This window comes from Streptomyces sp. NPDC046985 (assembly GCF_040644415.1).
Taxonomy (GTDB): domain Bacteria; phylum Actinomycetota; class Actinomycetes; order Streptomycetales; family Streptomycetaceae; genus Streptomyces.
Map to the genome: position 1 here is coordinate 1 of NZ_JBEYWK010000023.1, position 115343 is coordinate 115343.

The 115343-nt window shown below is 71.1% G+C and carries 102 protein-coding genes, 1 tRNA gene and 10 pseudogenes (1 of these 113 running past the window's edge); 65 read left to right on the top strand and 48 right to left on the bottom strand.

Annotation, left to right across the window (positions count from 1 at the left end):
• The first annotated feature begins 289 nt into the window (after nt 1-289).
• From ABZ861_RS26225 to ABZ861_RS26235, 3 genes are read left to right on the top strand one after another with little or no spacing between them, the layout of a single operon-like run.
• Complete coding sequence (locus tag ABZ861_RS26225; protein ID WP_361634695.1) at nt 290-547, top strand: 3'-5' exonuclease; 258 nt, start codon at nt 290-292, stop codon at nt 545-547.
• Nucleotides 544-1227, top strand: coding sequence for a DarT ssDNA thymidine ADP-ribosyltransferase family protein (locus ABZ861_RS26230; RefSeq protein WP_361634698.1), 684 nt, complete (start codon nt 544-546; stop codon nt 1225-1227). The genes ABZ861_RS26225 and ABZ861_RS26230 overlap by 4 nt, the downstream gene beginning before the upstream one ends.
• 22 nt (nt 1228-1249) lie before the next feature.
• Nucleotides 1250-3025, top strand: a complete 1776-nt coding sequence (locus ABZ861_RS26235) for an ADP-ribosylglycohydrolase family protein (protein ID WP_361634701.1) — start codon at nt 1250-1252, stop codon at nt 3023-3025.
• A gap of 265 nt (nt 3026-3290) precedes the next feature.
• On the opposite strand, the gene ABZ861_RS26240 is transcribed toward ABZ861_RS26235, so the two are convergent.
• The 9 genes from ABZ861_RS26240 to ABZ861_RS26280 all read right to left on the bottom strand — a co-directional run bounded on the left by ABZ861_RS26240 (nt 3291) and on the right by ABZ861_RS26280 (nt 15413).
• Complete coding sequence (locus tag ABZ861_RS26240) at nt 3291-4124, bottom strand: ATP-binding protein (RefSeq protein ID WP_361634704.1); 834 nt, start codon at nt 4122-4124, stop codon at nt 3291-3293.
• A complete protein-coding gene (locus tag ABZ861_RS26245) occupies nt 4121-5701 on the bottom strand; it encodes a Mu transposase C-terminal domain-containing protein (RefSeq protein ID WP_361634707.1) in 1581 nt (526 codons plus the stop codon). Before ABZ861_RS26245 ends, ABZ861_RS26240 begins: the two co-directional genes overlap by 4 nt.
• A gap of 37 nt (nt 5702-5738) precedes the next feature.
• The gene (locus tag ABZ861_RS26250; protein WP_361634710.1) at nt 5739-6383 is read right to left on the bottom strand and encodes a type I-E CRISPR-associated protein Cas6/Cse3/CasE; all 645 of its coding nucleotides are present in this window, start codon (nt 6381-6383) and stop codon (nt 5739-5741) included.
• On the bottom strand, nt 6374-7168 hold the full coding sequence (gene cas5e, locus ABZ861_RS26255) for a type I-E CRISPR-associated protein Cas5/CasD (protein WP_361634712.1): 795 nt from the start codon (nt 7166-7168) through the stop codon (nt 6374-6376). The genes ABZ861_RS26250 and cas5e overlap by 10 nt, the downstream gene beginning before the upstream one ends.
• Nucleotides 7165-8325: a type I-E CRISPR-associated protein Cas7/Cse4/CasC gene (cas7e, locus tag ABZ861_RS26260; RefSeq protein WP_361634715.1), complete on the bottom strand. Its 1161-nt coding sequence runs from the start codon at nt 8323-8325 to the stop codon at nt 7165-7167. Before cas7e ends, cas5e begins: the two co-directional genes overlap by 4 nt.
• Nucleotides 8326-8329: 4 nt before the next feature.
• Nucleotides 8330-9052 carry a hypothetical protein gene (locus tag ABZ861_RS26265; RefSeq protein WP_361634718.1) on the bottom strand — a complete coding sequence of 241 codons (723 nt, stop codon included), beginning with the start codon at nt 9050-9052 and terminating at the stop codon, nt 8330-8332.
• Nucleotides 9052-10635: a type I-E CRISPR-associated protein Cse1/CasA gene (gene casA, locus ABZ861_RS26270; protein ID WP_361634720.1), complete on the bottom strand. Its 1584-nt coding sequence runs from the start codon at nt 10633-10635 to the stop codon at nt 9052-9054. Before casA ends, ABZ861_RS26265 begins: the two co-directional genes overlap by 1 nt.
• Nucleotides 10636-11158: 523 nt before the next feature.
• Entirely contained in the window at nt 11159-14104 is a 2946-nt protein-coding gene (locus ABZ861_RS26275) for an HD domain-containing protein (protein ID WP_361634723.1), read from the bottom strand.
• A 559-nt stretch (nt 14105-14663) separates the two neighbouring features.
• A complete protein-coding gene (locus tag ABZ861_RS26280) occupies nt 14664-15413 on the bottom strand; it encodes a hypothetical protein (protein WP_361634726.1) in 750 nt (249 codons plus the stop codon).
• A 130-nt stretch (nt 15414-15543) separates the two neighbouring features.
• Here ABZ861_RS26280 and ABZ861_RS26285 point away from each other — a divergent pair, with 130 nt between their 5' ends.
• From ABZ861_RS26285 to ABZ861_RS26345, 13 genes and pseudogenes are all read left to right on the top strand, one after another.
• Nucleotides 15544-16020 carry a class I SAM-dependent methyltransferase gene (locus tag ABZ861_RS26285; RefSeq protein WP_361634729.1) on the top strand — a complete coding sequence of 159 codons (477 nt, stop codon included), beginning with the start codon at nt 15544-15546 and terminating at the stop codon, nt 16018-16020.
• 166 nt (nt 16021-16186) lie between these two features.
• Nucleotides 16187-16392, top strand: a pseudogene (locus ABZ861_RS26290).
• Between the two features lie 206 nt (nt 16393-16598).
• Nucleotides 16599-16790: a hypothetical protein gene (locus tag ABZ861_RS26295; RefSeq protein WP_361634732.1), complete on the top strand. Its 192-nt coding sequence runs from the start codon at nt 16599-16601 to the stop codon at nt 16788-16790.
• Between the two features lie 70 nt (nt 16791-16860).
• A complete protein-coding gene (locus ABZ861_RS26300) occupies nt 16861-17220 on the top strand; it encodes a hypothetical protein (protein ID WP_361634735.1) in 360 nt (119 codons plus the stop codon).
• Nucleotides 17221-17280: 60 nt separating this feature from the next.
• Nucleotides 17281-17874 (top strand): hypothetical protein, encoded by a 594-nt coding sequence (locus ABZ861_RS26305; RefSeq protein ID WP_361634738.1) that lies wholly within the window; start codon nt 17281-17283, stop codon nt 17872-17874.
• 114 nt (nt 17875-17988) lie between these two features.
• Nucleotides 17989-19209 (top strand): recombinase family protein, encoded by a 1221-nt coding sequence (locus ABZ861_RS26310; RefSeq protein ID WP_361634741.1) that lies wholly within the window; start codon nt 17989-17991, stop codon nt 19207-19209.
• A gap of 446 nt (nt 19210-19655) precedes the next feature.
• Nucleotides 19656-20075 (top strand): hypothetical protein, encoded by a 420-nt coding sequence (locus ABZ861_RS26315; RefSeq protein ID WP_361634744.1) that lies wholly within the window; start codon nt 19656-19658, stop codon nt 20073-20075.
• A 105-nt stretch (nt 20076-20180) separates the two neighbouring features.
• On the top strand, nt 20181-21998 hold the full coding sequence (locus tag ABZ861_RS26320) for a hypothetical protein (RefSeq protein WP_361634747.1): 1818 nt from the start codon (nt 20181-20183) through the stop codon (nt 21996-21998).
• Between the two features lie 106 nt (nt 21999-22104).
• Nucleotides 22105-22382, top strand: a pseudogene (locus ABZ861_RS26325) (DUF6354 family protein).
• A gap of 424 nt (nt 22383-22806) precedes the next feature.
• Entirely contained in the window at nt 22807-23319 is a 513-nt protein-coding gene (locus ABZ861_RS26330) for a hypothetical protein (protein WP_361634750.1), read from the top strand.
• A gap of 619 nt (nt 23320-23938) precedes the next feature.
• Complete coding sequence (locus ABZ861_RS26335; protein ID WP_361634753.1) at nt 23939-24295, top strand: hypothetical protein; 357 nt, start codon at nt 23939-23941, stop codon at nt 24293-24295.
• Nucleotides 24296-24348: 53 nt separating this feature from the next.
• Nucleotides 24349-24699 carry a hypothetical protein gene (locus ABZ861_RS26340; protein ID WP_361634756.1) on the top strand — a complete coding sequence of 117 codons (351 nt, stop codon included), beginning with the start codon at nt 24349-24351 and terminating at the stop codon, nt 24697-24699.
• Between the two features lie 110 nt (nt 24700-24809).
• Nucleotides 24810-25352 (top strand): SMI1/KNR4 family protein, encoded by a 543-nt coding sequence (locus tag ABZ861_RS26345; protein WP_361634759.1) that lies wholly within the window; start codon nt 24810-24812, stop codon nt 25350-25352.
• Nucleotides 25353-27371: 2019 nt separating this feature from the next.
• Here ABZ861_RS26345 and ABZ861_RS26350 read toward each other — a convergent pair.
• Nucleotides 27372-27878, bottom strand: coding sequence for a hypothetical protein (locus ABZ861_RS26350; RefSeq protein ID WP_361634761.1), 507 nt, complete (start codon nt 27876-27878; stop codon nt 27372-27374).
• A gap of 1493 nt (nt 27879-29371) precedes the next feature.
• Here ABZ861_RS26350 and ABZ861_RS26355 point away from each other — a divergent pair.
• Complete coding sequence (locus tag ABZ861_RS26355; RefSeq protein WP_361634764.1) at nt 29372-29635, top strand: hypothetical protein; 264 nt, start codon at nt 29372-29374, stop codon at nt 29633-29635.
• 284 nt (nt 29636-29919) lie between these two features.
• Here the strand turns inward: ABZ861_RS26355 and ABZ861_RS26360 are convergent, their stop codons facing one another.
• The 5 genes from ABZ861_RS26360 to ABZ861_RS26380 all read right to left on the bottom strand — a co-directional run bounded on the left by ABZ861_RS26360 (nt 29920) and on the right by ABZ861_RS26380 (nt 34836).
• Entirely contained in the window at nt 29920-30114 is a 195-nt protein-coding gene (locus tag ABZ861_RS26360; RefSeq protein ID WP_361634767.1) for a hypothetical protein, read from the bottom strand.
• A 163-nt stretch (nt 30115-30277) separates the two neighbouring features.
• Nucleotides 30278-31642: a hypothetical protein gene (locus ABZ861_RS26365; protein ID WP_361634770.1), complete on the bottom strand. Its 1365-nt coding sequence runs from the start codon at nt 31640-31642 to the stop codon at nt 30278-30280.
• A 36-nt stretch (nt 31643-31678) separates the two neighbouring features.
• On the bottom strand, nt 31679-32173 hold the full coding sequence (locus ABZ861_RS26370; protein WP_361634773.1) for a hypothetical protein: 495 nt from the start codon (nt 32171-32173) through the stop codon (nt 31679-31681).
• Nucleotides 32174-32290: 117 nt separating this feature from the next.
• A complete protein-coding gene (locus ABZ861_RS26375) occupies nt 32291-33097 on the bottom strand; it encodes a GNAT family N-acetyltransferase (protein ID WP_361634776.1) in 807 nt (268 codons plus the stop codon).
• A 92-nt stretch (nt 33098-33189) separates the two neighbouring features.
• The gene (locus ABZ861_RS26380) at nt 33190-34836 is read right to left on the bottom strand and encodes a hypothetical protein (protein WP_361634779.1); all 1647 of its coding nucleotides are present in this window, start codon (nt 34834-34836) and stop codon (nt 33190-33192) included.
• Nucleotides 34837-35400: 564 nt separating this feature from the next.
• Between ABZ861_RS26380 and ABZ861_RS26385 the strand changes: the two genes are divergently transcribed.
• Together ABZ861_RS26385 and ABZ861_RS26390 are read left to right on the top strand one after the other, a co-directional pair.
• Nucleotides 35401-35670 carry a M14 family zinc carboxypeptidase gene (locus tag ABZ861_RS26385; RefSeq protein WP_361634986.1) on the top strand — a complete coding sequence of 90 codons (270 nt, stop codon included), beginning with the start codon at nt 35401-35403 and terminating at the stop codon, nt 35668-35670.
• A 691-nt stretch (nt 35671-36361) separates the two neighbouring features.
• Nucleotides 36362-36565, top strand: a complete 204-nt coding sequence (locus ABZ861_RS26390) for a hypothetical protein (protein WP_361635013.1) — start codon at nt 36362-36364, stop codon at nt 36563-36565.
• Between the two features lie 79 nt (nt 36566-36644).
• Here ABZ861_RS26390 and ABZ861_RS26395 read toward each other — a convergent pair.
• Nucleotides 36645-36899: pseudogene (locus ABZ861_RS26395) on the bottom strand (WhiB family transcriptional regulator); the annotation flags it as partial.
• 190 nt (nt 36900-37089) lie between these two features.
• On the opposite strand from ABZ861_RS26395, the gene ABZ861_RS26400 reads away from it, so the two are divergent.
• The 3 genes and pseudogenes from ABZ861_RS26400 to ABZ861_RS26410 all read left to right on the top strand — a co-directional run.
• Nucleotides 37090-37350, top strand: a complete 261-nt coding sequence (locus tag ABZ861_RS26400) for a hypothetical protein (RefSeq protein WP_361634782.1) — start codon at nt 37090-37092, stop codon at nt 37348-37350.
• Nucleotides 37351-37419: 69 nt separating this feature from the next.
• Nucleotides 37420-37776 carry a hypothetical protein gene (locus tag ABZ861_RS26405; RefSeq protein ID WP_361634784.1) on the top strand — a complete coding sequence of 119 codons (357 nt, stop codon included), beginning with the start codon at nt 37420-37422 and terminating at the stop codon, nt 37774-37776.
• A gap of 546 nt (nt 37777-38322) precedes the next feature.
• Nucleotides 38323-38622, top strand: a pseudogene (locus tag ABZ861_RS26410) (3'-5' exonuclease); the annotation flags it as partial.
• Between the two features lie 116 nt (nt 38623-38738).
• Here the strand turns inward: ABZ861_RS26410 and ABZ861_RS26415 are convergent.
• The gene (locus tag ABZ861_RS26415; protein WP_361634787.1) at nt 38739-39596 is read right to left on the bottom strand and encodes a GntR family transcriptional regulator; all 858 of its coding nucleotides are present in this window, start codon (nt 39594-39596) and stop codon (nt 38739-38741) included.
• Nucleotides 39597-39741: 145 nt separating this feature from the next.
• On the bottom strand, nt 39742-40194 hold the full coding sequence (locus tag ABZ861_RS26420) for a hypothetical protein (protein ID WP_361634790.1): 453 nt from the start codon (nt 40192-40194) through the stop codon (nt 39742-39744).
• Between the two features lie 573 nt (nt 40195-40767).
• Here ABZ861_RS26420 and ABZ861_RS26425 point away from each other — a divergent pair.
• Nucleotides 40768-41076, top strand: a complete 309-nt coding sequence (locus tag ABZ861_RS26425) for a hypothetical protein (RefSeq protein ID WP_361634793.1) — start codon at nt 40768-40770, stop codon at nt 41074-41076.
• A gap of 205 nt (nt 41077-41281) precedes the next feature.
• Here ABZ861_RS26425 and ABZ861_RS26430 read toward each other — a convergent pair whose 3' ends face one another.
• From ABZ861_RS26430 to ABZ861_RS26440, 3 genes are all read right to left on the bottom strand, one after another.
• The gene (locus ABZ861_RS26430; protein ID WP_361634796.1) at nt 41282-42112 is read right to left on the bottom strand and encodes a sugar nucleotide-binding protein; all 831 of its coding nucleotides are present in this window, start codon (nt 42110-42112) and stop codon (nt 41282-41284) included.
• On the bottom strand, nt 42049-42816 hold the full coding sequence (locus ABZ861_RS26435; protein WP_361634799.1) for a hypothetical protein: 768 nt from the start codon (nt 42814-42816) through the stop codon (nt 42049-42051). Before ABZ861_RS26435 ends, ABZ861_RS26430 begins: the two co-directional genes overlap by 64 nt.
• Before the next feature lie 199 nt (nt 42817-43015).
• Nucleotides 43016-44044, bottom strand: a complete 1029-nt coding sequence (locus ABZ861_RS26440) for a hypothetical protein (RefSeq protein WP_361634802.1) — start codon at nt 44042-44044, stop codon at nt 43016-43018.
• A gap of 327 nt (nt 44045-44371) precedes the next feature.
• On the opposite strand from ABZ861_RS26440, the gene ABZ861_RS26445 reads away from it, so the two are divergent.
• The 4 genes from ABZ861_RS26445 (at nt 44372) to ABZ861_RS26460 (ending at nt 49280) form a co-directional block, all read left to right on the top strand.
• Complete coding sequence (locus ABZ861_RS26445) at nt 44372-45070, top strand: hypothetical protein (protein WP_361634805.1); 699 nt, start codon at nt 44372-44374, stop codon at nt 45068-45070.
• Between the two features lie 194 nt (nt 45071-45264).
• Nucleotides 45265-46767: a serine/threonine-protein kinase gene (locus tag ABZ861_RS26450; protein WP_361634808.1), complete on the top strand. Its 1503-nt coding sequence runs from the start codon at nt 45265-45267 to the stop codon at nt 46765-46767.
• 188 nt (nt 46768-46955) lie between these two features.
• Nucleotides 46956-47429, top strand: a complete 474-nt coding sequence (locus tag ABZ861_RS26455) for a hypothetical protein (RefSeq protein ID WP_361634811.1) — start codon at nt 46956-46958, stop codon at nt 47427-47429.
• 3 nt (nt 47430-47432) lie between these two features.
• A complete protein-coding gene (locus ABZ861_RS26460; protein ID WP_361634814.1) occupies nt 47433-49280 on the top strand; it encodes a hypothetical protein in 1848 nt (615 codons plus the stop codon).
• A gap of 40 nt (nt 49281-49320) precedes the next feature.
• Here the strand turns inward: ABZ861_RS26460 and ABZ861_RS26465 are convergent, their stop codons facing one another.
• Together ABZ861_RS26465 and ABZ861_RS26470 are read right to left on the bottom strand one after the other, a co-directional pair.
• Nucleotides 49321-50235 (bottom strand): hypothetical protein, encoded by a 915-nt coding sequence (locus tag ABZ861_RS26465; protein ID WP_361634817.1) that lies wholly within the window; start codon nt 50233-50235, stop codon nt 49321-49323.
• A gap of 138 nt (nt 50236-50373) precedes the next feature.
• Nucleotides 50374-50447 (bottom strand) — tRNA-Met (locus tag ABZ861_RS26470).
• Nucleotides 50448-50724: 277 nt separating this feature from the next.
• Here ABZ861_RS26470 and ABZ861_RS26475 point away from each other — a divergent pair.
• The 3 genes from ABZ861_RS26475 to ABZ861_RS26485 all read left to right on the top strand — a co-directional run bounded on the left by ABZ861_RS26475 (nt 50725) and on the right by ABZ861_RS26485 (nt 52833).
• The gene (locus ABZ861_RS26475; protein ID WP_361634820.1) at nt 50725-50901 is read left to right on the top strand and encodes a hypothetical protein; all 177 of its coding nucleotides are present in this window, start codon (nt 50725-50727) and stop codon (nt 50899-50901) included.
• A gap of 40 nt (nt 50902-50941) precedes the next feature.
• On the top strand, nt 50942-52165 hold the full coding sequence (locus ABZ861_RS26480; RefSeq protein ID WP_361634823.1) for a hypothetical protein: 1224 nt from the start codon (nt 50942-50944) through the stop codon (nt 52163-52165).
• A 110-nt stretch (nt 52166-52275) separates the two neighbouring features.
• On the top strand, nt 52276-52833 hold the full coding sequence (locus tag ABZ861_RS26485; RefSeq protein ID WP_361634826.1) for a hypothetical protein: 558 nt from the start codon (nt 52276-52278) through the stop codon (nt 52831-52833).
• Nucleotides 52834-52861: 28 nt separating this feature from the next.
• Here ABZ861_RS26485 and ABZ861_RS26490 read toward each other — a convergent pair whose 3' ends face one another.
• Nucleotides 52862-54271: a DUF2637 domain-containing protein gene (locus ABZ861_RS26490; RefSeq protein ID WP_361634828.1), complete on the bottom strand. Its 1410-nt coding sequence runs from the start codon at nt 54269-54271 to the stop codon at nt 52862-52864.
• 310 nt (nt 54272-54581) lie between these two features.
• Here ABZ861_RS26490 and ABZ861_RS26495 point away from each other — a divergent pair, with 310 nt between their 5' ends.
• From ABZ861_RS26495 to ABZ861_RS26515, 5 genes are all read left to right on the top strand, one after another.
• Entirely contained in the window at nt 54582-55316 is a 735-nt protein-coding gene (locus ABZ861_RS26495; RefSeq protein WP_361634831.1) for an A24 family peptidase, read from the top strand.
• Nucleotides 55317-55394: 78 nt separating this feature from the next.
• Nucleotides 55395-55655 (top strand): hypothetical protein, encoded by a 261-nt coding sequence (locus tag ABZ861_RS26500; RefSeq protein WP_361634834.1) that lies wholly within the window; start codon nt 55395-55397, stop codon nt 55653-55655.
• A gap of 542 nt (nt 55656-56197) precedes the next feature.
• Complete coding sequence (locus ABZ861_RS26505) at nt 56198-56980, top strand: ParA family protein (RefSeq protein ID WP_361634837.1); 783 nt, start codon at nt 56198-56200, stop codon at nt 56978-56980.
• Between the two features lie 496 nt (nt 56981-57476).
• Nucleotides 57477-57896: a hypothetical protein gene (locus tag ABZ861_RS26510; protein WP_361634840.1), complete on the top strand. Its 420-nt coding sequence runs from the start codon at nt 57477-57479 to the stop codon at nt 57894-57896.
• Nucleotides 57897-58300: 404 nt separating this feature from the next.
• A complete protein-coding gene (locus ABZ861_RS26515; RefSeq protein WP_361634842.1) occupies nt 58301-58630 on the top strand; it encodes a hypothetical protein in 330 nt (109 codons plus the stop codon).
• A gap of 378 nt (nt 58631-59008) precedes the next feature.
• On the opposite strand, the gene ABZ861_RS26520 is transcribed toward ABZ861_RS26515, so the two are convergent.
• Nucleotides 59009-60157 (bottom strand): Fic family protein, encoded by a 1149-nt coding sequence (locus tag ABZ861_RS26520; protein ID WP_361634845.1) that lies wholly within the window; start codon nt 60155-60157, stop codon nt 59009-59011.
• A gap of 1116 nt (nt 60158-61273) precedes the next feature.
• Here ABZ861_RS26520 and ABZ861_RS26525 point away from each other — a divergent pair.
• From ABZ861_RS26525 to ABZ861_RS26550, 6 genes and pseudogenes are all read left to right on the top strand, one after another.
• Nucleotides 61274-63526, top strand: a complete 2253-nt coding sequence (locus ABZ861_RS26525) for a hypothetical protein (protein ID WP_361634848.1) — start codon at nt 61274-61276, stop codon at nt 63524-63526.
• Entirely contained in the window at nt 63523-64584 is a 1062-nt protein-coding gene (locus ABZ861_RS26530; RefSeq protein WP_361634851.1) for a bifunctional DNA primase/polymerase, read from the top strand. Before ABZ861_RS26525 ends, ABZ861_RS26530 begins: the two co-directional genes overlap by 4 nt.
• Before the next feature lie 655 nt (nt 64585-65239).
• Nucleotides 65240-66181 carry a hypothetical protein gene (locus ABZ861_RS26535; protein WP_361634854.1) on the top strand — a complete coding sequence of 314 codons (942 nt, stop codon included), beginning with the start codon at nt 65240-65242 and terminating at the stop codon, nt 66179-66181.
• 453 nt (nt 66182-66634) lie between these two features.
• A complete protein-coding gene (locus tag ABZ861_RS26540) occupies nt 66635-67309 on the top strand; it encodes a TnsA-like heteromeric transposase endonuclease subunit (protein WP_361634856.1) in 675 nt (224 codons plus the stop codon).
• Nucleotides 67306-69357: a Mu transposase C-terminal domain-containing protein gene (locus ABZ861_RS26545; protein ID WP_361634859.1), complete on the top strand. Its 2052-nt coding sequence runs from the start codon at nt 67306-67308 to the stop codon at nt 69355-69357. The genes ABZ861_RS26540 and ABZ861_RS26545 overlap by 4 nt, the downstream gene beginning before the upstream one ends.
• Nucleotides 69342-69956: pseudogene (locus tag ABZ861_RS26550) on the top strand (ATP-binding protein); the annotation flags it as partial. The gene ABZ861_RS26545 and the pseudogene ABZ861_RS26550, both read left to right, overlap by 16 nt.
• A 742-nt stretch (nt 69957-70698) precedes the next feature.
• On the opposite strand, the gene ABZ861_RS26555 reads toward ABZ861_RS26550, so the two are convergent.
• Nucleotides 70699-70881, bottom strand: a complete 183-nt coding sequence (locus ABZ861_RS26555) for a hypothetical protein (RefSeq protein ID WP_361634862.1) — start codon at nt 70879-70881, stop codon at nt 70699-70701.
• A gap of 12 nt (nt 70882-70893) precedes the next feature.
• Here ABZ861_RS26555 and ABZ861_RS26560 point away from each other — a divergent pair, with 12 nt between their 5' ends.
• From ABZ861_RS26560 to ABZ861_RS26585, 6 genes and pseudogenes are all read left to right on the top strand, one after another.
• A complete protein-coding gene (locus ABZ861_RS26560; protein WP_361634865.1) occupies nt 70894-71433 on the top strand; it encodes a hypothetical protein in 540 nt (179 codons plus the stop codon).
• Nucleotides 71433-71828, top strand: coding sequence for a hypothetical protein (locus ABZ861_RS26565; protein WP_361634867.1), 396 nt, complete (start codon nt 71433-71435; stop codon nt 71826-71828). Before ABZ861_RS26560 ends, ABZ861_RS26565 begins: the two co-directional genes overlap by 1 nt.
• Before the next feature lie 236 nt (nt 71829-72064).
• Nucleotides 72065-72418, top strand: coding sequence for a hypothetical protein (locus ABZ861_RS26570; protein WP_361634870.1), 354 nt, complete (start codon nt 72065-72067; stop codon nt 72416-72418).
• 2 nt (nt 72419-72420) lie between these two features.
• Nucleotides 72421-73317, top strand: coding sequence for a hypothetical protein (locus ABZ861_RS26575; RefSeq protein ID WP_361634873.1), 897 nt, complete (start codon nt 72421-72423; stop codon nt 73315-73317).
• Nucleotides 73317-77024 (top strand): CHAT domain-containing protein, encoded by a 3708-nt coding sequence (locus ABZ861_RS26580; RefSeq protein WP_361634876.1) that lies wholly within the window; start codon nt 73317-73319, stop codon nt 77022-77024. The genes ABZ861_RS26575 and ABZ861_RS26580 overlap by 1 nt, the downstream gene beginning before the upstream one ends.
• Before the next feature lie 25 nt (nt 77025-77049).
• Nucleotides 77050-77253 (top strand): annotated as a pseudogene (locus ABZ861_RS26585) (tetratricopeptide repeat protein); the annotation flags it as partial.
• Nucleotides 77254-77729: 476 nt separating this feature from the next.
• Here the strand turns inward: ABZ861_RS26585 and ABZ861_RS26590 are convergent.
• Entirely contained in the window at nt 77730-78032 is a 303-nt protein-coding gene (locus ABZ861_RS26590; protein ID WP_361634878.1) for a hypothetical protein, read from the bottom strand.
• The gene (locus ABZ861_RS26595) at nt 78029-78637 is read right to left on the bottom strand and encodes a 2'-5' RNA ligase family protein (protein ID WP_361634881.1); all 609 of its coding nucleotides are present in this window, start codon (nt 78635-78637) and stop codon (nt 78029-78031) included. The genes ABZ861_RS26590 and ABZ861_RS26595 overlap by 4 nt, the downstream gene beginning before the upstream one ends.
• 535 nt (nt 78638-79172) lie before the next feature.
• On the opposite strand from ABZ861_RS26595, the pseudogene ABZ861_RS26600 reads away from it, so the two are divergent.
• Nucleotides 79173-79535: pseudogene (locus ABZ861_RS26600) on the top strand (ATP/GTP-binding protein); the annotation flags it as partial.
• Nucleotides 79536-80789: 1254 nt separating this feature from the next.
• Here ABZ861_RS26600 and ABZ861_RS26605 read toward each other — a convergent pair.
• Nucleotides 80790-81218, bottom strand: coding sequence for a hypothetical protein (locus tag ABZ861_RS26605; protein WP_361634883.1), 429 nt, complete (start codon nt 81216-81218; stop codon nt 80790-80792).
• Nucleotides 81219-81533: 315 nt separating this feature from the next.
• On the bottom strand, nt 81534-82286 hold the full coding sequence (locus ABZ861_RS26610) for an FkbM family methyltransferase (protein ID WP_361634989.1): 753 nt from the start codon (nt 82284-82286) through the stop codon (nt 81534-81536).
• Nucleotides 82287-82394: 108 nt separating this feature from the next.
• Between ABZ861_RS26610 and ABZ861_RS26615 the strand changes: the two genes are divergently transcribed.
• Entirely contained in the window at nt 82395-82898 is a 504-nt protein-coding gene (locus ABZ861_RS26615; protein ID WP_361634992.1) for an ATP-binding protein, read from the top strand.
• Here the strand turns inward: ABZ861_RS26615 and ABZ861_RS26620 are convergent.
• Entirely contained in the window at nt 82856-83041 is a 186-nt protein-coding gene (locus ABZ861_RS26620; protein ID WP_361635016.1) for a hypothetical protein, read from the bottom strand. The genes ABZ861_RS26615 and ABZ861_RS26620 overlap by 43 nt on opposite strands.
• Before the next feature lie 193 nt (nt 83042-83234).
• Here ABZ861_RS26620 and ABZ861_RS26625 point away from each other — a divergent pair, with 193 nt between their 5' ends.
• Entirely contained in the window at nt 83235-83372 is a 138-nt protein-coding gene (locus ABZ861_RS26625; protein WP_361635019.1) for a hypothetical protein, read from the top strand.
• 120 nt (nt 83373-83492) lie between these two features.
• Here ABZ861_RS26625 and ABZ861_RS26630 read toward each other — a convergent pair.
• From ABZ861_RS26630 to ABZ861_RS26645, 4 genes and pseudogenes are all read right to left on the bottom strand, one after another.
• Nucleotides 83493-83750, bottom strand: a pseudogene (locus ABZ861_RS26630) (hypothetical protein); the annotation flags it as partial.
• The gene (locus ABZ861_RS26635) at nt 83747-84979 is read right to left on the bottom strand and encodes a hypothetical protein (RefSeq protein ID WP_361634886.1); all 1233 of its coding nucleotides are present in this window, start codon (nt 84977-84979) and stop codon (nt 83747-83749) included. The pseudogene ABZ861_RS26630 and the gene ABZ861_RS26635, both read right to left, overlap by 4 nt.
• The gene (locus tag ABZ861_RS26640; protein ID WP_361634888.1) at nt 84976-85680 is read right to left on the bottom strand and encodes a hypothetical protein; all 705 of its coding nucleotides are present in this window, start codon (nt 85678-85680) and stop codon (nt 84976-84978) included. Before ABZ861_RS26640 ends, ABZ861_RS26635 begins: the two co-directional genes overlap by 4 nt.
• Nucleotides 85677-86834: a glycosyltransferase family 1 protein gene (locus ABZ861_RS26645; protein WP_361634891.1), complete on the bottom strand. Its 1158-nt coding sequence runs from the start codon at nt 86832-86834 to the stop codon at nt 85677-85679. The genes ABZ861_RS26640 and ABZ861_RS26645 overlap by 4 nt, the downstream gene beginning before the upstream one ends.
• Nucleotides 86835-86976: 142 nt before the next feature.
• On the opposite strand from ABZ861_RS26645, the gene ABZ861_RS26650 reads away from it, so the two are divergent.
• Together ABZ861_RS26650 and ABZ861_RS26655 are read left to right on the top strand one after the other, a co-directional pair.
• The gene (locus tag ABZ861_RS26650; protein ID WP_361634894.1) at nt 86977-87945 is read left to right on the top strand and encodes a helix-turn-helix transcriptional regulator; all 969 of its coding nucleotides are present in this window, start codon (nt 86977-86979) and stop codon (nt 87943-87945) included.
• Nucleotides 87942-88511, top strand: a complete 570-nt coding sequence (locus ABZ861_RS26655; protein WP_361634897.1) for a peptide deformylase — start codon at nt 87942-87944, stop codon at nt 88509-88511. The genes ABZ861_RS26650 and ABZ861_RS26655 overlap by 4 nt, the downstream gene beginning before the upstream one ends.
• 81 nt (nt 88512-88592) lie before the next feature.
• On the opposite strand, the gene ABZ861_RS26660 is transcribed toward ABZ861_RS26655, so the two are convergent.
• Complete coding sequence (locus tag ABZ861_RS26660) at nt 88593-89624, bottom strand: hypothetical protein (RefSeq protein ID WP_361634900.1); 1032 nt, start codon at nt 89622-89624, stop codon at nt 88593-88595.
• Between the two features lie 565 nt (nt 89625-90189).
• On the bottom strand, nt 90190-90750 hold the full coding sequence (locus tag ABZ861_RS26665; RefSeq protein WP_361634902.1) for a hypothetical protein: 561 nt from the start codon (nt 90748-90750) through the stop codon (nt 90190-90192).
• A gap of 561 nt (nt 90751-91311) precedes the next feature.
• Here ABZ861_RS26665 and ABZ861_RS26670 point away from each other — a divergent pair.
• Nucleotides 91312-91605 (top strand): hypothetical protein, encoded by a 294-nt coding sequence (locus ABZ861_RS26670; RefSeq protein WP_361634904.1) that lies wholly within the window; start codon nt 91312-91314, stop codon nt 91603-91605.
• 75 nt (nt 91606-91680) lie between these two features.
• Here ABZ861_RS26670 and ABZ861_RS26675 read toward each other — a convergent pair whose 3' ends face one another.
• Nucleotides 91681-92469, bottom strand: a complete 789-nt coding sequence (locus ABZ861_RS26675; RefSeq protein WP_361634906.1) for an SAM-dependent methyltransferase — start codon at nt 92467-92469, stop codon at nt 91681-91683.
• Nucleotides 92470-93389: 920 nt separating this feature from the next.
• Between ABZ861_RS26675 and ABZ861_RS26680 the strand changes: the two are divergent.
• The 4 genes and pseudogenes from ABZ861_RS26680 to ABZ861_RS26695 form a co-directional block, all read left to right on the top strand.
• Nucleotides 93390-93771 (top strand): annotated as a pseudogene (locus tag ABZ861_RS26680) (transposase family protein); the annotation flags it as partial.
• A 15-nt stretch (nt 93772-93786) separates the two neighbouring features.
• On the top strand, nt 93787-94098 hold the full coding sequence (locus ABZ861_RS26685; RefSeq protein ID WP_361634995.1) for a methyltransferase domain-containing protein: 312 nt from the start codon (nt 93787-93789) through the stop codon (nt 94096-94098).
• A 1831-nt stretch (nt 94099-95929) separates the two neighbouring features.
• Nucleotides 95930-96379, top strand: coding sequence for a lamin tail domain-containing protein (locus tag ABZ861_RS26690; protein ID WP_361634998.1), 450 nt, complete (start codon nt 95930-95932; stop codon nt 96377-96379).
• A 958-nt stretch (nt 96380-97337) separates the two neighbouring features.
• Nucleotides 97338-97676 carry a peptidase inhibitor family I36 protein gene (locus ABZ861_RS26695; RefSeq protein WP_361635001.1) on the top strand — a complete coding sequence of 113 codons (339 nt, stop codon included), beginning with the start codon at nt 97338-97340 and terminating at the stop codon, nt 97674-97676.
• 248 nt (nt 97677-97924) lie between these two features.
• On the opposite strand, the gene ABZ861_RS26700 is transcribed toward ABZ861_RS26695, so the two are convergent.
• Nucleotides 97925-98527: a hypothetical protein gene (locus tag ABZ861_RS26700; RefSeq protein WP_361634909.1), complete on the bottom strand. Its 603-nt coding sequence runs from the start codon at nt 98525-98527 to the stop codon at nt 97925-97927.
• 251 nt (nt 98528-98778) lie between these two features.
• Here ABZ861_RS26700 and ABZ861_RS26705 point away from each other — a divergent pair, with 251 nt between their 5' ends.
• Nucleotides 98779-99648: a recombinase family protein gene (locus ABZ861_RS26705; protein ID WP_361634912.1), complete on the top strand. Its 870-nt coding sequence runs from the start codon at nt 98779-98781 to the stop codon at nt 99646-99648.
• A gap of 49 nt (nt 99649-99697) precedes the next feature.
• Here the strand turns inward: ABZ861_RS26705 and ABZ861_RS26710 are convergent, their stop codons facing one another.
• On the bottom strand, nt 99698-100174 hold the full coding sequence (locus ABZ861_RS26710) for a hypothetical protein (protein ID WP_361634915.1): 477 nt from the start codon (nt 100172-100174) through the stop codon (nt 99698-99700).
• Nucleotides 100175-100383: 209 nt separating this feature from the next.
• Here ABZ861_RS26710 and ABZ861_RS26715 point away from each other — a divergent pair, with 209 nt between their 5' ends.
• The 3 genes from ABZ861_RS26715 to ABZ861_RS26725 all read left to right on the top strand — a co-directional run bounded on the left by ABZ861_RS26715 (nt 100384) and on the right by ABZ861_RS26725 (nt 102654).
• Complete coding sequence (locus ABZ861_RS26715) at nt 100384-100656, top strand: hypothetical protein (protein ID WP_361634917.1); 273 nt, start codon at nt 100384-100386, stop codon at nt 100654-100656.
• A gap of 743 nt (nt 100657-101399) precedes the next feature.
• A complete protein-coding gene (locus ABZ861_RS26720; protein WP_361634920.1) occupies nt 101400-101633 on the top strand; it encodes a DUF397 domain-containing protein in 234 nt (77 codons plus the stop codon).
• A gap of 220 nt (nt 101634-101853) precedes the next feature.
• Nucleotides 101854-102654 carry a DUF5753 domain-containing protein gene (locus ABZ861_RS26725; RefSeq protein WP_361634922.1) on the top strand — a complete coding sequence of 267 codons (801 nt, stop codon included), beginning with the start codon at nt 101854-101856 and terminating at the stop codon, nt 102652-102654.
• A 16-nt stretch (nt 102655-102670) separates the two neighbouring features.
• Here the strand turns inward: ABZ861_RS26725 and ABZ861_RS26730 are convergent, their stop codons facing one another.
• The 7 genes and pseudogenes from ABZ861_RS26730 to ABZ861_RS26760 form a co-directional block, all read right to left on the bottom strand.
• Nucleotides 102671-103498 carry an SAM-dependent methyltransferase gene (locus ABZ861_RS26730; protein ID WP_361635004.1) on the bottom strand — a complete coding sequence of 276 codons (828 nt, stop codon included), beginning with the start codon at nt 103496-103498 and terminating at the stop codon, nt 102671-102673.
• A gap of 200 nt (nt 103499-103698) precedes the next feature.
• Nucleotides 103699-104172 (bottom strand): hypothetical protein, encoded by a 474-nt coding sequence (locus ABZ861_RS26735; RefSeq protein ID WP_361634925.1) that lies wholly within the window; start codon nt 104170-104172, stop codon nt 103699-103701.
• A gap of 65 nt (nt 104173-104237) precedes the next feature.
• Nucleotides 104238-104504, bottom strand: a complete 267-nt coding sequence (locus tag ABZ861_RS26740) for a hypothetical protein (RefSeq protein ID WP_361634928.1) — start codon at nt 104502-104504, stop codon at nt 104238-104240.
• Nucleotides 104505-105402: 898 nt separating this feature from the next.
• The gene (locus ABZ861_RS26745) at nt 105403-106461 is read right to left on the bottom strand and encodes a hypothetical protein (RefSeq protein WP_361634930.1); all 1059 of its coding nucleotides are present in this window, start codon (nt 106459-106461) and stop codon (nt 105403-105405) included.
• A gap of 5 nt (nt 106462-106466) precedes the next feature.
• A complete protein-coding gene (gene dnaE / locus ABZ861_RS26750; protein ID WP_361634933.1) occupies nt 106467-109937 on the bottom strand; it encodes a DNA polymerase III subunit alpha in 3471 nt (1156 codons plus the stop codon).
• 95 nt (nt 109938-110032) lie between these two features.
• Complete coding sequence (locus tag ABZ861_RS26755) at nt 110033-110344, bottom strand: hypothetical protein (RefSeq protein ID WP_361634935.1); 312 nt, start codon at nt 110342-110344, stop codon at nt 110033-110035.
• Nucleotides 110345-110808: 464 nt separating this feature from the next.
• Nucleotides 110809-111234 (bottom strand): annotated as a pseudogene (locus tag ABZ861_RS26760) (transposase); the annotation flags it as partial.
• A gap of 294 nt (nt 111235-111528) precedes the next feature.
• Here ABZ861_RS26760 and ABZ861_RS26765 point away from each other — a divergent pair.
• From ABZ861_RS26765 to ABZ861_RS26775, 3 genes are all read left to right on the top strand, one after another.
• Entirely contained in the window at nt 111529-111855 is a 327-nt protein-coding gene (locus tag ABZ861_RS26765; RefSeq protein WP_361634938.1) for a DUF6087 family protein, read from the top strand.
• Nucleotides 111856-112195: 340 nt separating this feature from the next.
• Nucleotides 112196-113044 (top strand): sugar nucleotide-binding protein, encoded by an 849-nt coding sequence (locus tag ABZ861_RS26770; RefSeq protein ID WP_361634941.1) that lies wholly within the window; start codon nt 112196-112198, stop codon nt 113042-113044.
• 120 nt (nt 113045-113164) lie between these two features.
• On the top strand, nt 113165-113677 hold the full coding sequence (locus ABZ861_RS26775) for a peptide deformylase (RefSeq protein ID WP_361635007.1): 513 nt from the start codon (nt 113165-113167) through the stop codon (nt 113675-113677).
• Between the two features lie 191 nt (nt 113678-113868).
• Here ABZ861_RS26775 and ABZ861_RS26780 read toward each other — a convergent pair whose 3' ends face one another.
• Nucleotides 113869-114198, bottom strand: a complete 330-nt coding sequence (locus ABZ861_RS26780; protein ID WP_361634943.1) for a hypothetical protein — start codon at nt 114196-114198, stop codon at nt 113869-113871.
• 986 nt (nt 114199-115184) lie between these two features.
• On the opposite strand from ABZ861_RS26780, the gene ABZ861_RS26785 reads away from it, so the two are divergent.
• On the top strand, nt 115185-115343 hold the 5' end (the start) of the coding sequence (locus ABZ861_RS26785) for a helix-turn-helix domain-containing protein (RefSeq protein ID WP_361634946.1). 990 nt of this gene lie beyond the right edge of the window; the window shows 159 of its 1149 coding nt (coding positions 1-159); its start codon is at nt 115185-115187; the stop codon falls past the right edge of the window.

Below are 115343 nucleotides of genomic sequence, written 5' to 3' on the forward strand. Positions count from 1 at the left end.
GGGAGGAGACCTACGGCGTAGGCAGGAAGTTCTTCTACGTGACGGCTGGCGACATCGGGCATCTCTTCTTGGCGAAGAACCTCGAATGGCTCCAGGGGGCCTAGCGCGTTGCTTAATTCTATGAATTAGACAGGCGGCTTCCTACGCTAACGGCCTGGCCACCGACCGGCGTGTCGCAGTGCTGATGCGGACCCGTGCCCAGGAGGCGGTGCTCAGGCAGCACTTGGATCCGCGGCACCGGCACTACCGCATCCACCGCGAACTCCCGTCGTGGCCCAAGGGGCCGGGGGTGTTCTACGGCACCTACTCGGCGGCCAAGGGCCTGGAGTTCGACTCGGTGATCCTTCCCTTGTGCGATGTGGACGAGCTGCCCAAGCCGACCGAGGTCGCCGCCCATGGGCTGGAGGAGGCACTGGCCAGAGAGGCCCGGCAGCTGTACGTGGCGGTCACCCGTGCCCGCAGCGAACTGGTCATTCTGCGCTCCGGGCCGCTGACTCGCCTATTGCCCGACGCGATGTCAGACCTGTTCTATAGCCTTCCGACATGACTGGGATCTGGGCGCGGGCGCAGCAGCGCGGCATCACGCGGCTGTGCCACTTCACCAAAGCCGTGGGCCTGGGCCACATCCTGTCCACGGGCGAGTTGCGCGGGGCGGCGGAGCTGCGGGAGAGCAGTGAGGGATTCCGCCCCACCGACCAGCGGCGCCTGGACGGCTACCTACACCACATCAACTGCAGCGTCGAGTACCCCAACACCTGGTACCTGGACAAGGCCCGGGGACTTGATCCGCACTTCCAGGAGTGGGTGATCCTCACCCTCGACCTGCGGCTGCTGGATCTGACCGGGACGGGGTTCTGCCCCTTCAACGCCGCCCGCCACGAAGGAGTTCACGTCGCCGGGGGCCTGGCTGCATTCGAGGCGATGTTCGCACCGCAGGTGACCGGCAACGCCCCCCGGCGGCGTGGGCCCGCGCACCCGCTGTGGGCGCCCACCGACGACCAGGCCGAGGCGCTGATCCCCGGGCCGGTGTCCGCGACCGCCATCACCTCGGTGATCGTCGCCTCCAAGGAGCAGGCCGAACTGGAGCGGTATCGACTGACTGACCACCTGGTCACGGGGAAGCTCTTGCCGCCGATGCTGGTGGCCCCCGACCTGTTCGACAAGTATCAGCTCAGCAACCTGGTGCGGGCCGGTCAGCGTCCCGCCGAGCATCCCGTCAGCCCATGAACGACTCTGGCAGAGTGACCCCGTGAATGCTTCGCCCGCCCTTCACCCCTGGCGTGACCGCGCCACCGGCACGCTGCTGGCGGCAGCGGCTGGCGACGCGCTGGGCTGGCCCTACGAGCGGCGCGACCGCACTCGCCCGCTGGGAGAGGTGCCCGCCTCGGGGGGCTTCTTCGCCTGGGACCGGTTCGCGGGCTCGCGGCAGCAGCGTGTCCCCGAGCACGTCGACGCAGGCGACTACAGCGACGACACGCAGATGACGATCGCGGTCGCCCGTGCCCGGCTGGCGGCCGGCCCGCAGTGGCTGAGGTGGCTGGAGCGGGTGGAGTGGCCCTTCCTGCTGGATTACGAGCGTGGCGCAGGCGCCAGTGTCAAGGCCGCCTGCCGGTCCTGGGCGCGTGACCGCGCCCCGTGGGACGGGCCGGCCGCGGCGGTGGCCCGGTACTTCGCCACCGGCGCGAACGGCGCGGCGATGCGGATCGCCCCGCATGTACTGGTCCACCACCAAGACCTGCGGTTCGATGAACTCGCCATCGACGTGGTCCGCGACGCGGCCACCACCCACGGCCACCCGAGGGCGCTGCTCGGCGCGGTCGCGCACGCCTATGCGCTGTGGGTCAGCCTGCGCGAGTCTCCGCCACTGCCCTACGGGTGGCTGGTCAACACGTTGCTGGACGACGCGAAGCACTGGCAGCAGTCGTTCTGGCGCGCCCTGCCGGAGGCGTGGCAGGACCGTGCGGCCGGCCACTTCGAGGGCCGGTTCGATCAGGTGTGGCTTGCAGCAGCGACGGAGGCCGAGCAACTTCTGGGTGCCGCACAGAGAGAGTTGAAGGAGGGCGCGGTCAGCGCCCCGACGCTGTTCCTCACTCGGCAGGGCCTCACTGCCAAGGACAGTCGCGGGTCCGGGACGCTCTGCGCGGTCGCGGCAGCCTATCTGGCCACGCGGTCGGCTTCCAGCCCGGACCTGGCGCTTGCCACCGCCGCCCGTCTCGACGGCGCCGATACCGACACCCTGGCGTCGATGACCGGTGCCCTGCTCGGCGCGGCGCTCGGCACCGAATGGCTCGGTGCGATGGGCCATACCGTCCAGGACCGCGCCCTGCTCGTCGACCTGGCCGAGGGCCTTATCGCAGCACCGGAGAAGGCTCGGATGCAGACCCCGACCCACGAGCAGGCGCTGGGGGCCCGGACCGTTTTCGCCGAACAGCTGTCGCGTGCGGCGAGCGTCCCGCGCATGCTGCGGCTGCCCGACCGTCGCAACGCCCACGTGAGTCCGGCCCCGGAGGACGAGGCGGAGCGGTGGCTGGTAGCGGTGACGGAGGACGGCCAGACCCTCCATCTGCGCCGACCCGAGAACCGTCAGGCTGCGCTGTTCGACGTCGCCTCATCCCCTGGCCTTGCCCGGGTCGAGCCATCTCGGCCACCGGTGCGCACCCCGCAGACGGCGGCCCAGCTGCAAGGCGCCTACGTGCAGGTCGCCGACTCCGAACAGGTCCGCCGGGTCCTGTCGTTTTTCTTCGGCCTCTCGCCCGACCGCTACGGCCCCGCCTGGGCCTCCTACGGTCAGCTCGTCCTCACCCAGGACCGTACCGCCACACCCGCCCCGCCTGAGCCGCTCGCTCAGTTGCGGGTCGCGGTGCCGGACCTGCACCAGACCCGGCAACTGCTCGCCAGCCACGACGTGAACGTCACCGGTGACGAGGAGACAGGCACCTTCCGGGTCCAGATCGACCCCTACCTCACCGTGGTGTTCGCGGCTGCCGGCGACCGTCGCGCACCACGTTGGGACGTCGGGCTCTGACATCCCAAGACGACCTGGTCCGTCGCGTGTGTCGCGGGGGCCGTCCCGGCGGCCGTCTCCGCCAGGGTGGTGGCGAAGGCACGGGCATCTGCGACACGGTGATGGAAGGTCAGAATGCGGCGCAGCTTGTGGTCGTGGATGACGCGCAGGACGGCGACCTGAGATCACCCGTCGTTGGCAAAGGATTCCATGGCCCGGCCGAAGCCTCCGCGGTCGCTGCGGAGGCGGTGGTGGCCGCGGGGACTTTGAGCGTGAGCAGCCCGGTTCAGCGGTCGATGCCGACTTGGCCGGGGAAACGGGTGGTGGGATCGAGTTGGCTGAATGCCCAGCGGACGAGGTCCTTGCTGAAGGTCCGTTTCGGGTCGTCATCGAGGGCGTCTTGAAGGATGACGGTGAGATTGGCCCAGGTGCGGAAGCAGCCGTGTCCGGCACAATCGTCGATCCACAGCAGTACGTCGTCCTCGACGTCGTTCCACAGTCGGTGGTAGCTGGGGATGACGGTGAGGATCTCGGCTGGGGTGAGGGGGCTGAACTGCTGCCAGCGGTGGACGCGTGAGTGCAGGGCGCTACGGTGCAGGATCTTCTGGCGGGTGTTGCCGCTGCCGACGAGGACGATGGCCAGGGTCTTCGCTGTTTTGTTGTTCTTGTCCCACAGATCCCGCAGATACTCGAGGGCGGTGGGTCCCAGGTGTTGCATTTCGTCGAGCAGGAGGAGATGGAAGGTACTGGCCAGTGTCTGGCTGATTTGGTCGTCGCAGATGTGGGTGGTGTTGACCGGCGCTGGGCCGGGGAGGTTCAGGCCGTCCCAGAGGGCTGCTCGGATCTGTGCCATGTGAGGGGCTTGGGCGAACTGCAGCCACACTGTGGTGTCGGGGGCGAGTTTGCGGCAGGCGGCGTTGACAGCGAAGGTCTTGCCCAGGCCGACCTGTCCGTGGATGCAGATGATGGCCTTGCGGGTGACGGCCTTGCCGACCAGGGATTCCGTGAGCAGGGCAGCGTCGGTGGCCATGGGAACGGCGTGTTCGAGGCCGAGGAAGTGGTCGTCGGCTTCGCCGGGGAGTCGGCCGACGCTGAAAGGGGAGGTGGGTGTGGTGTTCACTGGTTGTCCTCCTCGGGCTGGTCGGAGTCGGTGGGGCCGGTGCGGGGGTGGGGCACGGCCCAGCCGTCGGTGGGTGCCGGAAGGGGCAGGAAGCCGGGCAGTGCCTGGCTGCTCAGGTCGGCGCCGCCCAGCTCGCGCAGTTCCTGGATGGCCTGGTCCTGGGTGATGGCGTCCAGCCTGTGTGTGGGACCTTTGTTGACGGCCGCGTAGCGGGCCTTGCGGCTCTTCTCTGCCTTCTCCAGGCATCGGCGCAGTTCGTCGGCTTCGCGTCGGCGGGCGCGGTCCAGTTCGCGACGTACGGCGGGGGAAGCCTGGTTGGCCATGACGGCTGAGCCGAGGTACTGGCCGGTTGTCGGTTCGTACAGTTCGACGTAGCGGTCGTGGTGGGGCATGTAGCGCAGGTGGACTTTCTCTCCGCCTTTGCCCACCATCCAGGGAGCGAAGTAGTCGCGTTTGCGCCAGCGGACGCCTTTGCTGGTGATGGTCAGCGGCTTTCCGAGGCGTTCCAGGGTGAAGGCGTGGATGTCCCTGGCGGTGACGGTCCTGATGGGAGTGGGGTCGGCGGCCCACGCCTGGGCGGGGGTCTTGCCGCCCAAATCCTGGATGGTGTTCTCGGTGTTCCATTGCCGCACCCAGTTAAGGAGCAGGGTGACGAAGACCTCGAAGTGGAGGAGTTCGGGGTCGGGGTCGATGGGTTTGCCGCCGGGCAGGGTGGGGGCTTCGGTGTAGCCGGGCATGTCGGCGAAGAGTGTCTTCTTGACGGCGCCGTTGACCGCTTCGACGGTGGGCTTCAGGTCGGGACGGCGGGGCGGCAGAACGATGAGCTCGGTGCCCAGAAGGTCCATCGCTTCACCGACGGTCTTGCACAGGAAGTCCTTGCCTCCGTCGACGCGCACGCGTTGGGGGCGGCCGCCGAAGGGGCCGTGTTTGGAGGTGGTGAGCAGGGCGTCGCGCAGGGCGACGAGGATGCTTTCCCGGCTGGGGGTCTGCGGGGTGACGGCCAAGCCGCAGATGCCGTCGGTGGCGCAGTCGATGAACCATGTGATCCATGGTTTTCGGATGTGGCCGTCGATGATGACTTTGACGCTGGCTTCGACGTGGTCGGTCTCCCAGGCGTAGTTGCGGTGGTGGCGTTCGCGTTTACCGAAGACGTCGAAGCGCCGGCGGGCGGCTTCTCCTCCGCGCAGGCCCGCGAGTTGGCCGCGGTTGAGCTGGCGGTGCACGGCTCGGTGGAAGGTGGCCCGGGCGGGCACTTCGGGCAGCGTGGGATCTTCTTTGGCTTCTGCTTTCAGTTCCAGGTGGGCGCGTTTGACGTTGCCGTGCCAGCGCGCCAGTACGTCGAGCATGTGATCGGTGAGTTCGAAGTGCGGCCGGCCGGCCGGGGTGTAAGTGCCGCCGTTGGCGCGGGCGTTCTCGACCCAGCGGCGCACGGTGCGGGGATCAACGTCATGTGCGCGGGCAAGGGCGGCCATACGGCCGCTGGTGGGGGTGTGCTCGGCGGCGTCTTCCAGCAGCAGGCGTACGGCCAGGGCTCGGAGTTGGGTCGGGTCGGGGGGTGGTGGGGGCGTGTGCTTCATCAGTGCGTGGTGTGCTTTCTGAGGGTGCTGGCGGGGGTTAGGCGGGGGCGAGGGTGAGCAGGCCGGCGCCGTAGGCCTTGCCCTTACCGATGCCTTCGCGCAGTGCGGTGGCGAGCAGGCCCGGGTCGGCGATGGTGGCGGTGCCGTCGAACTGAGTGAGTCTGTAGAAGGGGGCGGGCCGCTCGGGGCTGGGGAAGGGGCGGTCGAGGGTTTCGGTGGGTCCGGTCAGCTGCAGGCCGGCGGTGCTGGCTCGGCGCTGCCACCAGGCCTGTGCATCGTGGCCTTGCAGGCTGGTGATCTTGCCTCGGGGGCGGCGGCCGGTGACCGGGTCGGGTGGTGCGCCGGTGGGGCGGTAGGCGGTGGGGGCGGCGGTGATGCGGTAGCGCACCGGCAGCCCGGGGGTGAGGGCGGTCAGCATGGGGGTCAGGTCGCGGGTGTCGGCGGTGCCGTAGCCGCCGGGCAGGCCGGTCAGGTCCGGGGTGTCGGCGGTCTGTACTAGCAGTACAGGGTCAAGGCCGGGCTCCAGGCGGAACAGCAGCCCGCCGTTCTTGCGGGGTGTGGAGCCTTCGGGGCGGGCGAGGAGCCGCATGAGGGTCTTGTGCATTCCTGGCCGGTTGGCAAGGTCGACGCGGGCCTGGCGGTGGCCGCGGTTGACGACGATGCGGGTCAGGGTCATGGGCATGAAGGGTCCTTGAGGATGTAGTCGGTGAGTGCCTCGATCGGCTGGGGCCCGGCGTACAGGGCGGCGGGCAGGTTTTCGGTGGTCTGCCATAGCGGCCGCAGCAGGTGCGTGCGGCTGTGGGGGGCGAAGTCGCCGGGCTGGCTGGGGCTTTCGCGGTGTGGGGTGTCGCCGGGGGACGGGGGGTGTTCGTGGACGAAGGTGACCGGGACGTGCGTGGCGCCTGGAGCGGGTGGGTGCCGAAGGCTCAGCGGTACCGCGGTGCGCAGTGCGGTCACCGGGTCGGGGATGTCGGTGTGGATGATCAGGGGTTCGTCGGGCAGGCAGTTGCGTCTGCCGAGGTAGGGCGAGAAGCAGGGCTCGGCCAGGGTGCCGGCGATGTGCTGCAGCAGTGGCGCGGGTCCTTGCACGGCGATGGTGAAGACGGCTCCGGCGAGGTAGTCGCGGTAGGTTACGAGGGTTGATTTGGCTTGGCTGCGGTATCCGCCGGCGGCGGTGCGCAGGCCTGTGCCGTGGGGGCGTCCGCCGCCTGCGGTCTGGAAGTCGCGGTGGGGGGTGCCGGGCCGGTCGATGCGGAGGGTGAAGACCAGGTCGTGGTGGCTGGGGGTGCTGGGAAGGTCCGGGTAGGGGTCCAGGGCCTGTTCCCGGGTGCGGCCCTGGGCGGCGGCGAACATGCCGATGAGCGCGGAGCGGGTGGGGAAGGCGGCGGTGTCGCGGTGAGGGAAGGCGGCTGTTTCTCCCCAGGACTGCAGCAGGCCGGCCAGGCGCAGTACCAGCCCACGGCTCATGCCGCGTCCCGCGCGGGGTGGGTGGGGTTCAGTGCGGCGGCAGCGCAGGCTGCTGCCAGGTCCTCGAATCCGTCGTGGCAGGTGCCGAGTTGGTCGATGGGGTGTCCGGCTGCGGTGGCGTGGCCGTGCGCGATGCGGCGGCGGGTGCCAACCAGGCGGTCGATGGTGGCGGCGTAGTCGGCCAGTGTCTGCCGGGCGGGGGCGGTGTAGCCCTGTCCTCGGGCGGTCAGGGGCTGTTCGAACGCCGCGCCGTAGGAGATCGGCCGCCGGTCGCGCACGGCGTAGTGAAGCAGGTCGGGTACGCCGTGAGGTGCGGTGGAGGTCTTCTTACCCTGGGGCATCGCCATGGTGAAGGTCCAGACGAACAGGTCGATCAGCTTCTGCGCGGCGGCGGTGTCGCCGTCGAGGTTGGTGATGAGTGTGGTGACGTTGACAGTGGCGAAGCGGTAGAACACGCCTGCGGTCAGGAAGGCGGTCTCCAGGTGGGCGCTGCCGGCCTCACCCGGTCGGGGCCAGTCCTCAACTGCGGTGAAGAAGTCCGGTTGCGGGCGGGCGTCGTGGACGGTGAACGCGGGTGCCATCTGCACGGCGCCGTCGACGTGTCCGGTGGGAATCTCAGCGAGCATCCGCCCGAACAGGTTGATAGTGGTGGTGCGGCGGGTCAGCTCGGCCGCGATCCGTTTGGTGGGCAGGACGGTCGGGGCCTGCTTGCCTGTGGCGTTCTGGTCGGCCAGAGCCTGCTCGAGTTCGCCGCGGTGGCCGGTGCAGATCTGCAGCAGACGGCCGGTGACGTCGGCGGGCAGGTAGAGCATGGCCTGGGTGCGGTGGCCTTGCTGCGGGTTGGTCTTCAGCCCGCCGGTCTTGGCGCTCAGGGCCACCTGAGCTGCGGTGAAGTCCGCCAGATCCTGCGGCCAGCCGTGCTGGCGCAGGGCGTCGGCGAGAACCGGAGGGACCATGCGGGTACGGGCGGCGCTCTCGCCGAGTTCGTCCTCCATCTCCAGGCGCACCGGCCGCTTCCAGGCTGCCGAAGAGACCATGGCCCGCTCGGCGTCACCGAATTTGATCGTTTTGGGGTGGCCGCTTTCCCCGCGGTTCAGGTTGGAGGCAGTGACCGGCTGGAGGACGTGGAGGTCGAGGAAGCGGGAGCCGCTGGTCATGTCATCAGTCCTTGATGGGGTTGAGGGTGAGGTAGAACGCGTCCAGCCAGCGGGTGGCGACCTGGTCCGGGTCGAAGACGCGGACCGCGAGGTCGTCGAGCAGGACGGGCCAGTCCCAGGCAAGTCCCGCGCGCAGCAGCCGGTCGGTCAGAGAGGGCAGCAGGTGCTGGTGAAGGTGGTCGTCATCGACACGGACGATGACATGCAGGAGGTCGTCCGTGCGGTCCTCGTTGAAGCCGGCACGGCGTACCGCGCGTGCCAGAGTCACGCCGAGGTTGGGGCGCTTGCGCCAGGCTGCAGTCGTGTAGGCGGCGGGGTCGCACTGCCCGGGGCCGGAGGCGTCCGGCGGGCCGGACGGAGAGATCTGTGCGGCTGGGGGCGCCGCAGGTGTGCTGCTCGGGTCGGTGACGGGGGACGGGCACAGGTCGGTGGAGGGGGGCTGCGCGGCGAGTTCGCCGGCAGCGGGCTGCGGGGCGGGGGTGGGGCGGGTGCGCAGTGCTTCGAGGGGGTCGGCCAGGGCGATGAGGGAAGCGACTGTGTAGTGGGCGTGGCGCCGGCCGTGGCCGGCGGTGCGCACGGTCAGGTATCTGTGCATCCGCAGGCATTCCTTGACCGGGCGGCCACGGCCGTCCCTGAGGTCTCTGCGCACGCCTGGGTCGGCGCACAGCTTGAGGATCTCGGTGGTGAAGTCCTGGTAGTGGCGGCGGCGTTCGGCGGCCGTGGTCATCAGCGGCGTTCCTCTTCCGGTCGGGTGCGCGGGGGTCGGTGGAGTTCGGCCACGGCGGCGGCAACCGCGCGGGCGGCATGCCGCAGGCGGACGCGGTCGCCTGCGGTGGCGGTACGCAGCGCCTGCTCCGCGGCGGTGGCGAACGCCCGCCGGACGGAGAGGTCCGGCTGGTCGAGCAGGCGCCAGAACGCCCGCTCGGCCAGCGGCCAGTACGCCGCGCGGGCCGGTTCCACCCACGGGGACGCCGATTTCTTCTCGGGTTTTCCGAGGGTGCGGCCGTCCTGCGGGCGGCCGGGGCCGTTGACGGTGTCTTTCCATGCCTGGCCGGCCAGGTAGGTCAGCCGCCCGGCATGGTGTTCTGCCGCCGCGACGCATTCGGCGATCCGTTCGGCGCGTTCCGGGTCGTGTTCCTGGGCCCAGGCCCAAATCGGCGGGGTGATCGCGGTGTACCAGCGCCGGTTGTTGACCTTGCCGTCCTGGTCGAAGCCGTGGACACGGACCCGCAGGCTGGCACGGACGGGTTCGGGCAGATCGTTGAGGGTGTCGAAGATCTGCGGCCGGCGGAAAGCGCGGCGTTCGTCCGGCGCCAGCAGCAGTGCCTCCAGTTCCCGCCACCAGGCCTTGTCGGCGTCCGCCCGGCGCGGGTAGCGGCGCAGTGCGGGTTTGGCTTTGCCGTTGGTGTGAATGACCAGGTAGGGGTCGGTGGCCGGCAGCGGTGGACGCTCGGTGGCCCAGGTCAGGTACACGTCGCGGACGCACGAACCGTCGCGGCCGGGCACCAGCAGCAGCGCGTGCTCGGAACGGCCGGTCAGGATCCGCCCCGGCCAGGTCATCGGGGCGGGCGGGCCGTCAGGGGCGGCCGGGGCGGGGTCTTCCCACGGACACAGATCGGTGCCGGTCTGCTCCCCGGCGAGCTTGGGGACCTGGGCCAGGAGCGTCTCGTAGAGGGTGCGGCCCAGCGGGTGGAAGGAGACCGTCGAGCGCAGCGGGCCGCTGCGTCCGCCCACGTGCCGGGGGGCGCGGCGGCCGACGGTGCGTGGTGTATTGCCGCCGCTGGCGCCGTAGTAGTGGTGGATGAGCAGGTGCTGCAGGGCTTGGGCGGTCGGTACGGGTGCCGGGTCGAGGTCGTGGTGCGGGCTCAGCCAGGCGAGGTTGTTGCCGGACGGGCGGCCAAAGACCAGTTTGTTGATACCCGAGGGGGCTTTGCACTGGGATGCCAGCAGCGGGTCCTGCAGCCAGGGCCGCATCGGGTCGAACACCTCAAAGCAGTGGGCTTTGTTGTCGAAATAGGCATTCACCGCAGCGGGGTTGAAGCCGTCGGGTGAGGACAGCAGATCCCAGCGGCGGGCGTTCCACTGGTCGGCGGATAGCGCCGGATCGTCCAGGGCGGTGATGCGGGCGGTGATGACAGCGGTGATGCGCAGCAGCCCGGACGCTGACGGCGCGTTCGGCATCGCCAGGTCATCGATGGTGTGGGCGTGGAGAAACAAGTCCCGCAGGCCCACCTGACGGTAGGCGGTGCCGCTTCGGACATCGATCCACGGATCGTCGGCGGCACTGAAACGGGCGGGAACACAGGGCATCAAGGGCGTCTCCTACGGACGAAGACACAGCACCGCCTGGGCCCCTGGACAGCAGTCCGGGGTCGGCAGGCCGCGCGGAGGAACGGAGGTGGAGAGAGGGACGTGCGATGCGCCAGCCTGTGAAAGGCCGAGGCGGGGAGGGAAACGGGGCTGGCCAAGCGTCAGAGGTGAGTGTGCCGGCCTGCCCTGAGCGCTGGCCGACTCGGCAGGTTCGCTGGACTGTCCCGTGTTCATGCCGACGGCGGCGGAGTGAGACCGGCATACCGCCACTCATGCTTGTGGCGTGACGGTTGTGTCCCTCTCCGAGCCGTCTGGGCTCTCTGAACACCCAGAGACAATCACACAGTAACCAATCATGTCCAATGCGTGAGAAAGTGTGATTATCGGTATTTTCTGTACGGGTGTTGGGTGCGTCCTGCCGCTGATTACCGGGGCGGGGCTGGACGGGCTGACGCTGCGTTCCCCTGCACAGGACGTCCTGTCGGTATCGGCAGTCCGTTCCGCCGCAGCGGCTCCGAGCAGGTCAGTTCACCTGGGCGTGAATCAGGCCCAGTTCGTCATCCATGCGCAGGCGATGACGTCCGTAATGCTCGGTGTGGGCGGGGTCACCAGCGGGGCTGGGCAGCAGAACCAGGTCGGCAAGCAGCGGATGCTGGTCCCAGCTGGCCGGAGGCCGGTGCTGCGGGGCGCGGCGGGCGACCCAGGCGGCCGGTACGGGCAGGGTGTGCTGCAGGATGTGGCGGACCTGGCGGGGGTTCAGGTACTTCTGGTCGGGCAGCGGCTGCGTCCCCGCACGGTCCAGGGCCAGTACGCCACCAGCCATGTAGCACGGCAGCAGACGTCGCGGCAGTGTGCCGAGGCGGGTGGCGGCCTGGGCGGCGGTCAGATATTGGCGATGCAGGTCGGCCAAGGCCGATACCCGGTCGTGCGGCGGGATCAGGTGCACGGCGCTGAGGTGTTCCTCGGCCATGGTGCGCTCCAGGTGTCCGGCCAGCAGCCGGCGCAAGGTCGCCGTTTCGTCGGCGAACGGGGAGTGCTCGCCGTGGACCTGCTCGACCAGATCCTGCACGTCGCCGGGCACGTTCAGCTCCAGGTCGTGGCCTTTGGCCTGCAGGAGGGCTGCGGTGGCGTGCAGCAGGAATGCCGGCTCCACGGTGCGCCACTCGGCCGGGACCGCGGTGACCCCTGCGGTGCCGAGCGGCTGCAGGACCGTGAGGCGCGGCACGTGGCCGGGACTCCACCAGGGTGGGCGGCGACTGGTGTTCTGCCAGGACCGGTAGAAGCGCGCGAGGCGTCCCGCGCGCTGCAGCAGCCGGGCGATCGAGGCCAGGTCACTGACCATCATGTCCACGTCGATGTCCAAGCTGGTGTCCAGCATGCTTGTGGTCACCACGACCAGCCGGTCCGGGCGGGGCCCGGCCGGACCGAGAGTCCGGCGCACCCAGCCGGTGCGCTGTTCACGCACCCAGCCGGGGAACCGCGCATGGAGCAGCATCAGCTCCCCCGGATCGCCGGTCCAGGACCGCTGCAGATACCGGTAGGTGTCCTGGCTGTCAGCGACCGTCGCACACCCCACCATCGCGCAGCCGCCCTCAACAGCCACCTGTCCGATCGTCCGGCCGACCACGGCGAGCCGCTCGTCCGGCTCCACCTCCCGGCCCCCGTCGCCCAGCCGCCTGTAGGTCACCGCACGCATGGTCACCCGCAGCGGGCGGCTCTGCGCCTGGGAATGCCGGACACGGGCCGTCTCCTGCATCCGATGGGCGGTGCCGGTGGCGGCATCGGCGAACAGCCACCCCGGAAACGCCGGCGCATAGTCCGCGGCCGCAACCCGGCCCGGATCGTGCCCGGCGCCGGCCAGATACGCAGCCGCCATGGCGCTGCCGGTCGAGGAGGGCATCGTCGCCGACAGCAGCACCACCGGCGTACGAAGACTCCCCAGCCAGCCCAGCAGCCGCAGCAACTGCAGGTGACTGTACGGGGTCAGGGCATGGGCTTCGTCGACGACCACCGTCTTGCCCGACAGGGCCAGCAACCGCAGCGCGCTGAACTCCACCGGCAGCACCGCCATCTGCGCCTGATCGACGGTCGCCGCGCTGAACTGGGCCAGCAGCGCCGCGTCCTGGCTGCGCAGGAAGCCCTCCGGCGCGGTCACCTCCCGCGCCGCCCACTCCCCCGCCCCTGTCGGCTCCGGCACGCCGCTGTCCAGGCCGGTCGAAGTTACCTCGCCGGGTGCCGGAGTGCCGGCCGGGCGCGTGCCGTCAGGCATCAGCGCGGCCAGGGCACCGGCAGAATCAGCATGTCCGCCGGCCGCCTCGGTGGTGAGCTGTGCGTCAGTGTAGGCGGGGTTCAGCCGGCTCCGGCTGTGGGCCAGCGTGACCGGCACCCGCTCGGGCCGGTGGGCACGCACATACGCTTCCAGCATCTCCCACGCGGCATCGGCGGTCGCCGTGGTCGGCATCAGCCACGCCAAGCCGGCCGTGCCGCATGCGCCGTTGCAGATCCGGGCGGCCTCCAGGGCTCCGACGCTCTTGCCCGATCCCGTACCGTCGGCGATCACCGTGATGCCGACGCCGTACTCGCCCACCAGGCCGGGCAGCTGTGCCATCAGCGAGGCCTGCAGATCGTTGTGGCCCTTCACGTGCGGGTGGGCGGTGGTGAACGGCACCGGCTCCAGGTCGACGCGCTCCAGCTCCGCCTCACCGACCGCCTCGACCGCCCTCGCGCGGGCATCCGCGAAGTGTTCGGCTGCACCGAACGCCGGCATGTGGGCTGCCTGCTGCCAGTGCCCGCGCTGCCCGGACAGCCGGCCCGCCAGCATCCCCACCCCGGTCATCAGTACCGCCGCCTGCACCGACACACGCTCTGGAACCACCGCCGCGCCGGTCAGATACCGCACCAGCGCCGCGTAGCGGGACCGCAACTCCCGCCAAGCCAGCCCGCCGGCCGTGGCCGCGACCCTCCGTGCGGCAGCACCACCGCTCACATCGACCTGCAGGAACCGGCCCCCCATGCCCCCGACGACCTGCGCACACCGAACCGCCGGACTGCTGTTGCCGCCGGCGGCGAAGCCGAACCCGACCAGCACGCCGAGCGCCACATGCATCGAGGACCGGTCCACCTCCACCGGTACCGGCGAGACACGGCTCGCCCCGGCCACCAGATCCTCGCTCAGCCGCTCCCACGCGCCACGCTCATGCCGTTGGAAGCCCGGCACCAGCTTGCCCAGCTCCCGCAAGCCCGCCAACAACGCCATCAGCGACCGCGCCTGCTCCTCGCCCACGCCTAGGCCCTCGGCAATCACCGCACGCTGCGAAGAGCTCAAGAACCGGTCCCACAGGACCGCCGCAACCGCCGCGTCATCCAGCATCCGGAACAGCAGCGGATACGACGTCCACGTCGCTGCCTCAAACTCCGCCCACACCCCGAGATCGATACCGCGGAGCCGTGCATCCTCAACCGCCCCCACCCACAGCCCCCTTCAGCCGCAGTTCCGCTTATCCGCACCAACGGCCAAGTAACGACCAGTGCACTAGACTTAACTGCACGTCACCGCTGAACCGGGCAGCCTGCCCCGCAGACGCAGGGATGACTCGGTCCACTGCCCGCTCTTCCACGTCCAGCTCTTCTCCGCCCTGCACACGCAGGGATGACTCGTTCGTGTCCACGATGGGTGAGTCGCACTTCAACTCCGCCCTGCACTCGCAGGGATGCTTCCTTCTGCCAGATGAAGATCCGCGATGCCAGCATCTCCGCCCCGTCACACGCAGGGATGGCTCCTTCACCCAGCAGGCCCGCACCACGACCTTCCCGTTGCCCCGCACACGCAGGGATGAATCGATCGCCGCACTGTGGGAGAGCAACGGTTTCCACTCCGCCCAGCACACGCAGGGACGACTCAACACAGAGGAGGCCAGTAGTCGGCAGAACTTCGCCCAACTGGAAGAAACTGCAGGCCAGGAAGGGTCCATTATTGGGATTCTCACTACAATGTCCTGCTACTTCTCATCTGGCGTCACGTCAATTTCTCACCGGCTCCGCCTTTGATTCTGCCGAGGATCAACAAAAGAGCACGTCACAAGAGATGACAGCGACAACGGACACATGGCCTCACGGTGAGAATCCCGCTGGACATCGAGATGAGACTCAGCAGCCGGGGTGAGCGCGGCGTCCCGGCCGGGGTGGTCGACGGCGTGCAGCGGGTCTGACGCCAGGTCGTGGTGCAGGTCTTCGGTGTGCGCGGCGGCCGATGCCGTCGCGGGGGCGTCGTCCCGCCCGGCGGTCGCAGCGCGCGCGGCGCGGATCGCGCCCTGTACGGCGAGGCTGGCGACCCGGGCCCGCTCGTAGCGGCTCGACTCCCGCGGCGGCTTGCCGTCGGTGCCGGCGATCCACCAGGGGTCGGGCTTGGCGAAGTCGGCGGTGTAGAAGATCTGGTCGGCGGCCGGGGCACGGCGGCTGGGCTGGGGAGCGGTGGCCTGGCGGCCGTGGTCGGACAGGGCGCGGTTCGCGACGCAGTCGTCCAGGCCGCGCGTGAACTCCTGGCCGCGCAGGGTCTCCAGCAGGTGTCGGCGGGCTTCGGCCAGGACGTGGCGGCGGGCGAACTTGCCGCGCACGGTGAAGACGACCGCGGCGACGTCGACGGCGGCGAGGACGACATCGACGCGCGGGTCCACCCGGGCCTGGATCGCCGCGCCCGCCGCGCGGCAGCGGTGGAGGAGCCCGTCGACCACCTGCTTGCCGAACTTCAGGAGCGCGGACGCCTTCCACCACGCGAGCATCTGCTTCAGCGGGCGCGGGGTTTTCTAGCGCACAGGACGAGGCCGCGACGGTCGACGCCCTGCTGCGGTCCTGGGGGGCGAACCGCCGGCCGCCATCCTTGACTGCACCTGCGGTATCGGCACCTAGGCGGTGCCCTTACGCACGCACGGCTACCAGGTCGTCGGATCGGACCTGAGCGAACGAGCCGTCGCACGCGCCGCTACGGAGGCGCGTGCGCACGATATCTGGCTCCCGCTGCTCGTCGCGGACGTGCGCGAGGTGGCCGACGCGGTCGACCGGCGGTTCGACGCGGTGATCTCCTTCGACAACGCGCTGCTGCGACTAGTCACCGACGACGACCTCCTGCGCGCCCTCAGATCGATACGCCGACCCCTCACGCCGGGCGGGCGTCTTCCTGGCGAGCACACGCGACTACGACGCTGGCAGAGCAGCACCTCCCTCGCCGGGTCGTCGCCCTCGCACGGAAGGAAGGCGGCAACCGGACACGTCCGCGCCGCTTCGGTGAGGGCCTGCCGGACCTGCTCGACCGGGGGGCGACCGGCAGGCGCAGCATCTGCGTCCAGACTCCCTCTGCGGCCGCGACCTCGTGATAGGGCGTCGTCATAGGGACGACTGCGCCGTGCCAGGGCGGACGTCGACAGCAGTCCGACCCGTCGTCCTCCCCACGAGCACCCGGCGATATCCGACCTGACGGTGAAGAACCCGAACGACATTGCCTAACGCTACGAGTTTGTGTAATGTAGTTGACGCAGAGAGGGCGCAGCCCGATCCTGCTCCTGTAGCTCAGAGGATGAGCGGCCGTAATACGGAGCGGCGTCATGACGAGACGGTTGCGGATGCACCGGGACCGGGCCCTGGCCAGCCAAAAGCCCCAGGGTTGGGGAACCTCAACGAGGGGCTGACACCCCGAACCTCCGGCAGGAAAGCGCGTTTTCCAAGTTCGTCTACCCGGCGCGGGCTCGAATCCCGCCAGGAGCACGACCACCCGGCCGTCCGGCGCAGCGCGCCCCGGCCACAGCCATACGAAAGAAGGAGCGCTCATGCGCGCAGAGGTCAGCTTCAGGCCGGGCATCGACGACGGCGAGGTCGACTACGAGGCGGGTTCACCTGGGAGACCGGCAGCCTGCCATTGCCCCGTAAGGGGGACCGGATCGCCCTCGGCGAACTGACCACGCGTCGAGTCAGTGACGTTCTCGTGCCCGGACACGGGCTACGTCGCCACCCGCGACCACGAGATCGATGACGTGGAAGTGCACCTGGCTCTTCGGCTCGGCAAGAGGGAGTGCCAGGCCGGATTCAGGCCGGCGGAGTTCCACACGATGCTCTCGCATCTGCCCAGCGTCTCCGGTCTGCACGTGACCGGCGCCGGCGAGTAGTCCCCGCTTCGGGCCGGCCCTGTGCCCGGGGGCACCGGCTCTCCCCTCACGACCTCAAGAGAACAGCCCGATGGACTCGTACCGCCCCTCCGACGCCGCCCTGGCCGGCCTCATGCTCGATCCCCACGCACGCCATGTCCCGTCCTGGATGTACGTCCAGGACTCCGGTCCCGGTCTGGTTACCTTCGTCGGCTCCAGCCGCATTCCCGGCACCGGTGACGCGCACCCTCTGCGGTACGGCAGCCGACGCATCCACCAACTGATCGTCGGAGAGATCCTCGTCCGCCCCCACTACGCGGTCGGCACCGACGCCCTCCTCGGCCACGGGCTCGGCGGCCTGGCCACTAACGGCCACGACTTCCGCGCCGTCCTCGAACACGGCGAGATCGTCCTGGACCCTACCGCCGCTTCCCCGGCGCCCCCCAACTGACCGACCGCCCGCCGTCATCCCCGCGCCGCATCGGCGTGCCCGCCCACCTCGAGGAACCCCATGACCAGCGCAGCCCTGACCGGCTTCCCCGGCGACGCCGACTCGACCACCGTCGCCGCGGCCCTCGCCGAACTGACCGCGGCGTCCGCCCTGCCCTTCGACTACTGGGACCAGTTCCTCAGCGAGCGGGTCCAGGACCTGGCCGGCTGGCTGCAGTGCGCGGCGATGCTGCGCGGCCACGAGCTGGCGGAGACGCCGGGCCCGGCCGTGGGGTCGTCCCGCAGCGTGGTGCACAGCCTCATCACCGCCCACGCCTCCGTGCTCGCCCGTCACCGGGTCGAGCTCGCCCCTTTCAAGGGATCCGACGGGGCGCTGCTGGGCAACGACTACGCCTACCACGACGAGGCCGCCGACCGGCAGACCGGGGAGCTCGTCCAGATGCTCGGTACGGTCATGGCCGTCCTGGCCGGGGAGTTCGGCCGGCCAGCCGAAAACACGGCGCCGGGGCCCGATGCGACGGCGGGCATGAACGCCGTCCTGGCCGCGATGACCGATCCCGACCTTGAGAGCGGCGACATCGTGGAGGACATCAAGACGAGCCTCCACGCCCTCGGGTTCGATCTCACCACTGCCGAGCAGTCCAACGACGTCTGAGCGTCCGCCGAGCCGCGGCCGTGGGTCTTCGACCCCACAAGCCCGACGAGGGCACGGTCGCCGACGACTCAAGGTGCAGTGCAACATCACGCTCGCGAGCGTCAAGGAAAATTCATGATCTCTTCTTTCGGACCTCCCATCGACCTTTCCGACCTGCCCGGCTACCATGCGGCGGACCCGCGTCCGCGCCTTCCGGTATTCGTCGGGCGCGTTTCAACCAAGGACGGAACCCAAAATCCCGCTTCCTCCATTCCACGACAGGTGGCCTATGCTTCCGCCCGACTAGAGAAGGGCGAGGTATTCGCTGCGCATTTTTGGGACGTCGAATCCGGAATGCTTCCCCCGGAATTGCGAGGACTGGGGCCTCAGGCTATGTACGACGCGTTGGCCGTGCCGACGCCTCGCGACGGTGGACTCCAAGACCTGTTGGAGCGGGCCGAGTTGCTGGGCTACACCCACGTCCTGGCCGAGCGCTCCGACCGGCTCGCGCGCGCCATGCTCACCAGCCTCACCGTGGAACACGAACTCGAAAAGGTCGGGGTCGAGATCGTTTACGCCAATGAGCCGGTGGGCGGCACCGAGTCGGGTCGACTGCGCATGCGCCGTCAGAGCCAGGTCGATGCAGAGGTCTACCGGACGGTCCTGGTGGAGATGTCCATGGGAGGGCAGGTCCAGCACGCCATCGGCGGATGGAATCACGGCTATCCGCCCTACCCGTACATCGCGGTGATCGATGAGAACGCGCCGGTGCGGGACAAGGCGCGATTCGGCATCGCCCGCCCCAAGCGGAGACTCGCCCCCCACCCCGACTCACGCCGGTTCGACGCGGCATCAGAGCTGTGCCGACTACGACGTGAAGAACATCTCAAAGCAGCGGACATTACCGCGATCTTGTCGTCGGACCCCGACCGGTATCCCATTGACGGAAAGTGGACGCACAACCGGGTGGAGGGGCTCATCGCGAATCCCAAGTTGACCGGCTACCAGGTCTACAACCGTAAGGCGAGCCGCACGGGCGGCCCCGGGTTCTCCCGGTTGAATCCTGCCTCGGAGTGGGTCTGGTCGCCGCAGATCGTGCACGAGCCGGTCGTGAGCGTCCAGGAGTGGAAGGAAGCGCAGGCGGTCACAGCAGCGCTGCGCGCAGGTGATCAGCACAGCAGCTCGCTGGCTCGTCTTCGCGCGGCGGCAGCTCGTCGGGGTCTCACCGTCAGCCGAGTGAGCAGCAACGCCACGCACACGCTGTACCGGATCGGCGCCCGGCAGGTGGCCGTGCCCTCGTCTCTGCCGGACGTCATCGTGCAGCAGATCATCGACGACTTGGAGGGCGCGGCGTGAAGCAGGTGATTGAGTGCCAGGCCAGCCGGCGGGGCCGGCTCTGGGTGGTGAGCGTTCCCCGTTACGGAGTGTTCGGGCATGGGCGGACTCTGAAAGCCGCACGCGAGAGCACCGAGCAGGGGCTGGCGCTCGTCGGCGAAGCAGCGGAGGTCACACTCATCCCAACAACACCGGAGTTGGAGAAGCTGCGGTCCATCGAGGCCGCCCACGCGTCAGCCCTAGGCGAAGCGGTGGCTGCACTGGCTCTGCGGCGCGCAACGCTGCGTGACATCGCCATGGCTACCGGGGCGCCAACCGCCCGAGTACGACTTCTGCTCACCGAGCAGGCGCAGATCGCCAAGCCGCCCCGTCAGTGCGTCTCCGCCGATGATTCCACCGCGGGTTTCGCTGCCCCGACCCTCTCCGACGTCCGTGAGCCTGCCTCCCCACCCGCGCCCCATTCGCCGTTGACCACGAGGAACCCCGCTCCGGAGGACTCCATAACCACCATCCGCCAGAACACCAACCCCGGTGACCAGCGCAAGCACGAGCCCGAGCCGGCCGGCGCCCCGGGCCCGACGGAGGAGGCGCAGGGCCCCGCAGCGCTGATCCGCCTGGCCGGCGAGCTGGAGCTGACCGCCACGGATGTCGACGAGCTGGTGTACGACATGGTGCACCGCGGCGCGTCGGGCGCCTACAACAGCGGCGCCCGACCGGAGCTGAGCGACCTCGACGCCTTCGACGCTGTGCACGACGACGCCGACGAGCGGGCCAGCGCGTTCAACAACATCGGCTTGGAAGGCCAAGTGGCGGCGCTGGTCGAGGCGTTCGGGGAGCAGCAGACGGAGCGGATGCTGCGGGACGCGGCCGACTCCGCGTCCGTCTGACCACCCCCAACGTCGATATTTCTTAACCCTACGAGTCTGCATGTGGTTCTACGGGATTCCCGCCCTCCTGTTCCAGGACGGCCGACAGTTCAGAGGCACACGACGATGCACGCCCCCTCCTCCAGCGCCGCGTCGGCGCGCGACACGGTCAGCGACCCGGGCGGCCCCGCGGCCATGGACGGCGAAGGGGGCGCGGCGGTCGAACCGCCGTGTGCCCTCGCGGAGGCGGAGCGGCTTCGCGGCCGGGCTGCCGCCGGGCGCGCCGCCGCGCTGGCCCTGGCCGAGGCGCACTCCGGCACGGTGACGGCCGCGTACGAGGCCATCGGCCAGGCCCGGCGGTGGCGCCTGCCCCAGCGGGTCGAGGACGAGGGCTGGAACTACCGTCTGGAGCTGGAGGAGGAGAGCACCGCGATCTGGGCCCGTGCGCACATGGCGTACTGGGTCCGCGAGCAGGCCGCGGTGACGTTGGCGAAGGTGCGCGCCGTGCTGGGCCTGCCGGTGGAGGACATCGACCTCCTGGACGACGCAGAGCGCGACGCCTACATCGCGGCGCTGAGCGACGAGGAGCGGGCCGAGCTCGCGGGGCCGTGGCCGGTCGAGTGGCTCTCAAGTCCGAAACCGGACGATCCGATTAGAATCGTGAACCTCTATGCAGGTCCTGGCGGTTGGTGCGAGGGGATCACCACCGTGCTCGGCGAGCAGGTCGACATGGTCGGCGTGGACCTGTCCGAGGGCGCCTGCGCCACCGCGCGGGCCGCCGGGCACCGCCGCATTTGCGCCTCCGTCACCGACCTGGACCCGGGCCACCTCGCGCTGCGCTACGTGGTGGCGGTCATCCTCTCCCCGCCCTGCCAGACCCTGTCCCCGGGAGGGAAGCGGGCGGGCCTGGAGGCGTCGGCGATGCAGATCCTGGAGGACGTCATCTCCGACGCCGGGGCCGCGGCCGGGTTCATCACGGTCGACGACGCCGGCGACGGCCTGGAGGGCTACGCCCCGCCCACCGGGGCCAGCTGGGCAGAGGTCCGCGCTCCCCTGGCCGCCCTGGACGACCCGCGCACCGGGCTGATGGCCGAGGCGGTGATCTGGCCGCTCGCCCTCCAGGCGAAGTTCGGGACCATCCGGTGGGTGGCCATGGAGCAGTCCAGCAACCTGCTGAAGTCCCCGGCCGCCCAGTACGTCGTCGAGGCCATCAGCAGCGAGTTCTACGAGGCCGGATGGGAGTACGCGCGATTCAGCCTCCTGGAGGCCGCGGACTACGGAGCCGCCTCGAAGCGGTGCCGGAGCTTCCTGGTGTGCATGCGCTACACCCGCCCCTTCGTCGACTACCGGCCCAGCGCGCCGTTCCCCGTGACCACCTGGGCGCACTGCATGGGCTGGGAGAAGGGCCACAAGGTGGCCACCCGGGGCGTGCGCGGCATCGACCCGAACACCGGTCGGCCCAAGGGCGGCGGGACTTTCGACGCGGACCGGCCCGGCACGACGGTGACCGGCACGGCGTACGGGTGGAAGCGCGAGGCGGACGGGCTCAAGCACAACCACGCCGACCTGGGGCGCGCGGTGGGCTTCCTCCCCGGCTACCCCTGGAAGCACGTCGGACGCGGCGAGGGAATCCGCAACAAGGCCCAGCTGATCGCCGACACGGTCTGCCCGATGGTGTCGGCCGCCTGGATCGCCCACATCCTCGGCCGGACCTGGGAACCGCAGACCCGCGCCTACGTGCACAACCTCTACCTCCGCGCCGCAGCCCCGCAGGTCGGCGCCAGCGCCGCTCAGCGGACCCGTGGCCGCGCCGACCTCACACACCGGCAGCGCCAAACGCCCCCGCGGCGGCGCTCCGGCCGAGGCGTTCGGCAGGATACGAGGAGCGGCGCACGCCAAGGAGGAACACGCCGCCGGAAGCCCCCGGCATCACGCGGCACTTGAGGTGCTGCACCGACGACCAGACCTCAACAGGACGAAAACGAAAAAGAAGATCATGCCCAGCGCCGTCATCACGAAAGGCCAGCTCTACCGTGACCTCGCCCCCGACATGAAGCACCCCGACCGGCGCCTGCGCGTCGTCGCGGTCGGTGAATCCCGCGCCGACCTCGCCGTCGAGCACGACCTCATCGGCCAGGAGGGGAAGAAGACCCACGCTAGCCTCGCCCGGCTGCGGTCCGCCGCCTTCGAACTGATCGAGGACGCGACCGACGCCGCCCGCAGTACCTGGCCGTGCTGGCGGCCGTCGCAGACGTCCACAGGCCGGGAGCCACGCCCGCGGACTACGCCCGCGCCGCGTTGCGCGCCATCCGAACCCCCGAGCAGTAGCCCTCGAGCCGCCCGGACGGTGAGAACCGACAGCGAAGGTGACAGTTGACAGGGCCGCTGGCCCGCGCGCTATCACCTCGGCGTGCGCCGAATGAGGCGTGAAGCGGCTCAGCAGAGATGAGAGCGGAGAGGGAGCCACGACTCCGCCCGCCCTCCGTGAGTCAGCCGCCGACCCCGTAAGGTCAGACCAACCCCGCGAACCGGACTCAGTCACTCTTATTTGGGGGTTCACGCTCTCAAGTTCACTGTTGGGTTGGGCCCCACGCTCTCGCTCTCAGTTTCCGCGCTCAGACGGCTCAGGCCCAGGTCGGGCCCCTAGATGCACCACCCACCAACCTCGGTACGTTGCTTAACATTATGATTCTGTGTATGATTAGGCCGGTCGGGCCGGTTGCCGTCCGACCGTCACCACGCAGGAGTTGCAGTGATCACCAACATCGCGCTCACGAGGTTGAAGTCCGTCGCGGACTGCGAGTTCACCCCGGGCACGCTCACCGTCCTGACCGGATACAGCGGCGCCGGGAAGACCAGCATCCTCGACGCACTCTCCCTGGTCTCCCGCACGCTGTCCGACGGCTTCGACGCGGCCACCGCCTCCGGCCGCCGGCTCGCTCCCGGGACGCTGCTGTTCCAGAGCGAGCACGCCGGGAAGCACCGGACGGCGCCGACCATGCGGATCACGGTCGAGGCCGTGATCAACGGACCGGTCGGCTCGCTGCCGGTCGCCGTGGACCTGGCGGCCGTCCGCAGCGCCGACGGGCGCACCGCGCTCTTCGACGCCTCCGCCAGCGGCGTGCGGACGTTCGACCCCACGGGCGCGCGGCAGCTCCACCCTCTGGACGGCTCCGGCGCGCTGCTTGAAGCGCTCCGGACCGAGACAAGGGGCTGGTCGGCCATCTGCGGCGATCCGCACACCACCGCCGAGGCACTGCGGTAACTGGGCCCGGCGGAAGCAGCCCGGCTCGACGGCGATCTCGCGGACCTGGTCCACGACTGCTCCGGCGTCCGGGCTGCCGAGGCCGGTGAGATCGAGATGCGGACGGCGTACCGGGGCTGGGTCCCGGCCTGGCCATGGCCGAGAAGCCATCGTCGGTGATCCTCTGGTTGCGTCACGGCGCCTCCGTCCCACCGCCCCGCGTGGAGCAACACGTGACCCGCTAACGCTGCCGGCCGAACGCCATGCTCGCTGCCCCCATCGTCACCGTGCCCACTGCGATCGCTCGCCACCTGTGCGCCGACCTGCTCGACCGATGGGACCCGTACTGGCACCGCTTGGCCCATCTCATGACCGCCCACCTCTCCCCTGACAGCCCTCGCCACACTCTGACCCTCCCTCCTCGCGACCTCCACGACCTGCTCACAGTCCTGCTGGACATCTCCATCGACCTCGGCGACGACACGCTCACCCCCGAGATGTGCGGCTTTACCCAGACCGACATCCACGAGGTCATCGACCTCCACCAGCACCACTACGGCCCACTTCTCGACTACTGCCCCCTCCCCCGCCGACGCTCGGTCCGGCCCATCCCACACCCCGACACTCCGGGAGATCCCCCATGGAACTGCACCAGCTCGGAGCCCCCGCCGACCCTGGCTTCCGCCTCGACCTCGACGGGGCCGCCCGCTTCACCCACGAGGGGTACACCGTTGCGGTTCAGGTGCGTCGCGCCATGGCTGAGGACGCCCGGTCCTACCACGATCTGCTGGAGAACGACCGCCATGATGTCCTCATCACGGGCACCGTCACGCTCGAAAGCGTCGACGCTGGCACGGTCTACGCCGTCGCAAGCGAACGTGATGGCCACAGCACGAGGCAGGCCCTGGAGGATGTCCTGCGCGACGCCGTCAACGACGCCCGCCGCACCGCCGCCGCTCTGAGCGCCCGCGTGAAGCAGATCGACCGCAAACACTAGGCGCATCAGCCGCAAGGCTTTCAAGCCCGACCCGGAAGGAAGTTGGTAGACACATGGGAAATTCCTCAAAGCCCGGATCCGTGCCCGGTCGTGAAGTCGATCACGAGCCGTTCGAGGTGGATGAAGAGCAGTACTTCGTCCGGGAACTGGTCTGGAATGGCGGCGGCCGCTCCTACGATCTGGTGCGCTGCTGCGACGACCAGGTGCTGACTGAGCAGTCGTTCGGCAAGCACCCGACTGACGAGCAGATCGCCGCTGTGCTCGAAGAGCACGGCGCCTATGTAGACCTGGAGACGTGCAAGTTCTGCGGTGGAGCGGTCCTGCTGGCCACCGCGCACCGGCACGAGTATGGGTGGGTGGGAGACACCTGCTGCTGGGACCGTCGGTTGCGCAGCACCGCCTGAGACCGGCTTGACGACCGCAGTGGCACACACCGTGTAAGGACCTCCGCCCTCACCCGCTGTGCGACCGACGTGGGTCTGAGCCCCGCAGCCGGATCTGCCAGCATGCTGATATGTCTCCCGAGTATGATCAGCGGCCTGCCGAAGCCACTCTCGCCTTCCTACGTGACGCATTCCCGCCGGAGCGGCGGGCACCGGCGCTTGGCCATGAAGCCGTCGCAGCATGGGAAGCGGAGAACGGTGTGCTCCTCCCGGAGCCGTACAGGACCTTCGTCGCGGAGATCAGCAACGGGTCGCATTCTGGTCCCCCCTGGGACGGTGGCCTGCAACCGCTCGGCCATCTGCCCAACGCCTGGTTCGGAGTGGGCCCACGACAGCCAAGCCAGCCCTTCCCCCTGCAGAAGGCCTGGTACTGGTCCGAGGACAGGGAGGTCGAAGACGAGGATCCACGCATCGACGCCGCGTTCAACGCCGGATCGATTGTCCTCGGATCCGAAGACGGGGAGTCCTTCTGGCTTCTGCTGACTACAGGCCCCGGCCGCGGCGAGGTCTGGATGGTCGCTGCCGACGCGGCCCTCCCGGCGCCTGGAGACCCCACCTGGGGCTTCGAGGAGTGGGTACGGCGCTGGCACTCCGGCCGAGACTGGTGGTCCTGAACCGCCCGCCGCACATCCCGGCCAGCGACCAGGCCCACGCACGCATGGAGCCGGCGGGGAGACAAGACGATCACCAAGGCCCCGACCAATCGGCCGATCGCGCGGTCGTTCGAGAGAGCCGACCTACCACCACCCACGCCCCGGCTGCTGACCGGTTCGGCCGGGGTGAGCGGGCGCCGCAGACTGCAGGCCGTCTCCCTCTGCCAGAGGGTGGCTCGACGGCAACAGGATGGTGCCGCTGCCCGGCCGCGCTTGCGGTTCGCGGCGCGCTCATCGGCAGCGACAACCTCCGCCCGCCCCGCCGCTCGCGCCGCCCCCTCCCGCCATCGCGGTGTCCGCCTCGCCGCCGCCCGCCGCCGCCGCTCGCTGCTGCTCGCGGTGGCGCTCTGCTGCTGGGCGGCCCTCGTCGAGGAGATGCTCGTCGGGCTGGGGCGGGCGGGCCGGGTCCGGCTGTGGTGCTGCCCAGGAGGTGCTGCTGCGCGTTGCCGCCCCCGCACCGCCGTGCGCCGCGCTCCTGGCGGCTGCACCGTTCCGTGGCTGCCCGTGCTTCGCTTCCGGCCGCCGTCTGTCCGGCCCCGCGCCCGTGCCGTCTCCGCGCTGCCGCCCGCCGTCGTGCCCGCCCCCTGCCTCCGTCCGCCGCCGTCCCCGTTCCATCCGCCGCGTCAGCAGCCGCGCCGCCCGCCGCCGTCCCGGCCGCGCCGCCGCCGCGCGCGCTGCGCCCGCCGCCGTCCCGGCCCCTGCTCCCGCCTCCGCCGCCGTCCCGCCGGGCGCCCGTCCGCCGCCGTCCGCGCCCGCCCTGCCCGCCTGCCGTCCCCGCGCCGCGCGCCCCCGCCCGTGCCCGCCGCCGCCCGCGCCCGGCCGTGCCGCCGTGCCGCCTGCCGGGGGTTGCCGGGGTTGGCGGTGCTGCCGGTGCCGTGGCCGTCCTGGTCTTCGTCCGTCGGCGGTGTCGGTCGTCGTCGGTGTCGGGTCTGGGGTGTCACGTTGGGGTGTGACGCTCGCCCGTCGTCGGGGGGCGTGACAGCGTGACACCCTCGGCTCGTCGCCCGCCCCCGTGCCCGCCGGGCCCGCCGTGCCTGCCGCGTCCCGCCGGCCGCCGTCCCGGCCCCCGCGCCCGTCCGGCCTCGGGGGCGTGTCGGCTCTGCGGGGACGCTGTCTCCCGGCCGCCCGTCGGTCCGTACCCGCGTCCACCGGCCCGCGTCGGTCGGCGCACCGCCTGCTGCCGTCCGGCCCGTGCGCCGACGCCGGCCTCGGCGTTCGTCGTTCGGCGTGCCGGTCCGCTGTCGCCCCCTCGGCTCGCCCGCCGCCGCGCTGCCGGTCGGCGACCTCGCCCGGCCCCGGCGCCGCTCGGCGTGGCGGCGGTGACGGCCGTGGTGGCCGGCGCGTACGCCGCCGCCGCTCTCCGCTGCTCGCTGCTGTGCCGCCTGGTCCTGTGCTGCTCGCCGGTCCGGTCGGGGTGCTGCTGCCCTGGAGGAGGTGCCGCTGCCCGTCGCGGCGCCTTCGTGTGGCTGCTGCTGTTCGCCGTCTCGTACCCGTGCCCCCCGCCGCTGCTGCTCGACGTGGTGCTGCTCGCTGCCCGGCCCGTCTGCTGGCGGTGCTGTCCGGGGAGGTGCCGCTGCCCGTCGTCCGCCGCCGTCCCCGTCGCCGCCCGCCGGCCTCCCCGGGCTCGCTGCCGTTCCTCGTCCGGTCCGCGCCGCGTCGCCGCCGGGTTCAGTGCCTGTTTCTGAACCTCGTGAGTACAGGTCAAGGGCCGCGAGTCCGAAATGAGTGGTCTACGCAAGCGTTCTGGGAACGGTCACGGTGACCGTTCCCAGAACGGCAGCCCCTGAGGATGGTGTGGCGGGAGGGTATGGAGCCGCGACGCTGATCAGTGTCGCCACCATCACTTCCTAAAAGCCGTCCCTGGCTCACTTTCTCACGTCCGTCCAGCTCCCCGCCGGACAATCGGGTCCCTCACGCCGCCCGCCCAAGCCACCGTCAACCACCGTGCCCTGGCCGACGCGCACCCACTGCAGCCACCGGTCAGCAGCCGGATGGATGGGCGGGGTTGTACTGGATGCTGCCGTAGGTTACGTGGCTGAATGACGGGGTGTTTGCTACCGCGACGCGCCACCAACAGATGTTCCCGCCGCTGGAGCTCCAGGACAGGGTGTTACCCGAGCTTGGGAAACGCTTGTACTGCCCGCACCGCAGGTTGTTGGAGTGTTCCGCACCGTAGACGAGGCCGTTGCGGGCTTCGAAGACCTGGATCTGGATCACTGATCCGCCCGAGCCGGTGCCACACCGCCGCGCCACCGACATGGAGCCGGTGGACAGGTGGGTGTTGCCCGACCAGGTGAATGTGCCGCTACCGCATGCGTAGCCGCAGGCGTCGCTGCGGCTGACAACCGCAGCTTCGGCTGGAACTGCGCCGATGACTAAGGCGGCCGTACCGAGAGCAGCGGCCGCCAGGATCGTGGCAGGTCGCCTGGCGCTCAGCGCACCGACGGTGCGCGCTGCCAGCTTAGCTTTCTTCGTGCGCAGGTTCATCAATCCCCCCGGGATTCGGGCTCCCCGCGGAGCCGAGTGCATGAGTAGACAGTCCTCGCCGCCCCATGGATGGCACTACTTCACGCCAATATGGGCGAGTTGTCGAAATTCCCCTGACCTGTTTCTGAACCCCCGCACCATCCTCAGGGGCTGCCGTTCTGGGAACGGTCACCGTGACCGTTCCCCGAACGCTTGCGTAGACCTCTCATTTCGGACTCGTGGCCCTTGACCTGCGCTCACGAGGTTCAGAAACAGGCACTCAGGTTCCGGCGCCGTCCGGCGTCCGCGGTGTGCCGGTGCCGAGCGCCTCCTGGGGCCCGGCCGTCCCCAGCGCCGCCGGGTCCTGGAGCTGCCCGCCCCGTGCCCCGGTGCCGTCCGGTGTCCGGCTCGTACGCCGCCGCCCGCTGCTGCTCGCTGCTGTGTCGCCTGGTGCTGTGCTGCTCGCCGGTCCGGTCGGGTCCTGCCGGCGGTGCCGTCCCGGGGGAGGTGCTGCTGTCCGTGCTGCGCCGGCAGCCCGCCGAGGGCCGGTCTGGTCGTCGTGGTGCTGCCCGCTGCTCCACTCCCGTGCTGCCTGGTCCCCGGACGCTGCTGCTGTCCTGGGGGAGGTGCTGCTGCTCGCCGCTGCATTCCCGGCGTCCGCGCCCGCCGTCCCTGCCCGCCCTGTCGCCGCCGCCCGGCGTGCCCGCCCGCCGTTCCGCGCCTGGGTCTTCGCCGCCCGCGCCGGGCCCGCCGACCTGGCCGTGGTCTGCCGCTGCCCAGCGTCGTGCTGGTCGGTGTTCGGCGCGGCCTCCGGGGCCGTCCCGGCCGTCGCCCCGCGCTGTCCCGTGGTCCGCCGTGGCGTCGTCCGCCCGCGCTCGCCGCCGGCCGCAGCCCGTCCTCGCGTCGGTCGTCCGCCGCCTTCCCGAGCGTTCGCCCCGGCCCCGCCCCGCCGCCCGGTGTAGTGCCGGGGTCCGGCCGTCGCGCCCGGTGGCCGGCTCGTCTCCGGGCGCCGTTGCGCCGGTCGGGGGCCGTCCTGCTCTACCGCGCGTACCGGTCCCGGCGGCGCCCGCGCGCCTGGTTCACCGGTCACCGTCCCCGCCGGTCGGCCCAATGTCGAACCGTCCGCGGCTTCGCCGCTCCGCTGTGCCGCGCCAGCGGCGTACCGCCCGCGCGCCGCCCGGCGCGATCAGGTCCTGGTCGCGGGGCCGCTGCTCGATGCTGCACCCGTACCGCGGTGTCCGGCGGCCGCCCGTCCCGCTGCCGTTCCGGGCCCGCCGCGTCTCGCCGCCGGCCGACGAGCTCGGCGCCCTGAGCTCGGCGCTGGGCCGCCCGTCGCCGTCCACGTTCGCTCGGCCGCGTCCTGTCCTCGCTCACCGTGCCGGTCCGGGGCGGCCGGCCCCCCGGCATCGCGATCCCCGCCGTGGGCGATCAGCCCGGCGTCAAAGGCGGAGTTGTAGGCCAGCGGGATGCGTGGGCCGACTGCGGCGGCCAGGTCCGGTGCCCCCTGATTCCAGGTGGACGAGCCGGCCACCATCGCGTCTGTGATCGGGTGCCAGGTGTCCGGGCGGCGCCGATCGAGGGGCGGAGCAGGCGGGCAGACCCGATCCCTCGCCTCCTACCTCGACCGCGGCGGCCAGGCCAGGGACGAGCGCGGCCGCGTGATCTCGGCCCGGCACAAGGACGCCGTCCAGCGCCTGGACGAGCTCAAAGGCCAGGGACAGGCCCTCCTCGCCGCCGCTGCGCTCGCACAGGCGGAAGCGCTGATTCTGCAGATCTGACGGTGCGGCAGGACACGAGTTCGTAGTACACGAGTTCGTAGTACACGGGCGGGCCCCTCGGCACGGTCGAGGGGCCCGCCTTCTTGCTATCTCACCGCAGACACACCCGGGCCGGGACGATGGCGGGCCTCGCGAGTGGATCAGGCGCGGCTCGCCTGTCGTGCGGGCCCGGTGGAAGGCGCTCTGGGGCGACGGACCGCGGTTTCCTGCCCGGCTGAGGGATCGCCACCCCGTGCGAAGCGGCCGCGCGCATCCTGCTCCTTCTCCACGGCGGCACGCAGGTGTCACAGCAAGACGGCGGGCAGCAGGCCGCGGAGCCGGGACACCGCCCCCAGCGCTTCGGTGACCTTGGCCATTGCCTCGGCGGCGCTACGGGACCGCTCGTCAAGCTGGTCGGCACGCAGCCGGCCGACCAGCTCGGCCACGAGTTCGGCGAGCTCGCCCGCTTCGGGATCCTCCGGCACGTCACAGCCCACCATCGAGCTGCCTCCCCGAGTGCGGCTAACGCGTCATCGCGGCGGAGCAGCGGCCCGGGGTTGCCCGTGTCACCGTTTGTCACGATCACATCGTCCACCGCGGACCTGCCCGGCGGGGGCGGAACAGCAGAATTCGCACCCCACCGGGCTGCTCGAGAGGGGCCGGTCAGCGGCGACGCCAGCGCGCGAGGAAGCCCGCCCGCCGCTTCGGCGGCTCCGGCGGCGGCGATACGGGCCGGGGAGGATCGGCGGGCGGGGTGACCGGGGGCGCCACGGGTGCAGGCGGAGGCGGCGTCACCAGCGGAGGCGGCACCACAGGCAGAGCAGGGGCGGCGTCCGGAACGGGAACATCCTCCGCGGTCGGGGTGGCCGGCTGGGGCGGAGCCGGAGTCGCAGCGGGCGGGCGCGGCGCGGTCTTGGGCAGTGCGGGCGCGGGGGCGGGGCGGTACGAGGAGGTGGCGGGGCGGTCCGGTGCAGCAGGGCGGGTCGGCGACGGGTGCCGGCGAGTCCGCGGCCGGACCGGTTCACTCAACGGGCTGGGCGAGCGAGGCGCGGTAGGGATCCCGGCACCGTCGACGTGCCAGTGGGCGATCTGCCAGTGGGCCTCTGGCCACAGCACCACCTGGTGGCCGAGCCCCCTCTTGTTCGGCTTCCACAGCTTGAACGCGACGTCCGGGGCGGCGAGGGCCAGTACGCGGGTGCCTTCGGTGAGGGGTTCCAGGAGCGGGCGGCGGCGGGAGTCCACGCGCAGGTAGACCTCAGCGCGGGCGAGGGGTCCGGGCAGGCCGGTGGGAACGTCCGTCGCGATCCGGAAGGAGGTGGTGGTGTCGGTAGTCCTGATCTGCGTGACCTCGCCGAGGACGGCGACGGGGTGGCGGACCGTTCCGGCGCCCAGCCACTGGTAGAGGCGGGCCAGGTGGTCGGGGTCGGGTCCGAAGCAGAAGTCGTTCCAGGGCACCGGGGTGCGCAGCCCGGGGTGCTTGACGGTGAAGTGCTCGACGTTCTCGGGGTCGTCGCCGTACAGGGCCAGGAGCTGGGCGATCCGGGCGGCGCTGGTGACGGCCGGCGGGAGTGCTGGATCGACCGAGTGGATCTTGAGGTTGACCGGGTCCGCGGGCGGCGCGAGGAGCGGCGATCCGGCCGGCGGCAGGAGTGGGGCCTTGGTGTCGCTGGTGGGGGCGAGCACCAGGCGCAACTGCAGTCCGCCGGACCGCAGTTCGGCCAGTCCCTGTGACTTGCGGGCGATGGCGCGCACGGTGTAGTCGGTGCGCAGCGGGCACGGGGCCAGGTGTTCGGCGGTGCGGCCCTTCTCCTTCTCCTTGGCCAGGGCGAAGTGCGCGCCGCGGGTGAAGGGCTTGCCCTTGGTGGAGATGCGGGGCTGTTCGGGCTGGGCGATGACCTCGTGCTCGCAGTACGGGCAGCGCAGCGGGCGGGTGAACGGCTCGGGCGTCTGGCCGATCTGTCGGGCCGAGATGACCAGGCCGTTCTTGTCGCGGGCCTGCTGCAACTTGAAAGGCTGCCGGTCCCCCACCTGGTCCTCCCCGTCCGCGTCCGGTCTCTGGAGACCTTATCCGGCGGCGCGCGGTGCCGGATCTGTCGGCGGCGGCCCGGCGGGCGGGTCCGCGTACTGGACGCCGGCTCTGGCGGCCATGCGCATGGCATGCGAGCGGGGAGCGGCCTGCGGGTGCTCGGCAATCCAGGCGCACACCGCCGGCGGCAGGCCGTACGCATTGCCCGGCAGGGTGGAGTGGCACACCGTGTGGCCCTCGTCGTAGATGCCGTCGTCGCGGCGGCCCAGCAGTTCGTCGCGCCGCCGGTCGGTGAGCCCGGCGGGGTTCCCGGCCCGGCCGATGCACGTACCACAGCGGCTGCTCATGACCCGCACGGCTCCGGTGACGTCGTCGAAGACCGACGGCGCCTCGTCGTCGCCGGCGCCGACGGCCCAGTCGGTGCCGTCCCGCGTGCGGGCGGCCACGACGGTGCCCCCGCTGGAGCGGGGCCGGTAGTTCGCGGGGTCCGCGAGGTAGTCGGCCAGGCTGATGAAGTCGCCATCGGGCTGCACGCGTTGCACGACGGGGGCCTTTCCGGAATGAATGAAGGCTGACGACGTCACCCTACGGGCGACCCAGGCCGCGCATTCCGGCCGAACGCCCGCTGCGGCTGCGGCCGGCCTCCGGTGTCACGGGATGGGGGCCGGCTCGGCGGTGCCCATCCATGCGATCCAGGCCCCGTCCGCGGCCTTGCCGAGGTGGAGGTCGGGGTCGTGGTCCTGCTTCCGCGCGCAGATGCGTCCGTAGGCGCCGTGTCGGGCCGGGCACAGCCGGGCCATCTCCGTCGGGGTGAGGGCCGACAGGTCCTCCGGCAGTGCGCGGCCGGCGGCGGTCGCCCGCGCTTCGGCTCCGCGCCGGCGTTCCACTTCGTCGGTGCGTGCCTGGAGCAGGCGGGCCCAGCGCAGGGTGGTCTCCTCGCTGCCCGGGGTGTAGAGGTACTGCGGTTCGCCGTACTCCAAGAGGGTGTCGAGCACGGTCATGCCCAGCGACTCCAGCAGGCGCTGGGAGGCGGTGTTGCGCTCCTGGGTGACCGCGACGAGCGGCCCGCCGTCCGGCACTTCGGCGGCCCACCAGTCGACGGCCGCGCCGACAGCTTCGCGCCCCAAGCCCTGGCCCCAGGCCGTGGGGAGCAGTTGGTAGGAGATCTCGGCCCTGCCCGCGGAGCGACTGTCCGCGGTGATGCTGACCAGGCCGATCGCCTCGCCGCCGCCAGCGGGAGCGACCGCCCACACGCCGGGGGTCGCCGGGTACTCGCGCTGCCGGGCCTCGATGCGCGCCTCGCTCGCCGCACCGCCCAGGAAGGCCCGGACGTCGGGGTCGGTCAGCACCGCCCGGACGACCGGAGCGTCCTCGTGCGTGACCGGGCGCAGTGTGACGCGCTCGGCGCGGAGGACGGCGGGCCACCGGCGGGCGAGGGCTGCGTCGACGGGTTCCATCGTCCCATGATGGCAGTGCCGGGCGGCCGGGCGGGGCGAGACCGCGGCACAGCGGGGCTCCGGCCCGGGGTGCACCGGGCCGGAGCGGGCGGTCACTGCCAGGAGCCGGGCTGTGCCGGGAGGTCGTCGAGGGCGTTGTTGATCATTCGGGTGATGTCGGTGCCGTAGTGGGTGGCGCCGTGTATGAAGGTGGTGGTGAAGGCGGTGCGCTCGCAGCGGGGGAGGTCGGCTGTGCGGTAGGCGGCCAGTTGGTCGGCTCGCAGGAGCTGGGCGAGGGCGATGTAGCCGCGGTCGGCGACCAGGGTGAACAGGACGGGGCCCTCCATGTCGGCGCCGGCGGGGTGGGCGTCCCACCAGTACTCGTCCGGGGTGAGGCTGTGGCCGCGCTGGTGCCGGGCGACGATCGTCACCTTGATGCCGGTGCGCGGGTGGCCGACGACGATGTGGGACGACCGGCCGTCCCAGGTGGCGCCCAGGGCCTGGGCGGCGGCGCGGCGGACGACGTCGGCGACCGTCTCGGGCGTGGGCGGCACGGCGTCGGTGAGCAGGGTGCGGATGCTGCCGGGGCGGGTGTAGACCGGGCGGCGGGCGACGATCAGGACGTCGTTGCGGATGCGCTGGTCGTCGGTCTCGATGATGCCCGGGTGCCAGCGGCGGTGCGCGCGGACGTCGGCGAGACTCTCGCGCGCGCCCTGGTTGGCGTTCGGGTTGAGGTAGAGCAGGGTCGCCAGGACGCGCTCGGCGGAGTTGAAGCGGCCCAGCCGCCACAGGGTCAGGGCCAGGCCCTGGACGGCGCGCAGGAAGGGGCGGTTGTCCGTCTCGGACCAGGGCAGCCGGCCGTGGAAGACTATCGGGAGAGAGACTTCGCCGACGGCGACGGCGGCCTCGTACCAGGCCAGCGCCTCCTTCAGGAAGCGGCGGCGCTCGGCCGTGGTGGGGCCGACCCAGGAGATGAGGTCGCCGAACTCGCCGTCGTGGCGCTGCAGGGCCAGGCTGCCGAGGTGGGCGTAGGCGTCGATATCGCGGGGCTCAGCGGCCACGATGCGGCGCAGCTCGTCCTCGTAGCCGTCCACGTCGCCGGTGACTCGCATGGCATCCAGCGCGGCGTCGAGGGGCAGGCCGACACGGCCGGGGTAGGGGTGCGGCATCCGGTAGCGGGGCAGGACGCCGTCCTCGGCGAGTTGCTCCAGCCACCACCGCGCGGCGATCTCGGCGTCCTTCTGCGGCCCGGGGGCGATGTCGAGGTCCTCGCCGTCCTCCGCCGCCCGATCCCCCTGGCCGTCCTGGCCGGTCCCGGCCTCCGAGCCGAAGCTGTCCTCGTCCTCGTCGTAGGCGTTGAGGACTTCGTCAGGGTGGAAGTCGCCGTCCTGGGCCGCTTCTCCGGTCCCGGCGAGGTGGGCCTTCTCCGCGGCGTCCCGGGCCTGCTTGCTTTGGGTGCCGGGCAGGGCGTGCGTCAGGGGGTGGTAGACGTCGGGCCACGGGTGGCCGACGGCGAGCGGGCTCCACATCGCGTAGTCCTGCTGCATCAGGATGCGCAGGGCCAGGTCGAGGCCGTGGTGGTCGAGCCGGTCGGGGAGCCGGCCGGCCTCGCCGGCGCTGGTGACCTCTTGGAGCGCTTTCTTGGTAGCCGATCTGTGTTTCGGCGTCCAGGAGGCGGGCGAGCCGGGTCGGCTGCGTGCGCTGGACGCGGCACCGGGGCTCGACGAAAGGGCTGGTGGTGGACATGGGGGGGGGCTCACTTGAACCGGGCTTCGCGTGGCGCACCGCCCCACCTCGGTACGACGCCAAGCCATCAGGTCAGGACGCCGTCATCATGTCGATCATGCTGGTGATGCCGGTTCGAGCGTGGGCTGCAGTTCACCCGGGACGGTCAACGGTGGGGATGACCGACGGGAACGAGCACCGTGAGCGCGGTAACCCATCCTGGCGTGCGTCCGCAGGACGACGCAAGGCACCCCCCGGAAGAGAGCGATCTTGTCCTGTTAGCAGCGCATCATGCGGAAAGATGACGCTTCTGGTCCCCGGCGGCGTGCGTGACGGGACGTCACGGCAGACGTCGCGACGGGCGACGAGGGCCCGGAGCCACTATGCGGCCGATCGTCTCCCAACTCGGATACCGGGCCGCTAGCGCGCAAGTCTCGTGCTCTGAAGAGGAGTTGAGCACCAGTTCCGGCAACTCCGTAGCCGTACCGACTCGCGCTGGACAACACTCAAAGCCATCCCACTACTGCCCGTGACCCGGGAGTGTTCTCCTGAGCCCTGCGCACGCCTACCTCGGCGACCGTCCGCCGACCATCGACGAGCTGACCGCCGAGGTCACCGCGCTCGCCGGCGAGCACGCGGACGTCTGCGAGGTCGTCACGATCGGGAGGTCCCCGCGCGGCGAGGAGCTGACCATGCTGATCGTCCCCGGCGGCGGCCCGATGATCCAGGTCGTCGCCGGGCCGCACCGGAACGAGCCCGTGGGCCTGGCCGCGGCTTCGGCGCTCGCCCGGTACGTCGTGACCAGCCCGGGTGCCGGCGATGCTCTTGGTACCTCCTGTCGTGCATCGACCCCGACGGCGCGCGCCTGAACGAGGCCTGGTGGGCAACCACCCGCCGACTGGAGTCGTACCACCGCCGGTTCCTCCGTCAGGCGGAGGCGGACCAGCCTGACTGGGGACTGCCCCGCGCGGGCTTCGACGCTGTGCTTCCTGAAGGCCAGGCCGTCGCCGACGCCATCGACCGGGCCGCCCCGGACTGTCTGGTCAGCCTGCACAACTCCGACAGCGGGGGCGTGTTCTGCCTGTCTGCCGCACCTCATCCTGCGCTCGTGCCGCTCCTGGAGCGGGCCTCCGCCCGGCACGGGCTGCCGGTGGAGGCCGAGCCGTCGGACGCGATCGAGTGGGCCTCGCCCGGCACCCGCGTCCACGTTCACCCGCCCGCGGAGCGGATGTCCCCCGCGCCCGGCAGCGGGCGGCGCCCGTTCGGCGCCAGCAGCGTGCACCACGCCGGCGCGCGCGGTGCGGCCCTCGCCTTCGCGCCCGAGACGCCGATGTGGACCAGCCGCCCCCACGACTTCCCGGCCGAGGACGCCGCCCGGCATCTCGAGGACACGGCGGGCGCCCTCGCGCCGGCCGTCGCACTCCTGGCGTCCCGCCTGGACGACCCGTTCCTGCCAGCCACCACCGACAGTCTCGGCATCCACACGCTGGTAGCCGGCGCAACCCGCAGGCCGGGGCCGGCCAGGACCTTGCGCACCTTGGCCTGCTGCGCACCGCCGGCATGGTGCTGCGCGCCCTCGACGCCGATCCCGCCCGGGGCGCCGATCCCGCCCGGGGCGAGGCAAGGGCCGAGGTTGAGGCTCACTTCATGCGTTGGCTCGCCGCCGCGGAGGCGGCGCTGCGGCCCGAGCCGATTCCCCTGACCCGTACGGCCGGGTTCCAGCCCGAGATGATTCTCTCGGCGGCCGAGCTGGTGGCCGGCTGATCAGCCGGCGAGCGGCAGGTGCTTCCTGGTGTTGGCTCGTGCCGCAGCGTCCTGCCGCTCGTGGGCGGCCCAGGGCGGCCTCCAGCAGGCGCAGCCACGAGACCACCGTCGGCCGGCGCTTGAGCAGGGCGCGCCGTTGCCGTTTGGTCATGCCTCCCCAGATGCCGAACTCGACCCGGCGGTCGAGCGCGTCTGCCAGGCATTCGGTGCGGATGGGGCACCCGAAGCACACGCTCTTGGCCCGGCTCTGCGCGGGGCCTTCGATGAAGAGTTCGTCCGGATCGACGCCGCTCTGGCAGGCCGCCCGTCCCCAGTCGATGTCCGTGTCCCCCACGGCCGTGCCCCCTTCTTGCAGCTCCCCTCGGCGGCCGGCCAGCGTAGGCGATGCGCCGAACGGTGAACCTACGACGAAGGCGGGCCGGGCCGCTACTGTCGCTCTGCCGGGGCCACGCTTTCGAGTGATTCCTCACCGGCCGCCCCGCGCCGTAGGTTCGGGGCGGACCCCCATTCCGACAGGAGACGCCGTGCCCGACCCGTCCGAGAACACCCCCCTCGCCCAGGGCCGTATGCCGTCGGCGCGGTGGCGGCGTTGGGCGCTCGTCTTCGGCCTGCCCAGCGTCGCCGTCGCTCTGATCGCGGCGTGGCTGATCCGTCCGCACGGCACCGCCTCGACCGTGCTGGTCGTCCTGATCGCGCTCGGCGCCCTCGGGGTGTTCGTCGCGACGATGCCGCGCCGGCAGCCGGTCGTGGCTGAGCGGACAGAGGCCGGGCCGAGCTCCGGCTGACCGCCCCGCCCGGCACGGCGTTGTCAGTGGAGCTTGCCATGCTGATCAGCGCCGGAATGGGGAAGTGCCATGCACGGTGAGACGAGGACGCTACGGGTGCCGCGGACGGGCCTGCCCGCCCGCCATGCCGCCGCATGCCTCACCGCCGCCCTCGACAGCGGCACGCCGGTGCTGCCGGACGACGTGGACCGGCTGGCCGACGAAGGACTTCTCGGCCACGTCGGGGAGGTCCGCGACCACCCGCTCTACGACGCGGCGGACTGCCGGGAACCGGGGCCGGAACTGGTTGGCCGGCTGCGGACGGTGGTGCGCGAGCGGACGGTGTGGACGGCGAACTCCTGCACTGGCCAGGAGGCCGCGACGCTGTGCGAGCTGACCGCGCCCGAGTTCACGGCCGCCGCCAGGGACGCCGCGCTGCGCCCGTGACGGCTGGAGCGGTGGGAGCGCGCCGCGGTGGAGGACTTCGCCGTCCGGACGGCACCATCGGTTCGCGCCTCCCGGACGCTGGGCCCCGAGCAGAGCGCCCGACGACTCGGCATCCGCCGCAGGGAGTTGGACTACCTGGTGGAAGCCGGGATGCTCGTCCCGGCCGGGCGCAACGCCAAGGACACCGTGCAGTTCACCCTCGCCTCCCTGGACAGTGTTGCCGCACGACCGCTGGACTGGCGACAAGCGGCGACCGCATCGCCTCGCCGCCCGTCGCCGTGGGCCGAACTGGCAGGCCCGCTCGCCGACCGCGGCGAGCTGGTGGCGGCGCTGGTGGAGCAGCTGCGGCACGCCGGAGTCCGGGCCTGGGCCCGCAACAGCCATACCGCCGACTGCTGGACGGTCGACTGGGCGCCGCTGCCGCACGGCGGACCTCACCCCGGCGAGGTGGCGGCGACGCTCCCGGCGCGGCTGGCCCGCGCCGTCGACGCGCGGCACCTGGTCCTGCTGGGCCCGGTCGGGACGACCATGCACTGGGCCCACGCAATGACGCGGCCGGGCGTCGCGTGCGTGATCGACTGCGAGTCGACCGGGCTGCGCGGTGATACGCGGGTGGTGGAGGTGGCCGCAGTTGGCGCTTGCGACGGCCGCACGCTGTTCGAGTCCCTCGTGCACCCCGGCATGCCGATTCCCGCCGCCGCGACCACCATTCACAAGATCACAGACGAGATGGTGGCAGACGCGCCCACCTGGAATCACGTGGCGCCGGACCTGGCCGCCGCAGTCGGCCCGCGCATCCCGCTGGCCTACAACTCCGCTTTCGACGCCGGGCTGATCGCCCATCACACCCGGATGGTCTCCGCCGACGCCGGCTCCCTGGCCTCACCCGCGTCGTGGCAGTGCCTGATGAAGAAGCGCTCCGCCTGGCTGAGCACCAGCGGCCGGCGTCGGCTCGGCGCCGGTCACCGGGCGCTGGGCGGCGCCGTCGCCGCGCTGGAAGTCCTCCGCTCCCTCTCCCAGCCACCGCCGGGAGCCGTGGAGCGGGCCACGTGCTCCGAACCCTCGACGCCGGAGGAAGGCAGCAGCCCGCGGCGGCGGGCCTCACGGGTGAGCAACTCCACCTCGGTGCGGGCCGCCGTGTAGGCGACCGCCGCGCGGGCGAGCCGCTGTTCAGCGGCGGCCAGAGCAGCCACCGTCTCGTCATCGGTCGGCACCCGGTCGGGCGGCACCGTATTTCCCTGCGCGCCGGGCCGCCTCGCCGGCTCCTCCACCACGCGGGGCTGCGCCGCCGGGGGTGTGCTGCGGACGAAGACGCCCTTCCCTTTGATCGCGTAGGCCAGGCCTTCCCGCTTGAGTACGCGAACCGCGTTCTGCGCGGTGGAGTTGGCGATGCTGAAGCGTTCCTGGAGTTCGCGCGCGGCGGGGAGCCGGTCGCCCGGCACGAGAGCGCCGGAGCGGATCTCCTGCCGCAGGACGTCGGAGACGCGGACGTACGGGGGCCTCGCGTCGTTCTGCCGGTGCTCGTCACCCGGCACGGCCGGGCGGTCCAGGTGCTCTCCTGGGGCCGACGGCAGCAGTGCCGGGCTCGTGTGGCAGACGTAACTGCCGCGCCCGACCACGGAGTAGACCAGGTTCTCCCGCTTGAGCACCCGCAGCGCGTTCTGCACGGTGGAACTCGCGACGCCGAACCGCTCCTGAAGTACCCGCGCCGACGGCAAACGGGTTCCGGGCGCGTACTCCCCGCCTCGGATCGAGGAGCGCAGGACCTCGGCCGCCTGGAGGTAGGGCGGTCTGGAGTCCTCTTCCAGCGGCAGCGTCATGGGGCCACGGTACGCAGTACCGCCGCCCGGCCGGGCACCAGGTGTCCGGCCCGTCCGGGCGGCGGCATGACACGGCGCCGGGCGCTCGGCAGGACGGCACCGTTGTGGCGTCACGTCACCGTGGCGGGTTCCCCTGCCGGAGGGATCACCACTGCCTCAGGAACTCGGTCAGCCCGCGCCGCTGCCGGTCCTCGTCGCTCAGGACCTCGCCCAGTGCCTCCCGGTCGATGTACGGGCCGACGGCTCCCGTCACCAACCGCCGCAGTTCGTCCGGTTCGAGGGCTTCGACTTCCCACTGGACAGGGCGCTGACGGTCGAAGCCGTGCCGGTCGGCGAACGCCGGCCATCGCGGGTCGCTCTTCTTCCCCTCGGTGGCCGGCAACCGGTAGGCGAGGGTCTGCTCGCGGGTGAGCAGCACCCGGTGCACCTCGCTCCAGCACTGCGTCCGGGCCACCCAGTCACGCTCGACGTCTTCGCCGCTGCAGTCGAAATCCCCGCAGTAGAGCAGCACGGCGGGCCGGGGATCTCGAGCGGTGGGCTCGCGGACCATCTGGACGTAGGACTGGCTGCCGAAGCCGCGGACGACCAGGACCGGCACGCCGAGGTCGGCGAGCCAGCTGTGAACATCGCCCGGAGCGAGTCCTTTTCCACCGCGACGTAGAGCGCGTGCCGCTGGTTTCGGGTCCGGTCGAGCCGGAACAGGTCGGGTACCTGCGGACCAGGGCGCCGGCGTCCGACCAGGAGGGCGGGACGTGGACTTCGCGGAGGGTGTCGAGCAGGTCCGGGAAGCCGTCCTCGCGCCGGGCGCGGGCCAGATGGGAGGAGAGGTGCCGGTACGTCGAGGGGGTGTTCGGGATCAGCCCGGCGGAGACCGCCCGGTAGTGGACCTGCCGGAGGGTGACTCCGCCGTCGTACTCCAAGACGATGGCGCGGGCCTGCTCGACGACCTCCGACCACCGGATCCGGCTCACACAGGTACTGGTACCCGGAGGCGCCTCCACACATCCGGATGGCGGATGAATGAACCGGGTGTCGGCCGGAGAGAGCAGCCGGCTGCCGCCGGAGCGGGCCTCCCTCGGCCCGGCGCGGAAGACGGCGAGTCACGAACGGGACGGGTGCCGTGCGCAGAGGTTCGACGGGTAGAGCGGCCGCTGGTCGGTACGCTCCGGGCATGACGGGCCCGCCGCCCCACACCGACCCTGGCTCGGAACACGGTCTGTGCGGGATCTGCCCCGCGCTGAGACTGCCGCGCGAGCGCTTCGTGATCTTCGATCGGCCGTGCCGGGAGGCACAGTTCGATCCGGTCGACGGCCACCGCTACACCCGCGCCGGAGAGGCTGCCTGCGTCCACCCGGACAAGATCGGTCTCATGCCCGACCGCGCCGCCGCGCCGCGCGAGCCGTCGCCCGCCGCGCCACAGCCGCCTCGCGCACGCCGCTGGTGGTGGCCGGCTTCCAAAAGACGGGGCGACGACGGGTGAGCACAGCGGCGGAGGCGGCACGGCCGCCGGCGAGGTGCGCGTCCGGCGTCACTGTCGAACCGGTCGGTGCTGACGAGGGCGGTGCGCCGCCGGGAGGCGGCGACGTCGCAGGGCGGGTCGCCGCCCGTCCACGACCGGCTGAGTCGTGGTCGTGGGCAGCCCGGTTGAGCGTGCCGCGGCGTCGGGGGCGGCGGGCGCGGTTATTTCAGTTCCCGGCAGCGAGGAACTGCCGGGCGCCGCGCAGCCCGGTGGTGAGGTGGCGCTGGGTGGCGCTGCTGTCGAGACGGACGTCGACCGGCCCGGGAAGCGTGCTCTCGGCCCGAAGACCAGTCGGCAGCCGTGCAGCGTCGAGACCGTCACGTTGAGCGATGAGAACGCCGAGGGTGTGACGGCTGACCGCGTCGGCACCGGCGACGTGGTGCATTCCGTGCGCCCCGGAGGACCCGAGTTCCAGGAGGGCGGCGGCCAGGTCGGCGACGTGCACGGGGCACCGGATGTCGTCGGTGAACAGAACTCCGTCCGCCTGGCCGACCGCGAGACCGTGCACAGCATGCTCGTGCACGGACCGGCCGCCCCCGATGATCAGTGAGGTGCGGGCGACGACCGCGTCCGGGGCCACGAGACGGATGCCGGTCTCCGCTGCGGCCTTCGCCGCCCCGTAGGGAGTCACGGGATCGGGAAGGCAGGTCTCGTCGTAGGTGACACGGCCGATGCCGGAGAACACGGCGTCGGTGGAGACGTGCACCAGCCGGCAGCCGTGCTTCGCCGTGGCCATGGCCAGTCGTACGGGGCCCTCGGCCGTGACCGGCCAGTCAGGTCCTCCGCTCGTCGCGTTGACCACGAGGGCCGGGGCGGCCTCGGTCAGGACGGCGTCGAGGCGCGCGCCGTCCCGCAGATCGAGGGCGTACTGCGTGACGTCCGGGGTGTTCCGAGGTCTGGTCGCGAAGGTGGCGGCCGTCGTGTGCCCCGCCGCTACCGCCTGACGGACCAGCTCGGAACCCAGGAAGCCGCTGCCGCCGAGGATGAGGACGTCCATGAGGCGTCACGGTAGACGTTCGCCCTCGCCCCCGAAGGAGGAATGTCCAGATCTGACCGCAGTGGGCAGACCCGTGACGCGAAACGCGCCTCACCGGTTGGTCGTCGCCGTGGAGTTCGGTCGGTCCGGGGGCAGAGCTGCGGTGATCGTCCCACGGTGTCGGTGAGCGGGGTTAGCGTCACGCCGAGCTCGTGCTCCGGCTCGGCGTGCGCGAGGCCGTCCGCGCTCAGGAAGAGGTAGTAGTACCGGGTCGTCAGCGGGCGCGATGTTGCGGAACCGCCCCTGGCGAAGCCGCTCAGCGCGCCGGCGGAGTAGACGTGCGGCAGCCACGTGGGGCCTACGATCGCTTCCACCCAGGCCCGGGCCTCCTGCGGGTCCACGGTCATCCGGGTCCTGAGCTGCTTGTTCTTCGCGGCGATCGACAGCGTCAGGACGCTACCTTCCCGGTCCGGCCGTTCCAGGAGCATCGCCTGGTCGCTGATGTCGCCCATGATGGTGAGAACGGCGTGCCGGTCGGTGACGGAGCGGACCGGACCGAAGTGGTGCGGCACTGCCCTGCCTGCCGCATGCAGCTTCTCCAGCTCGGCAGAGGGCAGCACGGAGGCCAGGCCGCCGGCAGTCGGCTCCGTGGAGAACAGGTCCCGGCGGAAGCGCCTCAGATCTTCTTCGTGCTTCCGTAGCACCGTACGAATGTCCACACTCATGCATATAACGTACAAGCCGCCTATCAGTGCATCCACCATCCTGGTATGCGGTCGCTCGTGGCCGTCACCGTCCGGATCCGCGCGAGCGGCTGCGCGGTCGGGCCGCCGTTCGACGTCCGGCCGACCGGTCCGGAGCGCTTGCGGGCCGGCGGGCTTGCCGCGCGGGGGCGCCACGGCGTCGGCCGGTGGAGTTCGCGGGTCAGCGGCCCGTCCGCATGGCGAGAGGCCGGTCCCAGGTTCCGTGGGCGGCGAAGGCGTGCAGTACGGGCTCGATCACGGCGGCCGCGTCGCGGGTGATGCCGTCGGGGGTGAGGGTGGCCCGGTGGCAGATCGGCCGGCCGGCCTCGGTGCCGTAGTCGGCGTACTTCCCGTCGTCGTAGCGGTCGGCGGCGGCTTCGACGTCGATGAGGCCGAAGGCTTCGAGCTGGCGGTGGGTCTCATAGGCGTCACGGCTGAGCCCGAAGTGGCCGGCGCGTTCGGTGCCGGTGACGTACGGCTCGTCGTGGACGGGGTTCTGGTTGATGTCGAGCCACATCAGGTAGGAGACGGTCTCGCTGGGGGTCAACAGGTTGACCCAGCCTCGGGTGAAGAACTCGGTCGGCACGTTGACGCCGGGCAGCGCGGCGCGGGGCACCTTGTAGGGGATGGGGGCGGCCTTGGTGCTGGCGCCGCTGTCGCACAGGAGCTGGAAGTCGCGGAAGGGCCGTGAGGTCCCGGCGTTGGGGAGTTCGAGCATCTGGTGCTCGTGCAGCTTCTTGACGGCTTCGGTGATCTGGCGGGCCTTGTTGACGCGGGGGCTGGCGACCCGCTGGCCGCCGGGGGTGTGGCGGGCGTGCGCGCCGAGCAGTCCCATCCAGGAGAACGGCCGGGTGCTGTCGGGTTCGATGGGGATGCGGTTGTGCCACTGGTGGCCGGGGGCGGCCTGGCAGTGGGCGGCGAAGAGCAGCAGGAGGTGGAAGCGGCCGGCGACGCCGCGCGGGGCGATCAGACGGGCGGCGGGGGGCTGCTCGGTGCGAGGCAGGCCGTTGCGCTCCCGGTCGACGTGGCGGGGTTCGTCGTGGCGTAGGTAGGTGCGGCGCATCCGGACCGTCGCGGGCGCGCGGCCGCGGGAGGCCAGCTCTTCGGCGGCGTCGGCGACGGCGGCCAGGGCGCCGCTGGTGCGCAGCGTGGTCAGCGCGTCCAGGCGGGCGCGGACCTTGGCGGTAGCAGTGGCGGAGCGGTTCACCAACGAATTCTCACCTTTTGATCGCCACGTTTTGATCCGCATGTTGTGCTCATCGTCATCTCTCTGTCTCAGCTGATGGCGACACATGAGGATCAATCCGTGGTCCCAGTGTAGCGGGAGGGCCGTCCCCGAGGGGTCTCATGGTGTGTACGAGCTTCGCCGTGGCGCCCACGGCCCCCGTTTCGGTGGGGACTGGGTGTGTCCCGGCGGCGCGCGGTGGTGCGCACCGGGCCCGGAAAAAGTCTTAGCCCCGGCGACATGACCACAAGGGTCAGCGGTCCACCGGGGCTTCTCACCGAGAACTATACCCGAATCCGAAGGAGGAACAACGTGACGCACGCTTCCCCGGCCCCCGGCGGCGGCCCGTGGGTGGAGGCCTGGCTGAGCCCGGCCCGCTTCGGGGTGTACCTGAACGAGACCGGCGGCGACCGCGCCCGGGCGCTGGAGCTCTACAGGTGGAACAGCGAGCTGTCGTGCGCGGTGCTGCACGACCTCGGCCACTTCGAGGTGGCGCTGCGCAACGCCTACGCCGCGGCGCTGGACGCGACCTGGCCCGGGCCCGGGCACTGGCTCGACGACCCGGCGAGCCCGCTGCGGGCCCCGCTGCTGCGCACCAAGCGCGGCGGGCCGCGCGGCCCGCGGCAGGTCGACATCAACGACAAGCCCCGCCGGGCCATCGACTCCGCGCGCAGCCGGTACGGCGTCCAGGCGCCGCCGGGGAAGATCATCGCGGATCTGTCGCTGGGCCTGTGGCGGTATCTGTCCTCCTCGGCTCACGAGAAGACCCTGTGGGTGCCGCACCTTCACGGGGCTTTCCCGGCGGGGACCAACCGCGCGACGGTGGACCGGAAGATCGGTGATCTGCACGGGCTGCGCAACCGGGCCGCGCACTGGGAGCCGCTGCTGGCCGCGCCGCTGACCCGCCGCATGGGCGACCTGGTGTGGGTCACCGGGCTGCTCAGTCCGGAGCTGGCCGCCTACGTCCAGCATCACAGCGAGGTCGCCGTGCTGCTGGCGAAGCGCCCGTGACGCCGGTGGAGGCCGCTGCCCGGCACGATCCGCCCGGCAGCGGTTCACCGGCGTCGCCGCACCGCGCGCCGGTTCCGTCCCAGGTCAGCGGAGTGCTGGAAGTGTTTTCGTAGGCTGCGCCCCGACGCCGGCCGCTCGAGGTGCCGGCGCGTGGGCGGACCGCCCTGCAGGGGGCCGGCCGGAAGGAGGGCGTCATGAACGGCACCACACTCGCGGGCCGTTACCGGCTGATCGGCCTCCTGGGCGCCGGCGGGATGGGCCAGGTCTGGCGTGCGGTCGACGAGCGGCTCGGCCGCCCGGTGGCGGTGAAGGTCCTGACCCGCCCCGAGGACGAGGACCTGGTGCTGCGGCTCGACAGCGAAGCGCGGGCCGCCGCCGCCCTGAGCGATCCGCACGTGGTGGCCGTCCACGACATCGGCGAGGCGCCGGCGGCCGGGAGCCGGGTCGTCTACCTGGTGATGGAGCTGGTCGAGGGGCGCTCGCTGGGCGAGGTCCTGGCCGGCGGCCTCCCGGCGGTCGGCGACGTGGTGGCGTGGGGCGAGCAGATCTGCCGCGGCCTGCACGCCGCCCACCGGGCCGGGGTGGTGCACCGCGACATCAAGCCCGCGAACATCCTGCTCACCGCGGACGGGCGGGTGAAGGTCTGCGACTTCGGGATCGCGCGGCGCGCCGACGCGCTCGGGCACCCGCTCACCGGCACCGGAGCGGTGATCGGCACCCCCTCCTACATGTCCCCCGAGCAGGCCCGCGGCGACGCGGAGATCGGCGCGGGCAGCGACCTGTACTCGCTGGGGTGCCTGCTGTACGAGCTGCTGACCGGCCAGCCGCCGTTCCCCGGCGGCGGGTGGCCGGTGCTGGCGCAGCACCTGAACCAGGTCCCGGCCCCCGTCCGCTCCCACCGGCCCGAGGTGTCCGCCGAGCTCGACCGGCTGGTGGCGGAGCTGCTGCGCAAGGACCCGCGGCGCCGGCCCGCGGACGCGGCCGAGGTCGCCCGGCGCCTTCACGCCCTGCGGGCGCCGGCCGCCGCGGCCACCGTGCCGGCGACCGCCGTCGTGGCGCGGCCCGCCGCCCGGGTCCGCACGGCTCCGGCCGCCGTCGCACCGCCGGCGCCCTCGGCGCCCGCCGCGGGTGCCGCCGGCGGGCCGGGGCGCTCTGCGGCCTGGCGGGCCGGGGCGCTGACCGGTGTCCTGGTCGGCGGCCAGCTGGCGGTGTTCACCGCGGTTCCCGGGCTCCTCGCCGGTCTGCTGGGGCTGCTGGCCGGCATCTGCGTCGCGGCCGGCTCGCGCATGGAGGCGCGGACGGTCGACGGTGATCAGCCCGACGGGCAGGGCAGCGTCGTCGGGGTGTTCGCGGCGATGCTGATCGCCGCGGCCGTGATGGTCGCCCTGCTGGTGTGGAGCCCGGCGCCCTGGTGGGCGGCGGTGCTGGCCGGCACGGTGACCGGGCCGGTGATCGTGGCGGTCACGGCCGGCATTCGGGCCCTGGTCGAGCAGCTGCTGCGCCGGGGCGGAGCGGAAGCCGAACTCGCCGCCACCGCGGGCCTGCTCAGCGGGGCCTTGGGGTGTGCGCTGACCGCCGCCTCGGTCCACGGGTCCGTCGCGGGCGCCGTCGCGGTCGGGGCCGGTGCCTGGGTGGCGAGCAGCCTGGCCGTCGCGGCGGCGCTGCCCGCGCCCCGACCGCGCGCCCGGCACCTGTAGGCCGCCGAGGGCCGGTGCGCCGAGTGCGCTCCGGCCCTGAGCGCGGCCCGTGCCGTACGTCTCGAGGCGGGTACGTCTGGAACGTCGGGTCGGCGATGCGTGCGCGCCGTTCTCCGGGTCCGGATCTGCGCCCCGGGCTGGTTGGGAACGGCCCGGGGCGTCCGCTCGGCGCCGCTACGCTTCGCAGGGTGACTGATATCCCGGTTCTCGACGGTCTTCTGCGGCGCGCCCTGCTCGCCTACAACGCGCGGGCGCTGCACACCGGCGCCGAGGCCGGGGCGCACACCGCGGCGTTCCTGACCGAGCTGGCCGCCGACCTCCTTGTCGTGATGGACACCGCCGACGATCCGGTGCGGCGCGAGTTCCTCGCCGAGGCGTACCGGTGCCTGAGCATGGCGGCCGACAACCCGCTCGGGCAGTCGTGCCGCGAGCGGGAGGAACTGGTGAACATCGCCTGCCACGGCCTCGCCCACGCCCTCCTGACCGGACCGGCCGGCCGGGCGAGTGAGGAGGAGGTGCACGGCCTGCTGGCCGAGCAGTGGACGGCGTCGCTGCTGGCCTGGTCGCAGATCTTCTCCGCCCGCCTGGACACCGTCTCCCCGCCGTGCGCCTGCGGGGCGCTGGGCACGCGCCCGGTGCTGGTCCCCGCCGAGGGGAGCTGAAGGGTGGACCGCTCCCTCCCGGAGATCTCCCCGCGCGGCCTGGCGGGCCTGGACCTGGTGCTGCCCGCCCTCGCCGGGATCCGGATCGCCCTGACCGGCGGCCGCGGCAACGCCAAGTTCCACGTGCCGCCCCCCGACCCCGGTCTGCGCCGCTACCACCCGGGGACCTGCCAGCACTCCAGGCCCGCCGCCCAGGCCGCCACCTACGCGCTGCTGGAGGTGTTCGGCCGGGTCTGCAAGAAGTGCCTCATCGTTCTGCCGAGCGCGCCGGGCGCCCTGTGGCGGGCCGCCGCGTTCACCGCCCGCCGCCGCGAGGTCCTTGACCGGGCGGAAGCGGACCGCGAGCCGCGGACCTGGCTCGGCTACGCCCGTAACGCCGCCCGCCACGAGCCCGGCGACGACGAGCAGCTCGAGCAGTGGCTTGACCAGGCGCGCACCGATGCCGCGCTCGCCGCGGACGCGGACGTCCTCGCCGGCGCCTGGCGACGGCTCACCGCCGATCACCGGGTCTTCCTGGACGCCTACGCCGCCGACTGCCCCGAGGTCGAGGCGTACAACGGGGCGCGGGACGCGGTGCGCCGCGCCGCCGGGTCCGAGCAGCGGCGGGCCCTGGACCAGGTGAGCGCGGCGGTCGGCAAGCTCTCGCGGACGCGGGAGCGGATGTACGGGCCGCCGCCGGAGCTGGACGCCGGGGCGCTGGTGTGCGGGGTGTGGCTGGCGGCGCGCTCGCGCGGCCACTCGGCGCGCCGGGCCGCCGATGTGGCCCAGGACGCGGCCGGTGCGGAGCTGGCCGGCGCCCGGGTCGTCGACGTCACCCGCCTGCCCGTCCCGCCGCGCACCACCGGGTCCGCCCACGAGAGCCCGTCCGCGTGGGCGGACGCGGAGCTGGCCCTGTGGTGGCCGGAGGCGGTCACGGACCTGTGCACGCGCCTGGAGGAGGACTTCGAGGCCGAGTCGGCGGATGCCAGCAGCCGCCTGCTCCTGGTGCGGGACTGGCCGCTGACCGGTACCCGGGACGCACCGGTGGCCTACCTCGCGGCCTCCCCCGTCCTGGGCCCGGTCGTCCCCCACGGGTACCGCGAGGTGGGCGACTACGTGTCCTGGAGCGGCGGGGACAGCGCCGGCCCCTTCGCGCGACGGCCGTCGGGCACCGGCCGTTCGACCGGGTCCGCTGGGCTGGCCGTTGCGCGCTCCGGACTCCGGGAGCCCGCAGACCCCCTGACCTGCGGTCCGATGAGCCTGGGTGGGGCTTCCCGTTGCGGCGGCCGGGGTCACCTGTGGCCGGTGCCGCACGGTACCGTCGCCCGCATGAGCCAGAGCGTGCAGAGCGAACCGACGGTCCCGGTATGGATAGATGCTTCCCGCCTTCGCCGTCGTTTCGGGTTGGCGGCCTGGGGCCTGGCGATTCCCGCCGCCCTGGGTTCCTGCGCCGCTCTCGGTGCTGCCGTGTGGGCCGTGACGGACCGGCAGGCGCTCTGGTACGTGACCGGCCTGCTCTACCTCGGCTGGGCCGTCGCGATGGCGAAGTGGACCGTCTCCCCGATCAGGCGCGTCCGCGCCGTACGGGCGGGCATCGTCCAGCACGCCACGGCCCTGACGGAATCCGCCGGCGGGGACGACGTCTGGGAGGTTCGCCGCCGCGCGGATGAGTTCCATCGGTGGATGGTCGGCTCGCGCTCCCGGATCGGGCACCGCATCCTCCCCGTCACCCCTGCCACCGAGCTCGGCAAGCAGGTGCTCCGGGAAGCCGGGAGGAGCACGGGCCTGACCCACGCCACCCTCTTCCAGGTCGACGCACTCGCCCGGGCCGTCGCCCCCGTTTCCCGGAAGCGGAACGACCGGTCGGCGTAGCGGGCTCTGCCGTTCCCGCACCGCCGCTGTTCACCGATCCTTATCGCGCTCTCACGCCGCGTCCGTTCGTGTGTGTTGGGCTGTTCTGCCTGGTGGGGGCATCGCGTCGGCGGAGTGGCTGGGCGACGTGCCCGGCTCGGCGCGCCGCCCAGGTGCGGACCCGGGCCACGTCGCCGGGCCGTACGCCGGCGTCGACGGGGTCGAGGGGGAGCAGCTGGGCGTGCTGGGCGCGGACGCGCTGATCGACGGCGATGCTGATGCGGGCGTGGTGGCCGTCGCGGATCGCGGCGACCGTGCGGGCGTTGACGCAGAGCCGGGCGGCCAGGCGGGCGGCCGGCCAGCCCCGCTCGGCGAGCTCGGTGAGGAGAGCGGCGGCGGGGGCGGCATCGACCTGACCGCGTCCGGCCCGTGGTGTTGCGGGTTGTTCGGGCGGCAGCGGGATGCCCAGCACCGCGTCCGCGGTGACGCGGGAGACCTGGACCGGTCGGCGCGCGGCCGGTCGCAGGAGGCGGCGGATCAGGGTGACCGCGACGCCGGAGTCGTCGGCGATGTCCTGCGCGGACAAGCCGTGATCGCGCAGGGCCAGGGCATGCTGGGCCGCCGCCTCGGAGTCGACCCGGCCGCGGCGGCCGGCCGCCCGGTCCCGGTCACGTTCCCGGCGCGCTTTGCGGGCCGCGGTCAGGCAGGCCGGACGGGTGCAGCCGTAGTCCGCGCACGACGGCTCGCCATGGCGCACCCGGCTGCGCGCGGGGCGGCGCTCACCGCGGGCGGGAGCGGGCAGGGGCAAGGCGAGTTCAGGGGGCGACGTGGGAAGGACTCTGCCTGTGGGATCGGACGAGGCAGCCGCATTCTGTCGGGCGCAGTCGCCGGGCGGCGGGGGCTGTCGGACGAGCAGCGCCACGGCGCCCGGACTGGGGGCCGCGTTCGTCTCCTTGTTCTCGCCGGTGCCGTACACGTTCACCATTGTGGCCGCCGCCGGGGGCCGGCGTGGAGCTGCGGGTGCCCGACGCCCCGCAGGCCGGCGGTCGGGTGCGCCGGGCCCGGAACGTCCGTGGCCCCGTACGCGGTGGGGCGTACGGGGCCACGGGACAAGTAGCGGGGACAGGATTTGAACCTGCGACCTCTGGGTTATGAGCCCAGCGAGCTACCGAGCTGCTCCACCCCGCGTCGGCAGGTCCGCACCTTACGGCATCGGGAGCCATGGTCCGCCCGCCGTGATCCCCGATCCGGCACGGTCGTCCGCCGGGTCGGCGTCCTCCCAGGTTGCGCGCTTCGCCCCGGAACGAGCTGCCCGGGCGGGAACAGCCGAGGAGCCGGTCCCGGCGTCGAAGGCCAGGCAGCTCGACCAATCAATATTGCTTAACGTTATGAGTTTTTGTATGGTTGACGTGTCTTCGTGGCTGGTCAACGCCCGAAGCGCAGTATCCGGCATGAAGGATTTTCCATGACCCTGATGACCCGTCGGGGCAAGCGCCGCGACTACTGCTGTCACGGCCACAACCCCAAGGAGCTGGACCACGGGACCGAACGCGCCCGCGAAAAGCGCGAGTGGACCCGCGAAGCCGCGCAAGACCGCGCGGACGCCGAATCGGCACCGGCGGTGAAGCAGACCGCCCCCTGAACACCCTGGCCACCGATCCGCCCCTCCCCGGGAGACCTCCGTGCCCGTCCCGCCCACCGCCGACGAGATCCGGCTCCCCCTCCCCCGCGGCGGCACGCTGACCGCCACGGCCACCGCCGACACCAGCACCGGAGCGGTGCGCTACACCGTCCGCACAGCGCATCTGCACGGCGTCTTCCTGGTCCACCCGCACGTCGTCGGCGGCGAACTCCTGCCGTGCGGTGTGCGGGTGAGCTTCGGAGACGGAGCGGCGCCGATCCGCCCGTACCAGCCGCGCCCCCACGAGCCGATCGCCCACCGCGTGCGGATCCACGGCACCGCGACCTGTGCCACCCCCGACCGGCTGCCAGACCTTCGGGCGGTCCTCGTCGAACCCGTCGTCCTCGCCGAGCACTACGCGACCCGGCGGGTACCCGACGGCGCCAGAGCCCTCCTGGAGGACGCCGTCCTCGCAGTCCTCATCCACTGGCGAACACGGGAGGACCGGCCCGCCCTGGTGCTGGCCGCCGCCCGGCGCGCCGCGCCGGCGGTGGTCCGCGACACCCGTTCCTCCCTGGCCGCGGCCGAAGCCGACCTCGCGGCCGTCGAGGCGAGGGCACTCCGCCACGAACACCGCCTTCTCCAGCTGGAGCGGCTGGCCGCCGCTGTCCCGCCGCCGATTGCCGCACCGGCCGGCCCCGCCCGGCTCGTCTACACCGACGAGGACGGCCACGCCATGGGCAGCGCACGGGTCCGCGAGACGGCGGTCGGTCGGCCGCCCGGCACCGTCACCTACCGCGTGGAGGGACCGAGACTGGCCGGGAGCGTCGTCGTCGGCCCCTACCAGCACAGCCGCGACCCGGTGCCCACCGGCATCAGCGTCCAGTACGGCACCGCCTCCGACACCGGACGACACCGCGACGAGCCGGTCGTCAACGGCGTCCGGCTGCGCGGAGCCTGGGACCACTCCAGCACCGACCCCGTCACCCCCTCTTCCCCGTCGAACCTCCCTCGCCCGTCCCGAGCGGAGGAGCCCTTCTCCCAGCCTGTACCGGACGCCACGGAGAACCGCTGGTGGGCCGTGGTCCGCGCCCTCGCCGCCCGTTACAACGAGCGTCCGGACAACCAGGCGCTGCGCCAGGCCGCCGCGCACGCCCGCGCCCTGCAGGCCCTCGACGCTGTCCGCGAAACCCTCGGCCGGCTGACCGAGGAGACCACCAGGCTCACGGCCACCGTGAACCAGCTGCGCCAGCGCCTGGACGACGCCCTGGCCCTGCTCCGCTGAAGTCGCTACCCCGGCACCCACCCCGCCGCCCGGCCGCGCTGTCGTACCGTCCGGGTAGCCTGACGCGGCGCAACACGGAAACGGAGACGGCAGTGCACACGGTGACGGTGATGGCGACCACTCTCGGCTGGCTCGCCACCCTGGCGTCCGCCTCCGTCGCCTGGGCCAAGCTGGCCGATCCCACACCGCGCGGACGGTTCCTGCCCGACGGCCCGATCATGTGGATGACCGTGGTCGCCGGGGGCCTCGCTCCCCTACTGCTGCTCACATCCGCAGGCCTGATCCCGCGCCCGGGCGGCATCCCGCTGGGCCTGGTGCAGCAAGGCGTCTGGATCGCCGGCCTCGTCCTCGTCGTACGCCTGTTCCGGCGCACACGGTCGGCCGCCTACTCCGACAGCCTGCTGATCAACATCATTCCGAAGCTGCTGCCCCAGATCACCGCACTGCAGCGCAGAAGCGCCGACCCCGAACCGGAGGCCCTGATCGAACAGGCCCGCGCCGCCATACAGCGCGGGCACGGCCGCGAAGCCCTGCGGTGCCTGTCCAGGGTCACCGAACACCTCCAGCACAGCCCCGGATCTGCCGGCGAGGAAGGGACCGCCCTGTGCGAACGGCTCTCCCACCTGTGCCGGATGCACGGACTCCCCCGCCCTGCCTCCAGCCCGTGAACGGCCAGGCCCCTGATCCGACCCCGGGCTACGACGCCGGGCCGGCGGACTGGAGTCCGTCGCCGTCCGCGGCGGGCTCGCGCCAGTTCAGGTCGAGCTGATCGGCTCCCTCGCGTACGACAATGGGGCCGTGCTGCTTCTCGAGCTTGTTGTACTGGGTCCGGCCTGACCCTTCCTGCTGGTAGCCGGCCCATCGGGCCAGGTTGGGCTTGGTCAGCTCCACACCCGCCTCCTGGTGCGCCAGGTAGATCCGCTCGGCGCGCTGGCCCTTCGTCTCGTTGGGCGGAGCGACACCGAGTTTGACCTTCGGCTCCTGTGGCTCCCTGCCAGCCGCTTCGTCGTCCTCCGCGTCCGCGGCTTCCCCCTGCGGTGCCTCGCCCTCCGCAGAGGTATCGGCCTCGTCCACCCGCTGCTCGGGTTCCTCATCGGGTGCCGTCTCCGGGCTGGGACCCGCCTGGGGCTGCTCAGCGGGTGCGGGAGACGGGGCCGCCGGCTCCGGCACTGCCACCGGGACCTCGGCGTCCCGGTCAGTTGCTCCATCGGCCGCGTCGTTCGGCGGCGCGGCGGGCAGGGTGACCGGCTGCTCCTGCGGGGCGGCTGCGCTCGCCGCAGCGGGCTCGGCGTCGGACGGTACGGGCACGGCCGGGCGAACGGGCGGTTCGGATGCGGCGGGCGCCGGCTCGAGCTGTCGCTCGGCCGCCGGCGGGCCGGCCTCTACCGCATCCCGTCCCACCGCGATGCCGAGCCGGGCCTGACGCAGTGGCCGCAGTTCCTCGGCCGTCGCCTTCTTGCGCCAGCCGCGCCCGTGCATCGCCCTCAGGTCCTGCCGCAGCAGCATCTTCTCCTGGTAGCGCTCCAACGCGAGCGCGTAGGAGCGTATCTCCCACAGCTTCATGTCCCGCCATATGGAGAACGTCGCCACCGGCGCGAGGAACCAGCGGGACAGCCGTACGGAGTCCATGTGCTGGTCGAGCTCGATCGACGTCGCCTTGGCGATCGCGTTACGCATCGCCTCGGTCACCGCGATGAACAGCAACGGGATTGTCGCGTGCATCGCCGAGCCCAGGACGTCCGGCCACGAGGAGGCGGCGTTGAACGTGATCGTCGCCGCCGTCAGCAGCCACGCGATGTACCGCAGCAGCGGGTACTTCAGGTTCACCGAGGTGAGCGCCAGGTCGAGGGCGAGCAGGACCGCGATGCCGAGGTCGACCGCGAGCGGGAAAGCGGGCGCGAAGCTGCCGAAGCCCTTCTCCTCCGCCAGAGCCCTCACCGCGGTGTAGGAGCCGGTGAACCCGGCTCCCGCGATCGCGATCGACCCGAACCCGATGGCACCGAACAGCGCCTTGCGCCCCCGGCCCCACCGCACCCGGGCCCCCTCCGGAGCAGGGCTCGACGGAGCGGCCGGCCGGACGACGGTGCTGCTCGACCCAGCGGTCATGGAAGTACTTCCCTCTCGTCAGTCCGTGCACAGGCGCGCATCGCACATAGAGGTGCGATCAACGCCCCCGGTGTGACACAGACCGACCTCCTGCCGCATTCAAGCCACGCCGGTGACTCTGAACGGTACGAAGGATGAAGTCTACGAACCACCCCCTTTTCCCCACGGTACCCTCTCCTACCTGGCGCTTTGTACCTAAGATCACGATCTGCCCCGCCCGCGAGAGCAACGCCACGGCTTGGTTACGCTTCAGTACGCCAGTTCAGGGACTGGCCGAAACCGTCCTCGCCGATCGCCTGGGGGAGCTCCGATGCCCGTGGTCACCGTCATCGTCGCGCTCCTCGCCGGCCTGGCCGCCGGAGCAGCCGCCCGGCCGCTGATCTTCGCCCGCGCCGTCCCCCGCGGCGAACCCACCCGAACCGCGTGCACCTCCTGCTCCGCGCACTACCCGGCCCCCGGGCTCCGCGGCCGGCTCCAGGCGGTGACGGGACGCTGTCCGGCCTGCCGGGAGAAGGCCGGACCGCCTGCCGGGCTCCCCGAGGCTCTCACTGGAGCGGCCTTCGCAGCCCTCGCCGTTACCGGCGCCAGCGGCTGGACCGGCGCCGCCCAGTACTGGCTGGCCGCCTGCGGCGCAGCCCTGGCCATCATCGACCTCAAGGTCCACCGCCTCCCCGACGTGCTCACCCTGCCCGCATCCATCGGCACGCTCCTGCTGCTGGCAGGAGCCGCGCTCGCCGGAGAACCGGGCAACTTCTGGCGCGCCCTCACCGCCGCGGGCCTGGTGACGGCCGTCTACCTCGCCCTCGTCGTGACCGGCATGGGAATGGGTGACGTCAAACTCGCTCCCGCCGTCGGCGCGCTTCTCGGCTGGTCGGGGTGGGCAGTCGTCTTTCGTGGCGTTTTTGCAGGCTTCGCCCTTGCTGCGGTCGTTGCGTTGGTTTTGACGTTGGTATGGCATGTTTCCGGCAAAGGCCGCCTAGCGTTCGGCCCCTACATGATCACCGGCGCGGTGGCTATCTCCGTCTTGGCCACCACTCTCGGCTGACCCGGGCTGGACACGCCGATCGCGCGGTAGGGCTATATGTGCGTGATCACAAGTGACGGCATTGATAGCATTGCCGTCATGAAGAGCATGACCCTGCGCGTTCCAGACGAGGACGCTTCTCGCATCAGCAGGCGTGCGGCAGATCTAGGGCTATCGGTCAATTCGTACCTTCACCAGACGGTGATGGCAGAGGTGAATCGTGACGTTGCTCGCTTCGCGGCACCGACCCGCGGGGTGCTGGAGTGGCTAGAGGCCGACACCCAGGCAAACGAGATCCTCGGACCGCTGAGCTCACGGATCGACCGCCACCCCCAGCCGGACCCGGAAGCGGCCGCGTGACCGATCGGCTTACCGTTGGACACCTCTCCGCAGTAGCCCAACAGATGCCAGGCCACCCGGCTATCGCAGATTGGGGGGTGGCCGCCGCGTCCATCGCGCGATGCGAGGCGATTGTGGCCGAATCGCCTGTCTACTCAGGGCCGATCGGACAGGCCGCGTCGCTGTTTCACACCCTCCTGCGGCTGCCGATGTTGGAGTTCTCCAACGGTCCCTTCGCTATCGCGGCCACCATAGACCTGCTCCGGTACCACGACGTTGGTTGTGACGCTGCACCAGCGCAGTGGGCCGAGCTAGCAGTCCTGGTGGCCGACGGGCGGGCCAGCGTTGAGGATGTGCACTCCGCCCTCAAGGCTTGGACCGAACCCTGAAGGCCCTGTGCCAACTCGGCGATGAGCTCCACGGAGCAGTCCAAAGCCCCAACATGCTGCGACCCGCCGGGGGGTGGCCCCGGCAGATCACAGCGAACCAACGACCCCCTACAAGACCAAGGAACGCAGAGAAGCCGTGATGTTCAAGAATACCGATCGCTCGGAGGCCTGCACGTGAGTAGCGAAATGCTTGTGCGGGCGGCGACCGACGTCATCGGACGCCAGCTGAAGCCGTTCCCGGAACAGGAACCCCGCATCGTCGCATCCCTGGGGTACAAGGGAGGGATCGGAAAGACCACCCTCGCCGAGGAAGTCGCTCAGGAACTCGACGCCGTCGCTGTGGACTTCGACTGGTCCAAGGGGGGTCTGACCGCCAACTGGGGCTACCGAGAAGAGGACCGCCAGGGCGCTCCCCTTCTGGAGGCTTTCGAGTCGGGCAAGGTACCGGCCCCGCTCCGAGGGGGAGATCGGAAGCCTGACCTCATTCCCGGGCACACCACCTTCGGAGAGAACGAACCTGCTGCGGAGAAGGTGGCCGACGACCTCACGCGTTGGTCGAAGGAGCTGAAGCGACGGCTGGTCGTCGACACCCACCCTGACGCATGCCCGTCCACCTACGGGGCCATGGCAGCTGCCGACGTGGTCCTGACCCCGGTGGTACTCAAGGTTCGAGAGATGCGCTCGCTCGAGCAGCTCCTGGAAGAGGCGAGCGACTACCCGCTGTTGCTCATCCCCTACATGGTCGACGGGAGTCCCTCCGAGCAGCTGATCAACGAGCTCGAAGGGCTCGCTAAGAAGTACCAGGTAGCCGTGGGTCCCATGGTGAGCTACTACAAGTGGATCGGAACTCGCCGAAAGCGTGTAGCTATTTGCTCCGAGCCGGTCTTCAAGAAGGAAGAGCCTTTCGTGGAGCAGATCCGAGAGGTCGCAAAGGCGGCGATGAACTATGGCCGATGAAGTTCAGTCGGAGAACGCCACGGACGGCGTGACGCAACTGCGTGGCCTCAAGGCTGGGCGTAGGCGAACCGGGCCGCCGCCGCCGCGCAAGCCGAAAGCAACAGACGCGAAGGAAGATACAACTGACACGGGCACAGAACAGACGGGGGCACCCGTCTCGGACGGCCAAGTCAATGGCGCAGGTCGGACAGAGGCAAGGACTACGTCGACGGACTCGGCGACGAGCACCTCTTCACCCGACGCAGACGGCATCACTGGGGAAGGCCCGTCCACCACCGGCACCAACGGCACCACTGACACGTCGTCGGACTCCGGGAAGGGGACAAGCGCCGCCTCTTCCTCTACTTCGTCGGTAGGGTCGTCGTCTTCGCTGGCACGACGGCCGTCGAGTGCCGGCGGGGTCGTCAGCACCGGGACAGCGCAGCTGGCTTCCGAATGGGACTCGTACTCTGTCCCAGCTGACCCCGTAGACCTCGTCCGCGCGGAAGAAGTCCTGTTGCAGCGGCACTTCGATCGAGAGCCCCTGAACGCTTCCGTACCCGAAGCACTGGAAATCGGGCTGCGGCTTGAGCGGTTGAGGGTCGTGTCGCGGATAGGGCGTATCCCTCCGGCTGATCTCGTCGCCCTCGGTCTGGACTGGTTCCTCCGGGGAGGGTCGAACGACGTGGATGACATCGCCGATCCCTGGAACCAGTACCGGGGCCCGGGCACTCCAGAGGAGATCCCTCACGCGGAAGTCGTACTCCGCCAGCGCTTCATCACACGCGAGCAACTCAAGGCGTCGGTACCGGAGGACCTTCAGCTTCCGCACCGACTGGCCATGTACAAGGTCAGCAACCGTGGCCTGAGGAAGGTCCCGGTCGCCGACATCGTCGCGGTGGCAATGGACAGATGGCTTCGACTGATGGGCTTCTGAGCCCGTCCAAGGTTCACCGAACTATGGCCCAGCACCGTGGCGCGTGCTGGGCCATAGCCTTGCACTCTCCCTCCATCACTATTTCCACGTCCGTTGACACGACTATTAGCCTAGTCTTAAGCCTAGGCGTGTAGACGTAGATATCCACGCCCCCAACTCAGCGACCCCAGCACGTCTCCACGCCGAACGCTTCCCCCACCCTCCGCCACCCCCACCAAGCCCGCACTTCTCGGACTCGGATCGACATGCAGACAACATCATCATCGCGCGGACCGACGAGTCCGGACGAGTGGGTACCGCGATGAAGCTACCGAGCTCTAACATCAACACACCTGCGTCCGTTACGACGGCTAGTTGCCTAGGCGTTAGACTATCCGTCACACCACAGATAGAAAGAGGTCGGTATGACACCCAAGGCTAAAATCTCCGAACGACTGCGAGAACTCGCCCGGTCCATTGAATCAATGGAGGAATACTCCGATTCCGACGACGCATGGCTATCAGCTCATCCAGAAACTCGGCAATTGATTGAGAAGCGGGGCGTGAGCCGGGAGCAGCTCAACTACTCCGTTCCAGCAGCGCTCGACCTAAAGACTCGAATCAACGCATACAACGCTGAGCATGGCGCACCCGGGCCTGGCAATGTGGTCGCCGAGGTGCTTGACTCCTGGCTTCGCGCCCAGGGCTATCCGCCGATTCTGGACGCAGCAGCTACGGCGCCCCGAAAGCATTGAGACGTCTGCGGCCGGCGAGGAATACGCGTGGCGAACTTGGTATATCGTCCGCGCCTCAGCCTGGAGCGGGGCGGAGGGACAGGAGCGCGTACTGCACACAAGCCGATGCTGTCTGATCCCGAGCGAGTGGCGACAATCACTTCAGCACCCTGAAGGGGCTGCGCTCTCACAGGGCATTCACCGCAGAGGAGCTGTCCGTCCCGCATCCAGTCGACGGCACCGTCATCCTCGCGCAACGGCAATCCGGACATAGCGCGGCGACTGGAACACTCGAGCACACCCGTCGACTCCGTCACTCTGGGTAACCTTTTCCTTTAACGGAGCCCCTCAGACGTTAAAGGAAAAGGAACCAGCACTCGTCGCAGTCCCCGCGGTCGGCTACCAGATGGCCTTCGGCTCGCTGAAGTCCCACTGCTGGTACGTGAGCCGACGCTCGGAACTGTTGATCAGGTCAAGGACGTCGGTCGCCAAAAACACGCGCGCGCCACGCTCAACCTCCTTGACGTGAACGACACCTGCTTGAGCAAGCTCGTCCAGAGCCTTGTTGGCCGAAACGAATGACACCTTGAGCAGCGACTCCGCAGCCCGTGCGGTGACAACCGGCACGCCTGGAAGTTGCTCCATGATCCGTACAACTGCCGAGTCCTTCCGGGGCACGGTGCGTAGGTTCAGGCGCTGACGGTGGCCGGCCAAACGGGCGTCCCAAGTACTCCGCATCTCCGCAAGCTCGGACGTGAAGCGCCGCGACTCGGCCACTGCGTCACGTGTGGCCGCCAGGAAGACTCTGATCCAGGCGTCCGTGCCAGCCAAGGCTGATGGACCACTTGCATCGCCCTCGTATCGGTACGCGTTGAGTCCTGCGATGTACTCGCGAGCGTGGGACAGGAGCGACATCGAGATGGGCAGGACGTGGCCCACGGCAAGCCCTTGCCGAGCGAGAACCGTATGAATCAACGCACGCCCCGTACGCCCGTTACCGTCGGTGTACGGATGGATCGTCTCGAACTGCGCATGAATCAAGGCCGCTTGGACCAGGGGCAGGGGATGCGATTGGGAGAGGAAAGCTGACAGATCCTCCATCAGCGCCGGCACCCGACTGGGGGGAGGAGGCACATACTCGGCGCCATGAGGGCTCAGGCCGCCTCCACCCACCCAGTTCTGCACTTGCCGCACTGTCCCCGCGTCCGCTGCTTGGTCGGTCCCGACCATCAACGCCCGCTGGAGGCAGTCAATGTCCCGGGGAGCAACAACCGGGCTGGAGTGCAAGCTCGTGACAGCCTGCCGAAGCGCCAAGACGTTGTTCACCACCTCCCGCGCGCTCGCGTCCACACCACGTGGTGCCCGTGACTCGTCACCAGCCTTCATGCCGAGCACCAACTCCAGTTCAGCCACCGCTCGCGCCGACGCCACCACGCCTTCGATCCGTGACGAAGCGACGGCCTCGGACCGCAACAGGAACCGGGACAGAGACTCCAGATGCGGGCTGGTCGGCGTCGCATCCCCCAACGAGCGCACGAGTGCTTCCACAGCCGAAACCTCAGCAGCCACCTCCGTCGATAGTCGGATTGGGCGACCACAGAGCCCATCCGGTACGTAGGCCCGGAAGTTCTCGGGCAGGTTCGCCGCCCACGTTGCATCGGCATCGGGCCGCGACTGCCATCGCTGCTCGGTAAACCTTGCCACCAAACACGCTCCTAAGCTTTAACCTCAAGAGGATGTGTTTAAGGATAGTCTGTCTCGCGTGATGTTTGATGTGATGCCTCCAGACGTCTGGCCCCTCTGGGTCCCGGCGCCTGACAACGCGTCACCACGTAGGGCAGCCCCTGCGTCACATCGCTTCCCCCAAACGACGAAGGTCCAGCCAGACCCTCGTTGCCCGGACGACCACCGCATGGAAGCGGTGACCATGACTCCGGGTCTGCGGGAAAACAAAAAGGCGACCCCGACGGTCGCCTGTCGGACAACTCAGCCAAGTTGCCCGTTCGCCGCTCGGGGAGCCACCCCGAGCATTCGCATGTCCATGTGCAGCCAGCCGATTCGTTCGGCTCGACCCGCCAGTGTTCGTGGCGCCAACCACGATCACGGCGCAGGAGGAGGCTCATCGCTCATCTGACCTGACCCGTACTACTCGCTCACCTCCGCTGACCAGGCAATACCTGCCGATGGGTCGAGCGGCCAGTTGAGTTTTGCCCTCATCCCTATGTAGTTCTGGAGCAGATCATAACCGCCAGCCATAGGGCTAGTCTCGTATTGCCTAAAACAGGCACGCCAGAGTCACCCCGAGACCGCGCCCAAAGTACGACAAAACGTTCAACGCCCCCTGGTAGATCGGGAGAACAGGTCGGCCGTGCCCCCGACGTCCACGCCGCTCACCGGGCGCCCCGACCTCTTCAGCAACCCTTGCGACTGCACGCCCGGACCCGCGAGCGACTTGTAGGCGCGCTTGACACGCTCCTCGCCGATGACTCGCTCAACGAGCAAACGCTCGTTGAGCGAGCAGCTGCAGTCGTCCTCCTAGCAAAGTCGCCATCGAAGCAGCCGCAGTTCAACATGAGGGCCGGAGAGTTGGCTCGGTGGTTGGGAGTGTCGGAGTCCTACGTCGACCATCGAGTGCTTCCAGCTCTGCGCGATTCGAATGTTGTGGTGACCGAAGTAGTAACGAAGTCGGTTGAGGGTGCACGTCGCGTGGCGGGTCTCTGCTGGGAACTGCTGCCGTTGACGGCCGCTCGGGCGCGGCGTGCCGACCCGTTGGCTCTGGAGAAGCGGGATCTCGCGGTTCTGCTGTCGTTGTGCGAGGCCGTCGTCGGCCCAGGGTGGGCTCCTGTGGGTAAGGCGGAGACTCCTCCCGGTCTGCTCGCGGCGCGTCGGGGTCGGGGGGCGGCGGCCGAGCGTTTGGGGCTGCTGCGGTTGGTGATGGCGGCCCGGCCGGATGGCAGCGTCCGGCTGATCGGCGGGGCAGTGGCGGCTGGGTTCGATCGGGTAGACGCGACGGTCGCGCGGTTGCTGAGGTGCTCGCTGGAAGAAGCAGCCCGAGTGGTGGACGGGTTGGTCGGCCAACGGCTGCTCGAGGTGCCGGGCCGCGGCGTGGCCGGCGCGCGGGTGAAGGTGGTGGTGCCTGCGGTGGCCGCCGCGCACGGCCGTTCTGCGGGGGCGCTGCGAGTCGTCCGGGACGAGGTGCAGGAGGACGTCGAAGTCTGCGATGACGGTTCGGATGGTCAGGGCTTGGCGTGCGTGCACTGCACGGCTGGGGTGGAGGTCGAGGATCCGGCGAACCCGGGGGAGGGGTGGGAGCAGCCGGGCTTCTTCGTGATCCTGGAGGGCGGTCTGCTCGATGTGGATGGTGCACTCAGAGGTCAGGCGACTCCCGGGGGTTCGGTAGTTGAGCCAGAAAGGGCCTCTGAGCTGGGCGAACAGGGTGTTGAAGAGGTCATCGACGACCGGGCTCGTTGTGCACCGCTCCACGCCGACCACGCGTCCGTGGTTACTCAAGGTGGGTTTGGTACTGCTTCGTTTCGCTTTTCCGGCGAAGCCGTATCGGGGTCCTCGGCGTCGCCGGGACGCGCGTACGAGCGCGAGGACCGCCCCGGTTCGGGTCCGGTGGATCTCGTGGGCGCCTCGGGTGGCTCCGGTCGCCCGCTTCGCGGGGAACAGCAGCAGGATCTCGACGTCGGACGGAAGCTCGGACAAGCTCTGACGGCGGGAGCGGCGGCCGCGCTGCGGTGGTCGTTGCCGGGTGGGCTCGAGCGGGTATTGAGTCCGGTGCGCTGGGAGTGGGCGCGGATCGGTCATGCGGGGGGTAGGCACCGGGTGCGGGCGGCGGCGCGGGCTGAGCTGGTGCGGCTGGGCGGGATCGTCGGCCTGGAGCAGGCCCCGGTGGTGTTGGCGGAGCGGTTGGAGCGGCGGTTGGCCGCGCAGTGCGGGGAGCCTGTGCGTGATCCGGTCGGGTGGCTGGTTGGGCGGGGTCTGCCGCAGCGTGCGGAGTGCTACGCCACGGGGTGCGATGACGGGGTCCGGATGGAGACGGGGCTGGTGTGCCCGTCCTGCGAGCTGCTGATCGGGGTCCGGCGGGCCCTGCGGCACCAGGTCGCCCGGGCCGTCACCGAGGAGCTGCCCCGCCTGGAGCCGGACGCGTTCCGGGCGGAGGTGGAAGCGCGGCTCGGCCGGGAGGTAGCCCGACAAGCCGCCGTGACCGCTGTACGGCGGGAATACGCCGTCGTAGAACGCGCCCGGCGCGAGGAGGCGTTGGCCCAGTGTCGTAGGGAACGCGCCGAGGAGGAGGCGAAGTTGGCCGCGCAGCCGTGCGCGGACTGCAAGATTCCCCAGGCCAGCGGGCTGTGCCTGACGTGCGGGCAGGAGCGCACGGCGCGGAAGGCCCTGGAGCAGGCCGCTCAGTTCGCCGCCGTGGCCGTCGGCCCGGTGGATGCGCCGGGCGCGGCGGCCCGGCTGACCGGATGCCTTACGCAGCTGGAGGCCGAGGTCGGGCAGGCCCGGCAGCGGCTGCGCGGCGAGGGGCTGCCGAAGGTGGGGGTGGCCTGGCAGGTCAGGGAGCTGGCCGAGCAGATCTGCGGCCGGGAACAGGCACGGGCGCTTCAGGTTCTGCTCGACGGTCCGGAGGCCCGGGTCGAGGGCGAGCGGGTAGCCGCGATCGAGCGGCTGCGGCGGCGAGGAGAGCCGGAGGTGCGCACCACGGCCGGCGCGGCGGCCCGGCGGTGCGCCGAGGCCCTACTGGCGCAGCGGCTCGGAGAGGTCCGGGCCGCGGCCCAGGGGCCTATCCGGGAGCGGTCGGGTGGCTGGCGGGAGCGGATGGCGCGGTGTGCGGACCTGCCGCTCGACGGCGACGCCCCTGTGCCGTCGGCACGGGTGGCCGAGGGTTCCGGGGCGGTGACCGCGGCGTGAACGCCGGTCGTGAGCTGGCCTTGAGCTGTGCGGGTCGGGGGTGGTGGGTGCATCCGCTGCTGCCCAACTCCAAGCGTCCGCCCGGGAACTGTCGTCGGTGCCGGCCGTCGGCGGCGGGGCAACGGGCCGCCTGCGGGTTCCCCGAGGACGCCGGCGGCTGCGGGTGTCTGTCCGCGGGGCGGTTCTGCCACGGGGTGCGGGCGGCGACACGGGAGCCGGAGCTGATCCGGTCCTGGTGGAGCGGCAGCGACTTCGCCGTCGGCGTGGCCACTGGCCCGTCCCGTTTGGTGGTCGTCGATCTGGACGACCACCATCGCCAGCCGCCGGACGCTGCACTCCTGCTGCCCGGCATCGACCTGGCGACCACGCCAGGTACGGGGTCGGTGCGGACCGGGGTGGATGTGCTGGAACTGCTGTGCCGGGTGAGGCGCGCCGAGAGCCTGCTGCACGCCCCGCCGACGCTGACGGTGCGCACCCCCTCGGGCGGGCTGCACCTGTGGTACCGGGCCGAGAGCAGCGGGCGGTTCACGCAGGGCTCGAGCCAGCTGGGCTGGCAGGTCGACGTGCGGGCCGGCTGGTCCACCGCCGTCGCGCCCGGCACCGTCACCACGGGCGGCCGCTACGAGAGGCTCGGGCCCGCAACGGAACCGGTCCGGGTGCCGCGCTGGCTCGCGCTCGAACTCACGCGCGTCGGCCTGCGCGCTCGCGACCCTGACGCCCCGCCGCCGGCCCGGATTCGCCTTCCCCGCCCCACCGTCCGGCACCAGCCGCAAGACGGGTCCGCGTACGCCGCCGCGGCGCTGCGCGGTGAAGTCGACGCCGTGGCCTCGGCGCGCGCCGGCCGCAACGACACGATAAACCGCGCCGGGTTCCGGCTCGGCCGGCTCGTGGGCGCCGGGCTGCTGGACCTCGACGCCGTCCACCAGGCGCTCACCGACGCCGCCGCGCAGGCCGGGGTCGATCCCGGCGAGGCGAAAGCTCAGTCCACCCTCCGCCGCGCACTTCAGGCGGGCATGCGCTCGCCGCGCACCGTCCCGAGCACGGGAGCACGGCCATGAACCACCCCTTCACCACCCGTCTCCCGCTGCCCTTCCCGGCCACCGAACCCCGCTCCGCCCGGCCGGGCCCGCGGACCGGCGAACCGGCGGATGCGGCCGCGGCGGGCGACGTGGCCCCGGAGGAGCCGCAGCAGCGTCCCGAGCGCGGGCCGAAGTTCTCGCAGGCCGACATCCTGCTGCACCTGGGCATGGATGAGTGCCACCTGGTGCGCCACGACCAGACCGCGTACGCCGTCCCCGCCGCCGGACCGCCGATCGCCCGCCCGCTGCGCGCCAACGGCGGCTTCAGCGGCACCGGCTCCTTGCGGCAACTTCTCAACCGCTCCTACGTGTTGGCGACCGGCCGGGCTCCGTCCCAGGGTTGCCTGACCGACGCGATCGCCTCCATGGACGCCCTCGCCCTGGACGCCGAGGAGCAGCCGGTCTGCCTGCGGATCGCCGCCGACCCGGCCGACGAGCAGGCAACCTGGCTCGACCTGGGCCGCTCCGACGGGCTCAGCGTGCTCATCGAGCCGGGCACCTGGTCGGTGACCACCCCGCCCGTCGGTGAGGGCCCGCTATGGCGGCGCACCAACCTGATCGGCGAACTACCGCTTCCCGAACGCGATCCGGGCTGCTGCGCGAGCTGTCCGCGCTCACCGAGCCGTCCTGGCGGATGGCCGTCGCGTGGCTCCTGGCCGGGCTGCGCCCCGACATGCCGCGCCCCATCGCCTACCTCAACGGCGAACCCGGCACCGCCAAGACCACGACGGCCCGGCAGCAGCTGCGCGTCCTGGACGGGATCCGCGCCGAGGTCCGCAGCGTCCCCCGCAGCGAGGACGACGCCATGGTGACCGCCTCCGCGGGGTGGACCATGGGCCTGGACAACCTCGCCGGTATCCCCCGGTGGCTGTCGGACTTCCTGCGCCGGTCCTCGACGGGAGCCGCCGTCGCCAAGCGGGAGATGTACACCGACGGCGACGTCACCTCCTGGGCCTACAAGCGCCCCGTCCTGCTCACCGCCATCGACGTCGGAGCCCTCCAAGCCGACCTCGGCGACCGCCTCATTCCCTTCACCATGGAGGCCATCGACCCCAAGGCCCGGCGCAGCGAACACGACCTGTGGCGCCGCTACCGCGCCGCGCACGGCCGCATCCTCGGCGGCCTGGTCGACCTGGCCGCCGCAGTGTGGGCGCGCCTGCCCGACGCCGCCGAACAGCTCACCCGAAAGCCGCGGATGGCCGACTGGGCCGAGATGCTGTGGGCGCTCTACGCGGTCACCGGCTGGGACACCCTGGACATCTACAACCGCTCCCAGCGCTCGGTCACCGACGACGTCATCGACGCCGACCCGGTCGCCACCGCCCTCACCCGCTGGTCCGCCACCGCCACCACCACCCAGTGGCAGGCCACCACCGCCCAGATCGACGAGGTGCTCCGACCACCCGGTGCGATCCCGGACAACTGGCCCAGAACAACCGCCCTGCTCTCCGCCCGCCTGACGTCCCTCGCGCCGGTCCTGCGCCAACACGGCATCGACATCCGCAAGTTGCCGCGCACCAGCGGCGCCCGCGGCTTCCGCATCACCCGACACTCCGACCCGGGACCACCCGTCTGACCCCCGCCCCGTAATCGTCCCGGCCCGCCGCCACACCGCTGCCGAACCCGCCGTCACTCCCGAGACGCGCGGGCTGCCACCATGCCCCCGAAAGGCGCACCAGAGGCCATACAGACCGGTGCGGCCTCCTCCTTCGACATGGCGCCGGTGAGAGGCGGCCGAACCGTGACGCCCAAGCCGGTCCCGGAACGGACCCCGCGCCGGCGCCACCGCTCCCACACGGCTGCGCCTCCGTCGGCGAACACGCTGGTCACCCGCCGCTGCCTGATGTCCTCCGACAACGAATCTTGTTCGATTGCCACCGAAGTCTGACGAACCGTACTTTCCTGTCATCGAAGCTTGAGCACTCGGGGCGGTCACTGGTCTGGGGGCGTGGTGGGGGCACCTGCGCGTGCGTACGGGGATGCAGCGTTATCGGCCTTTGAGCTGGACTTTTCCGTGTCGGGTGAGCGGGTGAGGGTGCCGCTGGCCGAGGGGTGGAGTACGCGGTTCGAGGAGGCCGAGCCGGTTCGTGGCTTCCGGTGGGACAAGGGTGCCCGGGGGTTCGCGGGCTGGTACTACGCGGTGACCGCGGGGGACTTGGTCGGGTTCGAGTCCTGGCTGGAGCGGGACCGGCTGATCTTGCTGGACTGGGACCCGGACGTTGTCGGGGTGGCCTCGCAGCCGTTCTGGCTGCACTGGCACGACGGGCGGCGGCAGCGTCGGCACGCGCCGGACTACTTCGTGCGCCTCGCGGACGGGCGGGCGCGTGTGGTCGACGTCCGGGCCGGCGACCGAATCGACGAGGCGTCCGCGGAGGCCTTCGCGGCGACGGCGCGGGCCTGCCGGGCGGTGGGCTGGGAGTTCGTACGGGTGGGGGTGCCCGATCCGGTGCTGATGGCGAACGTGCGGTGGCTGGTGCGCTACCGCCGGGCCCGGTCCGCCCGCCGGCCGGACGTCGTGGACGCTCTGCTGGAGCTGTTCGCCGAGCCGGGCCCGCTTCGGGCGGGGGCGGAGCGGGTGGGTGATCCGCTGCTGGTGCTGCCGCACCTGTTCCATCTGCTGTGGTCCGGCGCCCTGGAGGCCGACCTGGCGGGGGAATTGCTGCACAGCGGGACCGTGATCTGGGCGAGGGGGAGGAGCCGGTGACGCGTCTGCGGCGGCCGGCCGCGATCGAGGCGGGCGCCTGGGTGCGGGCCGCGGGGCAGGTCCGGACGGTGGTGGCGGTCTCGGCGACCTCGGTGACGCTGACCGGCGACGGCGAGGTGGAGCCGCTGGTGGTGGGGACGGACGAGCTGCTGGCCGCGGAGGACTTCGCGGTGATCGGCAGCCCGGTGCGGATGCCGCTGCCGGCAGCCTCCCAGCTGGAGACGCTGCCGCAGGAGGCGAGGCAGAAGGCCTTGTGGTGGGAAGGGCACATCCTCGAGGTGCTGCACGGCATGGCACCGGGCGCGGAGCCGGGCGCCGAGCCGCGGCCCGAGTACGGTCCGGGCCGGTCGCTGACGGTCCGCGAGCGGGCGAAGGCCGCCGAGCTGACCGCGGCCGGGCATCGGGCCGCGGCGAGTACGGTCGCGCTGAAGCGGCGCCGCTACCAGGCCCAGGGCGTGATGGGGCTGGCCGATCACCGGCCGGTCCGCAGGAAGCCGGCCTTCGGGGCGGTGGACGACCGGGTCGTGGCGGCGATGCGGCAGGCGGTCGCCGAGGCCGTCGACGCCTCGACCCGCCGGGGCACGTTCATCATCTGGCGGACCGGCGAGCTGCTGCGGCAGACGCCCGAGGGCCGGGCGGTGAAGCTGCCCTCGGAGCGGACCCTCTACCGGCTGCTGGCCAAGCTCACCGACGGCACCCACACGTTCGGCTCGGCTGTCACCCGGCGTTCGCGGGCCCACGGGGCGGTGGGGCCGTTCGGCGAGCGGGAGGTGTTCGCGCCGGGCGAGATCATGCAGATCGACTCCACCCCGCTCGACGTCCTGGTCCTGCTGGACAGCGGGGTGACCGGGAAGGTCGATCTCACCGGCATGATCGACGTCGCGACCAGGACGCTGACCGCGGCGGTGCTGCGGCCGACCACGAAGTCGGTCGACGCGAGCGTGCTGCTGGCCCGCACGGTCACCCCCGAGCCCATGCGGCCGGGCTGGGCGGACGCGCTGGCGATGTCCCGCTCGGTGCTGCCGCACCGCCGCCTTCTTCAGCTCGACGAGCGCCTGGCCCACGCCGCCGCCCGGCCGGTGATCGTGCCGGAGACGATCGTCTGCGACCACGGGAAGGTCTTCGTCTCCCGCAACTTCCAGTCCTCCTGCCGGTTCCTCCAGATCGAGTTCCAGCCCACCCACAAGGGCTCGCCCTTCGAGAAGGGCCACATCGAGAAGATGCTCGGCTCGGTGGCCACCCTGTTCGCCCAGTTCGTGGCCGGCTACACCGGCCGCAGCACCGACCACCGCGGCCGCCACCTGGAGCGCGAGCGGCTGTGGTCCCTGCTGGAACTGCAGGAGCTCCTGGACGAGTGGATCGTCGCCGCCTGGCAGAACCGGCCGCACGACGGGCTGCGGGATCCCGCCCACCCAGGCCGGGCGTTCACCCCGAACGAGAAGTACGCCGCCCTGATCGAGGCCTGCGGCTACGTCCCGGTCGCGCTGAGCGGCGACGACTACGTCGAACTGCTGCCCGCCCTCTGGCGGGTCGTCAACGACTACGGCATCAAGATCAAGAACCGGATCTACGACAGCGAGGAGCTGGGCCCGATGCGGCGCCAGCACTCGGGCGTCCAGGCCAGGCGCGGGCTCTGGGAAGTCCACCACGACCCCTACGACGTCTCCCGGATCTGGGTACGCGACCACCACGGCGACGGCGGGTGGGTGCCGGCCACCTGGAAGCATCTGAAGCGGGTCCCGGTGCCGTTCGGGGACCTGGCCTGGGATCACGTCGCCCGGCATCTGCCCGAGGCGACGGAGGAGGAACTCGCCGACGCCGTCTCCGCCCTGCTGACCCGCGCGCACGCCGGACCACCCGGCGGGCCCGGCCCGAAGCCGAGCCGGCGCGAGCGGCGGGTCGCGGCCCGCACCAAGAACACCGGCCCCTCCGTCCCGGCCCCCGCCGAGCCGGCCGAAGCAGAGGCCGGGCCGGACGAGGAGGTGCTGGCCGACGTGATCCCGCTGGGCCTGTTCGACCCGCTCGAAGACCCCTGGAGGCGACCGTGAGCGAGCCGGAGGAGCCCGGACAGCACCTGACCACCCTCGAAGGCTGGATCCGGTTCGTCGACCGCCCGCCCGAGGCACCGCCGCGGCTCTCCCCGGACGAGTACGCCGCCCTGCCCGCGGCCAGGCGGACCGCCTACGACGAGCAGCGGCTCGACTACCACACCCGTCTGCTGGTGGTCCGCACCTCCACCGTCCAGCACACCGTCGCCACCGGCCGGCGCCTGGTCCTGCTCAACCGGCACGCGATCAGCGCCCGCCGCGGGCTGATCGTCTCCGGGCCGGCCGGCACCGGCAAGACGATCGCCATCACCCAGCTCGGCCTGGCCCACGAACTCCTGGACCGCTCCCGTCATCCCGGCGACCTGGGCCGCATCCCGGTCCTCTACATCACCGTCCCGCCCGCCGCGACGCCCCGCATGATCGCGGCGGAGTTCGCCCGCTTCCTGGGCCTGCCGCTGGCCGCCCGGTTCAACATCACCGACATCATCGAAGCCGTCGTCGGCGTCTGCACCGACGCCCGCACCGGCCTCGTCCTCGTCGACGAGCTCCACAACATCTCGCTGACCAGCCGCAACGGTGCCGAGGTCGCCGACACCCTCAGTGCCTGTTTCTGAACCCCGTAACAGCAGGTCAAGGGCCGCCAGTCCGGAATGGGAGCTTTGTACAACCGTTCGGGGAGCGGTCACGGTGACCGCTCTCCGAACGGCTCCGGTGGAGGTGGTGGTCAGAGGCCGGGGCGGACGGGCACTCTGGAGGGGTGGTGGTGAGCAGGAAGACTCCGCGCTGTCGTCAGTGCGGGAAGCCTCTTCCGGACGGGTCCAGGAAGAGCCGTCGGTACTGCTCAGCGACGTGCAGAACGAGGGCCTGGCGCACGATGAAGGCCCGCCGCGAGGCGATCGAGGCCGGCGGCGCTGCTCTCAAAGCGGTTCTCGACGGACGCCGCCATCCGTGGCCCCAGTTCAGGTGCCCGGAGTGCGGCAGCACCTGGTACTCCGCGGAGACCCCGTTCGGGAAGACGAAGCGATCCGACAGCCTGTACTGCTCACCACGCTGCCGGACGCGGGCATGGCGGAAACGTTCCCGTTCAGGAGGCGTCACCGCGTGACGCCTCCTGGTGACGCTATCGAGACGCCAGGGTTCAGAAACAGGCTCTGAGCGGCGACGGGAGACGCGGAAGGACCCCGGGGCGCAGGGCGGCCCGGGGTCCTTCGCTGTCCGGGGCCAGGGGCACCGCTCCCAGGCCCCCTACACGTACTGGGGTGCGTGTAGGCCCTGGGATCTTCATGCTCCCTCTTCCAGGTTGGGGCGCGCGGCGTGCTGCGGCCTGCTGGATTGATGGGGTCAGTTGAGCAGTCCCGCGAGGAAGACGAGGGTGGCGCCCACTCCGAAGATACCGAAGGACATCTGGACATGACGGTGCTTGCCCCACGCGATCTTGCTCATGGCGATGAGCTGACGGCTCAGCACCGGGAGTACGTCCGTCTGTTTCAGGGCGGTGGTGAGTTCGTCGGCCTCTTGGTGCATGAGGTGGCCGAAATGGACAGCCAGTGGGCCAAGGAGTTCAACCAGCAACTCGAGTACGCCGCCGCACTCAGGTTGGTCGACCTGCTCAGGGCCCGCCGGACAGGCGAAAAGGTCGCGGTCGGGCCCGGCGCCGACCGGCTGCACGCCGGCCTGGACACGGTCATCGCGACCATGAACGAGGACCCCGTCCTGCGGGCGCAGATCGCCGATGAACAGGCCGAAGCAGCCCTGCTCGCCGCCCAGTTCACCAACCTCCACCTGGGAACCATCAACCACTGCATGTTCGACGCCCCGCAGGCCGAGTGCCAGAACGACCTGCCCGCCGATCAGCGGGGCACGGCCCCGCTGATCGGCGCCTGCCAACCCGACCGCTGCCGCAACTCCGTGATCACCCGACGACACGCTCCCATCTGGATCGCCGAGGAAGACGACCTCACCGCCAGATCCCAGGACCCCACCCTGTCACCACCCGGCCGCGAAGCCGTCCTGATCCGTCTCGCCGACGTCCAGCGCATCACCCGTGGGCTCCGGCAGGAAGGAGTAACCCCCTGATGCCGGTGTCCGCCAAGACCGCCACCAAGCTCCGCGAGGCCATGGCCCGGCTGCTGGCCGGCGAGCCCCTGCACACCGACGGCGCCCTCACCAAGGAGAACCTCGCCCGAGAAGCCCAGGTCAGCCACGCCACCGTCCACCGCGCCGACGACATCCTCGCCGAGTGGAACGCCAAGGTCACCCGACCCGTCCTCCGCACCCCCGGCGAAGTCGCCCGGGACGAGACGATCGCCGAGCTCCGCAGACAGCTTCGTGAGGCGAAAGCCGCGATCACGCAGCTCAATGGCAAACTCGACGCCCTCGCGACCGTGACCGCGAACCTTTACCACGAGAACCTCGCCCTGAAGAAGCGCGACAGCGACCGACGACTCGCACCGCTCCCCTCCACCAACTGACAAGCTACGTAGGCCCCTCAGCGCGCTGCTCTGTAACACCTGGTGCTGGTCTACGGGCTGATCCGAGCTTCAGGATGTCTGCGGCTGTCAGTCCCGGGAGACGCGGGGGGCCTCGACTGCCAGCCGGGTCAGTGCCCGCTCCCAGACCAGCACGTCGTGATCGTTGAGGGCTGTTCGCGGACGACGTACGAAGGGGCATGGTCAGCTTTGTGTCCTGCCCAGTACGCTGCGGTTTCGTGGGCGACGAGGAACACGAGTACCGAGCCTGGCTGTGCCGACGCTTTCCCTCCTTATACACTCTGGCCCGGCTGAACGGCCCTGACGCCGTCGCCGAGCTGGAGGCCATCGGCCGCGCGGCGGCGGCGGACCCGGTGCGCGACCGACTCCTGGCCCTCGCTCGGCGGCTCGGCATCGACATCAGCGTGTCCCCCCGGATCGTGGCACTGCCGGGTGCACCCACGCCCCGTTACTCGGGCCGGATCTATGCGTGTCCCGAGGACCGCTGCGCGCGCCGGGAGGTGCGCGCCCCGGGCGATCCGGCGCCGCTGTGTGCCCTGTCCGGAAGCCCGCTCGCTCCGCGGTCGGCATAGCCGTGGACGTCCTCCTGCCCACGCTGGCGAAGAAGTTCGCCGACACCTGGCTGACCATGTTGATCCTGCCCGGCCTGCTGTACGCAGCGGCCCTGGTGGTCGCACACGCCACCGGACACCGGCACGCCGTGGACGGCGCCGCGGTCCTGTCGGGGGTCGAGGAACTCGGGCGCACAGCACAGCAGGCGGGCTCCGCCGGAACCGTCCTCATGCTGGCCGCCGTAGTGGTCGTGTCGGCCGCGGCCGGCTACACGGCGCGCGGACTTGCCGCCAGCGCCCAGTGGGTGTGGCTCGGTGCCTGGGGCGGCCCGGACAACCGGCTGGTACGGCGCCGCCGGACCCGGTGGGAGAATGCCCACGAGCGCTACGCGAACGAACGGCTGGCGCTCGACGCCACGGGGCACGCTGACGCGGCCGCGCAGCAACGGCTCGGGGAACTGGCCGCGGCGCGCAATCGGATCGCGCTCGCCCGGCCCGTCCGCCCGACCTGGATTGGCGACCGGTTCGCCGCGGCCGAGGCGCGCCTGTGGGCGGAATACCGCATCGACCTGTCCTTCTGCTGGCCTCGCCTGTGGCTGGTGCTGCCCGAGGAGACCCGGCATGAGTGCGTGGCCGCGCGAACCGGCTTCGACGCGGCCGGGAACCTGGCCGGATGGGCCGCCCTCTACCTCCTGCTGGGCTGCTGGTGGTGGCCCGCCGCTGCCATCGGCATCGCCTTGGCCCTACTCGCTTGGAGGCGGGGCCGGCAGGCGGCCTCCGCCTTCGCCGAACTCATCGAGTCCGTAGTCGACGTCCACGGGGCAGCGCTCGGACGACAGTTGACCGGAGCCGGCGACGACCGGCCGCTCGACGCCGCCATGGGGGTCGCCATCACCGAGCGCGCCCGGAAGGATGCCTGATGCAGGGGACACCGCTGGAACGGTTGTACAACCGGCTCCAAGCCTACGAGCGGAGCCGGGAGGCCGACGTGCTGCTCTCGCCGGAGGCTGTCCGGGACGCGGCCGACGTCCTGACGGACAGCCTCGGAGAGCAGAGCACCGACAACGAGCTGGTTCTGATGCCCACCCACCTGTGGAGTGTCGGCTGGTTCTGCTGGTACCGCATGGTGGTCCGCAAATTGCCCGTGGACCAGGACGAGCTGGCGGTCGGGCTCTTCTGCCTGGCCCTGCTCGATTTACAGGAGGAATCATGGCCGTTACCCCCCGGCGTCGGCGACGCACTGACCACGACCTTCGGCGCCGAGCGCTCGCTCCAGGGCATCGTGCACGACCTCGTTGAGACGCTGGCCCACGCCGCCGTCACCTCCGACGACCCACAGGTCGTCGACAGCTCGCTGGTAATGGAGGGCGGCGCGCTCTGCTTGCGGATCCTGCTGCGGCTGATCGGACCGGACAACTCCCTTTACGCCCACTGGCAGAGCAACCTCGGTGTCATCCTCATGCGGCGCGCCCGAGCCGGCACATCCGCCGACCCGGATCCGGCCTCGCTGGGTCGTGCCATCACCGCCTACCGGGCGGCCCTGGACCACGGCTCCACGCAGGGCCTGGAAATGGGCTCCCATCTGCTCGGCCTCACCGTCGTGTTGGAGCTATGGCACACGGTGACCGGAGAGCCGCACGAGGAACTCCCTGTCCTACTCAACCAGATGCTGCGCCAAATCCAGGACAACGGCGCGGTTCCCTCACCGGAGTTCGCGCTGCAGATCGCCGGACTGGCCTTCGCCCGAACGAAGTTCACCGGCTTGTCGACCAGTGAGGATGACAAGTGGCTCCAGAACTTCGAGCAGATGCTGCGCGTCGTCATCGGGCTGCTGTCCGCACGCGACCACCCCGCGCTGCCCTACGCACGCCACCTCCTCGGTACGGCGCTGCTGCTCCAACGGAGCAAGCAGCAGTCCCTGGAGGACCTGGACGAGATCGTCGACCTGTTCGTCCGGGCGCTCGACGAAACCGCGACGGACGAGCCCCACCACGGCACCCTGCTGCGCAACCTTTCCGCGGCGTTCGCACTGCGCGAAGCCGGCTTCGACGACGGCAGCGCTTCGCATCTGCCCCGGCTCGACCAGCACATCGACGTCATGCGCGCCGCCGTCGACGCCGCGCCGGAGACCGAGTCGTTCGTCCTCGACCAGCTCGGCTCCGCCTACCTGCACCGCTACATGATCAGCAGGGACGGGTCGTCCCATACCGACGACGACCTCAACGACGCGCTTACCTTCCTGGAACGTGCGGTGGACCTCGGCGCGGACGACGCGGTCTTCGCCGACGTGAGCCGGCACCGACTGATCCTGGCGCTGGCCGTGAACCACGAACGCGACGCCCCCGACCTGCGCCTGACGGACCGTGTCATCCGCCTCGCCCGTGCGGCGAGCGGCCCGCCAGCATATGGGGGCGAGTCCCTCGTCCAGCACGTGCTGGACGACGCCCTCATCAGCCGGCACCGTATGACGGGTGACAGCGACTCGCTCATCGAGGCCGCGAACCGCCTGCACGAGGACTTCCAGTCCGGCACGGATGTTCGCAAGCCTGTGGCCGATGCCTGGCGCAGCGCGCTGGTCGAGCTGTGGCGCCTCACGGGCAGCCGGCAATATCTCGACGAGGCCATCACCGCGCAGCGTGGTTCAGTCGAGGGCTCCGACCCGGATACTGACGTGGGGGCGGCCCGACGCGGGGTTCTGGCCATCGTGCTGGCCCTGGCCGACCAAGCGGACACCGGCCATGCGGAGCTGCTGGAGGCCATCTCCCTCACGGAGGAGATCGTCTCCGACGCTGCCGGGCCGCCCACCGAGCGGACCCGCCGCTACCTGCCGTTGCTCGCCGACCTGCTGCTGCGCGCGGACATGGCGGGTGTGCTCGACGACCTCGACCGCGTGGTCGCGGTCGCCCGGCGGGCCGTGGCGCTGAGGCCCGCCGGAGCCCCCTCGTGGGGCCACCACGCGTACGTCCTCGGTGCTGCCCTGGGCCGCCGGCACCAGCGAACCGCGAATGCCACGGACCTGCGAGAGGCGCGCCTTGCGATGTCCCGCGCGCTCGACGACCGCAACCTCACACCCTCCGAGCGCATCCAGGTGTCATCTGTTCTGGGCATCCTGGCCTCCAGCGACGGGGACTGGGAGGAAGCCCTGACAGCCTTCCGCTCGGCCATCGACTTGCTCCCGCAGGCCGCCTCACCGCGCGGCCAGCACACGGATCAGCAGCGTCAGCTCAGTGGGCAGGGCGACGTGGTCAGCCTGGCGGCCAGCTGCGCGATCACGGTCGGCCGCCCCGACCTGGCCCTCGAACTGCTGGAACAGGGGCGGGGCATCCTGCTCTCCCGCGCCACGTTGAGCCGTGACCCCGACACGACGACCCGGCTCGAAGCCGAGCACCCGGAGCTCGCCCGGCGTTTCCACGAGATAGTCCGAGCGCGCGACTCCTCCTGGCACGTCGGCGCGGTCGACCTCAATGGGGAGGCGAACTCCGACCTCCGACACGAGTTGGACAGCGCCTTCGTCGAGATCCTGGCCGAGATCCGCCAGCTCCCCGGCTACGACCGCTTCCTGGAGCCCCTGTCCGCCGACCGGCTGCGGCAGGCCGCTGCCCACGGTCCAGTGGTCGTCGTGAACGTCAGCCCGTATCGATGCGACGCCCTGATCGTCACCGTCTCCGAGACCGCCGTCGTACCGCTGCCCAACCTGACCAGCACCGATGTCACCACACAGCTCCAGGCCCTCTTCGCTGCCCTACGGGCGCGTCTGTCCGAGGACGCGCTCAAACAGGCGGCGGCGAGCAACCGGATCCGCGGCATCCTGGACTGGCTGTGGCGGACGGTAGCCCACCCCGTCGTCACCGCGCTAGGACTCACTGACGCGGGGGACGACCGTCCTGGCCGACTGTGGTGGTGCCCGACCGGGCTGCTGTCCTTCCTACCGCTGCACGCGGCCGCCGCCCGCGACGGCACCGCATTCCTGCCAGACCTCGCCGTCTGCTCCTACACTCCGACGCTGCGCGCGCTGGAACACGCCCGTCGCAGGCCCACCGCAGAGGGCTCCTCACTGGTTGTTGCCGTGCCGGAACCCCCTGGCGCCAGCCCCCTTCCCGGCGTGCGCCGAGAGGCCGCCTCGGTGGCCGCGCTGCTGCCTGAGGCCACGTTCCTCGAGGGGGCCGACGCCGTCCGGGAGACCGTGCTGAGCCGACTCGCCGGGGACGTCCGGATCGCCCACTTCGCCTGTCATGCCGACGCCGATCCCTTCGACGCCTCGCGCAGCGCGCTGCTCCTGCAGGACGGGCCCCTGACCACCCGGGAGATCGCCCGGCTGGAGACGGGCACCGCGAGCCTCGCCTACCTGTCCGCGTGCAGCACCGCCCAGGGAGTGGTCGGTCTCACCGACGAGGCCGTGCACCTGGCGGGCACCTTCCACCTGGCCGGCTTCCGGAACGTGATCAGCACCCTGTGGCCCATCAGCGACGAGGTGGCGGCAGAGGCAGCCACGCTGTTCTATCAGCGGCTCGCGGACCAGCACGGCCAGGACCCCGCCGCGGCCGTCACGCATGTGCTGCGCGCCCTGCGTGACCAGTACGGACCGGTACCGACCCTGTGGGCGGGTCTGCTCCACATGGGCCCCTGAGCACGGCTGGCCCGTCCGACGAATGCTGGGCCGCTGGGACGGAGCACTGACCGAGTACCATTACGTGGCCGACGCCCGCGAGCGGGTCCTTGGCCCCGACCGGCGCGACGCCCTGGCCAGCCGGAACGACGAGGCCCACTGATTGGAGCAACTCGGGCGCGAGCAGGAGGCAGCCGAGCTGTACGGGAGGGTGACAACGTTGCGACAGCGGGCAGCCGCCGAAGATTGAACACTTTGTGGGTGAGCACGTTGCCGTACTTCGTCAGCCCGGTGCCCCCAGCTCCGCCCGAAGGTATGAAGTTGCTCAACTCATTCTGAGACAGATCACTCAGTGGTCCAGTCGGCGTTCATGCCTCAACACCGTCGTCTCAGGTGAGACAACACAGCCTGCGAGACAGCCCAACTGTTCCTAAGCTGCGCACGGTCGGCAAGGGCCGGCGCTCTCCCCTCGCCGGACTCCAGGCTCAGCTGGCCTGAGCGCGCCCGGCCCCGGCCCCGACGAACGACACCTCTTCCCCTCGGCTATCGCGTGGGAAAGAGGTGTCGTTTTGCGAAAGGGGCTTGCCCACGGCCATTGACCTGGGGAAACGGAAGATCACCGGAATCGGGGGGTCCCACCTGCGGTCCCCCGCCTAGTGCACCCCTGCAACCACCTGCCCAGCCCCCTTCCGGTGCAACCCTCCTGGCAGGCTTGTCCCGCCGCCCTTACGGCTTGCCCGTCAGTACGATCGCCCCGTCGGCGCCGCCGTGGAGGCTGACGAGCGTGAGCATCGGCGACCGGTAGAGCTCCCCGCCTTCGCGGTAGAGGGTGTACCAGTGCCGGGTGGCGTGCTCCAGGTCGCGCCACTGCTGAGGTTCGGCGGTCGGCAGGGTCAGCTCCGCGAAGCCCTGGCCGTCGCGGAGAATGCCGCGCACGGTGATGGTGCCGGTGAAGGTGGCCGTCATTGTGTCAGCGGCCAGCTCGACCCGGTCCCCGGTGATCGGGCGCGGCCCGGGAAACGCGCTCACGATGCCCCGCCCAGGGGTACCTCGGCGATTGGGGTCCACACGATGCGCCCACCGTCGTGCCACTGCTCGACGAGGTGAAGGCGGTTGGCGAGGACGTTCCCGGACAGGGGCTGATCGATCGAGGCCAGGGCGGTCTTGAGCGTGACCGCGTTCAGGGCTTCGGCGCCGGTCGAGGTGTAGCCGAGGGAGATGTGGGGGTATCGGCTCGGGCCCGGCTTGTAGACCGCTCCCGTGCGGTCCATCGCCGCGGTCACAATGTCCACGAGCGTGGTGAAGGGAGCGCCGGGCCATCCGCTGATCTCAACGCCGACCGCGCTCACGGCGGGCCGGTCGAAGGTCAGGACGACCGGCTCCACGTGCTGCGCGGCGCTGCGGACGTCGTCCAGAAGCGCGGCGATGTCGACTGTGCTGCGGCTCAGACCGATGGCGTGGAGCAGCGTGCAGTGCATCCACTCCACCGGCACCCTCCGCAGTCCGGGCGCGGTGATCTCCTGGTACGGAGCTGCGAGGGCCTCGGCTTCGGCTGGGGTGGGCAGGATGTGCCAGTGCAGGTCACGGCGGCCCGCCGGCCAGAAGGGCGTCACCCGTTCGAAGAAGTTCTCCATCGGCGCAGTCTCCCCCGCAGGAGCTGTCAGCTGGAGGGTGTTCGGGCAGATCTTGCCCGATACCGTGGGCGCCGACGACGGAGAGGGTGGGGATGGACGGGGCTGAGTCGGCGGCTGCGGCCCCGGAGTACGTTCGGACGTACGGGGTGCGGCCCTGGCCATCAGGGCCGCGACGGGGGGCCGTACCCCGACAGCTTGCCGACCATGCGGCACCCGCGGCCTGGAATCCCTCAGTGCCTGTTTCTGAACGTCCGCCCAGACTTGGGCCGATAGCCTGATACCAGGTCGACCGAGGGCGAACCTGCTGACCGTCAGAGCCAGATTGATCAAGCCGCCGGCCTCTTTAGAGCACTCCGGGTGGCGGTGGTGGTGACCACCGCCATAGCGGTCGCCAATCCCTTCCCTCGCGTCACGCCAGCCGCAGCAGTCTCCGTTCGGGGAACGGTCACAGTGACCGTTCCCCGAACGTTTGCGCAAAGCGGCCATTCCGGACGTGCGCTCCCCGACCTGCTGATTCGGGGTTCAGAAACAGGCACTCAAGTACTTCTCCGAGCGCATCCCCGCGACGTTCGTCTACGCCGGCATCAGCGTCGAGCGGCTCCTGGCCGGCGTCCGCGGCGAACAGATCGCCGGCCGCTTCACCCTCCTCCGGACGCACCCCTTCCCCTACGGAACTGAGTGGAAGGGCCTGGTCAGGACGCTGGAAGGCACGCTGGTCCTGCTCAAGCACGAACCGCTCAGCCTGATCAGCCTCGACCGCTTCCTCCACGAACGCTGCGGCGGCATGATCGGCTCCCTCTCCCACCAGATCCGCGGCGCCGCGATCGACGCGATCCTCACCGGCACCGAGGAACTGACCAAGTACGGCCTGGAGGACGTCCCCCTCGACCTCGCTGCCTCGCTCAAGCCCCGCAAGACGGACCCCACCGTCTCCCGCCTCCCGCGCCAAGTCCGGCCCCACGACCGCGAAGGCGTCGAAGCCTTCATCGTCCGCCTCGCCCAGGCCAACCACCTCCAACCCGCCTACCTGCGGGACTACCTCTGCCCGCCGCCCCAGCACCGCGGGAAACCGAGCTGGGGCCGGCTCTCGGCCGCGACCGGACGCCACCCCGTCGCCCTGCGAGAAGCGATCGAGGGCCCGGCGACGCGATGCGCCGAGTGCGACGGCCCGCTCCCTCCCAAGGGAACGGCCGGGGGAAGCCCCCGGCGCCACTGTTCCCCTCGCTGCCGCCAGCGCGCCCATCTGCGACGCACCATCGGCGACCCGACCTGCGGATACTGCGGAATCGAACTGCCCCGAACCCCGGGCAAGAGCACGCCGTCCTGGTGTTCCCCGCGCTGCCGCCGGATGGCACACCGCCAAGGAGTCGAGCGACTCCCTCAACCGCCGGCCCCGACCACTTCCCCGACGAAGGTCTGCACGAAGTGCGGCGACATCGTCCACCGCACGCCCATGAGCCGCGGCCCGATCGGCTACTGCCAGCGCTGCCGCGACCAGGACTACCTCGAACGCTCGCAGATCCCCGTTCAGCCCGCCGCCGACCACAGCGTCCCTACGGGCCCGACATGCGGCTTCTGCCTGTCCCCCATGGAATCCGCCTCGGCCGCCCGGCGCTGGTGTTCGCACGCCTGCCGACAGGCCGCCTACCGGGCACGCAGACTCGGGGAGCCCCTTCCTCAGCCAGCTTCTGACCTGCATGAACAAGATTCGGTGTCACGAAACGGATAGTCGTCACGGTTCGATGGCAAACGAGCAAGGTTCGATGACAGAGGACACCTGACCGTCGCGCCGGGCGCCGGGCGGTGACGCAGCTCTGACGCTGCCCATGACGCACCCCGACTTCCTCCGGTACCCGCCTTGACCTGCATCTTTCACATCACCCCAGCAGTCTCATGACGCAATGACGCTCTCAACCCCCATCTCTCCGTATGACAGAAGGGAGGAAAAGAAGGAGCCGGAGACATGGGGCACCGGAGCGTCATGAGCGTCCGCCCAACCAGTAGCTGGAGGAAGAAACCGCACGTCAGCCCGAGGGAGGGGCGGCATGACACACTGGCGTCCGGCAGCGTCACAGCCGGCTGGGCGCGTCACCGCGAGCGTCACCACGGTTGCCCGTGCAGGCCGGCCACCGAGGCAGCCGGCCCCAGCAGGTCAGGTCGCGCTCAGGACCTCGTGACGCACCCCGGCGAGAAGCTCGGCCAGCGCGGCCCGGTCCGAAGCCGGGCGGCGGCTTCGCCACTCGGCCGCGATCGCGGCCACCGCCTCGCCCGCCGCGCGCACCTGCCCCGCAACTGCGGCCGGCAGCACCTCGGCGGCGCCATGTGCGGTCACCACCACCGTGCCGTACAGGAAGTAGTCGAGCTCGACACCGCGCCACACCGACGCCAGCGCCCACGCCACAAGGTTCGGCTCGGCGGCACCATCACCCCTCACGTGCAGCACGACGTCTCGGTGGTAGCGGCCCTGGTCGACATAGCCGCCCACCAGGCCCCGGACGGCGCTGCCGCGCGCGGCAGCGCCGTCCGGCAAGATCGTGTCGCATACCGATCCGTTCGCCTCGATCACCAGCGCTTCTCCCACGACACCCTCCCCGCAGCCCGCCATCCTCACCTGCCCGGTCAACCATCTCTGACCGGCTGCCGCGAGCGTACCTATGGCCACTCCCTCGCGGTGGTCCCCAGGCTTGGGCATTAGGACCCTGTCCGGGTCATCCGGTGAGGGCACCTGATTGAGGAGCACCGCGCGAGAGAATCCACGGCGACGCGTGAGAAGACCAGGTCGGTCATCTCCACCGGGATCACGGCGCAGCGGACGGGAGGCTGCGGACGGCGGATGGCTTCGGGGTAGGTGGCCGGGTCGTAGTCGTTGGTGAGCACGTACGGGTGGAACCCGTGCTTACCAAGGGTGGCGATGAGGTCGGCGGTGCTCTCGCCCTGTTTGGCCAAGAGCCGAGGCGTGACCTCGACGACGAGCTCGGCGTCGGCGCGCAGACCCGGGAGCGCGGGCACCAGACCCCGGGATCGCCGCCGCTTCGGCGCCTTCGACGTCGATCTTGATGACGCGTGCGGCGGCGAGGTCGGGCCGGCTGACGAGGTCGGCCAGCGGCGCGGTGGGGACCTCAACGACGGCGTGGATGTGGCGGGGGCGGACGGCGGTGGTGTGGCCGAGGTTGGCGGGGTCCTCCAGGTACAGGGTGAGCGTGCCGGCGGTGTCGGAGGCGGCGGAGCGGACCGTGCGGATGTTGGTGCGGCGGTTGCTGGTGACGACGCTGTTCAGGTCGTCATGGAAGCGGGGATGAGGCTCGATGGCGACCACACGGCCGTGCGGTCCGACGGCGCGGGAGGCCAGGAGACTGAAGGCACCGCGGTGCGCGCCGACGTCGATGAAGGTGTCTCCGGGCCGGAGCCGGTCACGCAGGAAAGCGCTCAGGTTCGGCTCCCACTCGCCGAACAGGTACTGGTAGCGCTGGATGACGTCGCTGGTGTCGACGGTGACGAGGTCGCCGGTCCGCAGCCGGACGCTGGCGCGCAGGGGTTGGGTGCGCAGGTGCTCGTCGAGGAAGCGGTCGACGAGCTGGGCCTTGCCGAGGGTGCCCGGGGCGTGGCGGACGTAGGCGCGCAGCGCGCGGGTGAGCACACGGGCGGACACTGGCGGCTCCTTCGGGTGGCGGCGGCCGGTTCCCAGGGATCCGGGCGCGCCGGCGGTGGCAGACTGCCGGGGAACGCTGAGGACGGTGGACGGTTGAAGGAGTGGGCGGTGGCCGAGGGCGAGACTCCGGTGGTGTTCCTGCTGGTGGGTCTCACCGGCTCGGGCAAGACGACGTACGCCCAGCAGGTCTTGGAGCCCCGGGGCGCGGTGCGGCTGTCGGTGGACGAGATCGTCTTCGAACGACACGGCCGGTACGGCATCGACTACCGGGAGGACACCTACTTCGAGAAGGAGGCCCCGGTCGTCGACGAGATGCACCGGCGGCTGGCGGAGCTGGTCGCGCAGGGCCGGGATGTGGTGTGGGACCACGGGCTGTGGCCGCGTAAGGACCGCGAGGCGATGAAGGAGCTGGTGGAGTCGGCCGGCGGGCGGTGGAAGCTGCTGTACTTCCCGGTCGGGCGTGAGGAGTTGCTGCGCCGGCTCGCGGAGCGAAACGAGCGCGGGGACGCGAACTCGCTGCTGGTGACGCCGGAGGCCCTGGACGACTTCTTCGCCCGGTTCGAAGCCCCTCAGGGAGAGGGCGAGGAAATCGTGGAGCCTGGCTGGCTCTGAGGCGCGGGCGGGCACCAGGCGGTGGTGATCGTGGCCGCCTCGGTTGCCCAGACGCCGGTGAGCTGGTCGAGGGTGACGCGGCGGAAGGCCAGCCGGGGGTCGGACACGTCGATCCCGGCCGGAGTGCCGGCCGATGTGCTCAAGCAGGCGCGATGCCTCGCTGCGGACGGCCGGGGTGTGCTCGGACCAGGCACCGGACGAGAAGCGTTCGACCCGCCGGCGCAGGTCGTCCAGGACCCCGGCGCGCCACTTGAAGTGGTGCACGCACGTGAGCGTGTCCGGATCGGGTTTGTGGCCGGGGGCCCGGTGGTTGCCGGAGGCCAAGGTGGCCGAGGAGTGGGCGAGGACGATCTTGCGCGGGTCGCCGAGCAGGAGCCGGTGGGTGAGGTGCCCGCCGAGGGGGAATGCCTGATCGAGGCCGGGGCCCGGGTGCCAGGGGGCGAGGCTGCCGTCGGCCGCGACGCGGTCGAGTAGCAGCCCGCCGACGACACGGCGGCCGGCGTCTTCGGCCTGGTCGATCACGTCGGTGAGCGGGGCCGGGTAGGTGTGGAACTCGTCGGAGTCGGCGATCAGGTGCCAGCCGTCCCCGGCCGTCTGGCGCAGGGCGTCACGCAGCTCGGTGTTGGTGTGTTCGTGCCACGGCCCGGTAGCGACCCGGGTGTTGACGATGCCGAGCTCGCGGGCGGCGGCGAGGAGCCGGCGCCGCTGGGCGTCGGGGACGTGGTCGGGGAAGTGGAAGGCGAGGAGGAACCGCTCGATGCCGAGCCGCCGGTAGTGGCCGGTCCAGGCGGCCAGCAGCGCGGGCTCGACCGGTCCGACGACGGCGACCAGGGCGGGAGGGGCGGACGTCATCGGCACTCCTGGATCAGACGGGCGTAGGTATCGGTGAGGAAGGCGGCCTGCTCGGCCGCCGGATACAGGTCCAGCACCGTGGGCGCCGTCGGCCCCGGAGGGGCGGGCGTCTCGGCGGAGAGCTTGGCCAGGACCTCGGCGAGGGCGCCGGCGTCGCCGGCCGGGAAGGAACGGACCCACGGCTGTGCGCGGAGCCGTCCGGTCAGCTCGGGGTCGTGTTCGGAGATGATCAGCGGGATGCCGAGGCGGACGGTGTCCATCACGAGCCCGGACTCCTTGCCGACCCCGGGCTTGCGGGTGACCAGGGCCGCGTCGGCGGCGCCGTAGACGAGGCGCAGGACCTCGTCGGCGACCGGGCCGGGCACGGTGTGGAGACGGACGTGGGGCAGCCGGTGCCACCGGGCCAGGACGGTGTCGTCCAGCGGTGTGCCGGCCACCAGGACGTGCAGCGGGGCGGTGAGGCGGGCGAAGGCGGCGTCGAGGGTGGCGATGTCCTTGTACGGCCACCAGCCGCCGACCAGGCAAACGGCTGTCGCGTCGGCGGGGATGGCGAAGGCGGTCCGGGCGACGTCGCGTTCGGCCTCGGTCAGCAGCCGCCCGTCGTCGACGGCGAAGGCCCGCACCGCGCCGGGGAGGTGTAGGAAGGCCGCCGTGAGCTGGTCGCGGACGGCGGCGGTCGGACACAGCACGACCACCCGCCGCTCGCCCCAGCGGGCGAGCCGGGCCAGCAACCGGACGGGGCGGTCCTCGGAGGTGACGAGCTCGTGGACGAACCGCAGATGCGGGAGCCCGCCGAGCACCGCGGCCGCGCCGTGCAGGGCCTCGCTCGCGCTGAGGACCACCACGGCCTGCGCCTGCGGGGCGAGGCGTCGCGCGGTCCGCAGACAGGACGCCTCGGTCAGGCACCGGGCCACCAGGGTGACCTGGTGCGGGAGCCGGCGCACCGGCCGGGGCCAGCGCCGGGACGCGAACGCGCGCCGGCCGGCGGCCGAGACGCGCTCCGCCGCCCGGGCGGCGGCTCCCAGCAGCCGCGCGGCCGCCCCGTCCGGGCCGGTGGCGATCCGGGCGCCGGATCGCAGCAGCGCGCCTGCCTCCGTGCTCAAGCCGGCCGGGGCGACGACGAGGCTCTCTCCGGTTTCGGCGAGTGCGAGCAGCGTGCGCTGGTGGTGTCCGCCGCCCCGGTGCGCGTACGGCTCGATCAGCACCACCGGCCCCGGGCCGCGGCTCATCCGGTGACCGCCAACTGCTCGCGCAGGGTGGCGAAGTGCTGAAGCAGCCAGGTGGGGTCGTTGAGCGCCTCGAACCGCTCCGGGTCGCGGCCGACGGCACGGGCGAACTCGAGACCGTCGCGGGCGCCGGCCGCCGCGTACGAGGCGAAGGCGCCGTCCCGGCTGGCCGTCCAGGCGTCGATCCGATCATGGGCGGAGGTGTCGGTCATGCCGTACTCGCTGCCGCGCGCGAGCATCGCGCACTCCCGGAAACCCGCCTTCCACGCGTGGAACGGCGACTGGTTGAACTGCGTGACGCCGGCGCTGTGCCGGCAGAACTCGACCCGGCCGGGCAGCGCGGCCAGCACGTCGACGGCCTGTCCCATCTCCCGCAGCGCCGTCCGGCGGATGAGCTTGAGGCCGCCATAGCCGTAGATGAGGCCGTTGACCGGGTTGGCGGCCTGCCACACCCGCATCGCCACCCCCTCGGCCAGCGGCTCGACCGTGCCCGTGGAGAACGTCTCGTCGATGGCGAAGTCGCCATCAGCCAGGAGGAAATGCTCGGTGTCGACGAGCTCGGCGGTGAGCCGGTAGGCGCGCCGCATCCCCCGAACCCCGTGCAGGCGCTTGACCGGCGCGCCCAGCACGCGGGCGAGACGGGTGTGCAGCAGATCGGCCTGCGGCTCGTCGTAGGAGAGCTGGACCGCGTCGAAGCCGGTCACCGGACCGCCTCCAGGTAGCGGGCGGCGACCGCGGGGGGCGCGAGGTGGGCGGTGGAGGCGTAGGCCCGCTTGGCGTGCAGGAGGTAGAACTCGGGATCGGCGGCCAGGCGGGAGGCGATCTGCACGGCCTGCTCGTCGGTGTCGAACAGCAGCTCGGCGTCGACGTGCTCGGCCAGCCAGCCGGTGCGCGGGGCGATCACGGGCAGGCCCATGGCCTGGCAGTCGATCACCGACATCGACCAGGGGCAGCCGGGGCGGAACGGTGCGATGCCGAAGTGGACGCCGGTCAGCAGGTTGCGGTAGCGCACGCGGTCGCCGCGGTCGGAGGCGATGGTGACGCCGTCCGTGGCCGCCAGCTCTTCCAGGTGCCGCTCGGGACTGGAATCGAGACGGACGCGCTCGGGGCTGCGGGTGCCGAACAGGTCCATCACCGTCAGCCGCACCGGCGCGTCGGCCACCAGACGGCGGGCGAGCCGGGTGAAGGACGCGGTGCCGTAGTGCGCGTACAGGCGGTGGTTGTAGAGGCCGGTGGCCCGGCCCTCGGGCGGCGTGACGCTGTCCGGGTCGCGCACCAGCCGGACGTCCCTGGGGGCGGGGACGATGTGCAGCTTCTCGCCGAGCTCGACGCCGGTGCGGGCGGCGGCCGCCGTGGTCCAGGAGGCAGCGGTGGAGGAGTGGACCAGGACGCGGTCGCAGGCCGCCAGGCCGGCGGCGAACGCCAGCAGCACACTGCGCCCCAGACCCCGGTCGTCCATCGCCGGGTCCAGCTCCAGGACGCCGGTGTCGGTGAAGGAGAACGGCAGGTAGTGGCAGTAGCCGGCGACCACCGCGTCCACCCCCGCCTCCAGGAGCGCGGCCCGGATCGCGGGGGCCGCCTCGATCTGGTTGGCCACCACCACCTCGGGCCGCCGCTCGCGGAACAGCGCGACCAAGGCGTCCATCCCCGGGTCGAAGCGGGCCCGGTACTTCGTGGACGGCGGCGAGAGGGTCGGCGCGAAGTGCACCCGGGCGTCGCCGACCGCGACGGGGGAGGCCACCGTCACCTCGACCCCGGCATCGGCCAGGGCCGGGGCGAGCAGATCCGCGAAGGTGAAGCCCGAATCAGCCGCCAGACGGCTCGCGTTGGAGACGTTGAGCAGATACAGCAGACGCATCGCTGCGACCCTCCTCCTCGAGGCCCGGGGCTCGACCTGGGCCAGTGAAGGAAGGAAACTCGCAGCAAGGGCCGTGACAGAATGATGAATCAAGATCACTCACGGTTCACTCATCTCATCCAGCATCAAGGCGGGGGCTTCGATGGACGCGCACGACGATGCGCAGAGCGCCGAACAGGCCGCCGAGGACTTCGCGGCGGAGGTCGCCCACTGGCGCGAGGTGCGCGGCCTGCCCAAGCGCGAGCTGGCCCGGCGGATGGGCTTCGACCCGTCCTACGTCAGCCACATGGAGTCCGGCCGGCACAAGCCCACGGAGGACTTCGCCCGCCGCGCCGAGGAGAACCTCGGCGCGGGCAAGGCCATCTGGACGCGCTGGCTGGACTACGAGGCGGCCAAGGCCCGCACCGCGCTCGCGACCGTACCGGCTCCCCGCCGGGTGGAGCACCCGTACGCGACCGGCTCGGCGATCGTCGTCGAGCACGACGCCGCCCGCCTCGACTATGACGGCCGCCTCTACCGGCTCACGATGCGCCGGCTGCTGCGCAACACCGGCAGCGAGCCGATCACCCGCTACCTCATCCGCATCAGCGTCGACCGCTACCCCGGAGAGCCGGAACGCTCCAACGCCCACTACCGCGAACACCCGTTGACTTGGGACGAACTCGACCTGACCGCGACATGCCGGGGCGAGGCGATGCGCTGGCAGGCCAAGCACGACCGGGACGCCTTCAAGGAAGTGTGGCTGAGCTTCGAGAACGCCGAGGGCCGCTTCCCGCTCTACCCGGGGGAATCGGTGTGGATCGAGTACGCCTACTCGGTCAGCGAGGAGAAGTGGGGCCGCTGGTTCCAGCGCGCGGTCCGCCTGCCCACCGAGCGCCTAGCCGTCGAACTCGCCTTCCCTATCGCACTCGACCCCGCCGTATGGGGCACCGAGACCTCCATGACCGCCGAGGCCGCCCCGCTCAGGACGGCACCCGTCCAGCGCGACGAGGGCACGATGCGCGTCTTCACCTGGAGCACCCCTACACCCGCGCTCCACGCCCGGTACCGTCTGGAATGGCGGTTTCGAGCCAGACCCGAACATGACGTGAAACTAGAGGAGTTCAGGTGATCCAGGTGCGGCCCAGCGAGCAGATGCGCACCCTAGGAGTCGTGCAGCGCGGAGCGGGCGTCCTCGCCGAGCCGGCCCGCTCCTTCGACCTTCCGGCCGAGCGCGCGGCCGCCGAGCAGACCGTCGAACTGTTGGTCTCCGCGATGGAGCAGATCGGGCGGGTCCACCCGTTCGCCAAGGGAATGGGCCTCGCGGCGCCCCAGATCGCGATCGGCCGGGCCGCCGCCGTCGTCCAGCCCCCGGAACCCGGCACCCCGGCGATCACCCTGCTCAACCCTCGCATCACCGACCACGATGGCACCGACGACGAGCAGTTCGAGGGCTGCCTCTCGTTCTTCGACGTCCGCGGCCTCGTGCCCCGGCCCCTGCGGATCACCGTGGAGACCACCACCCTGGAGGGACAACAGACGACCACCGTCTACGAGCGCGGACTCGCCCGGCTGATCCACCACGAGATCGACCACCTGGACGGCCTGCTCTACACGGCACGGATGCGACCCGGGGTCGCGCCCATCCCCGTTGAGCAGTACCGCCAGACGGGCCACAGCTGGGCCTACGACCAGTAGCAGACGTCATGGCCGCCCAGCCGCGTCGCCACGCACCGGATGCCCGTCTGCGGCAGTTGCCTCGCTGAGTCCCTTCAGCCCCTACACCTTCGCGTCACCGCCTCCAGACACATCACCCAGGTGAAGAACTCCCCGAGCGCCGAACACGGTGTGGAACCCCACCTGCCCACCGTCCGATCCCGGCACCGAGGCCGCGGCCGTGAACCAACTGCTGGAGCGCAGCGCCTGGGCGACGCACTCGGCCACCGCGTCACCGACCGGCACCACCGACGTCTCCGGCAACTCCAGCTCGGGCAGATCCTCCAAGTCCAGGCCGAAGTCCTCCAGGTGCTGGATGAGCAGGTGCGACAGGGCCCGCGACGGGTCGCTGGTATGGCGCTGCTCGTCGTGGGGGTCCATCTGGCCCGGGAAGACAACGGCCCGGGTGAAGAAGTCACACAACACCCCGAACAGCTCCGGGTCCGCGTGGTGGCGACGGTCATTGCGTGCCCTGACGGCCCAGGTCAGGACGGTGTTCACGTGCGCGCGCCTGGCCTGCTCCGCCGCATCCGCGACGGTGCGATCACCGGCCCCGTGCGCGGTTGCCCCGGCAGCCCCCGAGGCGCCGTCGGTCTCCGGCGCAACCGCCGGCTCGGCGGGCGGAGCGCCGTCCAGCTCGGTCTGCCACCGGTCGAACGTCGCGGCTTCCTCCTCGTGGCGCTGGTACGCCGCGTCGTTCTTGTCGTCGCCGAGGACCGCGGCCGACTCCGCCCACTGCGCAAAAACCGCGGCATGCTCCCAGCGGTCCTCGGACGCCGGCAGATGATCGCGGCGCCCGTCCATGAGCGCCGGAAGCAGCGCGGTGATCGCCTCGGGCGCAGCCAGCGCCGGCACCGGCAACGCGACGAGCTTGTCGCCGCCCCGCTCCCGGTACGCCCAGCCCATGGACGAGCTCCACACCAGCTCCAGCCCGTCGGGCCACTCCCGGCCGGTCAGCTCCGCGGCGCCGCCGATCCACACCCACCGGCCCTCCGTCGCACCCTGGGCCCGGCGCACCGTGAACTCCGCATCCGCGTATCCGGCGCGCGCGAGCGTGGCCTCAATGACGCGGCAGTAGCCCCTGAACTGGTCCATGGTGTGCCCTCTCCTGCTGCTGCGCATGGTCTCGCCTTGGTCCGGTCCAGCCTGCCAGCCAGCGCTGACACTGCTGCCGCAGGAGATCGAACGCGAACCGAAAGAGTGATTAAGCGTGTGATCCCGGCAGCCGTACGACGCCTCCGCACACCCGGCCGCCGGTGCAGCCGTGGAGTCGGGTCAGCCCGGGTCGACGTCGCCGGGACCCATGTCGTCGCGCAGCCGGAGGTAGCGGGCCGGGTGCCGGTAGCGCCCCAGGTCGACGGGCGGTGTCGGCTGCGATCTCGCCGATTTGCTCGGGGACGACCGGCTCGAACTGCAGCGGCTCCTTGGTGTGCCACCCGGCGGAGAACGTCCGCCCGTGCCAGGGATGGTCCGGTCCGGCGGGACGAAGATGCGCACCCAGTTCGGCGGACGCCGGGTGGGCCAGCGCGGTGGTGCGGGCGACCAACTTCAGGCCGCCCGCGGCATCCAGGCGGCCGAGCAGGAGGCTCGTGGGGGCGTGCACGGTGCCGGTGACGGCCCCGACGATGACCTCCGTCGTCGTCCTGGCCCTCAGCTTGGATCAGCCGCGCACGCCGGGCCGGTACGGGGAATGCGGATCCTTGATCATGACGCCCTCGATCCCGGCCGCTCCCCAGGCGGGGTCCCGCCAGGCGAGGGCAGTATTCCGGTCCTTGGTCTGCGGGCACAGCGCCCAGGGCGCCGACAGCCGGCGGGCGGCGAAGAGGTCCTCCAGCGCGACCCGGCGCCGCCGCAGCGGCTCCCGTACCAGGACGTCGCCGTCCAGCTCCAGGAGGGCGAAGACGACCAGATGCGCCGGCCGGGCGAGGGCGGCGCGTTCCGCCGCGGCCCCGCGGCGGCGGGCCCGCTGCTTCAGGGCGGCGAAGTCGAGCCGGCCGTCATTGTGCACCACCAGTTCGGCGTCCAGGACCGCCTCGATACCGAGCGCGGCCGCGGCGCGGGCGAGCTCCGGGAACGTCGGCGCCAGGTCGGCGCCGCGCCGGGACTGGAGATAAGGAGCCGGGCCGGCGAACACGATGGCGCGGTAGTCGTCCGTCTTCTGCTCGAACAGCAGGCGCCGGCCGCCCGGCGCAGGCAGCGCGGTGACGGACCGGGCGAGCATCGGCTCCAGAGGAGGGGACAGGCGCGCCTCCTGATTCTCACCGGCCACCTCACGTCGGGCGCGCGGGAGCGGAGCCGCGGGCACGACGAGGCGCATGGTCCGGGCCGGCGCTTACGCCCGAAACCTCCGGCGCCCGGCCCCCGTTCCTGCCACGATCAGCACCAGATCAGCCTGGAAGGAGGGGATGCGACGACGACGGTGGATCGGCCCACGTCCGGGCAACTGCGGGCGGTGCGGTGGAAGCCCGTCGACCAGGTGCTGCGACGGTACTCGACCACCTCGCTTGATCCTGCTGGACGCCGCGCTCGCCTCCCCGGACTGCGCCCGCCTTCAAGACCACCTGTTCCTGCTGTGGACCCGGGTGCTGCGCTGCTCGGCGCACCCGGGAGACTAGGCTGGACCCCAGGACCTCCCGGTGCTGATCGAGGCGGCCGTGAGGGCGGCGCCGGGGCGGATGGCGGTGACCGGGGCCGAGCCGCGCGACCCGCGCGCCCTGGTCCGCTTCGCAGCCGCCGGCCGGCGGCTGCTGGTCCACCCCGGCCAGCTCGACCACCCCGGATCGTGCTGCGGCAGACCCGCACGACCGCGCTCGCCGTCGACGACCAGCTCGCCGCGGTCCACGGGTTCACCCTCACCGACGCGCTGGAGCTGGTACTGCAGTACACCGACCACGCCGTCCAGGCCCTCGCCCCCGCCTGGCCCCGGCCCGCCGCCGACGAGCTGGCGGACCGTTTCGCGTGCGACGTCGTCCCCGCCGAGGTGGATGCCGCCCGGGCCCCGCCGACCTGGGACCGCAGGCGCTGGCCGACCGGTGCCGGGATGCGGAGCGAGCCCAGCGGGCCCTTGACTGGCTGACCGCCGACCTGGCGAAGACGCCGCTGCGCTACCACCCGGGCGCGATCCCCAAGGGGCATCGCGTAGCCTAATCCGTCAGGGGACCCGGGCCACCCCGCCGTATTCGAACCATCTCCGGGTCTGCTGCGGCTGGATATCCGGAGTGCTGCGCCAGTACGCGACGTCGCCGAGTGGGCCACCCACAGGTTCAAGGCCCTCGAAGAAGCGGTGGACCTGGTCCACAGAGCGTACGCACGCCCATTCGTTGTCGGTGGACTCGCTCATGAGTGAGGTGACTTCCTCTCGGAAGTCCTCGTCTTCACTCGCCAGGTGGCACAGCGCGAGGTAGCTTCCGGACGGCAGAGACCTGATGAGGTGTCTGACGCTCTGCCAGGGGTCGTCCGCGTCCGGGACGCAGTGCAGCACGGAGACGAACAGGGCCGCCACCGGGGCGGTCGGGTCGTAGAAGCCGGCCTTCTTGATCCCGGAGAGGATGGCATCGGTCTCCAGGACGTGGGCGTCGAGAACCAGGGTGCCCGGCTCCTCGAGCATCATCCGGGCGTGCGCCACCACTAGGGGGTCTTGGTCGATGTAGACGACTCGGGCCTGCGCGATGGCTCGTCGGGCGATCTGGTGGACGGGGAGGCTTCCCCGCACCGGCAGTCCGGGGCCGTGGTCGAGGAACTGCCTGACTCCGCGCTCCGCGGCGAGATAGCGCACGGCCCGCATGCGAAACGCCCGATGGATGCGCGCCAGACGCTGCGCGTCGGGTGCGAGAGCCAGCAGCTCCTTGCCGGCCTGCCGGTCTCTCGGGTAGTTGTCGGCGCCGCCGAGCAGGAAATTCTGGATGCGCGCGTCACTGGCTCGGCTGACGTCGATTCCCATGCCGTGCCCCCAACATGCCGTTCGCGCACTGCCTCCTCGTCACACAGCTTTAGCTGGTGCGCGGCGAGGCAACGATGAGTCGTCTAACTCTAGGAGTCAGGTGCTCAACAATCCACGACAATGCCCAATTTGGCAGAAAACGCGTTATGAACTCTGATCGTGCGAGCGAGCGAGGACGTCCGACACTCAGGCGCTACGCGTTGCCGCCGAATGATGGGAGCCTGAAGACCGCGTCGAGCGGAACCAGGCCGCCGATCGCTTCAAGGTCCAGACCGACGAAGACGGTCTTGTGGATCCCTCGCCCCGTAGCCGCCAGCCGTACCCAGCACGCGCTCAAACGTCGGCGCCGGCGGTAGATGCCTTGACGCGCGTCGTGTCGCCCCGCCGGCCTTCTGGTCTGTGACCTCCGCCACCCGACCCCGGCCGACCCCGACGAACCTCGGGAATCGGCTGATGCACGAGGGATGGGCGATGCCCGTCGGAGTGCTGAGGGAGGCCGCGCGCTGCGCTTCGCCTGCGAGACCAGCCTGCTGTGACTGCGAGCAAACGTGATCGAGGCCGACGCGGCACGAGTCGTGATGGACCGGATCGCCGTCGACGGCCTCGTCTCGGGCGGCCCGTGCGCGGTGTGCCTAGGCGGTGGCGTAGTGCGGGCGCTGTGTTGGCGGCAGATGACGCGGGCGACCGCCTAGGGGCGGCTGCCGGAGGCCATGGCGGCGACGGCGCCCGGACTGCTGCTCTTCACCGACTCTCAGACGCCGACCTCGCGCGGCGGCTGCGGCTTGAGAGCCGCGACCCCGTGGTCCGGGTCGCGGACTGCCTACGAGGCGGACCAAACCGGCTCCTGACGATGGCGCCTACAGTGACGACCCGCTAAGGGCCTTCCCGTGACTTCTGGTCACGGGTGAGATGATCTTGTGGTGGCTGGTGTGATCACGGCGTGGGAGCCGTCCTGGACAGCCCCGTTCGCCGGGCTGAGCCCGCGCGCCCTCGGGAAGCCGGTGACGGTTCTGCGACGCGAGGGTGCGGACGCGGTCCGCTAAGGCCGGCCGTGGAGCCTGCCGCTGGAGGACCCGGCACTGCTGGTCGCGGCCTGCCGGCGCACGAACCTCACCATGCGCCAGTTGGCCCCGCTGTTCGGGGCTCCAAGTCGGCGGCGGACCGGATCATCGGCCAACTCGGGCCCATGTGCGCCCTCCAGCCCCGCCAACGGTTCGCGAGGGACGCCGTGCCGATCCTGGAGGGGCCTTGGCGCCCGCCCGCGATCACACCGTCGGCGAGCAAGACTGGTCGGATTCGACCTGTCCCCTGTCCTCTGTGGACGCCGCCCGCCGCGCCCGCCTCTTCGGCCCTGCCGCCGACCGCGCCGTCTTCCATGTCGGCGATCTGGAGCACACCGGCCTGCCTGACGGCTCCGCTCACGGCATCGCGTGCGCGGACGCCTTCGGCGGTGCGGCCGACCGCGAGGCGGCGCTGCGCGAGCTCGGACGCGTCCTGACCCCGGACGGCCGATTGGTCGTCACCCGCGCGCTGCGGCGTGGCGCGGAACCGGCGCGGCCCGAGCAGGTCGCCGCTGCTGGCCTGACGCAGGAACACCTGGAAGAGCGGCCCGGCGAGCCCGCGATGTGAGAGCGGCTTCCCCGGCTGTGGATCGCTTGCGGCGACCAGTCGCGGCGCGAGCTGGGCGAAGCGCCGGCCGACACCATGCTCTGCGAGGCGCACCGGGTCCGCCCTGCTCTGCGCGGACGGCGGCCCGTCCTCCTGACGCTGCGGCGCAACCTGGCCTGAGGGTGCCGGCCGCCAGGATGGCGCCGCCCAGCCGCCGCCTCTGCGACAGGCCCGCGCCCGGCGAAGGGACCCCGCAGTGAACCAGCACCACGCCCGTACGGCGGTGTTCTCGGCTGGCCCCCGAGCCCGCCATCGACCTGCTGACCGACACCCACGAGGAGGGGTGTTCGCGTCTCTGCGTGAAGCTGTGCCGGCGGCCGCCAGCACGTGCCATCATGAGAGTGCGTCTCGTCCCCGTACATGCGGGGGTGGTCCCCACGCCGACGTCGACACCAAGGTGGCCTTGCGGTGGTCCCCGCGCGCGCGGGGATGTTCCCTCCACGGCGCGGGAACGGTCTAGGAAGGTCCATTGCTCCCCGCCTGCGCGGGGTTGGCTTCCGCAAGCGTCGTGAAGGTCAGGAAGTCGGACCCACTCCACGTGTGACGGAGATCCTGCTGACGCCAGAGCAGCTCACGAGCACGCCCTCGGGCGCCGTCTAGAGAGGGCGCTGAGCGCGGCCACGGGGAGTGCGGCCAGTGGTCCTGGGGGATGCTCGCAGCCGCCCGGCTGCTGACAGAGCTGCGCCGGCGGGGCGCAGCGCACACCGCCCGGACAGCGCGCGACCGACCGGGGCCCGCATCCGATCCGGCGAGCCGGACCCGCGCGAGGACTTCAGCGCCCGGCCGACGTGGCCGCACGGTGGACGGCGAAATAGGCATGGACAGCCTTACCCCGGGGAGATGCCGCCTCCGCCAGGGACCGTCCTCCGGCTTCTTCGGACGGGATGCGGTGCTTCGCACGGACGCTATCGAGATCAGGCCCCTCGCGGCACCAAGGCCGGGAGCATCACTCTCAGGGACACGACACACCTGGTCGTAGCTGCACGAGAACCGGGCCGTGACGACTGCCGCGGCGCGTGCCTGGGGCGGCGGGGCGGCCCTGGGACGGGTCGATGAGGCGTTGAGGAGCGGGTGGATTTTAGTGGCCCGGGAGTTGGCCATGGTCTGATTCGATCCGCGCCCACCCGGCCGTAAGCGCCTGCGGGCTGCATCTTCCGCCCGGGTGGCGCCGCACACCGTCGGTCTCCCAGCGCATCGGGCACCTACGAGCCCAGCACGCCCATGGCGTCTCCCGTCAGTTTCCTCCACCGGGTCGGCGACTGACACGACGACGACCCTAAGACCTACGTCGAGCACCGCCGCGACCGGGCGAAGCGGCCAGCGCAGCCGGACACGTCCACATGATCAAGACCCTGCACCGTTTCCCGGGAAGCGGCCCCTGGGGCGCCATCCTCGGCGGACGGGAGGGGTCGTTACTCACTTTCAGGTGACGGCTCGGGCGCTGCCGGGGTGGCGCGTTCTGGCGGGCGAGGATTGGAGGCCAGGCGCTGCAGCGCTGTCCGGTCTCTCAGGGCGTCAACCTGGTGCATCGGTCGCATAGATGAGTGTTACAGGCGACAGTCACAGAAATACCAGTGAGTCGTCACACTCTTCATGTTTCGCCCGTATCGCGTTCGCGGAGCGGGCATGGTGTGGGTGTGCGGCCGACCGGGCCGCGCACCAGCACACCGCACACCCCGCACCCACGGCCCGGTGCCGCGCACAAGGGGTGTGCCCGCACCCTGCAGGGGGACCTGTGACCGTTTCCTCCACCGCCCGCCGCCTGACCGCCGCCGTCCTGACGGCCGGGGCCATGACCGCGGCGATCGCCGTGCCGGCCTCGGCGGCCGACCACCACCGCTGGCACCGGTGGGACGTCCAGATCAGCCGCGTGCAGTACGACTCCCCAGGCCGCGACGACCGCACCAACCGCTCGCTGAACGGGGAGTGGGTGGAGATCACGAACGACAGCCGCTGGGCTGTGGACTTGGACGGCTGGACGCTGTCGGACCGCGACGGCCACACGTACGAGTTCCGCCACTATCGCCTGGAGGGCCGCTCCACCGTCCGCGTCCACACCGGCGTCGGCCTCGACGCCCGCCACGACGTCTACCAGGACCGCCGCAACTACGTCTGGAACAACGACGGCGACACGGCGACCCTGCGCAACGACCGTAACCGAATCGTCGACTCCGTCTCCTGGGGATCCCGCTACGACGACCCCGACTCCTGGACCCCCCGCTGGGGAGGCCACCACCACTGACCCCCGCTGCAAGGCCAGCGCCCGGTACGCCGCAGGCATCGAATCGACCTCGCCGGACGGTCGGCGCGATCCGGCGACCTACAAGTGACGTTGCGCCGCAGAGTGAAGGGACACGGCGGCGCGCCCCAGACCGAGTGACGGTCCGGGGCGCGCCGCGCCGCCTCGCCCAGGCGCGTGAACTCCGAACGGGTTTGCGCCGTCTGTCGGCGCGGACGCGACTCGCCCTGGCCGTAGAGCGCGTGGATCACTGCCGTCGAGGTGTCGGCCTGCCGTCCGGGTCGAGGCCGTACGGTCATGGCTCTGCCACCTGCGGGCGCCGCGTGACGTAGAGGTCGCCGTGGTCGTCGGCCTGCCGGGCCGGGGTCTCAGCGCTTTCCCGGTCCCCGGCCACCGGGCGAGGACCTCGGCGGCGGGGCTGTGTCGAAGGCGCCGTCCTCACCCAGGCGAGACGCTGAGCGGGCGAGTGACGGCGGTGCGATCTAGTGTCGTCCTCGTGCCCTGATCTGACAGGACTGCAGGGCTCGGGCGGCCCCGTGCCGTGCGCCCTGGGCGGGGCCGCCCGTACACCATTGGGTCGCCTTTCGCTGTCCCTCCAGACGGGGGCGCGCGCCACGACCGACAGCCGGTCAGGGCGACACAGGGGCGGAGAGAGGCCCGGGCAAGAGGTCGCGGCAAGGTGAGCGTGGACAGGGCGACCTGCCGCACGTCCTGGACGGTGGAGTCGTCGTGGCGACATGCGTGACCAGGTTCGGAGCATCCACCCCGCAAGTCTCGGCGAGGTGAACCCTGTAGCCGTCCTGGAAGACGTCGCGCGATATCGGCTGCTCAGACGACCAATTCGCGCTCTCGCGATCCAGCCACGCCGGTTCTAGGCTCCGGGTGTCGAAAGCTCACCGGAGAAAGGGAACTCCCCATGAACTGGAAAGCAAGAGCCGCAACGGTGGTCTCCGTCGTTGCGATGACAGCCGGCGGAGTGCTCGCAACGGCACCCAGCGCCGGAGCCGCGGGCGGATGTCCGTCCTCTCGCCTCTGCGTCTGGGACGGGACCAACTTCACCGGCCATAGGATCTTGAGCGCCAGCACCAACTCGTGCTTTTACACGGGCGCGTTCACCTTCGGCTACATCCGGTCCTACTCCAACAATCTACCCGTGGACGCAACAGTCTGGCAGCGCGACGACATCGAGGGTGACTGGTACGAGGTCCGCACTCTCGTGGCTGGGAAATTCAGCAGCGACATCGGCATTTACGGCCTCGGCGCGGGTGGCGCTGTGTGCGAAGGGAGTCAGACGCCCTAACAACCCGTAGGGGCATGGTTAGAGACTCTCGCCTTGGCTGAAGTCGGCCGGTGCTGCCGCCGCCCGTCCTCCATGACGGTGTGCCAACGCGGGTGCAGCGCCCGGAAGGCGAACCCGTCCGGGTCGGTGAGGCGGGTGGCACTCCGAGGGAGCGCGTCAAAGCGATGGCGGGCCTGTCACCCTGACGTGGGCCGGGCTTGGGCCGCCGGGCCGCGCTCGGGTTCCTACACTGCCGGTGGTGGGATCGGTCATGCTGACGCCTCCGCGCCGAGGTGAAGGGTGGTCTTTGCGTACGCGGCCTCGACGTCCTCGGGAGTACCGGCGAACTGGTACTTCTCCCAGGCGGACTGGCGGGTGACGCCGAGCGCACTGGCGACCTTCTGCCAGGACTCCGACCGGTGCCGGGCGCGGGCGACGGCTACGGTGCGCAGCGGCTCGATCCGCCCGTCCAGCTCGCGCAGCGCGCCCAGGGTGCCGAGCGGGTGTTCCTGGAGCAGGGCGTGCAGCCGGGCGCACAGGTCATCGATCTCGTCGGCGACATCCACCGGATACATCGCCTCTGTCTCGGCAGCGAGGTGCTTCTGCCAGTCCGCCCGCACTGCGGCCGCGACGGCGGCCGGGTCGTCGCCGACCGGGTGGGCGGGACCGTACCAGACGCATTGGCACTCGGCGCGCAGCGCGGCTGGCTCGCCGGGGTGCAGCCGGAAGGTGACCAGGCCGGTCTCCTGCCAGGAGTCCCACTCCTGCCAGGCGTGGCCGTTCCAGACCCGCCTATCCGGTGCCCCGCCCAGGGCCAGGGCGCGGGCCAGGCCCTCGTGCTCGCGGCGTCCGTCGCGATCGTCATTCCACATGGCAGAGCTCCCTCGGTCGCCCAACGTCTACAGATGTCAGGCTAACCTGACAAGCGCTCAACTGTCAGGACGTCCTGACGGGATTGACCGAGATTCAGTTCATGGCGCCGCACGCCGATCGACGCCCCCGTTTCATAGGTGTTCGCTCGTGAAACACCCGCCCGCCCGGCGGTCCGCCTGCGGCGATCATGTTTCATGAGTTGTTTCAAATGCGTGGACTCCTGAAACGCTCTCATGAAACGCTCCGGTGCGTGAGCGACGACTTCAAGCGCGTAGAATCGCGCGACTGTCCGATGTCCACCTGCGCGGCCCCCGCGGGCTCCCCCTGCCGGACCGGCAAGAGCAAGGTAGCCATCCAGTACCACACGGCCCGCTTCCGCCTCGTGCCCCTACTCGCTAAGGCGCTCAGCGTGCCGACCCCGGCCGTACGGAAGCCGGGGTCGGTGTGGACCGAGCTGCCCCGGCCAGTGAGCGCCGGCGCCGAACCGGTCGGGCACGTGCGCCTCGGCTACGCACGAGCCTCAACCGCCAGGCAGTCCCTCGATGCACAGCTCGACTCCCTCACCGAGGCCGGGGTGACCCGCGTCTTCTCGGAGAAGATCTCCACCCGCGCCGCCCGGCGCCCCGAGTTGGAGGCAGCCGTGAAGCTCGCCGGGGAGATCCGTTCCTCGGGCGTCGCGGTCACCCTCGTCGTCCACGAGCACAAGCGGCTCGGCCGTGGCATTGAACTCGCCATGCTCGCCGAAGAGCTGAAGGCCGGCGACGTCGGCCTGGAGTTCCTTACCGGAGAGCTGAAGGGCTCGCACGACCCTTCCGGGATCGTGTTCACCGTGCTCGCGGCCATGTCCGGCATGGAACGCGAGTACATCCGCGACCGCACCCTCGGAGGCCACGAGTCTGCCCGCAAGCGCGGCAAGACCATCGGCGGCGCGGGCGTCACCGACGAAGACATGCTGTCCATGGCCCTCCACCTGCGCGATCAGGAGATGAGCCTGCGCGACATCGCCAAGCGGCTCGTCATCACCACCGGCACGAAGAAGGGCCAGCACCCCTCGCCCGCCACCGTCATGCGGATGCTGCGCGAGCACGACGAGAAGGCCGCCACGACAGCGAGCACGTGATCACCCGCTACCTTGCACCGTGGGTCAGAGATAGGGCGCCGGGGCCGAGCTAGCGGGTGATGCCCACGGACCGCCAGACGTCGGACAGTTGGGCGTACGCCTGACGGAGCTCCTCGTCAGGGTCCTGGTTCAGGAGAAGCGCTGTGGCCACGCTGCGCACGGCGGGGATGTCCAGGGTCAGGAGTGTCAGCACGCGCTCCAGCTCGCTGATCACGTCCGTGAAGGTGCGGGGACGGAGGTGGCTCTCTCGGAGGCGGTCCTCCACGAGGCTGGAGAGTTCCCCGGTGTCTTCGTCGCCGTCGCGTGCGCGGCGCAGCACGGCCAGCACGTCCCAGAGCGCTTCCAGCTCGTGGCCCTCCACGACCAGCAGGAGCACGCGGCACCCGTCGATCTGAGACGACCGGTCGGGGATCTGGGCGCGGATGTCGCCGAGGACGTCGACTGCGATTTGGTACGTCAGCGGCGGCAGCACGTACCGGTCCGTCTCGCCGGTGTGGCTCTGCGCGGTGTAGGCGGCTGCGGACATAGTCTCGAGTACGCCCTCGATCCAGCCGGCCTCCCGGAACCAGGCGGGATCACTGGGTACGACGCATGGCTGGTCGGCCCTGGGCTGTGGTTTCTTCACCCGGACACTTTGCCCCTTCCAGCGGGCCGATAGGCGCTCAGGTCTCAACGTGGGCGACGATACGCCTCGGGAGGAGCCGCGCGAGACCCACTTCGCCCGGCCGTCGCCTGATGCCCGCACCGCACGGCCCGCTTCGCGCCCCGATCGCCGTCACCGACTCCGCCGCCGAGCAGATGGACGCCACCGCCAGCGAAGCCGAGCTGCCCGCCCTGAACCGCGCCCTGGTCGTCGTCGCCGTCGAACCCGACGTCGGCGAACCGCTCCACGGCGACGGCACTGGCCCGCGGCTGCGCCAGTACGTCGGCGACGTCGACCCCCTCCGTCTCCTGTGCTGGGTCAGCGCCCTGCAGAGTGCAGTCGTCGTTGCCTTCATCGAGGTCTAGTGCTCTGACCGGGAAGGTTCGCCGGGTTGGGATCATTCTTGCTAGAAGGCAGCGTCGAGGTGACTGAGACAGAGCCTCCTGCTGCCCCCTGGTGCTCTCGTACACCACCGTCGACACCACGACCGGCTGGCAGTTCCCCGCGGTGCTCACGGCCGTTGCCTGGCGATCAGCCTGCCGTGGGCCGCGTTCGCCGGGGCCACACCGGCTCGCACGGCTCCGGTCTGATCCTGATCATCGGAGGGCGGATGTTCAGCGTGGGTGTCCCTACGGTGTCGTCCGCCGACGCCTAGCCTGCCGTCCTCGGATTCTTCGGAGGGCGCGGCGGGTCTCGTGGCAGGGGTGGTCATAGGGCGATCCCGTGCGCTCTTGGGCGCCGCTGCTCACTCTGCCGGTCCGCGCGAGCACGCCTCCCTGCCAAAAGGAAGCAAAACCGGTAATGGTATCAAAGTCACCCAGCCCGTGTTTTGATTTTGAGGATTTTGACGGCAGAGCTGGCCCTATTCAGCCATTCCGGAACTACCTTCACACTTTAAGTACGATGACCTCACATATTGCTTAAGTGCTGCCGAGGGCACCCTTTCGAGGGACAGCGACACGCCCTGGCGAGGGTCTAACATCTCGAATCGTTCTCACCGGCCCGTGAAAGTTTCACGCTGGCGCGAAAACGACCCGCTCACCTCGGCCATCGAAGCGAGGAATGAGCATGTCGGTGCTGGTCGGAAAGCGAAAGAGAGGGCATCACAGTGCAGGAAGTTCACAACGGCGTGGGCGCCGGAACGCTGGTCGGGGCCCAGTGGGTCAAGGCGACCGCGAGCGACGGAAGGGACGACTGCGTCGAGCTTGCAGCAGTCGGCGAAAGCGTCGCGATGCGCAACTCCCGTCACCCCGGCGGGCCGGCGCTGATCTTCACGAAGTCCGAGCTTGCCGCATTCATCGACGGAGCCTCGAAGGGCGAGTTCAACGTCATGATTGTCTGAATCCCTTGGCCACGGCTTGCGGGCGCGTGGAGGGGCGGACATTCTCTGATTAGATGGGCGGCGAAGTGCCGCTCGCACTCAGGGAGTTGAATTGTCCTCTCATCTCGCCCTGCTGCCGGAGCCCGAAGGCGAGAGGCCGCGGCGGTCCGTTCATCCTCTGGAGCGGGCCGTCGCGGACATGCTCGTGCAGTATCGCAACGGTCGACCGCAAAGCGAGGTCGTGCTCGGAGTGCCTGAGATCGGCTCCGTTCCGACGCTGAGCCGCTACGAGAACAACAAGGTCGACCTGAAGTCCGACAAGGTCGTGGCCCTCCTGTCCTTCTACGGCGCCCCGCACAAGGACATCGAAGAGGCGCGCGACTGCCTGGCCCGGTCGAAGCAGGCCCCGGGGTGGGCCCCGCCGGCCGATACCTCCGACGCGTTTCGCGCACTGTTCGCATTGGAGTCGCGCGCCAAGGTCATCAGGGTTTACCACGAGTCCAGCATCCCCGGCATGCTGCAGACCCGCGCCTACGCCAGATCGCTCATGCAGGAGTTCACCCGGACCCCGCGCGAGGAAGACCTGCGACGAAAGCACCTGACGGACCTGGACGAGCGTCTGGAGTTCCGGATGCGACGCCAGGCTCTGCTCGAAGGCGACCGGGGCGTCGTCTACGAAGCCCTCATCGCCGAGGCTGCCCTCCTCACCCAGCGAGGCGGTAGCGCCGCGCAGAGGGAGCAGCTCAGGCACCTTTTCAATGTGGCGGAGAACAAGCCCCGTGTGCACCTGCGCGTCCTGCCGGGCTCGGCGTCCCGGGCGGGTTCGGCTCTGCACAACGCCATGACCCTAATCAAGCCATACGACGAGGAGAAGGGCCGGGCGCTCTACCTGGAGAGCAGGAACCGGGGCGGCGAGCTGATCGCCGAGGGCGCCGAGCTGGAGGCGTACGTCCTGTCGCTGGATGAGCTGTGGCTGGACGTGGGCAGCAAAGAGGAGACGCTGGAGCTGATTCAGCACTACATCGACCGGCTCAGCGGCTGAGTCCGGTCCCTGCGGCTCACTTGATGAGGGCGACTCCTCCGTACTCGATCCACTCGCTGTTGGCGCCCTGACGGGGCCCGAGGTCCCCGTCGGGGCGCCAGGTGGAGACCTCCACCGGTTCCTGCTGGTCCACTTCGAGCAGTTGGAGGCCCTCGAAGAAGCGCTTCACCTCGCCCGTCGAGCGGACTTCGCCCCACTGGCCTTCGGTGATGTCGTCCATGAAGTCGGTGATGCGGGCGCGCAGGTCGGGGTCGTCGCTGGCGAGTTGAGAGATGACCATGTAGCTGCCGGCGGGCAGCCGTCTGGCGACGCGGCGGACGAGGGCCCATGGATCGTCTGCGTCCCGGATGCAGTGGAGGACGGACACGAACAGAGCCGCAACGGGCTGGTCTCTCCGCAGCAGTCTGGCGACTTCGGGGGAGTCGAAGATCTGGTCTGTCTGGCGCATGTCGATTTCGAGTATGGCGGTCGTGGACGGGTCTTCGGCCAGGCTCACTCTTCCGTGAGCGGCGACCACGGGATCGTTGTCGATGTAGACGACTTCGCACGACGGGTCGACCGCCTGCGCGACTTCGTGAACGTTCGGGCGAGTGGGCAGACCGGAGCCATGGTCGAGGAACCGGCGGACCCCGCGCTCCTCGGCGAGGTAGTGGACGGCCCGGACGAGCCACGCCCGGTTGACCAGTGCCAGTTCCCTGGTAGACGGCGCGAGTCGGAGTAGTTCGACGCAAGCGTCCCGGTCTACCTGATAGTTGTCCGTTCCGCCGAGAAGGTGATCGTACATTCTCGCCACGCTGGGTTTTCTGGAGTCGAAAATGAGGGGCTCCCCACGCTCCGGCCGCACGCCTCCCCGTGAGTGCGCGGGCTCTTCGAAGGCAGAGATCACATGCTATGCAAGCGACTTGCGTCGAGGCTACCCGTCGACACCACCGAGCGAAGCAAGTTCGGGGCAAACCCATCATGCAGGTGATGTGAAATGCTCCGGCGCACACCGACGAACATCAGCGGGCATTCGACCCAGGCATATGCCACACGTTCTCCGGACTAGGCGGCTTTCATCAGCGCAGTTCGTCGCAGCAGTTCAAAGGCATCGGACGACAACCCCATGACACGTCCGCCGACGGCGGCAGAGCACCCGAGCCGATGCCGCAGAACCAGGGCGTCCGCTTCTGCGGCGCGGACGGTCTCGTACAGGGTTCGCACACCGTCTGTTCGATGGGGCGTCAGAGCGTCCGTCAGGAGAACCCAGGCGTAGCCGGCCGGCGAGGCACTCCGCAGAGCGGCCGGCCACCGAGCCCCTAGTTCCTCTAGGACGGATCGCGCCAGGTCGCGGCCGAAGGACACGTTTCCGGTGACGACTGCGGCGAATCGCGAGTAGATCGGCCACTGCTCGCAGCAGAAGACCGCGTAGGCGACCTCGGCACAACGGCGTCGCAAGTTCTCGCCGTCTACACGTTGCGCCCGGCCGTCGTGTTCACCGCGCAGCCCCGGCATCGAGCCGCTTGACTGCTGCCGCACGTGCGTCACCTCGTCTCAGGCAGGCGGCCGGCCGTCGCGCGCGTGAGCGCGGCGGCCGGCTCAGGTCAGCGGGAGCGGCGGACCTTGAGGAGCACTAGGCAGCTACGGTCGGTGCAGAAGGCGAGCGAGACGGCGAGCACGGTCTCGGCAGACACCAGTTCCGGCCAGAACAGGGACGCGACAGTGACGCCGGTCACGAGCACGGAGCTGAGACGAAGCTGCAGCAGAAGAACAGTGTCCGCAGCGGTTTGCACGGCGTGCGAAATCGGAATGCTAACCTCTGGCATCGCCGAAAAAACGCGTGAGAGCTTTCGGCGAACGTGCTGGATCATCGTCTCTCCTTGGGTTCGAGGACAGGTCCGGCGCGGCCAGGGGGTCTCGTGGGCGACGGCCAATCAAACCCGAGGCCCCCCTTTTTTCACGCCTATGCGGACACTAGCCGCCACTCCTCGCCGGCGCCTTCCCCGATATTGATGAAATCGGAGCGAAGCACTCCGCATCGCAGGGCCACCACCGCCCTATCGGCGCTGCATTACAGCGCGAGAGACCGCGCGAACGAACATAGACAGACGGATTTGAGCGCATCCGATCAGAAAGCCTGCACGCCAACCTGAAAATAAGGTCACGCCAGCCCGACAGGACAACTCTTTCGAGTGAATTTCGCGCGAAATGCAGGCGCGCTGTCCGAACCGTTGAGTCGACATGTCGGAGGTCGACTGCGCTGTCTGGCGGTGTCCGACGCTGTCGGCGTCTTCCGACCGGCCGGCCCCGAGGCCGTCAGCCGGTGCGAACTCTGCATCCCTATCGCCCGGCTCGACGACACCGCTCCCTCACCGCCGGCCGCCGCGCGGACAGCCCACTCTCAGAAGCCCTCGACGTACGCGTCGACAGCACGCCTGCACGACGTCGGCTCAGCACCGATCTCGGCGGCACCTGGACCAAGACCGCTCGCGGCGGCCTCGCCAGAAGTAGGCGGTCCTCTGGGGATCACGGCGGAGACCGGATGGCGCCTTGAAGCGAGAGTCTTCCCGGGCACGCTCTCCGACCACGTCCCGGACCTGCGCGCGCTGCGCGCCGGCGCAGTGCCCCCGCCGGTTCGAGGCCCCCGGGCAGTAGGCAGATCGGACCGAGTTCAGTCTCGGCGGCGCTTTCCTTACCTCATCTACTCGCACGGGGAGAGGGAGTGAGCGGGGCTGCTCGGGCGGCGGGGAGCATCGGCGCCTGCGCCGGTCAGGTCGGGCGCGCGCTGTCTGGGTTTGCCGACCGGGCTCGGCCGCGGGAGGCGAGCGTGGCGGAGGTGACGGCCGCCGGTCCGAAGCGCCGGCGCGCCCGGTCGGCGGCCTGCTCGATTCGTCGTCCCTTCTCGTCGGCGGGGTCGAGGGTCATCTGCTGGGTCTGCGCGGTTGCTGGGGCGAGGGCTTCGGCGCGCAGGGTCAGGGTGCGGACGCGGGCGCGCTGGAGGGCGAGGCGCCGGTACAGGTCGAGGACGGTGGCGGTGAGCGTCCGGGTGTGCGCGGTGGCTTCGGGCAGGGTGCGGGTGCGGGTGGCGGTGGAGGCGTCGGCGAAGGCGGCGGTCAGGGTCAGGCGCGGGGTGATCCGTCGTCCGGTGCGCAGGCGTAGGCCGATGGTCTCGGTGAGGGCGATCAGCGCGCGGTGGTGGTCGGTGGGGTCGAGTGCGTCGTGGTCGAAGCGGTGGGCGGCGGTCAGTGATGCGGTGGCGGCATCGGGGGTGACGGGGCGCGGGTCGTGGCCGCGGGCGTGCTCGAGGAGCCGGTGGGTGGCGGAGGGTCGGCCGAGGATGCGGTGGAGTGTGCTCGGGGGGGTGGCGGTGACGTCGGTGACGCGGTCTATGCCGTAGTGCGCGAGGGTGCGTGCGGTGGCGGGTTCGACGTCGTGGAGGGCGGTGACGGGCAGCGGGGCGAGGAAGGCGGTCGTCTCGCGGGCGGGGACGGTGGTGGTGCGGCCGGGTGGGGTGCGGGCGGCGGCGAGGGCGGCGACCGTGCGGGTCGGGCCGATCCCGACGGAGAGGGGGACGCCGTGGAGCGCGGCGGCGCGGAGCTGGATCAGGGCGGCGATCTCGGGGGCGGTGCGGTCGAGGCGGCGGTGGGCGCCGGTGACGTCGAGGACCGCGTCGGCGGGAGGGAGGGCCTGGACGAGGGGGGTGATGTCGCGCAGGAGGTCGAGGACCTGCTCGTAGAGGCCCCCGTCGGCGGGACCGATCTGGTGCAGGTGCAGGTGCAGGTGCAGGTGCAGGTGCAGGTGCAGGATGCTGCGGGGGTGTGCGGTCACGTCGGTCACCCGGCCGATCCGCCGCTGCGGTGGGCGAGGCGCCGCAGGTCGGGGGTGCGGTCGCCGGAGGGCTGGAGGTCGCTCCAGGGGTGCAGGGGAGTGCCGGTGGTCGGGTCGGTCAGGGTGCGCGCGGGCCGGGGGCCGGCGGCGGTCGGCTCGGCGGGGCGGGTGCGGCCGAGGAGGGCGAGGGCCGCCGCGGGGCCGTGGTCGCGGCGCGCGCACGCGACCTCGTCGAGATCCCAGGCGGCCTGGCCGACGACGGTGCGCCGAGTGCCGCGCTGCGCGACGACGCCCCTGATCAGCAGCAGACCGCTGTGGAAAACGGTGTGCGCGTGCTCGGCGTGGGCGTCCTCGAACAGGGCCACGTCGACGAGACCGGCACCGTCCTCCAGGGTCAGGAAGATCACGCGGCGCCCGGAGGGGACGGGCGGGGTCTGGGTGGCTGCGCGGACGCCGGCGACCAGGACGCGCTGGCCGGGCTGGAGGGACTGCAGACGCCGCGCGTCGGCGACGCCCAGTTCGCGCAGCAGCCGGCGGTGGTGATCGACTAGGTGGTGGGTGACGTCCAGGGAGAGGACGTCCACCTCCGCGCTCAGCACCTCGCGGCCGGTCATCTCCGGCAGTCCGGCCGGCTCGGCGCCGGCCGTCTCCCCGCCCAGGGACATCTGCCCGTCGACGGTCTGGCGGTTGCGGGCGTGCCGGTGCAGCTCGGCGGCCTGGAGCAGCAGGTCGCGCCGGGTCTGCGCGCCCTGGAGCGCGGTGAGGGCGCCGATCTGGACGAGCCGCTGGGCCAGCGGGAGGGACGGCCGCGCGCGCAGCCACAGATCCTGGAGGCTCGCGTACGGGCGGCCCGCCTCCAGGCGTGCGGCCTCCTCGGCGGTGATGCCGCGCACCGTCGACAGCGCCAGGCGCACCCCGCTCCGGCCGTCCTCGCCCGTCTCGACCGTGAAGTGCGCCGTGGAGGCGTTGACGTCGACGGGCAGGATTTCGATCCCGTTGCGTTTGGCGTCCTGGAGCAGGACGCGCCTGCTCCACATTCCGGGGTCCGCCTCGAATATTCCGGCGTAGAACGCGGCGGGGTAATGGGCTTTCAGCCATGCGGACTGGACGGTGGGGACGGCGAAAGCGACTGCGTGCGCTTTGCAGAAGCCGAAGGCGCCGAATTTGCGCACCATGTCCCACACCTCGCCCACAACATGCGGTGCGTAGCCCTGTTCGCCTGCTGTCCGGCGGAACCAGGATTCGATCCCCGGGAGCCTCTCCTTCTCGGCGAGGGCGCGGCGGACTATGTCGGCGGCTGCGAGGTCGCAGCCTGTCATCTGGGAGACGATGGCCTGGATCTGCTCGTGCCAGATCACCACCCCGTAGGTGTCCGCCAGGAGCGGGGCCAGGTCGGGGTGGGGGTAGCGCGGCCGCTCGCTCCCGTGGCGGGCCGCGATGAACCTCGCGGGCATTCCCCCCGATACAGGCCCCGGACGGAATAGACTGATGTCCGCGATGACATCGTCGATGTGCTGCGGCTGCAATCTCGAGATCAAATCCTGCTGCCCGCTCGACTCGATTTGAAAACAACCGAGAACATTTCCGCTGCGGATCATTTCGAACGTGTCGGGATCGGCGAGGTCGACGTGGTCGGGATTGTCGAGATCGAGTTGCCGGCCCGTGGTGCGGCGGATCTCTGAGACCGCGTGCGCCAAAGCGGACTGCATTCTCACGCCGAGCACGTCGAGTTTCAGAAGTCCCATTTCCTCCACTGCGTGCTTGTCGGCCTGGACTGTGGGATAGGCGCCGCCCGGAGCGGGCTGCACCGGGAGGCGGTCCAACAGCGAGACGTCGGAGAGGATCACCCCGCACGGGTGCATGGAGAACCCGCGCGGCAGGCCGTCCAGCGCCGCCGCGAGGTCCCACAGCGGCCCGTAGCGGCCCCGCTGCGCGGCCAGGGCGCGCAGCTCCGGCAGCTCGGTGAGCGCGGCCGGCACGTCGCCCGCCCGGATGTGGGGGAAGCTCTTCGCGATCCGGTCGACGGCCGCCGGCTCGACGCCCAGGGCGAGGCCGACCGCGCGGATCGCGTGCCGCGCCCGGTACGTCTCCGGCATGCCCGTCAGCGCCACCCGCTCCGGGCCGAAACGCTGGAAGATCCTGTCGTACACCTCCAGGCGGCGGCCGGACTCCACGTCGAGGTCGATGTCCGGGAGCGAGGTCCGCCGGTCGGAGAGGAACCGCTCGAAGACCAGCCCGTGCTTCAGCGGGTCGGCCGTGGCGATGAAGAGCAGGTGATTGACCAGGGAGCCGGCGCCGGAGCCGCGGGCCGCGACCCGCACGCCCATCGCGCGGGCGTCCGCGACGACCTGGGCGACCGCCAGGAAGTACACGGAGAGATCCTGCCGCTCGATCACACCGAGCTCGTGGTCCAGCGCCGCCGTCGCTTCCGCGTCGCGGTCCAGGCCGCGCGCGACCATCCCGCTCTCGCACCGCTGGCGCAGCAGCCGCATCCCCGCCCCCGGCCCGCCGTCCGCGCCGACCAGGTGCGGCTCGGGGAAGTGCCGGCGGCCGATCCCCAGATCGGCGGCCGCGTCCAGGCGGCAGGACGCGGCCGCCTCCGCCGTGTCCGCCAGCAGGCGGTCGGCACGCCCCCGCCGGCCGCCGGCGACGGCCGCGATGCGCTCGGCGACCTGCGCCATCGCCGCGCCGTCCTTCACGTACCGCTGACCGGGATCGAGGCGGGCGCCGCGCGGTACGGGGCGCAGCAGGCGGGCCGAGTCGAGCACGTCGGCCACGCGGTGCTGCGCGGGATGCTCGTAGCGGGCGGCATTGGTCAGCACGGCGGGCACGCCCAGTTGGTCGGCGAGGGTGAGAGTGCGGGCGGCCAGCCGACGCGAACCGGGCCCGAGACCGGGCAGGTCGTAGCTCACCGCTTCAAGCCGCAGCCCGTCCCCGGCGAGCGCCCGCCAGGGCTCCAGGAGCCGTTCGGCGACGTCGGGGCGCCCCGCGCTCAGCGCCCGCACCGGCTCTGAGGTCGGACCGAGCAGCACCAGCACCCCCTCGCCGAGGTGCTCCTGAAGGGCCTCAAGCGAGGCGATGGGGGGCCCGCCCGGCTCCGGGCGGACATGCGCGGCCGAGACCAGACGGCACACCCGCGCCCAGCCGGCGCCCGACTGCGCCAGCAGCGTGACCCGCAGCGGCGGCTCCTCCACGTGCGCCCCGCCGCGCACCGGCGCCCGCCGACGGGGGCTCCGGCGGCGGCACGGCGGCGGCACGGCGGCGGCGACCGCGAGATCGACGCCGAAGATCGGCCGCAGTCCCACCGCCGCGCACGCCGCCGCATGGCGCACCGCGCCCGCGACGGTGTCCCGGTCCGTCAGCGCCAGGGCGTCCATCCCGTACGACGCCGCCCGCCCGGCCAGGGCCTCGGGATGGGACGTGCCGTACCGCATCGAGTGGCAGGAGGCGACGTGCAGATGCACGAAACGTGACATAACTGCAGCACCTCCGCTCGCTCCCCCACGCAATCGATCCTTTTTCGAACTTGTGTTCTAAAGAGTAGCGCGGAACGCCGCAGGTCACGACCGGGTCAGCACGAGAACGGGAGTGCTGGGCGGCAACACCGCACCGCGAAGGGCGAGTTCGTCGAGAAGTCCGATTCCCGACTCCCCTCGCCGATCCACGCGCCGGTCACTGACCCGCTGGCCGCCACGCCGACGACCCGCCCTCGCTGTACCTCACCTCCCAGCAGATCGACGCCGAGTCCGGCCAGGCCCTCGTCGACCTCGCCGCCCACGTACAGGGCAAGCGCACACTTCTGCTCCGCGAGGCCGCCGACCTCCTGAGCCCCATCGCCGATCAAGGCCCGTCCACCGGGTTCCGCCGGTCCGGCATCCTCCACGGCATCCACCTCGTCCGTGCCAGCATCGGCGCCCGCGACCCGGAGGCGACCGCCCACTGGATCACCGCACTGGCGGGCCACGTCCCCCGCGTCCAGTCCATCCGGTGCCGCACCCTCCTGACGGCGGTGCGCACCAGAGCCGGCAACCCGCTGCGCGCCGCCGGCCGCACTGATGCACTCGACGCCATCGGCAAGGCACTATCACCTGCATGACCCACCTGCTGCCGACCGCGGACCGAACGTGGACGATCGCCGCCGTCGCCTACGGCGGCCCCGAGGCCCGCGAGCTCACCGAGGCCCTGCACCGTGAGCAGACAGCGACCTACGGCCGAGCCGACGACCCCGAGGCCACCGCGCCCGCCGAACTCGACCGCCCCCGCGGCGCGTTCCTCCTCGCCGCCCGCGCGGACGGCACTGCCTTGGCCTGCGGCGGCTGGCGCGCCGCCGCACCCGCCACCGCCGAAGGTTCCGTCGCGGAGCATCGCGAAGAGGACGTCGGCCCGGCGTCGGGCGAGGCAGAGCAGGGCCTGGGTGTGGTGCTTGCCCTGGGCGATCTTCTTGTCGTAGTGGGCCCGGGATGCCAGGTCGTCCAGGGCTGCGAACGCGGAGAGGAGGAAGGCCCGTTTGAGCTGCTTGTTTCCTCTCCGGGAGGGTTGTTCGCCGCGGATCGAGGAGCCTGAGCTCCGGGTCGCGGGTGCGAGTCCGGCGTAGGCGGCGAGGTGGCCGGCGGTCGGGAAGGTGCTGCCGTCGCCGACCTCGATCAGGATCCTGGCTCCGGTCCTGACGCCGACTCCCGGCATCGACGTCAGGACCTTCGAAAGAGGGTGGTCCTCCAGTAGTTCCTCGATCCGACCGGCCAACAGTTTCCGCTGGTCGAGCACGGACGTGAGCGATCCCCGGTGCGGCCGGACCCGAGGTGGCGGAACGCTCAGGGCTCGGTACGGCGCGGGGCGCCGTCACGCGAACGGAATTTCTTCTTCCGGTCCTGGGCGATCTTGTCGCGGTCCGGGCCGGGCGTGAGCCGGCGGGCAGGCGTCTTCTGGGACATGAGCTGATTCCTCCCTCAAGGGCGGCCGGTGCCCTCATGATCGCGTGACGCGGAGGCGCTGACCGCCGATTCGGCGAAGACCACGGCTGGGGTGCGAGGGTGGCGGCGCGGAGGCCGCTTGCGCCACGATGCTCCGATGAACGAGGAATCGCTGGAGGAGTGGGCACGGCGGCGCGAGGAACGCCGGGCCGCCGCGAAGGGGAGGCTGCGGGTGCTGCCGCTCACCGAGGGCCGGCGTCGAGCGGCGCACGTCGAGCCGGACGCTCCACGGGTCATCCAGGAGTGGAACGGCACCGAGTGGGAGACGATCGGCGTCGTCGAGAACCTGGACGCCGTGAAGGCCCTGCTGTATCCGCCGCAGCCGGTGAAGGAGAAGCCCGCTGAGTGGGATCGCCCCGCGCTCGGCCCGGGCAAGCGCAAGGGGCGGCACCGCCGTACGGCCCCGACAGAGGAAGGCCGCTGAGAGCCCACACCGAAGCGACGCCTCCAAGCTCGACGCCCGCCGAACCTCGCCTCCGACTGATCCGGCCGCCCGACCCTCCCCACGCCCGCCCGGCGACGAAGGCCTTGACCTCCAGACTGCTGGTCTCCGGCCCCACATCAACGGAACTCCGCGGGCTCGCCGAACGCAGCGGCGTTCTTGCCTGAGGAGCGAGCGCTGACCGGCTGGCCACGTCGGCCGAGGGCCGGAGCGGTATGCGTGGTTCGGGCCCGCGCTCATGCTCCGTGGCGTGGCTGGGCTAATCGCTGATTTCTGCCGAAGTAGCTCTGGGGGGTGGCGCTCGCCCGTAGCGTGAGGCGGCATGACTGTGCTGATCATCGGCGGCAACGGCTTCCTGGGCGCCGAGCTAGTACGCCAAGCGGTGTCTGCGGGCCTGCACCCGGCCGCCACCTTCCACTCCCGACCCGGCCGCGGCGACGGGGCGACCTGGCATCACCTCGACCTTCGCGACCCCCTTCTCCTGGAGGAAGTCCTCGGCACGGTGGCTCCGACCGCGGTGATCAACGCGACGAGCGGCGGAGCGGACTGGGCAGTCACCGCCGAAGGCGGGATCCGTCTCGCCCAAGCTGCGGCCGGCCACGGTATCCGCCTGGTGCACGTCTCCAGCGACGCCGTCTTCTCCGGCATCACGGGCCGCGACCGCTACGACGAGTCCTGCCTTCCGGACCCCCTCACTCCCTACGGGGCCGCGAAGGCAGCCGCCGAGACCGCCGTACGCCTCCTGTGCCCCCACACGGCGGCCGTCGCCCGTACGTCCCTGATCATCGGCAACGGCCGGTCCGAACACGAGCGGCTGGTGCACGCACTGGCCGACGGCACCCGGCAGGGCGCCTTGTTCACCGACGACATCCGTTGCCCCGTCCATGTGACAGACCTGGCGGCCGCTCTGTGGGAGATCACCCGGTCCGACGCCGCCGGCATGTTCCACCTCGCGGGGCCGGATGCCCTCAGCCGCTACGATCTGGGCGGGCTCATCGCCCACCGCGACGGGCTCGACGCCGCCCGGCTGCCCTCCGCACGCCGCTCCGATACGGGACTGCCTGGCGGGCTCGACGTACGACTCGACAGCCGCACCACCCAGCAGAAGCTGCGCATCCGGCTCCGCGGCGCCCGCGAGTTCCTGAGCGGAAACAGCCCGAGGCTGAGCTGACAGACGCCCACCACCACGCCCCTATCGAAGGCGAGACGCGCCGCCCCGTTACAAGCCGCGGGCAGCCTCTCCATGACCGTTCGCGAAGGGGGAGCTGGCCCGATGCGACCGAGCCAGCAGATGCGCGACCTCGGCATCGTTCAGCACGGTGCGCCTGTCCTGCGTGACCCTGCCGGCCCCTTCGCACTCCCCGATGAGCGGGAAACCATCGACGACGTCCTCGGTCAGCTCCCTGACGTAAAGGGCCCGGGCCTGGCTGCCCCGCAGCTCGGCATCGGCCGGTCCACAGCCGTCGTCCAGCCTCCCGGATCCGCCCCCATCGTTCTGCTCACCCCCGTTGCACCGAAGCCTCCGAGGACATGGACGAGAGGTTCGAAGGGTGCCTGTCGTTTCTTCGACGTACGAGCACAGGTTCCCCGACCCGTGCGGATCACTGTGGAAACGATGACAGCAACGGGCAGTACCGAGAAGGCCTTCTACGAGCGGGGCGACGCACGGCTCATCGCGCACGGAATTGATCACCTGGACGGCCTTCTGCTGATGGACCGGATGCGGCCCGGCGTGAGACCGGTCCGGGTCGAGGAGCACCGCAGGACGGCCGAGCCCACTGGCCGGCCCTGGTCGTACGAGTAGAAGGAAGCGGGGCCGACCGTGGGCGCGCGCGGCATCCTCGTGGTGCTCCCCCAGCGGCCGATGGGGGAGCACCACGATCCGACGCGACACCAAGAGGCTCTGGCGGGTCGGGCGCGCGGGAGTTCTCAGAAGGCCGTGCGGATGTCGCTGCGCGGGTCCCCGTCCACCATCCGGTCCTCGTAGAGCCCGTTCTACGCCCGGCGTCGCCATGGTCGGGCGCGCCGAAGGGCCACGTCGATGTCCGGGTCGGCCGAGTCGAGGTTGACGTCCGCGAGCGCCAGCGCGGGCTGCCCGTCGGCGGGGCACTGCGCCAGCCACCGGCCGCCGGGCGCCACGATCCCGGCCGGCACCGTGGCGCTGAACTGCGCTGGCACGGCGTAGCCAAGCCAGTAGCCGTACAGCGTCCCGTAAGCCTGGGCGACGCGTGCCCTCGGGGCATCCTCGACCATCGCGGAGAGCAGGACGCAGTCCACGTCCAGGCGCTCGTACTCGGCGAAGAGCGGCGGGAAGTTCGCCTCCACGCACAGCGCGCAGCCGATCCGGAAGCGACCCGAACGCCGTCCACATCCGTAGCTCCCCGGCCAGCGCAGCGATCGATTCGGCCTCTTCGCGCAAGACGTCCCAGGCGGCACGGCTCCAGTCGGCCGACACCAGCTCGCCGTTCGGGCCGGCTGCCATCACGTGCTTGCTCGGATAAACGATCGCCCCTTCGGGGAACTGCACCAGCCGCGCACCCGCCCCGGCTGCCTCCGTCATCAGAGCCCGGATTTCCTGCCCGGCCGCCCGCAGCGCGCACCACGGTCAGTGGGGTCCTCCGGTACGGTGCTCTGCGCGACAGCCAGTCGCAATGTCTTCGCCACGGCGCGGACGCTACGCGACCCGCTCCTGCCCCGGCCCTGTGCTCCAAATGGCGGGGCCGGATTCCTGCGGGGTCTGTCCGGTTCGCCGACCTGGGGAGCTAGCGCCGTCGCGATCGTAGGAAGACGCCGCTGCCGTGCTGCGCCAGCCCTTGGACCGTGCAGATGCCAGTGCTTAGGGCCTGCACGGCACCGATATCGGATCAACACGCGTTGGCTGCGAACGAACGAGCCAGCCTCAGCCAGCGAAGGGAGCGGGATCCGTACAGGGCCGTACCGACTCGTGAACGAGCCGGTCGAGGAGGCCGCGGCGCACAGGCGTATACGAGCCGGTGGCGTCGGCTCGGCGGGCGTCGGCCGGCGCCGTGGAAGAACTGCTCGGCCGCGGAAGAGCAAGCCGCAGGGCACCCAAGCGTCCCGAACAGCGGGACTGCCGCCCCTTCTTGCGTCGGCGTGCAGGCCTACTCGTGCGACGGCTGAGCAGGTCGACGGCTCAGATGCGGTGTCGGGAGACGGTAGAAGCACACGTTGGCGACCTGGCATATTCGCTCTGGCTCGATCCGTGTGGCTACTGTGTCGCTGCGAAGCCCATGTGGTCTCGTTGAAGGACCTGACCCGCGAACGGCGCAGATTGCCGCCCACGGATGAGGATGGAGCTCGATGGCCATGCGAGCGCCTCGGTGACGCCGGGGACAGACCGCGAGGGCGCCGTCCCGATAGGGCACCGCCTTGCCCAGTGGCGGAAGCGCCGCGGAACCGCTGCGGGTGACCTCGCGCGGTGCTCCGGGCTCGCCGAGCAGCTGATCACC

Coding starts and splice junctions, on each gene's coding strand:
- ABZ861_RS26265 (WP_361634718.1), bottom strand. CDS start 9,052: ATGACCACGGCCGCCGAACGCCGCCGCCACTACCAGGACTTCACCACC.
- ABZ861_RS26740 (WP_361634928.1), bottom strand. CDS start 104,504: ATGATCCAGCACGTTCGCCGAAAGCTCTCACGCGTTTTTTCGGCGATG.
- ABZ861_RS26280 (WP_361634726.1), bottom strand. CDS start 15,413: ATGCTCGCGTGGTGGAAGGCGTCCGCGCTCCTGAAGTTCGGCAAGCAG.
- ABZ861_RS26650 (WP_361634894.1), top strand. CDS start 86,977: ATGGACGCGCACGACGATGCGCAGAGCGCCGAACAGGCCGCCGAGGAC.
- ABZ861_RS26595 (WP_361634881.1), bottom strand. CDS start 78,637: ATGGAGAACTTCTTCGAACGGGTGACGCCCTTCTGGCCGGCGGGCCGC.
- ABZ861_RS26340 (WP_361634756.1), top strand. CDS start 24,349: ATGGGAAATTCCTCAAAGCCCGGATCCGTGCCCGGTCGTGAAGTCGAT.
- ABZ861_RS26375 (WP_361634776.1), bottom strand. CDS start 33,097: ATGGAACCCGTCGACGCAGCCCTCGCCCGCCGGTGGCCCGCCGTCCTC.
- ABZ861_RS26320 (WP_361634747.1), top strand. CDS start 20,181: ATGCACGCCCCCTCCTCCAGCGCCGCGTCGGCGCGCGACACGGTCAGC.
- ABZ861_RS26660 (WP_361634900.1), bottom strand. CDS start 89,624: ATGGACCAGTTCAGGGGCTACTGCCGCGTCATTGAGGCCACGCTCGCG.
- dnaE (WP_361634933.1), bottom strand. CDS start 109,937: ATGTCACGTTTCGTGCATCTGCACGTCGCCTCCTGCCACTCGATGCGG.
- ABZ861_RS26580 (WP_361634876.1), top strand. CDS start 73,317: ATGCAGGGGACACCGCTGGAACGGTTGTACAACCGGCTCCAAGCCTAC.
- casA (WP_361634720.1), bottom strand. CDS start 10,635: ATGCCCTGTGTTCCCGCCCGTTTCAGTGCCGCCGACGATCCGTGGATC.
- ABZ861_RS26475 (WP_361634820.1), top strand. CDS start 50,725: ATGACCCTGATGACCCGTCGGGGCAAGCGCCGCGACTACTGCTGTCAC.
- ABZ861_RS26360 (WP_361634767.1), bottom strand. CDS start 30,114: ATGGTGGGCTGTGACGTGCCGGAGGATCCCGAAGCGGGCGAGCTCGCC.
- ABZ861_RS26250 (WP_361634710.1), bottom strand. CDS start 6,383: ATGCCCATGACCCTGACCCGCATCGTCGTCAACCGCGGCCACCGCCAG.
- ABZ861_RS26715 (WP_361634917.1), top strand. CDS start 100,384: ATGCCCGCACCGCACGGCCCGCTTCGCGCCCCGATCGCCGTCACCGAC.
- ABZ861_RS26700 (WP_361634909.1), bottom strand. CDS start 98,527: ATGTGGAATGACGATCGCGACGGACGCCGCGAGCACGAGGGCCTGGCC.
- ABZ861_RS26695 (WP_361635001.1), top strand. CDS start 97,338: ATGACAGCCGGCGGAGTGCTCGCAACGGCACCCAGCGCCGGAGCCGCG.
- ABZ861_RS26770 (WP_361634941.1), top strand. CDS start 112,196: ATGACTGTGCTGATCATCGGCGGCAACGGCTTCCTGGGCGCCGAGCTA.
- ABZ861_RS26675 (WP_361634906.1), bottom strand. CDS start 92,469: ATGGGAATCGACGTCAGCCGAGCCAGTGACGCGCGCATCCAGAATTTC.
- ABZ861_RS26555 (WP_361634862.1), bottom strand. CDS start 70,881: ATGCACCAAGAGGCCGACGAACTCACCACCGCCCTGAAACAGACGGAC.
- ABZ861_RS26430 (WP_361634796.1), bottom strand. CDS start 42,112: ATGGACGTCCTCATCCTCGGCGGCAGCGGCTTCCTGGGTTCCGAGCTG.
- ABZ861_RS26405 (WP_361634784.1), top strand. CDS start 37,420: ATGCACGGTGAGACGAGGACGCTACGGGTGCCGCGGACGGGCCTGCCC.
- ABZ861_RS26775 (WP_361635007.1), top strand. CDS start 113,165: ATGCGCGACCTCGGCATCGTTCAGCACGGTGCGCCTGTCCTGCGTGAC.
- ABZ861_RS26560 (WP_361634865.1), top strand. CDS start 70,894: ATGGACAGCCAGTGGGCCAAGGAGTTCAACCAGCAACTCGAGTACGCC.
- ABZ861_RS26230 (WP_361634698.1), top strand. CDS start 544: ATGACTGGGATCTGGGCGCGGGCGCAGCAGCGCGGCATCACGCGGCTG.
- cas7e (WP_361634715.1), bottom strand. CDS start 8,325: ATGACCAGCGGCTCCCGCTTCCTCGACCTCCACGTCCTCCAGCCGGTC.
- ABZ861_RS26515 (WP_361634842.1), top strand. CDS start 58,301: ATGACACCCAAGGCTAAAATCTCCGAACGACTGCGAGAACTCGCCCGG.
- ABZ861_RS26450 (WP_361634808.1), top strand. CDS start 45,265: ATGAACGGCACCACACTCGCGGGCCGTTACCGGCTGATCGGCCTCCTG.
- ABZ861_RS26390 (WP_361635013.1), top strand. CDS start 36,362: ATGGTGCTGCGCGCCCTCGACGCCGATCCCGCCCGGGGCGCCGATCCC.
- ABZ861_RS26435 (WP_361634799.1), bottom strand. CDS start 42,816: ATGAGTGTGGACATTCGTACGGTGCTACGGAAGCACGAAGAAGATCTG.
- ABZ861_RS26415 (WP_361634787.1), bottom strand. CDS start 39,596: ATGACGCTGCCGCTGGAAGAGGACTCCAGACCGCCCTACCTCCAGGCG.
- ABZ861_RS26710 (WP_361634915.1), bottom strand. CDS start 100,174: ATGTCCGCAGCCGCCTACACCGCGCAGAGCCACACCGGCGAGACGGAC.
- cas5e (WP_361634712.1), bottom strand. CDS start 7,168: ATGAGCCGTGGGCTGGTACTGCGCCTGGCCGGCCTGCTGCAGTCCTGG.
- ABZ861_RS26690 (WP_361634998.1), top strand. CDS start 95,930: ATGACCGCGGCGATCGCCGTGCCGGCCTCGGCGGCCGACCACCACCGC.
- ABZ861_RS26765 (WP_361634938.1), top strand. CDS start 111,529: ATGAACGAGGAATCGCTGGAGGAGTGGGCACGGCGGCGCGAGGAACGC.
- ABZ861_RS26500 (WP_361634834.1), top strand. CDS start 55,395: ATGAAGAGCATGACCCTGCGCGTTCCAGACGAGGACGCTTCTCGCATC.
- ABZ861_RS26535 (WP_361634854.1), top strand. CDS start 65,240: ATGGCCGTCGCGTGGCTCCTGGCCGGGCTGCGCCCCGACATGCCGCGC.
- ABZ861_RS26645 (WP_361634891.1), bottom strand. CDS start 86,834: ATGCGTCTGCTGTATCTGCTCAACGTCTCCAACGCGAGCCGTCTGGCG.
- ABZ861_RS26665 (WP_361634902.1), bottom strand. CDS start 90,750: ATGCTCGCCCGGTCCGTCACCGCGCTGCCTGCGCCGGGCGGCCGGCGC.
- ABZ861_RS26310 (WP_361634741.1), top strand. CDS start 17,989: ATGATCTCTTCTTTCGGACCTCCCATCGACCTTTCCGACCTGCCCGGC.
- ABZ861_RS26245 (WP_361634707.1), bottom strand. CDS start 5,701: ATGAAGCACACGCCCCCACCACCCCCCGACCCGACCCAACTCCGAGCC.
- ABZ861_RS26490 (WP_361634828.1), bottom strand. CDS start 54,271: ATGACCGCTGGGTCGAGCAGCACCGTCGTCCGGCCGGCCGCTCCGTCG.
- ABZ861_RS26485 (WP_361634826.1), top strand. CDS start 52,276: ATGGCGACCACTCTCGGCTGGCTCGCCACCCTGGCGTCCGCCTCCGTC.
- ABZ861_RS26635 (WP_361634886.1), bottom strand. CDS start 84,979: ATGAGCCGCGGCCCGGGGCCGGTGGTGCTGATCGAGCCGTACGCGCAC.
- ABZ861_RS26300 (WP_361634735.1), top strand. CDS start 16,861: ATGGACTCGTACCGCCCCTCCGACGCCGCCCTGGCCGGCCTCATGCTC.
- ABZ861_RS26305 (WP_361634738.1), top strand. CDS start 17,281: ATGACCAGCGCAGCCCTGACCGGCTTCCCCGGCGACGCCGACTCGACC.
- ABZ861_RS26350 (WP_361634761.1), bottom strand. CDS start 27,878: ATGAACCTGCGCACGAAGAAAGCTAAGCTGGCAGCGCGCACCGTCGGT.
- ABZ861_RS26345 (WP_361634759.1), top strand. CDS start 24,810: ATGTCTCCCGAGTATGATCAGCGGCCTGCCGAAGCCACTCTCGCCTTC.
- ABZ861_RS26495 (WP_361634831.1), top strand. CDS start 54,582: ATGCCCGTGGTCACCGTCATCGTCGCGCTCCTCGCCGGCCTGGCCGCC.
- ABZ861_RS26335 (WP_361634753.1), top strand. CDS start 23,939: ATGGAACTGCACCAGCTCGGAGCCCCCGCCGACCCTGGCTTCCGCCTC.
- ABZ861_RS26425 (WP_361634793.1), top strand. CDS start 40,768: ATGACGGGCCCGCCGCCCCACACCGACCCTGGCTCGGAACACGGTCTG.
- ABZ861_RS26565 (WP_361634867.1), top strand. CDS start 71,433: ATGCCGGTGTCCGCCAAGACCGCCACCAAGCTCCGCGAGGCCATGGCC.